95 protein-coding genes and 1 pseudogene (2 of these 96 running past the window's edge) are annotated in these 115,343 nt (G+C 72.2%); 53 read left to right on the top strand and 43 right to left on the bottom strand.

The features are described 5' to 3' along the window. The 6 genes from clpX to ABD331_RS10240 form a co-directional block, all read right to left on the bottom strand. Positions 1-197, bottom strand: the 5' portion of a protein-coding gene (clpX, locus tag ABD331_RS10265; RefSeq protein ID WP_344472997.1) for an ATP-dependent Clp protease ATP-binding subunit ClpX. The gene continues 1,093 nt to the left of window position 1, outside the view; only the first 197 of its 1,290 coding nucleotides appear in the window; its start codon is at positions 195-197; its stop codon lies beyond the left edge, outside the window. An 87-nt stretch (positions 198-284) separates the two neighbouring features. Beyond that, complete coding sequence (locus tag ABD331_RS10260; RefSeq protein WP_344472995.1) at positions 285-1,445, bottom strand: ROK family transcriptional regulator; 1,161 nt, start codon at positions 1,443-1,445, stop codon at positions 285-287. Positions 1,446-1,496: 51 nt separating this feature from the next. Continuing rightward, positions 1,497-2,993 carry a glycoside hydrolase family 36 protein gene (locus ABD331_RS10255; RefSeq protein ID WP_344472994.1) on the bottom strand — a complete coding sequence of 499 codons (1,497 nt, stop codon included), beginning with the start codon at positions 2,991-2,993 and terminating at the stop codon, positions 1,497-1,499. A 30-nt stretch (positions 2,994-3,023) separates the two neighbouring features. After that, on the bottom strand, positions 3,024-4,400 hold the full coding sequence (locus ABD331_RS10250) for an ABC transporter substrate-binding protein (RefSeq protein WP_344472992.1): 1,377 nt from the start codon (positions 4,398-4,400) through the stop codon (positions 3,024-3,026). A gap of 18 nt (positions 4,401-4,418) precedes the next feature. Next, on the bottom strand, positions 4,419-5,300 hold the full coding sequence (locus tag ABD331_RS10245; protein ID WP_344472990.1) for a carbohydrate ABC transporter permease: 882 nt from the start codon (positions 5,298-5,300) through the stop codon (positions 4,419-4,421). Positions 5,301-5,313: 13 nt separating this feature from the next. Then, positions 5,314-6,258 (bottom strand): carbohydrate ABC transporter permease, encoded by a 945-nt coding sequence (locus tag ABD331_RS10240; protein ID WP_344472989.1) that lies wholly within the window; start codon positions 6,256-6,258, stop codon positions 5,314-5,316. Between the two features lie 215 nt (positions 6,259-6,473). Here ABD331_RS10240 and ABD331_RS10235 point away from each other — a divergent pair, with 215 nt between their 5' ends. The 4 genes from ABD331_RS10235 (at position 6,474) to entS (ending at position 11,645) form a co-directional block, all read left to right on the top strand. After that, complete coding sequence (locus ABD331_RS10235; protein WP_344472988.1) at positions 6,474-8,810, top strand: fibronectin type III domain-containing protein; 2,337 nt, start codon at positions 6,474-6,476, stop codon at positions 8,808-8,810. A gap of 70 nt (positions 8,811-8,880) precedes the next feature. Next, a complete protein-coding gene (locus ABD331_RS10230; protein WP_344472986.1) occupies positions 8,881-9,237 on the top strand; it encodes a hypothetical protein in 357 nt (118 codons plus the stop codon). A gap of 103 nt (positions 9,238-9,340) precedes the next feature. Next, a complete protein-coding gene (locus ABD331_RS10225; RefSeq protein WP_344472984.1) occupies positions 9,341-10,312 on the top strand; it encodes an ABC transporter substrate-binding protein in 972 nt (323 codons plus the stop codon). A 76-nt stretch (positions 10,313-10,388) separates the two neighbouring features. Next, positions 10,389-11,645, top strand: coding sequence for an enterobactin transporter EntS (gene entS, locus ABD331_RS10220; protein WP_344472982.1), 1,257 nt, complete (start codon positions 10,389-10,391; stop codon positions 11,643-11,645). A gap of 11 nt (positions 11,646-11,656) precedes the next feature. On the opposite strand, the gene ABD331_RS10215 is transcribed toward entS, so the two are convergent. Together ABD331_RS10215 and ABD331_RS10210 are read right to left on the bottom strand one after the other, a co-directional pair. Next, positions 11,657-12,484, bottom strand: a complete 828-nt coding sequence (locus ABD331_RS10215) for a serine hydrolase (protein WP_344472980.1) — start codon at positions 12,482-12,484, stop codon at positions 11,657-11,659. A gap of 121 nt (positions 12,485-12,605) precedes the next feature. Further along, positions 12,606-13,823 (bottom strand): cytochrome P450 family protein, encoded by a 1,218-nt coding sequence (locus tag ABD331_RS10210; RefSeq protein WP_344472978.1) that lies wholly within the window; start codon positions 13,821-13,823, stop codon positions 12,606-12,608. A 122-nt stretch (positions 13,824-13,945) separates the two neighbouring features. On the opposite strand from ABD331_RS10210, the gene ABD331_RS10205 reads away from it, so the two are divergent. Further along, complete coding sequence (locus ABD331_RS10205; protein WP_344472976.1) at positions 13,946-14,929, top strand: aldo/keto reductase; 984 nt, start codon at positions 13,946-13,948, stop codon at positions 14,927-14,929. Between the two features lie 114 nt (positions 14,930-15,043). Here ABD331_RS10205 and ABD331_RS10200 read toward each other — a convergent pair whose 3' ends face one another. Together ABD331_RS10200 and ABD331_RS10195 are read right to left on the bottom strand one after the other, a co-directional pair. Further along, on the bottom strand, positions 15,044-16,684 hold the full coding sequence (locus ABD331_RS10200) for a carboxyl transferase domain-containing protein (RefSeq protein WP_344472974.1): 1,641 nt from the start codon (positions 16,682-16,684) through the stop codon (positions 15,044-15,046). After that, on the bottom strand, positions 16,681-17,535 hold the full coding sequence (locus ABD331_RS10195) for a fumarylacetoacetate hydrolase family protein (protein ID WP_344472973.1): 855 nt from the start codon (positions 17,533-17,535) through the stop codon (positions 16,681-16,683). The genes ABD331_RS10200 and ABD331_RS10195 overlap by 4 nt, the downstream gene beginning before the upstream one ends. A 76-nt stretch (positions 17,536-17,611) precedes the next feature. Here ABD331_RS10195 and ABD331_RS10190 point away from each other — a divergent pair, with 76 nt between their 5' ends. Both ABD331_RS10190 and ABD331_RS10185 read left to right on the top strand, forming a co-directional pair. After that, positions 17,612-18,322 (top strand): FadR/GntR family transcriptional regulator, encoded by a 711-nt coding sequence (locus ABD331_RS10190; protein WP_344472972.1) that lies wholly within the window; start codon positions 17,612-17,614, stop codon positions 18,320-18,322. Positions 18,323-18,335: 13 nt separating this feature from the next. Beyond that, positions 18,336-19,577, top strand: a complete 1,242-nt coding sequence (locus ABD331_RS10185) for a DUF3500 domain-containing protein (protein WP_344472971.1) — start codon at positions 18,336-18,338, stop codon at positions 19,575-19,577. 19 nt (positions 19,578-19,596) lie between these two features. Here the strand turns inward: ABD331_RS10185 and ABD331_RS10180 are convergent, their stop codons facing one another. From ABD331_RS10180 to ABD331_RS10170, 3 genes are all read right to left on the bottom strand, one after another. Then, positions 19,597-20,496, bottom strand: coding sequence for a hypothetical protein (locus tag ABD331_RS10180; protein ID WP_344472969.1), 900 nt, complete (start codon positions 20,494-20,496; stop codon positions 19,597-19,599). Between the two features lie 116 nt (positions 20,497-20,612). After that, a complete protein-coding gene (locus ABD331_RS10175) occupies positions 20,613-22,043 on the bottom strand; it encodes a M81 family metallopeptidase (RefSeq protein ID WP_344472967.1) in 1,431 nt (476 codons plus the stop codon). 11 nt (positions 22,044-22,054) lie between these two features. Beyond that, positions 22,055-23,194: an ROK family transcriptional regulator gene (locus ABD331_RS10170; RefSeq protein ID WP_344472965.1), complete on the bottom strand. Its 1,140-nt coding sequence runs from the start codon at positions 23,192-23,194 to the stop codon at positions 22,055-22,057. 199 nt (positions 23,195-23,393) lie between these two features. On the opposite strand from ABD331_RS10170, the gene ABD331_RS10165 reads away from it, so the two are divergent. From ABD331_RS10165 to ABD331_RS10150, 4 genes are read left to right on the top strand one after another with little or no spacing between them, the layout of a single operon-like run. After that, positions 23,394-25,127, top strand: a complete 1,734-nt coding sequence (locus ABD331_RS10165) for a peptide ABC transporter substrate-binding protein (protein ID WP_344472964.1) — start codon at positions 23,394-23,396, stop codon at positions 25,125-25,127. Positions 25,128-25,130: 3 nt separating this feature from the next. Next, positions 25,131-26,090 (top strand): ABC transporter permease, encoded by a 960-nt coding sequence (locus ABD331_RS10160; protein ID WP_344472962.1) that lies wholly within the window; start codon positions 25,131-25,133, stop codon positions 26,088-26,090. Further along, positions 26,087-26,965 carry an ABC transporter permease gene (locus ABD331_RS10155; RefSeq protein WP_344472959.1) on the top strand — a complete coding sequence of 293 codons (879 nt, stop codon included), beginning with the start codon at positions 26,087-26,089 and terminating at the stop codon, positions 26,963-26,965. The genes ABD331_RS10160 and ABD331_RS10155 overlap by 4 nt, the downstream gene beginning before the upstream one ends. A gap of 15 nt (positions 26,966-26,980) precedes the next feature. After that, a complete protein-coding gene (locus ABD331_RS10150) occupies positions 26,981-28,981 on the top strand; it encodes an ABC transporter ATP-binding protein (protein WP_344472957.1) in 2,001 nt (666 codons plus the stop codon). Positions 28,982-29,014: 33 nt separating this feature from the next. Here ABD331_RS10150 and ABD331_RS10145 read toward each other — a convergent pair whose 3' ends face one another. Continuing rightward, positions 29,015-29,593 carry a dihydrofolate reductase family protein gene (locus tag ABD331_RS10145; protein ID WP_344472955.1) on the bottom strand — a complete coding sequence of 193 codons (579 nt, stop codon included), beginning with the start codon at positions 29,591-29,593 and terminating at the stop codon, positions 29,015-29,017. Between the two features lie 324 nt (positions 29,594-29,917). On the opposite strand from ABD331_RS10145, the gene ABD331_RS10140 reads away from it, so the two are divergent. Then, the gene (locus ABD331_RS10140; RefSeq protein ID WP_344472953.1) at positions 29,918-31,525 is read left to right on the top strand and encodes an ABC-F family ATP-binding cassette domain-containing protein; all 1,608 of its coding nucleotides are present in this window, start codon (positions 29,918-29,920) and stop codon (positions 31,523-31,525) included. Between the two features lie 44 nt (positions 31,526-31,569). Here the strand turns inward: ABD331_RS10140 and ABD331_RS10135 are convergent, their stop codons facing one another. Continuing rightward, the gene (locus tag ABD331_RS10135; protein WP_344472951.1) at positions 31,570-33,906 is read right to left on the bottom strand and encodes an ExeM/NucH family extracellular endonuclease; all 2,337 of its coding nucleotides are present in this window, start codon (positions 33,904-33,906) and stop codon (positions 31,570-31,572) included. A gap of 143 nt (positions 33,907-34,049) precedes the next feature. Beyond that, complete coding sequence (locus ABD331_RS10130; protein WP_344472949.1) at positions 34,050-35,651, bottom strand: flavin-containing monooxygenase; 1,602 nt, start codon at positions 35,649-35,651, stop codon at positions 34,050-34,052. Between the two features lie 202 nt (positions 35,652-35,853). Here ABD331_RS10130 and ABD331_RS10125 point away from each other — a divergent pair, with 202 nt between their 5' ends. From ABD331_RS10125 to ABD331_RS10100, 6 genes are read left to right on the top strand one after another with little or no spacing between them, the layout of a single operon-like run. Continuing rightward, positions 35,854-36,969: a hypothetical protein gene (locus ABD331_RS10125; protein ID WP_344472948.1), complete on the top strand. Its 1,116-nt coding sequence runs from the start codon at positions 35,854-35,856 to the stop codon at positions 36,967-36,969. Between the two features lie 28 nt (positions 36,970-36,997). Continuing rightward, positions 36,998-37,222 carry a phosphopantetheine-binding protein gene (locus ABD331_RS10120; RefSeq protein WP_344472947.1) on the top strand — a complete coding sequence of 75 codons (225 nt, stop codon included), beginning with the start codon at positions 36,998-37,000 and terminating at the stop codon, positions 37,220-37,222. A gap of 14 nt (positions 37,223-37,236) precedes the next feature. Next, entirely contained in the window at positions 37,237-38,568 is a 1,332-nt protein-coding gene (locus tag ABD331_RS10115; protein ID WP_344472945.1) for an ATP-grasp domain-containing protein, read from the top strand. Continuing rightward, positions 38,565-39,806 carry an MFS transporter gene (locus ABD331_RS10110; protein WP_344472943.1) on the top strand — a complete coding sequence of 414 codons (1,242 nt, stop codon included), beginning with the start codon at positions 38,565-38,567 and terminating at the stop codon, positions 39,804-39,806. The genes ABD331_RS10115 and ABD331_RS10110 overlap by 4 nt, the downstream gene beginning before the upstream one ends. Before the next feature lie 13 nt (positions 39,807-39,819). After that, positions 39,820-41,265 carry an AMP-binding protein gene (locus tag ABD331_RS10105; protein WP_344472941.1) on the top strand — a complete coding sequence of 482 codons (1,446 nt, stop codon included), beginning with the start codon at positions 39,820-39,822 and terminating at the stop codon, positions 41,263-41,265. Further along, positions 41,262-42,836 carry a condensation domain-containing protein gene (locus tag ABD331_RS10100; RefSeq protein ID WP_344472940.1) on the top strand — a complete coding sequence of 525 codons (1,575 nt, stop codon included), beginning with the start codon at positions 41,262-41,264 and terminating at the stop codon, positions 42,834-42,836. Before ABD331_RS10105 ends, ABD331_RS10100 begins: the two co-directional genes overlap by 4 nt. A gap of 50 nt (positions 42,837-42,886) precedes the next feature. Here ABD331_RS10100 and ABD331_RS10095 read toward each other — a convergent pair whose 3' ends face one another. Further along, positions 42,887-44,722, bottom strand: coding sequence for a hypothetical protein (locus ABD331_RS10095; RefSeq protein ID WP_344472939.1), 1,836 nt, complete (start codon positions 44,720-44,722; stop codon positions 42,887-42,889). Further along, the gene (locus ABD331_RS10090; protein WP_344472938.1) at positions 44,722-46,662 is read right to left on the bottom strand and encodes a non-ribosomal peptide synthetase; all 1,941 of its coding nucleotides are present in this window, start codon (positions 46,660-46,662) and stop codon (positions 44,722-44,724) included. Before ABD331_RS10090 ends, ABD331_RS10095 begins: the two co-directional genes overlap by 1 nt. Before the next feature lie 109 nt (positions 46,663-46,771). Between ABD331_RS10090 and ABD331_RS10085 the strand changes: the two genes are divergently transcribed. Continuing rightward, positions 46,772-48,163, top strand: a complete 1,392-nt coding sequence (locus ABD331_RS10085; protein ID WP_344472936.1) for an aldehyde dehydrogenase family protein — start codon at positions 46,772-46,774, stop codon at positions 48,161-48,163. Positions 48,164-48,245: 82 nt separating this feature from the next. Here the strand turns inward: ABD331_RS10085 and ABD331_RS10080 are convergent, their stop codons facing one another. The 5 genes from ABD331_RS10080 to ABD331_RS10060 all read right to left on the bottom strand — a co-directional run bounded on the left by ABD331_RS10080 (position 48,246) and on the right by ABD331_RS10060 (position 53,547). Continuing rightward, entirely contained in the window at positions 48,246-49,325 is a 1,080-nt protein-coding gene (locus ABD331_RS10080; protein ID WP_344472934.1) for an SIS domain-containing protein, read from the bottom strand. Next, positions 49,322-50,101, bottom strand: a complete 780-nt coding sequence (locus tag ABD331_RS10075; RefSeq protein WP_344472932.1) for a BtpA/SgcQ family protein — start codon at positions 50,099-50,101, stop codon at positions 49,322-49,324. Before ABD331_RS10075 ends, ABD331_RS10080 begins: the two co-directional genes overlap by 4 nt. A 4-nt stretch (positions 50,102-50,105) precedes the next feature. Further along, positions 50,106-51,665, bottom strand: coding sequence for a pyridoxal phosphate-dependent aminotransferase (locus tag ABD331_RS10070; RefSeq protein WP_344472930.1), 1,560 nt, complete (start codon positions 51,663-51,665; stop codon positions 50,106-50,108). Between the two features lie 23 nt (positions 51,666-51,688). After that, positions 51,689-52,501: a TauD/TfdA family dioxygenase gene (locus ABD331_RS10065; protein ID WP_344472927.1), complete on the bottom strand. Its 813-nt coding sequence runs from the start codon at positions 52,499-52,501 to the stop codon at positions 51,689-51,691. Between the two features lie 92 nt (positions 52,502-52,593). After that, positions 52,594-53,547 carry an LLM class flavin-dependent oxidoreductase gene (locus ABD331_RS10060; protein WP_344472925.1) on the bottom strand — a complete coding sequence of 318 codons (954 nt, stop codon included), beginning with the start codon at positions 53,545-53,547 and terminating at the stop codon, positions 52,594-52,596. A gap of 90 nt (positions 53,548-53,637) precedes the next feature. On the opposite strand from ABD331_RS10060, the gene ABD331_RS10055 reads away from it, so the two are divergent. The 5 genes from ABD331_RS10055 to ABD331_RS10035 are packed head-to-tail and all read left to right on the top strand — an operon-like array spanning position 53,638 to position 58,195. Further along, a complete protein-coding gene (locus tag ABD331_RS10055) occupies positions 53,638-54,633 on the top strand; it encodes an aldose epimerase family protein (protein ID WP_344472923.1) in 996 nt (331 codons plus the stop codon). A gap of 40 nt (positions 54,634-54,673) precedes the next feature. Next, entirely contained in the window at positions 54,674-55,156 is a 483-nt protein-coding gene (locus tag ABD331_RS10050; RefSeq protein WP_344472922.1) for a cupin domain-containing protein, read from the top strand. Continuing rightward, positions 55,153-55,674 carry a hypothetical protein gene (locus ABD331_RS10045; RefSeq protein ID WP_344472920.1) on the top strand — a complete coding sequence of 174 codons (522 nt, stop codon included), beginning with the start codon at positions 55,153-55,155 and terminating at the stop codon, positions 55,672-55,674. Before ABD331_RS10050 ends, ABD331_RS10045 begins: the two co-directional genes overlap by 4 nt. 11 nt (positions 55,675-55,685) lie before the next feature. Beyond that, positions 55,686-56,891 (top strand): radical SAM protein, encoded by a 1,206-nt coding sequence (locus tag ABD331_RS10040; protein ID WP_344472918.1) that lies wholly within the window; start codon positions 55,686-55,688, stop codon positions 56,889-56,891. After that, positions 56,888-58,195 (top strand): nucleotide disphospho-sugar-binding domain-containing protein, encoded by a 1,308-nt coding sequence (locus ABD331_RS10035; RefSeq protein ID WP_344472917.1) that lies wholly within the window; start codon positions 56,888-56,890, stop codon positions 58,193-58,195. Before ABD331_RS10040 ends, ABD331_RS10035 begins: the two co-directional genes overlap by 4 nt. Here the strand turns inward: ABD331_RS10035 and ABD331_RS10030 are convergent. After that, positions 58,172-59,734, bottom strand: coding sequence for a class I adenylate-forming enzyme family protein (locus ABD331_RS10030; RefSeq protein ID WP_344473402.1), 1,563 nt, complete (start codon positions 59,732-59,734; stop codon positions 58,172-58,174). The genes ABD331_RS10035 and ABD331_RS10030 overlap by 24 nt on opposite strands. A gap of 57 nt (positions 59,735-59,791) precedes the next feature. On the opposite strand from ABD331_RS10030, the gene ABD331_RS10025 reads away from it, so the two are divergent. After that, complete coding sequence (locus ABD331_RS10025) at positions 59,792-60,031, top strand: phosphopantetheine-binding protein (RefSeq protein WP_344472915.1); 240 nt, start codon at positions 59,792-59,794, stop codon at positions 60,029-60,031. Positions 60,032-60,254: 223 nt separating this feature from the next. Next, positions 60,255-60,914: a transcriptional repressor LexA gene (gene lexA, locus ABD331_RS10020; protein WP_344472913.1), complete on the top strand. Its 660-nt coding sequence runs from the start codon at positions 60,255-60,257 to the stop codon at positions 60,912-60,914. A gap of 16 nt (positions 60,915-60,930) precedes the next feature. On the opposite strand, the gene ABD331_RS10015 is transcribed toward lexA, so the two are convergent. The 5 genes from ABD331_RS10015 to ABD331_RS09995 all read right to left on the bottom strand — a co-directional run bounded on the left by ABD331_RS10015 (position 60,931) and on the right by ABD331_RS09995 (position 68,517). Beyond that, positions 60,931-62,769 carry a DUF2264 domain-containing protein gene (locus ABD331_RS10015; protein WP_344472911.1) on the bottom strand — a complete coding sequence of 613 codons (1,839 nt, stop codon included), beginning with the start codon at positions 62,767-62,769 and terminating at the stop codon, positions 60,931-60,933. A gap of 2 nt (positions 62,770-62,771) precedes the next feature. Continuing rightward, positions 62,772-65,078, bottom strand: coding sequence for a polysaccharide lyase 8 family protein (locus ABD331_RS10010; RefSeq protein WP_344472908.1), 2,307 nt, complete (start codon positions 65,076-65,078; stop codon positions 62,772-62,774). Continuing rightward, entirely contained in the window at positions 65,075-66,349 is a 1,275-nt protein-coding gene (locus ABD331_RS10005) for a M60 family metallopeptidase (protein ID WP_344472907.1), read from the bottom strand. Before ABD331_RS10005 ends, ABD331_RS10010 begins: the two co-directional genes overlap by 4 nt. Positions 66,350-66,461: 112 nt before the next feature. Further along, a complete protein-coding gene (locus ABD331_RS10000) occupies positions 66,462-67,517 on the bottom strand; it encodes a LacI family DNA-binding transcriptional regulator (protein WP_344472905.1) in 1,056 nt (351 codons plus the stop codon). 25 nt (positions 67,518-67,542) lie between these two features. Further along, positions 67,543-68,517 carry a hydroxyacid dehydrogenase gene (locus ABD331_RS09995; RefSeq protein ID WP_344472904.1) on the bottom strand — a complete coding sequence of 325 codons (975 nt, stop codon included), beginning with the start codon at positions 68,515-68,517 and terminating at the stop codon, positions 67,543-67,545. Positions 68,518-68,732: 215 nt separating this feature from the next. Between ABD331_RS09995 and ABD331_RS09990 the strand changes: the two genes are divergently transcribed. From ABD331_RS09990 to ABD331_RS09965, 6 genes are read left to right on the top strand one after another with little or no spacing between them, the layout of a single operon-like run. Next, positions 68,733-69,713 (top strand): ABC transporter permease, encoded by a 981-nt coding sequence (locus ABD331_RS09990; RefSeq protein ID WP_344472902.1) that lies wholly within the window; start codon positions 68,733-68,735, stop codon positions 69,711-69,713. Next, positions 69,700-70,599 (top strand): carbohydrate ABC transporter permease, encoded by a 900-nt coding sequence (locus ABD331_RS09985; protein ID WP_344472900.1) that lies wholly within the window; start codon positions 69,700-69,702, stop codon positions 70,597-70,599. The genes ABD331_RS09990 and ABD331_RS09985 overlap by 14 nt, the downstream gene beginning before the upstream one ends. Positions 70,600-70,627: 28 nt before the next feature. Next, positions 70,628-72,283: an extracellular solute-binding protein gene (locus ABD331_RS09980; protein WP_344472897.1), complete on the top strand. Its 1,656-nt coding sequence runs from the start codon at positions 70,628-70,630 to the stop codon at positions 72,281-72,283. A 3-nt stretch (positions 72,284-72,286) separates the two neighbouring features. After that, positions 72,287-73,663 (top strand): M1 family metallopeptidase, encoded by a 1,377-nt coding sequence (locus ABD331_RS09975; RefSeq protein ID WP_344472896.1) that lies wholly within the window; start codon positions 72,287-72,289, stop codon positions 73,661-73,663. Further along, complete coding sequence (locus ABD331_RS09970; protein WP_344472894.1) at positions 73,660-75,930, top strand: right-handed parallel beta-helix repeat-containing protein; 2,271 nt, start codon at positions 73,660-73,662, stop codon at positions 75,928-75,930. The genes ABD331_RS09975 and ABD331_RS09970 overlap by 4 nt, the downstream gene beginning before the upstream one ends. Continuing rightward, entirely contained in the window at positions 75,927-77,138 is a 1,212-nt protein-coding gene (locus ABD331_RS09965; protein ID WP_344472892.1) for an alpha-L-fucosidase, read from the top strand. Before ABD331_RS09970 ends, ABD331_RS09965 begins: the two co-directional genes overlap by 4 nt. Positions 77,139-77,148: 10 nt before the next feature. Here the strand turns inward: ABD331_RS09965 and ABD331_RS09960 are convergent, their stop codons facing one another. Beyond that, positions 77,149-77,892 (bottom strand): hypothetical protein, encoded by a 744-nt coding sequence (locus ABD331_RS09960; RefSeq protein WP_344472890.1) that lies wholly within the window; start codon positions 77,890-77,892, stop codon positions 77,149-77,151. A gap of 318 nt (positions 77,893-78,210) precedes the next feature. Here ABD331_RS09960 and ABD331_RS09955 point away from each other — a divergent pair, with 318 nt between their 5' ends. Both ABD331_RS09955 and ABD331_RS09950 read left to right on the top strand, forming a co-directional pair. Then, entirely contained in the window at positions 78,211-78,387 is a 177-nt protein-coding gene (locus tag ABD331_RS09955) for a hypothetical protein (protein WP_344472889.1), read from the top strand. Positions 78,388-78,572: 185 nt separating this feature from the next. Next, positions 78,573-81,416, top strand: a complete 2,844-nt coding sequence (locus ABD331_RS09950) for an AfsR/SARP family transcriptional regulator (protein WP_344472888.1) — start codon at positions 78,573-78,575, stop codon at positions 81,414-81,416. Positions 81,417-81,670: 254 nt separating this feature from the next. On the opposite strand, the gene ABD331_RS09945 is transcribed toward ABD331_RS09950, so the two are convergent. Next, the gene (locus ABD331_RS09945; RefSeq protein ID WP_344472887.1) at positions 81,671-82,576 is read right to left on the bottom strand and encodes a hypothetical protein; all 906 of its coding nucleotides are present in this window, start codon (positions 82,574-82,576) and stop codon (positions 81,671-81,673) included. 234 nt (positions 82,577-82,810) lie between these two features. On the opposite strand from ABD331_RS09945, the gene ABD331_RS09940 reads away from it, so the two are divergent. The 3 genes from ABD331_RS09940 (at position 82,811) to ABD331_RS09930 (ending at position 88,857) form a co-directional block, all read left to right on the top strand. Beyond that, complete coding sequence (locus tag ABD331_RS09940) at positions 82,811-86,113, top strand: glycosyl hydrolase family 95 catalytic domain-containing protein (RefSeq protein ID WP_344472886.1); 3,303 nt, start codon at positions 82,811-82,813, stop codon at positions 86,111-86,113. A gap of 170 nt (positions 86,114-86,283) precedes the next feature. Beyond that, positions 86,284-86,916, top strand: coding sequence for an acyl-homoserine-lactone synthase (locus tag ABD331_RS09935; RefSeq protein ID WP_344472885.1), 633 nt, complete (start codon positions 86,284-86,286; stop codon positions 86,914-86,916). A 147-nt stretch (positions 86,917-87,063) separates the two neighbouring features. Beyond that, a complete protein-coding gene (locus ABD331_RS09930) occupies positions 87,064-88,857 on the top strand; it encodes an ABC transporter ATP-binding protein (RefSeq protein ID WP_344472883.1) in 1,794 nt (597 codons plus the stop codon). 20 nt (positions 88,858-88,877) lie between these two features. On the opposite strand, the gene ABD331_RS09925 is transcribed toward ABD331_RS09930, so the two are convergent. Further along, the gene (locus ABD331_RS09925) at positions 88,878-89,300 is read right to left on the bottom strand and encodes a hypothetical protein (RefSeq protein ID WP_344472881.1); all 423 of its coding nucleotides are present in this window, start codon (positions 89,298-89,300) and stop codon (positions 88,878-88,880) included. Between the two features lie 171 nt (positions 89,301-89,471). Here ABD331_RS09925 and sigJ point away from each other — a divergent pair, with 171 nt between their 5' ends. Continuing rightward, on the top strand, positions 89,472-90,365 hold the full coding sequence (gene sigJ, locus ABD331_RS09920) for an RNA polymerase sigma factor SigJ (protein WP_344472879.1): 894 nt from the start codon (positions 89,472-89,474) through the stop codon (positions 90,363-90,365). A 39-nt stretch (positions 90,366-90,404) separates the two neighbouring features. On the opposite strand, the gene ABD331_RS09915 is transcribed toward sigJ, so the two are convergent. Then, positions 90,405-91,676, bottom strand: coding sequence for a pectate lyase (locus tag ABD331_RS09915; protein ID WP_344472877.1), 1,272 nt, complete (start codon positions 91,674-91,676; stop codon positions 90,405-90,407). Between the two features lie 257 nt (positions 91,677-91,933). Between ABD331_RS09915 and ABD331_RS09910 the strand changes: the two genes are divergently transcribed. The 9 genes from ABD331_RS09910 to ABD331_RS09870 all read left to right on the top strand — a co-directional run bounded on the left by ABD331_RS09910 (position 91,934) and on the right by ABD331_RS09870 (position 103,019). Next, on the top strand, positions 91,934-92,710 hold the full coding sequence (locus ABD331_RS09910; RefSeq protein ID WP_344472875.1) for a type III secretion system chaperone family protein: 777 nt from the start codon (positions 91,934-91,936) through the stop codon (positions 92,708-92,710). A 242-nt stretch (positions 92,711-92,952) separates the two neighbouring features. Continuing rightward, positions 92,953-93,294 carry a histone-like nucleoid-structuring protein Lsr2 gene (locus ABD331_RS09905; RefSeq protein WP_344472873.1) on the top strand — a complete coding sequence of 114 codons (342 nt, stop codon included), beginning with the start codon at positions 92,953-92,955 and terminating at the stop codon, positions 93,292-93,294. A gap of 114 nt (positions 93,295-93,408) precedes the next feature. Further along, a complete protein-coding gene (locus ABD331_RS09900; protein ID WP_344472871.1) occupies positions 93,409-94,629 on the top strand; it encodes a cytochrome P450 in 1,221 nt (406 codons plus the stop codon). A 102-nt stretch (positions 94,630-94,731) separates the two neighbouring features. Continuing rightward, positions 94,732-98,385, top strand: a complete 3,654-nt coding sequence (locus tag ABD331_RS09895; protein WP_344473401.1) for a nitrate reductase subunit alpha — start codon at positions 94,732-94,734, stop codon at positions 98,383-98,385. Beyond that, on the top strand, positions 98,385-99,938 hold the full coding sequence (gene narH / locus ABD331_RS09890) for a nitrate reductase subunit beta (RefSeq protein WP_344472869.1): 1,554 nt from the start codon (positions 98,385-98,387) through the stop codon (positions 99,936-99,938). Before ABD331_RS09895 ends, narH begins: the two co-directional genes overlap by 1 nt. Before the next feature lie 34 nt (positions 99,939-99,972). Next, positions 99,973-100,707 carry a nitrate reductase molybdenum cofactor assembly chaperone gene (gene narJ, locus ABD331_RS09885; protein WP_344472867.1) on the top strand — a complete coding sequence of 245 codons (735 nt, stop codon included), beginning with the start codon at positions 99,973-99,975 and terminating at the stop codon, positions 100,705-100,707. Next, complete coding sequence (gene narI / locus ABD331_RS09880; protein WP_344472865.1) at positions 100,704-101,396, top strand: respiratory nitrate reductase subunit gamma; 693 nt, start codon at positions 100,704-100,706, stop codon at positions 101,394-101,396. Before narJ ends, narI begins: the two co-directional genes overlap by 4 nt. 58 nt (positions 101,397-101,454) lie before the next feature. Next, a complete protein-coding gene (locus ABD331_RS09875; protein WP_344472863.1) occupies positions 101,455-101,808 on the top strand; it encodes a hypothetical protein in 354 nt (117 codons plus the stop codon). After that, positions 101,805-103,019 (top strand): MFS transporter, encoded by a 1,215-nt coding sequence (locus ABD331_RS09870; protein ID WP_344472861.1) that lies wholly within the window; start codon positions 101,805-101,807, stop codon positions 103,017-103,019. The genes ABD331_RS09875 and ABD331_RS09870 overlap by 4 nt, the downstream gene beginning before the upstream one ends. A 99-nt stretch (positions 103,020-103,118) precedes the next feature. On the opposite strand, the gene ABD331_RS09865 is transcribed toward ABD331_RS09870, so the two are convergent. From ABD331_RS09865 to ABD331_RS09850, 4 genes are all read right to left on the bottom strand, one after another. Next, complete coding sequence (locus ABD331_RS09865) at positions 103,119-104,678, bottom strand: nitronate monooxygenase (protein ID WP_344472858.1); 1,560 nt, start codon at positions 104,676-104,678, stop codon at positions 103,119-103,121. Next, a complete protein-coding gene (locus tag ABD331_RS09860; protein WP_344472856.1) occupies positions 104,671-105,591 on the bottom strand; it encodes a nitroreductase family protein in 921 nt (306 codons plus the stop codon). Before ABD331_RS09860 ends, ABD331_RS09865 begins: the two co-directional genes overlap by 8 nt. Before the next feature lie 123 nt (positions 105,592-105,714). Further along, positions 105,715-106,257 (bottom strand): hypothetical protein, encoded by a 543-nt coding sequence (locus ABD331_RS09855; protein ID WP_344472854.1) that lies wholly within the window; start codon positions 106,255-106,257, stop codon positions 105,715-105,717. A gap of 51 nt (positions 106,258-106,308) precedes the next feature. Further along, entirely contained in the window at positions 106,309-106,434 is a 126-nt protein-coding gene (locus ABD331_RS09850; protein WP_344472852.1) for a hypothetical protein, read from the bottom strand. A 136-nt stretch (positions 106,435-106,570) separates the two neighbouring features. Between ABD331_RS09850 and ABD331_RS09845 the strand changes: the two genes are divergently transcribed. The 3 genes and pseudogenes from ABD331_RS09845 to ABD331_RS09835 all read left to right on the top strand — a co-directional run bounded on the left by ABD331_RS09845 (position 106,571) and on the right by ABD331_RS09835 (position 108,207). Beyond that, positions 106,571-106,918 (top strand): DoxX family protein, encoded by a 348-nt coding sequence (locus ABD331_RS09845; protein ID WP_344472850.1) that lies wholly within the window; start codon positions 106,571-106,573, stop codon positions 106,916-106,918. 94 nt (positions 106,919-107,012) lie between these two features. After that, positions 107,013-107,450 (top strand): hypothetical protein, encoded by a 438-nt coding sequence (locus tag ABD331_RS09840; RefSeq protein ID WP_344472847.1) that lies wholly within the window; start codon positions 107,013-107,015, stop codon positions 107,448-107,450. A gap of 99 nt (positions 107,451-107,549) precedes the next feature. Then, a pseudogene (locus ABD331_RS09835) lies at positions 107,550-108,207 on the top strand (low temperature requirement protein A). 30 nt (positions 108,208-108,237) lie between these two features. On the opposite strand, the gene ABD331_RS09830 reads toward ABD331_RS09835, so the two are convergent. Both ABD331_RS09830 and ABD331_RS09825 read right to left on the bottom strand, forming a co-directional pair. Continuing rightward, positions 108,238-108,897: a cyclase family protein gene (locus ABD331_RS09830; RefSeq protein ID WP_344472845.1), complete on the bottom strand. Its 660-nt coding sequence runs from the start codon at positions 108,895-108,897 to the stop codon at positions 108,238-108,240. Between the two features lie 30 nt (positions 108,898-108,927). Further along, positions 108,928-109,671: an SDR family oxidoreductase gene (locus ABD331_RS09825; protein WP_344472843.1), complete on the bottom strand. Its 744-nt coding sequence runs from the start codon at positions 109,669-109,671 to the stop codon at positions 108,928-108,930. Positions 109,672-109,754: 83 nt separating this feature from the next. On the opposite strand from ABD331_RS09825, the gene ABD331_RS09820 reads away from it, so the two are divergent. Continuing rightward, on the top strand, positions 109,755-110,228 hold the full coding sequence (locus ABD331_RS09820; protein WP_344472841.1) for an RrF2 family transcriptional regulator: 474 nt from the start codon (positions 109,755-109,757) through the stop codon (positions 110,226-110,228). Between the two features lie 47 nt (positions 110,229-110,275). Here ABD331_RS09820 and ABD331_RS09815 read toward each other — a convergent pair whose 3' ends face one another. From ABD331_RS09815 to ABD331_RS09805, 3 genes are all read right to left on the bottom strand, one after another. Further along, positions 110,276-110,470 (bottom strand): ferredoxin, encoded by a 195-nt coding sequence (locus ABD331_RS09815; protein WP_344472839.1) that lies wholly within the window; start codon positions 110,468-110,470, stop codon positions 110,276-110,278. A 28-nt stretch (positions 110,471-110,498) separates the two neighbouring features. Then, positions 110,499-111,710, bottom strand: a complete 1,212-nt coding sequence (locus ABD331_RS09810; RefSeq protein WP_344472836.1) for a cytochrome P450 — start codon at positions 111,708-111,710, stop codon at positions 110,499-110,501. 108 nt (positions 111,711-111,818) lie between these two features. Then, on the bottom strand, positions 111,819-112,997 hold the full coding sequence (locus ABD331_RS09805) for an NAD(P)/FAD-dependent oxidoreductase (protein WP_344472834.1): 1,179 nt from the start codon (positions 112,995-112,997) through the stop codon (positions 111,819-111,821). Between the two features lie 136 nt (positions 112,998-113,133). Between ABD331_RS09805 and ABD331_RS09800 the strand changes: the two genes are divergently transcribed. Both ABD331_RS09800 and ABD331_RS09795 read left to right on the top strand, forming a co-directional pair. Continuing rightward, positions 113,134-113,769 (top strand): TetR/AcrR family transcriptional regulator, encoded by a 636-nt coding sequence (locus ABD331_RS09800; protein ID WP_344472832.1) that lies wholly within the window; start codon positions 113,134-113,136, stop codon positions 113,767-113,769. A gap of 101 nt (positions 113,770-113,870) precedes the next feature. Then, the gene (locus ABD331_RS09795) at positions 113,871-115,217 is read left to right on the top strand and encodes an alpha/beta hydrolase domain-containing protein (protein ID WP_344472830.1); all 1,347 of its coding nucleotides are present in this window, start codon (positions 113,871-113,873) and stop codon (positions 115,215-115,217) included. A 9-nt stretch (positions 115,218-115,226) separates the two neighbouring features. Here the strand turns inward: ABD331_RS09795 and ABD331_RS09790 are convergent, their stop codons facing one another. Beyond that, positions 115,227-115,343: the 3' portion of an SDR family NAD(P)-dependent oxidoreductase gene (locus ABD331_RS09790; protein WP_344472828.1), read on the bottom strand. 618 nt of this gene lie beyond the right edge of the window; the window shows 117 of its 735 coding nt (coding positions 619-735); its start codon lies beyond the right edge, outside the window; the stop codon is at positions 115,227-115,229.

Here is a 115,343-nt window from a genome sequence, read left to right as displayed (position 1 = left end):
TCGCGCGGCTTGGGCAGGTCGTGGCGCCTGACCTCGGTGGTCTCCGCCGCCTCCGCGTCGATGATCTCGTTGCAGATCTCGATGCACTCCTGGCAGATGTACACGCCGGGGCCGGCGATGAGCCGCTTGACCTGCCGCTGGCTCTTTCCGCAGAACGAGCACCCGAGCTGGTCCGCGCGATCACCGAGGCGTGCCATTCGCAGTCGCTCCAGAGGGGGCAGGAGTGATGTTTCCAGGCTGTTTCTGTTCAAATCGTACACGCCTGGCCCTGGGGCTCCAGGGGTTCAGGCGCGCGGCGCCACCGGCGCGGGCAGACCCGTCTCGAACAGGCGCGCGTCCACCTCGTCGATCGCCAGCCGCAGCGCGCCCAGCGCGACGCTCTCGGCCCCCAGCGTGGAGGCCCTGATCTCGGGAACGCGCAGGCAGGTGCGCCCCAGCTCGCGGGCGAGCTGGTCGAGCATGAGGTCGGCGGAGCGGGAGAAGCCGCCGCCGAGCACGACCACCTGCGGGTCGAGGGCGAGCACCAGGGCGGCGGTGCCCACCGCGAGGTCGCGGGTGAAGCGGCGCACGGCCGTCCTGGCCGTCTTGTCGCCGGAGCGGGCCGCGTTGAACACCCAGGCGGCCGCGTCGTCGGTGTCGATGCCCGGCGGGGCGCAGCTCTGCAGGTGGGAGGGCGCGGTCAGCCAGCGGACGGCGGGCAGCGCGCCGATCTCGCCCGCCGCGCCGCCGTAGCCGCGCCGCAGCGTGCCGTCGATGATCAGGCCGGCGCCGATGCGCATGCCCGCCAGCAGATAGACGATGTCGTCGGCGTCGCGGGCCACCCCCTGCCACCGCTCGGCGAGCGCGGCCAGCTTGCAGTCGTTCTCCACCTGGACGGGGCAGGAGAAGCGGGTCGCCAGGTGCTCGGCCAGGCTCACGCTGGCCCAGCCGGGCAGCGGGGTGAACAGGGCGGTGCGGCCGCTGGCGTCGACCGGCCCCGTCACCCCGACGCTGATCGCCCAGACGTCGCCGGGGCTCAGGCCGGCCGCCGCCATGCACTCGTCCACCGCCGCGTCCACGACGGCCAGCCGCGCCGCCGGGTCGGCGCCGGGATCGACCGGCAGCCTGCTGGTCGCGGCGACCGTGCCGTCGAGGTCGGCGAGCATCGCCAGCACCTTGTGGGCGCCGACGTCCACGCCGACCACGTGGCCGGTGCCGGCGTTGAACCGGTAGCGGCGGGCGGGGCGCCCGACGATGCTGCTGCCGTCGGGCTCCACCACGGTGAGCCAGCCGTCGGCGACCAGGCCCTGCACGATGACGTCCGTCCCCGGCCGGGACAGCCCGGTGCGGGTGGCCAGCTCCGTGACGGTGGACGGCGGGTTGCCCCGCAGCGCCCTGACGATGCTGAGCGCGTTGAGCTCCCGCATCCTGTTGACGTCCGTCCCGGTCGTGACCTGCTCGGTCACCGTGGCACCCCCTGAATAACGATGCGCTCTTGACAAAAGAGTAGTGCGACCTCAGGAGATCGGATACCACTGCCCGTCAGGCGCGACGGCCGGGCCGAAGTCCACCTCCCGGCCGTCGATGGCGAACACGTACCGGCCCTTGCGCACCACGGCGGGCCTGGCCGACAGGTACGCCGTCAGGTCCGCCAGCTCCTCCGGCCGCAGCCACCCGGGCGGGTCGGACACGGCGCGGAAGCCGCACACCACGGCCAGGTCCCGCAGCCAGTCGAGCTGCTGGTCGCTGAGCAGGTTGAGGCGGCTGCGGAAGTACACGACGTCCGGGTCCACCTCGGCCAGCGGCGCGTGCCAGAGCCGGTGCAGCGTGTTGACCACGGCGTTGCGCGCCATCGCGTCGGACGGGTCGTCGCTGGCGTAGTTCTGCCACATCGGCGCCACGTCGGGGCCGCTGCGCAGCCCGTCGAGCAGGCCCAGCGAGGGCAGCAGGATCGCGCCGCTGCCCAGCAGGTACACGTCCTCGCCCGCCGTCCGCCTGATCAGTTGAAGCGCCTCGCGGTAGGCCTGCTCGCGGCCGAGGCCGCCCTGCCGCACGCCGGGCGCGGCGCCCGCGTTGATGAAGTCGAGCTTCAGGTAGCGGAAGCCCCACTCGTGCACGACCCGGCGGATGAGCCGCTCCACGTGGCCGAGCGCCTCCGGCTTGGACAGGTCCAGCGCCCAGTAGCCGGTGCCCCAGTTGTGCCCCGCGATCACGGGTTCGCCGTGCTCGTCGCGCAGCAGCAGCTCCGGGTGCTCGCGGGCGGTGCGCGAGCCCGGCAGCACGATGAACGGGGCCAGCCACAGCCCCGGCGTCAGCCCCGCGCCGGCGATCCGGTCGGCCAGCGCGCGCATCCCGGACGGGAACTTGGCGTTCGGCTCCCAGTCGCCGACCATCTCCTCCCAGCCGTCGTCCACCTGCAGCACGTCGAAGGGCAGCCCGTTCAGCGCGTCGATGTCCTTGGCCAGGCCCGGCTCGGTGATGCCCTCGTAGTAGGCGTACCAGCTGCACCAGACGTTGCCCGCGCGCCGCGCGCCGGCGCCCAGGCGGTCGGCCAGCGCGCGGGTGTAGGCGCCGAAGACCTCCTCCTCTTCGCCGTAGGCGAGGAACCAGGGCGCCCCGTCGTCCTCGTACCAGCCGGCGAGCGTGTCGCGGTCGGCCGTCAGCCGGGGGGTGCCGATGCCGAGCGCGCCGAGCAGCAGGACCCGCCCGTCGTCGCCCTGCAGCGCGGCGACCGCCGAGGAGTGGTGGCGGGCCGGATCGTCCCAGACGGGGTCGTCCGCGGTGGTGCGGCGCCGCGGGTCGGCGATGCGCAGCGGCGGCTCGGACAGCCGCCGCCACCCGCACGGGCTCCACGAGTTCTGCCCGTGCCGGTAGAACAGCGCGTCACCGAGGCCGTGCAGCACCGCCACGCGGCCCGGCGGCAGGACGATCCCGCCCTCGATCTGCTGGAGTGGCTCGGAGCCGGTCGGCTCAAGGGCTACGGTACGGCCTGCCAGCTCGACGAGCAGCGGCATGATGCTCCTTTTCTCTGTGGGGTGGGTCGATCAGGTGAACAGCGCGTTGACCTGGTCGTTGGCCTTCTGCAGCCCCTCGGCGGTGCCGATCTGGCCGAGGATGATCGACTGGATGGCGTCCTGCACGATCGTGTTGATCTCGTTGCCGTGGTCGGTGATGGGCAGCAGGAACGTGCCGCCCTGGGTCTTCGTCGGGTCGAGGTACGCCTGCACGTCACGCCCCTTGGCCTCGTGCGCCGCCGCGGCCTTCTCACTGGCCGTCTTGATCGCGGGGAAGACGACGGCGTTGTCGCCGACGACGTTCTGGCAGTCGGCGGAGCCGAGGTACTTCACCCACTTCCACGCTTCTTCCTGGTGCTCCGTGCCCGCGAAGATGGCGTCGGAGAGGCCGTTGATGGCGGTCTTGCGGGTGCCGGACGGGCCGAGGGGCATCGCGGCGAACGCGAACTTCTGCTCGGCGTCGGGGCCGAGGAAGGTGCTGATCGTCCACGAGCCGGCGAAGGACATCGCGCCCTTGCCCGCGTTCAGCACCGCGTCCCTGCCCAGCGTGGACTGCTTGTCGAACTGAGGCGCGTAGCCCTTGTCCATGAGCTGCTTGTACCAGTCGATGACCTGGGCGAGCTTGGGGTCGTCGTACTTGTACCGGGTGCCCCACGGGTTCTTGTCCAGGTAGGTCCAGCCGTTGGCCACGGCCAGGTCGCCCCAGCCGTTCTGGCCCTGGGCGCCGTCGGCCCACTCGGGCAGGAAGCCGTACACCTTGACCTTGGACTTGTCGAAGGCCGGGTCGAGGCCGTTGTGCCCGTTCTCGTCCACCGTGAGCTTGGCGATGACCTGCTGGAGCGTGCCGCCGTCGGCGGGGTTCCAGGTGAGGTCGGCCATCTCCTCGGGCTTGACCTTCTGCTCCTGCAGCATCGTGGTGTTGTAGACGAGCGCGACGGTGTCCCAGTCCTTGGGCAGGCCGTACCGCTTGCCGTCCTTGACCCACAGGTCGGCCAGGCCGTCCTGGTACTGCGTGAGGTCCACCTTGTCGCGGGTCACGAACGGCTGGATGTCCATGATCTGGCCGCTGCTGACGAACTGCGGGTAGTAGGAGCCGTGGTCGGTCCACACGTCGGGGGCCTGGCCGGCGGCGAGCTGGGTGGTGAGGTTCTGCCAGTACTGCGCCCACGCCGTCTGCGTGATCTTGACGCTGATGTTCGGGTTGGCCTTCTGGAAGGCGTCGGCGCAGGCCTGGTACGCCGGGAGCTGCTTGTCGTCCCAGAGCCAGTAGTCGATGGTGACCTTGCCGCCCGCCGCGTCGCCCTGTGACTCGCCGCCGCCGGAGCCGCCGCCGGAGCCGCAGGCGGCGAGCGTGCCGGCCAGAGCCAGCGACAGCAGCGCCATACCTGCCCGCTTGGTGGTGTTCATGATGCCTCTTTCAGGGGGTTATTTGATTCCGGAGAAGTTGAGTGACTGGACCAGCCGCCTGCCGAGGAAGATCAGCAGGACCAGGACGGGGAGCACCGAGAGGGTGGAGCCGGCCATGAGCCCGGTCCAGTCGGGGCGGGTGTTGGGCGACTGCTGGAGGAAGACGCCGAGTGCCACGGTGAGCAGGCGCGTCTCCTCCTCGCGCCCGACCAGCAGCGGCCACAGGTAGTCCTTCCAGGCCCACACCGTGGTGGTGAGCCCGATGGTGATCAGCGGGCCCCGGCTCATCGGCAGCACGATGCGCCAGAACACGCCCCACGCGCCGTTGCCGTCCAGCCGGGCCGCCTCCTCCACGTCCCGGGGGATGGACAGGAAGAACTGCCGGAGGAAGAAGACCGCGAACGGGGTCATCAGGATCGACGGGGCCACCATCCCGGCGAAGGTGTTGACCCAGTCGAGGTTCTTGATCAGCACGAAGTTGGGCAGCAGCGTGAAGATCGGCGGCACCATCAGCGCGGCGATCATGATGCCGAAGACCAGCTCGCGGCCGGGGAAGCGGAGCCGGGCGAACGCGTAGCCGGCCATCGCGCAGAAGAACGTCTGCAGGACCGCGATCAGGCCGCTGTAGACGATCGAGTTGAGCAGGTAGCGGGCGAAGTCGATCTGCGCGCCTGAGCCGCCCGCCGCCCGCGCCTCCTCCTGGCTGGTGAGCCCGAGGATGCGCTGGAAGTTCACCAGGGTCGGGTTGCTCGGGAACAGGGCGCCGCTGTCGGCGTAGAGGTCGGCGGCCGGGGTGAGGGCCGTGCGGACCATCCAGTAGAAGGGGAAGATCGTGAGCACGAGTGCCACGACCAGGACGGCCCAGGCCGGTATCCGCCCGAGAGTGGAGATGCGCCGCATCGTGTTGCCCTCCTCAGGCCAGGTCCGAGCGGGACGCCCGCAGCAGCCGTAGCTGCACGAACGTGAGCACGCCGAGGATGAGCGCGAGCAGCAGCGCCGCGGCCGAGGCGTAACCCATGTGGAAGTACTGGAAGGCCTGCTGGTAGATGAAGTAGTAGATGACCCTGATCGCGCTGCTCGCGCCCGCGCCGCCCGCGGCCACGGCGACGGTGTCGAAGATCTGGAACGATCCGATCAGCGAGACGACCAGCACCAGGGCCAGGACGGGCCGCAGCATCGGCAGGGTGACCGAGCGGAACATGCGCAGCTCGCCCGCGCCGTCGAGGGCGGCGCTCTCGTACAGGTGCGTGGGGATCTGCAGCATGCCGGCGTAGAGCAGGAGCGCGGTGTAGCCGGTGTAGGCCCAGGTGTTGACCAGGCCGATGGTCGGGATGGCCCAGTCGGGGGAGATGAAGAAGCCGACCGTGCCCAGGCCGAGCGCCTTCAGCAGGTGGTTGACGAAGCCGAGGTCGGCGTCGAGCAGCCAGATCCACAGCAGGGCGACGGTGACGTTCGGCACCAGCCACGGCAGCAGCAGCATCGCGCGCAGCGCCATCGACCGGGTGAGGCGGTGCATGAGCGCGGCGAGCAGCAGCCCGAGCAGTAGCTGCGAGCCGATGTTGATCACGACGTAGTAGACGGTGATCCCGAGCGAGCGCCAGAACTGCGGGTCGCGCACGAGCTGGGCGTAGTTCTCCCCGCCGACGAAGGCGGGGTCGTTGAGCAGGTTGTAGTCGGTCAGCGAGTACCAGATGCCGCGCACCGTCGGATAGCCGTAGAAGATCACGAAGCCGGCGATGGCGGGGATCAGGAAGAGCCAGGCCGCCCGGCGATCGTCACGCGGCCGTGGCCGTCTTCGCCGGGAGGCGCCGGGTTGGTTCGGCGGCTCGGCGACCTGCGACCGTTCCTCGGTCCGCATCGTTCTCATCATCGTCCTCGGCGCTTGGTGAAATTGCCCTCTTGCCACGGGGTGACTCCCGAATAATGATGTGAGGCATCGTAAGTTTGTCAACAGCTCCTCATAACTGGATGAGCGTCCCGCACCCGCTCCGAGCCCTTCCTTCGCACGTCAACCCCCATGTGGCGGGCCGTTGCAGCTCGTCCGCAGCCACGTATCCCGGAGGTTTCTCACCCATGCCAGCCCCTGTACGGCCGTCACACCGGCTTCGCCAGGTCGTCTTAGCGGCCGTGGCCGCCGTCGCGGTCGCCCTGCTCCCGGCCGCCCAGGCCTTGGCGCTCGCGCCGGTCCCCGGCGGGGTCCCGCCCCGCCCGCAGGCCCCCGCGTCGCCCGACCCGTCGCTCCAGGCGCACCCGCTGACGGCGGCGCCCGCCCCGCTGGACAACCCGCTCAAGGGCTTCGCCCGCTTCTACTGGCCGGGCGGCGACCAGAACACCGGCTACCCGCACTCCCTCACCTGGAGCTACTTCGGCCTGTCCGAGGTGATGACCGACCCGGCCGACTGCTCGAAGATCAACTGGTCGGTGCTCGACAGCGCGCTGAACGAGATCGCCTCGTACGGCAACCAGGCCGCCGTGCGGTTCTACCTCGAGTACCCGGACGGCAGCGGCAGCCACCCCGCCAACGCCATCCCGCGCTGCTTCGACGGGCACGTCACCTACCGGACCAACACCCGGTGGGGCACCACCAGCCCCGACTACGACAGCCCGTACCTGCTCGACGCGCTGAGCGGCTTCATCGCCGCCTTCGGCGCCCGCTACGACGGCGACCCCCGCATCGGCTTCATCCACCTGGGCCTGATCGGGCTCTGGGGCGAGTGGCACACCTGGCCGTACGACACCGACACCAGCGGCGACAGCTACCCCAACTACATGCCGACCGACGCGCACGCCGCGCAGCTCCTCCAGGCCTACGACGCCGCCTTCGACCGGACCAAGCTGGAGGCGCGCTACCCCGACTCGGCGGCGGGCGCGGCGACCGGCCTGGACATCGGCTACCACGACGACTCCTTCTGCTTCCGCGAAGGCTCGCCGCTGGCCGGCGTCACGCTGCCGCAGTCGCTCGGCGGCGCGAACTACTCCCAGCTCCAGCGGGCGCTCGCCGTGGGCGCGGAGAACAAGTGGATCACCGCGTCGATGGGCGGCGAGGTCAGGCCCGAGATCCAGTCGTCGGCGTTCGCGTCCTGGCCCGGCGGCTCCGGCCAGGTCGACAACATGAAGGCGTGCATCGAGCTGGAGCACACCACCTGGAAGATCAACGAGCAGAGCCAGAACTACGCGGCAGGCGACCCCAACGTGGCCGCCGCCGTCCGGCTCATGGGCTACGACCTCACCGTCGACAACGCCTACTACCAGAACACCGCGAGCGGCGCCACGAACGTCGGCGTGCGGATCAGCAACAACGGCGTCGCCCCGTTCTACTACCCGTGGACGCTCACCCTCGGGCTGCGGAACGGCTCGGGAACCGTGGTCAAGACCTTCGACACCCCCTGGGACCTGCGCACGGTCATGCCGCTCAAGATCCGCGCGTTCCCCGACTGGGGCGTCGGCGCCGATCCCGCCTACCGTGACTTCGGCTACCCGCAGTACTTCCAGACCGGCGTGAACCTCAGCGGCGTGCCCAGCGGCGGCTACCAGTGGGTGCTGCGGGTGAAGAACCCGCTGGAGAGCGTCTCCGCGAACGCCAAGAAGCTCCGCTTCGCCAACGCCACCCAGGGCGCCGACGGCTGGCTCGCCCTCGGCTCTGTCACCGTCGGCTCCGGCGGCGGCACCGACACCACCGCGCCGTCCACGCCCACCGGGCTGACCTCGCCGTCGCGCACCTCCGGCTCGGTCTCCCTGTCCTGGACGGCCGCCACCGACAACGTCGGCGTAACCGGCTACCGCGTCTACCGGGGCTCCACGGAGGTGGGCACCTCCGCGACGACGTCCTTCACCGACACCGGGCTGACCGCCGCGACCGCCTACACCTACACCGTGCGGGCCTACGACGCCGCGGGCAACACCTCCGCCGCCTCCTCACCCGTCACCGTCACCACCCTCCCGGCGTCGTCCACCGGGCTGGTCCTCGACGACTTCGACGGCAATCCGGCCTACCCGTCGGCGGCGACCAACGACCTGGGCAAGTGGACCGGCGGCAACTGTTTCCTCAACGGCGGCGGCTCTGGCGTCGTGTCCGGCGGGGCGCTCGCCCTGCGCTACGACAACTGCGGCTGGTTCGGCAGTGACGTCAACACGAGCCTGACCGCGTACACGCACCTCGTGATCCGGATCAAGGGCGCGGCCGGAGGCGAGCAGAGCCACTTCCACCTCGCGCTCGGCGGCGTGACCAGGACCCTGAACGGCTACACGCTCGACGGCGGCGGCCACCCGGCCGTCACCACCGCCTACCAGGACATCAGGATCCCGATGGCGGCCAACGGCATCAACCGCACGTCACCCGGGCAGCTCGCGATGGGCTTCTGGTACGGCGGCAACAGCACCGTCACCATCGACTCGATCTCGTTCCAGTGACCCGCGGGGGGCCGGGGACGCCCGGCCCCCTGGTTGCTCGAACCCCCATACCCCCCTTGAATGGGGACTTATGTTCCTCCGCAGGCCCAAGCCCTCCAACCGGCGCCCCACCGAACTGCTGATCGGGATCGGGTTCTTCGTGACGGTCGCCGCGTGCGCGATCACCGCCCTGGTGGTGCCCGACACCCAGGTCGAGACGCGGTTCGCCGTGATGGGGCTGGCCGCGTGCCTGTACGCCGCGGTCGCGGCCGACCTGTGGGCCGCCGCCGCGACGGGCCTGCTGGCCTGGACGCTGGCCACCGGCTTCCTCATCCATCCGCCGGGCGAATTGGTCTTCACCGGTGTCTCCGACGCGATCCGCCTTATGGCGATCATCGGCATCTCGCTGGCGGGCGGCCTCTACGGCGTCTACCGCCGCCAGACGTGACATTCGCCGAGTGAAGACGGATTGAAACAGCCTCCCCGTACCCTGACAGGCAGAGTCAAGATCCTGCGCAACCGTCAGCACAGTCTGGGGAAAGGCAGTGGCGATGCGACTGACCGGGATCGTTGCCGTGGGCATGGCAGTGGCGCTGGCGATCAGCGCGTGCGGGGACGGGCAGGGGCCGGAGGGCGCACCCTCCGGCGGCGGGCTGGAGAAGACCCAGCTCCTGATCGGCGTGGTGCCGGTCGCGTCCTCGGCCTCGCTGTTCATCGCCGAGAAACGCGGCTTCTTCAAGCAGGAGGGCCTGACCGTCAAGACCGAGATCATCCAGGCGCCGACCGCGGTCATGCCGAAGATCATCAACGGCAGCATGGACGCGTTCCTGACGAGTTACGTCTCGCTCATGACGATCAACGACTCGGGCGCGGCCAAGCTCAAGCTGTTCCAGCACACCATGGGCGGCCTCCCCGGCTTCTGCGCGGTGGTCGTGGCCAAGGGCTCGCCGATCAGGACGGTGGCCGATCTCAAGGGCAGGACCATCGCGGTCAACGTGCTCAAGACGCTCGGCCACACCGTGGTCAACGCGCACCTGCAGCAGGCCGGGCTGAAGCCGGACGACGTCAAGTTCGTCGCCGTGCCGTTCGCCGACCAGCTCGGCGCGCTGGCCTCGGGGAAGGTGGACGCGGCCTGGCTGGCGGAGCCGTTCCTGAGCGCGGCCAGGAAGGACGGCGCGGTGCAGATCGTCGACACCATCGGCGGGCCCACGGAGGGGGTGCCGATCGACGGGTGGGGCGTGACCGAGCAGTGGCTGGCCAAGTACCCGAAGACGGCCGCCGCCCTGCACCGGGCGCTGGCCAAGGGGCAGCAGGTCGCGGGCGCCGATCGGCAGGCGATCGACGAGGTGGTGCCGACGTACACGCAGATCTCCGCGGACGTGGCGGCGGCCATGCGGCTCGGCGAGTTCACCATGGAGGCCGACAGGGCGGGCGTGCAGAAGCTCGCCGATCTCATGCACGGCTTCGGGTTCCTGAAGGCCAGGCCGGACGTGGCGCGGATCTTCGTGCCGGCGGCCGGGTGACCAGGGCGGATTGCGACTCTCGTTCGCCAGTAACTAAGGTGAGCCTAACTTGATCATATAGCAGAAAAGATCGCCCATGCGCTTCGCCCTGGACGTCGCCCCCCTCCGCAACCAGGCCTTCCGGCGGATCTTCGTCGCACGCACCGTGGCGATCTTCGGCATCGGCTTCGTCATGGTCGCCGTGCCGCTGCAGGTCTTCTCGCTGACGGGCTCCACGGTCGCCGTGGCGCTCGTCAGCACCGTGGTCGGTGCCGCCGCGCTCGGCGGCACCCTGCTGGGCGGGATGCTCGCCGACCGCGGCGACCGCAGGAAGCTCATCCTCGGCGCCCGCGCCACCGCCGCCGTCGCGTTCGCGGTGCTCGCCGGGAACGCGCTGCTCCCCGAGCCGCAGCTCTGGCTGATCTACCTGTGCGGGGTCGCCGAAGGCGTCGCCAACGGCGTGTCCGGATCCGCGCTGATGGCCGCCACGCCCAGCATCGTGCCGCGCGACAAGCTCGCCGCCTCCGGCGCGCTGATGGCCGTCATGTCGGACCTCGGCTCGGTCGCCGCGCCCGCCCTCGGCGGGCTGCTCGTCTCCGCCACCGGCTTCTGGGGCAACTACGCGCTGTGCGCCCTCGCCGGCACCCTCACCGTCACCCTCCTCGGCCGGCTCCCGCCGCTGCCGCCGCCGCAGACCGCCGCCAAGGAGTCCCTGCCGCAGGCGGTGCGCGCCGTCGCCGGGTACGTGCGCCGCGACCGCGTCGTCGGCCCCACCCTGCTCGCCGGGCTCGCCGCGGGGCTGCTGTCAGGCTGGAACGTGCTGCTGCCCGCCTTCGGCCAGGAGGTGCTCGGCGTGCGGCCCGACGCCCTCGGCCTGCTGTACGCCGCCCCCGCCGCCGGCGCCCTGCTGGGCTCGCTGACCAGCGGCTGGACGGGCACCGCCGATCGGCTCGGCGCCCTGTGCACGGGGGCCTTGGCGGTGTCGGGCGCCGGGCTCGTCGTCGTCGGCGTCACCGGGCACCTCGCCGTGGCCGTCGCCGGGCTCGTGTGCTTCGGGGCCGGACGGGTGGTGGGCGACGTCATGCGGTACACGATCGTGCAGGAGTACACGCCCGACCAGTACCGCGGGCGGCTCGCCGGGCTGTGGAGCGCCCAGATCAGCGTCGCGGTGTCCCTGGGCGCCGTGGCGGCGGGCGGGTTGTCCGCGCTCGTGCCGGCCGGCGTCGTGTTCCCCGTCTACGGCGCTCTCGGGGTGGCGGGCGCGCTGCTCCTGGCGCTCCTGCTGCCCACGTTGCGGCGACTGCGGCGCTCTGCCCGGCCGGCTGACGTCGGCGCCGAGCCGGGCGTCGCCTGAGCCCAGGGACGTCACCGCCGGGCCAGGGCGTCGGTGACGAGCCTGCTCACCCTGCCGACCGCCGTCACACCCTCGCCCATCGAGCCGTGCCGGTCCGAGACGACCGCGATCAGGAACGTGTGCCCCCGGTCCCGTACCCGCCCGATGCTGTTGACCGTCCACCGCCCGCCATGCCGCGGACGCGGCAGCCAGCCGTTCTTGAGCGCGACGCTCCCGCGCCCGGCCGCGCTCACACCCCACGCCTGCTCCGGCGCCACCCCGCCCATCAACCCCAGCACGTACCGCCGGTTCTTCGCCGACAGCGGGCTCCGGGGAGAGGTGAGCGCAGTCAGCAGCCGGACCTGGTCGGCGGCGCTGGTCGTGGTCGAACCCCACGCCCCACCCGGGTCGGGCCTCGTCTCACGCAGCCCGAAACGCCTGTTCGCGGCGGCCAGCCCCGGCGCGCCGCCGATCGCGACCCACAGCGCCGAGGCGGCGGCGTTGTCGCTGACCTTGATGGCGCGCGCGGCGGCCCGCCGCTCACCGGCGGTCAGGCCGCGCCGCCGGCTCTGGGCCTTGAGCAGCAGCGCCATCACGATGTCCACCTTGACGATGCTGGCGGTGGCCGTCCTGAGGCCACGGTTGTAGGAGTAGGACCGGCCCGTGGTCAGATCCTTCACCGACATCGCGACCTCGCCGGGGACGGTGCCGAGGTAGCGGTCGATCGTCCTGGTCAGCGGCTTCTTGAACGACGCCGCCACAGGAAGCGCTTGGATCGTTCCAGGCTCGATCACCCCATGTCCCGCTCCGGTGATCGCCAGCGTCAGGGCGAGCAGGCCCGTACTGCCCCCGATGTTCATCTATCCGCCCCCGGTCGGTGGGTCCCGGCCACCCCGCGCACCGGGACCACCACCTCATATGTGTTCGGCCGCAGCCGTTTGTCCTACTTCGTCGCAGACCGGCGTCCGGATGATTCGGGGCTCAAGCGGTCGCGGCGGTGAACCGCACGGGCAGGGCGACGGGGCCGCGGGTGATGCCGGCGGGCAGCCAGCGCACCTGCGCCGACGGGTCGGCCCAGGCCAGGCCGGGCAGTCGGGACAGCAGGACGCGCAGCCCTACCGCCGCCTCGATGCGGGCCAGCGGCGCGCCCAGGCAGTAGTGGACGCCGTGTCCGAAGGCCAGGTGCCGGGGTTCGGCGCGGGTCACGTCGAGGCGGGCGGACTCGTCCGGGGGCAGGGTGTCGCGCCCGGCCGAGGTGAGGGCGACGGCGACCGCCTGCCCGGCCCTGATGCGCTGCCCGCCGAGCGTGAGGTCCTCGGTGGCGAAGCGGGCGGGCGTGGTCTCGACGGGGGCGTCGTAGCGCAGGAACTCCTCCACCGCCGCCGGGATGAGGCCCGGCCGCGCCATGAGCCGCGCGGCCTGCTCCGGGTGGTCGAGGAGCGCGGCCAGGGCGTTGCCGAGGAGGTTCACGGTGGTCTCGTGGCCCGCGACGACCAGCAGGACGGCGGTGCCGAGCAGCTCGGTGTCGGACAGGCGGCCGTGGTCGTCGTCGTGCACGCGGATGAGCTGGGAGAGCAGGTCGCCGGTGGGGGTGTGGCGCTTGTCGTCGAGCAGGCCGCGCAGGTAGGAGTTGAGCGACAGCAGGGCGGCGCGCTGCTCCGCCGAGGGGTTGCTCATGCCCTCGCGGGTCCAGCGCCGCAGGTCGGCGCGGCGCTCCTCCGGGACGCCGAGCAGCTCGCAGATCACCGCCATGGGCAGCGGCCTGGTGAAGGCGGCCACCAGGTCGGCCTGGCCGGCGGGGGCTACGGCGTCCAGGAGAGTGTGGGAGAGCCGCTCGATGCGCGGGGCCAGCCGTTCGGCGGCGCCCGCGGTGAACGCCTTGGCCACCAGGCGGCGCAACCGGGTGTGCTCAGGAGGGTCGGCGGTCAGCATGTTGCCGCCGAAGCCGGAGCCCGCGAGCATGATGTGCTGCCCGGCCGCGCGCAGCCGCTCAGCGAACGGCTCGGGGTCCTTGCTCAGCTTCGGGTGGGCCAGCGCCTCCCGCCCCAGCTCGTACTCGACGACCAGCCAGACGGCGGAACCGTCGGCGGAGCGCACGCGGTGGATCGGGCCCCGCGCGCGCAGCTCGGCGTAGCGGGCGTGGGCATGGGCCTTGAAGTCGGGGGTCCCGACGAGGATGGTGTCATCGCGGGTGGTCATGATTCGCATGCTCCGCCGATGACCATCCCCGCGCCAGTGCGCACACTGTTCGCCTTGACCTGGACCCCACTCCAGGTGGCAGCGTCGTCCCCGGGACATCACGCGGCACGAGGGAGTTGAACATGATCGTCCGGGAGCTGGGGCGCAGCGGCATCCAGGTGAGCGCCGTCGGGTTCGGCGCGTGGGCCATCGGAGGGCCGTTCGTCTCAGGCGGCAAGCCCGCCGGGTGGGGAGAGGTGGACGACGACGAGTCCGTGGCGGCGGTGCACCGCGCGCTCGACCTCGGCGTCACCTTCTTCGACACGGCCGACGTCTACGGCGCGGGCCACAGCGAGCGGGTGCTCAGGCGGGCGCTGGCCGGGCGGCGGGACGACGTGGTCATCGCCACCAAGTTCGGCAACGTCTTCGACCCCGCGACCCGCACCGTCACCGGCCGCGACATCTCGCCCGGCTACATCCGGCAGGCCTGCGCGGCCTCCCTGGAACGGCTGGGCACCGACCGCATCGACCTCTACCAGCTGCACATCGGCGACGCGCCACTGGAGCAGGTGGACGACCTGATCGCCACCCTGGAGGCGCTCGTCGACGACGGGCTGATCCGCGCGTACGGGTGGAGCACCGACGACCCCGAGCGGGCGGCGGCCTTCGCCAAGGGGCCGCACTGCGCGGCCGTCCAGCACGAGCTGAGCGTCCTGCGGGACGCCCCGGCGATGCTCGCCGTCTGTGACACGCACGAGCTGGCGTCCGTGAACCGGGGGCCGCTGGCCATGGGGTTGCTGTCCGGCAAGTACGGGCCCTCGTCCAAGCTGCCGGACGACGACGTCCGGGGGGACTCGCCCGCGTGGATGACGCTGTTCCGGGACGGGCGGCCCGCGCCGGAGTTCCTCGCCATGATGGAGGCGATCCGCGACGTCCTGACCTCCGGCGGGCGGACTCTCGCGCAAGGGGCGCTGGGGTGGTTGCTGGGGCGGAGCGAGCGGACCGTGCCGATTCCGGGGATCAGGACGGTGGCGCAGGCCGAGGAGAACGCGGGCGCGCTCGGGCACGGGCCGTTGAGCGCGGCGGAGCTGGCGCAGATCGGCGAGCTGCTCCATCGTCCGGCCTGATCCATCGTCCGGTCTGATCCATCGTCCGGTCTGATCCATCGTCCGGCCTGATCCATCGTCCGGCCTGAACCGCCGCCCCGCCTCACCGCCCCAGCGGTGGGCGGCGCTCCGGCTCTAACGCTGGGCGGTGATTTGGCGGACGCATTCGTCGGCGATGCGGCGGGCGAACCCGGCCGGGTCCTCGTGCGCAGGGACGTGCTCCGGCACGACGGCGTGCACGATGCCCTCGGCGAGCAGGTCCACGGCGCGCACCCGCTGCCGCCTGGCCACCGACGGCGCCTGCTCGGGGCCGCCGTGCAGGATCGCGCTCGCCCCCTCCGGCGGCAGCGGCGACAGCCACGCGTTGCCCGCCGCAATCACCCGGCGGGACGGCAGCAGCGCCAGCGCGCCTCCGCCGGTGCCCTCGCCCAGCAGCACCGAGACGGTGGGGACGGTCAGCTCCACCATCTCGGCCAGGCAGCGGGCGATCTCGCCGGCCAGTGCGCCCTCCTCGGCCGCCGCCGACAGGTCCGCCCCCGGGGTGTCGATGACGCACACCAGCGGCAGGCGCAGCTCCTGGGCGATGCGCATGCCGCGCCGGGCGCCCCGCAGGGCGGCGGGGCCGAGGGGGCGGTGCTGGGACTGGGTGCGGCGGTCCTGGCCGACGAGGACGCACGGGGTGCCGGAGAACGAGGTGAGCGCCAGCAGGAGCGCGTCGTCGGTCTCGCCGAGCTGGGTGCCGTGCAGCGGCAGGACGTCGTCGGCGGCGTGCCGCAGCAGCTCACGAACGCCGGGCCGGTCGGGACGGCGGGTGAGGCTGATCGACGCCCACGCGTCACCTCCACCGGGAGAGGGCCGTGCGTCGCCCGCGCCGGTTGACGGCCATGCGTCGCCCCCACCGGGAGAGGGCCGTGCGTCGCCCGCGCCGGGAGAGGGCCGTGCGTCGCCCGCGCCGGTTGACGGCCGTGCGTCGCCCGCGCCGGTTGACGGCCATGCGTCGCCCGTGCCGGAAGACGGCCATGCGCCGGGTGCGGATGGCCGGGGATCGTGCACGGCGGCCGGTGAGGCCGGGCGGGGGACTGGAGGTGGCGCGGGCGGGCGGGGCGTGCCGGAGAGGAGGGCCAGGGCACGCGCCGCGACGCCGGCCAGCTTCTCCGTAGGGACGACCGCGTCCAGAATGCCCTTGTCCACCAGGTTCTCCGCCACCTGCACCCCTTCAGGAAACGGCTCGCCACGCAACGTCCGGTACACGACCGGCCCGAGAAACCCGATCAGCGCCCCAGGCTCGGCGACGGCGACGTGCCCCAGCGACCCCCAAGAGGCGAACACCCCGCCGGTCGTAGGATGACGCAGGTAGACGAGGTAGGGCAGCCCAGAGGCCTTGTGCGCCACGACGGCCCGGCTGATCTCGACCATCCGGACGAACGCCGGCGTGCCCTCCTGCATGCGGGTGCCGCCCGAGGCGGGCGCGGCGATCAGCGGCAGCCGTTCGCGGGTGGCGCGGCGGACGGCGGCGACGATGCGTTCGGCCGTGGCCACGCCGATGGACCCGCCGAGGAAGCCGAACTCGCTGACGACGAGCGCCGCCGCGTGCCCGCGGATCGACGCCCGTCCGGTGAGCACGGCCTCGTCGGTGCCGGCCTTCTCCTGCGCCCGCCGCAGCACGGCGAGGTAGCCGGGGTCGTACCCGCCGCGGTCGATGGGCTCGTCCCAGGAGCGGAAGCTGCCGGGATCGACCGTGGCCTCGATCAGGGCGCGGGCGGCCGGGCGGGTCATGCGCCTGGCAGCCGGGCGTCGTTGCCGACGATCGGGTTGCGCAGCGTGCCGAGGCGGTCGATCTCGACCTCGACGACGTCGCCGGGCTGCAGCAGCCACGGGGGCGTGCGGGCGTAGCCGACGCCGGCGGGCGTGCCGGTGGCGAGCAGGTCGCCGGGGCGCACGGTGAACGTGCGCGAGATGAGCGAGAGGGTGTCGCCGACGGTGTAGACCATCTCGTCGGTGCTGCCGTCCTGCACGACCTCGCCGTTGACCCGGGTGCGCACCCGCAGGCCGTCGCGCAGGTCGCCGACCTCGGCGGCGGGCACCATGGGGCCGAGCGGGCCGGAGTGGTCGCCGTTCTTGCCGAGGATCCACTGGCTGGTGAGCTTCTGCGCCCTGCGCGAGGTGATGTCGTTGAAGGCCGAGTAGCCGACGACGGCGTCCAGCGCCTGCTCGGGGCCGGCGTCGGCGAGGGGCGCGCCGACGTACGCGACGACCTCGCCCTCCCAGTCGAGGCCGTCCTCACCGGACGGGACCGGCACCGGCGCGCCGCCGACCGTGAGTGACTGTGTCCAGCGGGCGAACAGCGTCGGGTACGGCGGCAGGTCCTTGCCGGCGAAGGAGCCTTCGGCGGCGTGCTTGAGGTAGTTCAGCCCGATGCAGATGACCCGCGCGCCGGGCAGCACGGGCGGGACGAAGGTGACCGCCGTGGCCGCGACGGTCTCGCCGGCGGGCTCCCGCGACAGGCGGCCCCGCGCGTCGGCCCAGAAGTCCTCCAGCGGGGCGAGCACCGCGACCTCGGTGCCGTCCGGTGACAGGGACGCCACCTCGACCGGGCCGCCGTTGCGGCGGATCCCCACGATCCTCATCGGTCATCTCTCCTTGCGGCGGGCGAAGGGTGCGAACCCTTCTAAAGGTTCGAAGGTTTGTGCTTAGATAAGGACTATGCCGCAGAGTTCCTCATCCGGACAAGCCCTGACCGGCTTGGGGCAGGGCGCGCGTACCCGTGCCGAGCAGCTCGCCGCCCTGCTCGACGACCGGATCCGCACGCGCGGGCTGGCCCCTGGCGAGCCGGTCGGCACGCTGGAGTCGCTGCGCGCGGAGACCGGCCTGGCGTACGCGACGGTCAGCGAGGCCGTCCGGCTGCTGCGCGACAGGGGCGTGCTGGAGATCCGCCCGGGGCGCGGCGGCGGGCTGTTCGTCGCCGAGCGCGGGCCGGTGGTGCGGCTGCGGCACACGCTGCTGAGCGTCGAGGAGGAGCCGGGCACGGTCGCCGACGCCATCGAGCTGCGCGACCACCTGGAGGAGCTGATCGACGTCGGCGCCGCCCGCCACCGCACCGACGAGGACGTCGCCGACCTGCGCGCCCTGCTGGCGCAGCTCCGCGCAGCCCCCGACTGGGACGCCTTCATGCGCGCCAACTGGGCGCTGCACGAGCGGATCGCCGGGATCAGCCCCAACGCGATGGCGCGGGCCGTCTACACCGGCACCCTGGGCCACCTGGGCGCCGCGTCCTCCCGCCTCGACGACGACCCGGCCGCCGCCGACTACCGTGTCGGGCGCTACCAGGTCCACGCCGACCTGGTGGCGGCGATCGCCGCGGGAGACGAGACCGCGGTCCGCGCCGCCGTCGCCCGGCACAACACCACCACGTAAGAAGGGGCCCCGCATGCCCGGTGAGTACCGCCAGTACCTGTTCCCGCACGATCACCCGAGGCTGGCCGAGGTGCGGGGGCTCGACCCGTACGCCTACCGCGAGTTCGCCAGGAAGCCCGGCACGTTCACCGGCGGCCTGGTCGAGGGCTGGACGCCGCTCTACGGGAACGACTTCCACGGCGTCACCGAGGACGGCGTCCTGCGCGCGGGCCTCCACCCGCTCAAGCCCGCGGAGCCGGGGGAGGAGGCGCCGGTCGAGGCGATGGTGACCGCCGCGAACGACCTGCTCTCCGCCCTGGACGACGAGGGGCGCGAGCGGATCGCGTTCGCCGTGGACGCCGTCGAGTGGCAGACCTGGGCCAACCCGGAGTTCATGCAGTTCGACACCGGCCTGCGGCTGGACCTGCAGCCGCAGGCCGTCCGCGAGCGGGCGCTGGCCCTGGTGCGGGCCTCGCTCTCACCCGAGGGCTACCGGCTGGCGCACGCCATGATGCTGGTCAACGGCTTCCTCGGCGAGGTCGTCGGCCTGGAGACCATCCTCAACGAGTTCAGCTACAACCTCGCACTCTACGGCGCCCCCGACCCGCAGGCCCCGTGGGGCTGGCAGCTCTACGGCCACCACTGCGCGCTCAACTGCCTGGTCGTCGAGGGCCGCATGGTGCTGTCGCCGGTGTTCCTCGGCGCCGAGCCCGACGAGATCGACGCCGGCCCGCACGCGGGCCTGCGCGACCTGTTCGCCGACCGGGTGCGGCTCGGGCTGCGGCTGATGGGCGCGCTGACGCGGGAGCAGCGCAGCCAGGCCGTCCTGTACGAGCGGATGGTCGATCCCGCGATGCCGGAGGGCCGCGTCCACCCCGGCGACGAACGGCACCTGGCGGGGGCGTTCCAGGACAACCGCGTCATCCCGTTCGAGGGGGTGCGTCTCGCTGACGCGCCCGCCGAGGCGCGCGAGCACGCCCTGGCGATCGCCGAGTGCTACGTCCGGCTGCTGCCGGAGGGGCCGCGCGCCGCCCGCCTGCGGGAGATCGCCGAGCACCTGGACGACACCTGGTTCTGCTGGATCGGCGGCCACCGGCCGGGCGACGTCTTCTACTACCGGCTGCAGTCGCCGGTGCTCATCGCCGAGCTGGACCACCACTGCGGGGTGTTCCTCGACTACGACACGCCCAAGCCGTTCCACGTCCACACCGTGCTGCGCACCCCGCACGGCAACGACTACGGCCGCGCCTGGGTCCGTCAGTGGCAGGCCCGGTGACCGGCACTACATCGCGAGCTCAATGACGAGCCCGGCGCAGCCGTACGGCCAGGAGGATCAGGACGATGGGAAGCAGCACGTACAGCACCCATCCCGTTGTGACGGGGTTGGTCACCTCGTCCGAGGACTGCGCGCAGCCGAGCACGGGCAGCCAGCTCACCATCAGGTCACCGGCCACCAGCGGCACCACCGTCAGCCAGCCCGCGACCCGGGCCGTCGGCCGGTGACCGGTGCCCGCCAGCAGCGCCCACAAGGCGAAGCCCACGGCGACCACGATCGGCGGCGGGAGGAGGGACAGGACGGCCGTCGCGAACATGACCTCCCCCGAGTTGCCGAAGCAGGCGCCGTCGTAGAACGACATCCCTATCTCGCTCGGCCCATCGGCCAGGATCGCCACCAGCATCGCGTACGGAATGCTGACCAGCACCAGGGCCGCGCTCCACATGGCCAGCGGCCACCGCCAGCGCAGCGGCAGGAGCGCACGCGCCTGGTGGTGGAGCAGCCGGTGGAGCGCCAGCAGCAGCCCCGCGCAGGCCAGGCAGGCGAGTGCGAGCAGCAGCAGGAAGTCGCCGCTCCAGAGAAGGAAGTTCAGCGCTCCCTCTGAGACCAGGGCGTCCACGCCGGACGGTCCGCTGATCGCGTACGCGACCGCCATGGCGTCCTGCCATTCCTCCTCGCTGGGCGCGCCGAGCCCGGTGAGCGGTGGCGTGGCGGCGGCCACGGCGAGCAGGGCCAGCAGCGCGGCGCCGAGCCGGGGCGCCCACCGCCTGTGCCGCAGCACCACGACGGGCACGACCAGGAGCGCGGTGACGGCCACGCAGGTGGCCACGTTCGCGGCTCCGGGCAGGACTGCGGCGGGGACGAGCGGCACCAGGAGTGCCAGGGCGGATAAGCCGGGTAAGGCGATTTTGGATGACACGAGCGACGGGCCTATCGCCCCTGCGGCGACGGTGTCAAGCGATCACCGATGCCTTCGGCTCCTGCCGCGACGGTGGCAAGCGATCACCAACGACTCCAGCTCCCGCCGCGACGGTGTCAGAAGTTCAACGCGGCGTCCCGGTCCAGCGGGAAGATCGGCCGCCGCAGGTTCCGGTAGGGCAGCCGGTGCAGGTCCTGGTCCACGCCTCCGGGCGTGAGCGCCAGCATCCAGTCGGCCGCCGCCTCGAACAGCTCCGGCTCCAGGTACCCGATCTTGACGGTGACCACGTCCACCCCGGCGACGTCCACCCCTAGCCGCCGGTACGACTCCAGCAGCCGGTACTGCATGCGGCGCGAGGTCAGGAAGACGCTCAGCCCGCCGACGCGCACGCTGACCACCCGCCCGCCGTCGGGGTCGTCGGCGACGGCCTCCAGCGTGCCCTCCAGCAGCAGCGGCCCCGGCGGCCGGGTGTCGAGGCGCCCGCCGGCGCGGACGCTGACGGGCGAGCCGACCGGCAGGTGGGCGACCTGCGCCACCGCCTCGGGGTCGAAGAGGGAGGCGAAGACGGCGCGGGCGGAGCCGTCGCGGATCTCGGGCCTGGCCAGCATCCGCTCCAGCGCGTACGTGACGTCGTCGGCGCCGCCCGCGCCCGGGTTGTCGCCGGAGTCGCTGATGAAGTACGGCCGGGCGGAGCCCTCCTTGAGCGCGGCGTCCAGGCACTCGTCCATGGAGCCGGTGGGAGCGACGAAGGCGAAGTCGTCGCGCGCGTCCCAGAACGCCTGCCCCAGCTCGCGGGCGGCCTGCTCGGTGGCGGCGGCGTCGGTGCCGGTGGCCACGACGGCGCCGGTGCAGCGCGGCTCGTCGGCCCAGGCGAAGCCGATCCAGACGGCCGCGTCGATCACGCCGGGCCTGGCCTCGATGTCCGGGATGCGGGCGTACAGGCCGCGGGCGGGCTCGACGCGGGTGCTGGTCATCTCGCCGGGCAGCAGGATGGGCACGTGGACCAGCGCCTTGTGCGGGCGGCCGCCGCCGCGCAGCGCCTCGACGAGGTTGCGGGCGGCGCGCTCGCGGGTCTCCCAGACGTCCACGTGCGGCGCGGTGCGGTAGCAGGTCAGCAGGTCGCAGCCGGCGAACAGGGTGGGGGAGACGTTGCCGTGCAGGTCCATGGCCGCCGATACGAGCGGCTCCGGGCCGATGACGGAGCGGATCGCGGTGATCAGGTCGCCCTCGGCGTCCTGGCGGCCGACGACGCTCATCGCGCCGTGGATGTCGAGCAGCACCCCGTCGAACGCGCCGGCGGACAGGCCCTGGACGATCTCGGCCCGCCAGGCGTCGTACGCGGCGGGCTCCACCGCGCCGCCGGGCAGGGCGCGGGCGTGCACGACGGGCACCCATTCCACGTCGGCCGCCCACGGGTCGCCGAGCCAGTCGTACCTGTCGAGCAGGGCCTGGCCGCGGGTGACGGTGAAGTCGCCGGCGCCGCTGAGGTGCGGCGAGAAGGTGCTGGACTCGATGTGGACGCCACAGATGGCGATGCGCAAGGACACGGTGCGGCTTTCTACGCGGAATGGATGTCGGCGGTCTCGCGGAGGAGGTGCCCCAGCCCGATGAGGGCCGCGTCGGGGCCGGCGATGCTCGCCTCGATGGACAGCGTCTGGGTCAGGGGCGGCAGGCAGCGCTCGTAGAGCATGCCTTTGACGGCCGCCACGTAGACGTCCAGGCTCGACAGCGCGCCGCCGATGACGACGCTGTCGGGGTTGAGGAAGTTGACCAGGCCCGACAGGGCGACGCCGAGGTGGCGGCCGGCCTGGCGGACGAGGGTGACCACGGCGGGGTCGGCGTTGACGGTGGCGGCGATGACGTCGCGGAGGCTGTTCACGGGCAGGCCGCGGCCGGCCAGCTCGCGGGCGAGCGCGGCGCCGCTGGCGACGGTCTCCAGGCAGCCGCGGCTGCCGCAGGTGCAGTCGCGCTCGCCGCTGTCGGCGACCCGCACGTGGGTGACGTCGCCGCTCAGCCCGCGTCCGCCCCGGTAGATCTGGGCGCCGCTGACGAGGCAGCCGCCGATGCCGCTGCCGGCCTTGACGTAGATCATGTCGCCGGCCTCGCGGCGGGTGACGTGCTCGCCGATCGCGGCGGCCTTGGCGTCGTTGTCGACGACGGCGCTCACCTGGAAGCGGTCGCGCAGGTCGCGCTGGACGTCGTAGCCGCTCCAGCCGGGCATGCGGGCGGGGCCGACGAGCCGTCCGTGCGGGAAGTCCACGGGGCCGGGCAGCGCCATGCCGACGGCCAGCAGGCGGCGGCCGGGCGCGTGGGCGGTCCTGATGCCGTCGAAGGCCTCGGCGACCCGGTCGAAGATCGCCTTGGGGCCTGCTCCTATGTCGACGGCGAACTCCTCGGCCGCCTGGAGGGCGCCGGTGGGCGAGCAGAGGCCGACGCGGGCGTGGCGGGCGCCCAGCTCGGCGACCGTGAACACGCCGCCGTCCTCGCGCAGCCGCAGGATCCTGGGCCGGCGCCCGCCGGTGGAGGCGCCCACGCCCTCCTCCAGGATCGTGCCCTCCTCCAGGAGGCGGCGCACCACGCTGGAGACCGTGGACGGAGCCACCTCCATGATCTCCACCAGATCCGCGCGGGAGGCGGCCTTGCCGCTGGCCAGCAGGCTCAACGCCTGCTCGCGCAGATTGGCGGGCGGCTCCGACATGCCTCTCCTCCCCTTGATGGAACACCCATCATCGGGCACGAGAACGATCACCCGATAGATGCTTCGCCGCGGACTCTATCCCGAAATAAGTGTCCCGAACAAAGATGATTTTTCGCATTGACTTAGAACTTGTACCTCTATACATTCTCCCGATTGAAGGGCCCCTGGAGGGCACGCGCACGTTCCGACGAGGAGAAACATGGGGACGAGAACCCGCATCCTGAGCGGCGTGGTGGCCATCGGGCTCGGTCTGACCGCCTGCAGCGCGGGCGCCGGCGGCGGCGGTACGCAGCAGGGCGGCGGCGCGCAGGGCAAGGACACCGTGACCGTGGCCCTGCGCACGCCGAACTGGATCCTGCCGATCTCGGCCCCCGGCTTCACCCAGGGCGAGAACGACATCTTCTCCACCGCCCTGTACCGCAAGCTGTACAGCTACCAGCTCGACGGCTCCAGCACCGACAACGTCAACCCGCAGCGGTCGCTGGCCGAGCCGCCCGTCGTCAGCGACGAGGGTAAGACGCTGACCATCACGCTCAAGGACAACACCTGGTCCGACGGCAAGCCGATCACCACCAAGGACGTGCAGTTCTGGTGGGACCTGGTCACCGCCAACAAGGACAAGTGGGCCTCCTACAAGCCCGGCGGCTTCCCCGACAACGTCGAGTCCTTCAAGGTCAAGGACGACAAGACCTTCTCGCTGACCACCACGAAGGCGTACAACGCCGCCTGGTTCGTCGGCAACCAGCTCAACCGCATCGTGCCGCTGCCCCAGCACGCCTGGGACAAGGGCGACGCGAAGAAGACCTTCGAGGAGCTGACCGCCGCCTCCAAGGACCCCAAGTCGTACGCGACCAACCCGCTGTGGAAGACCACCAGCGGCCCGTGGAAGCTGCAGAGCTACGTGCCCAGCGGCGAGGTGGTCCTGGCCAAGCAGGAGGCCTACTCCGGCCCCGACAAGCCGAAGCTGAACAAGATCGTGCTGCGCCCGTTCACCGGCGACGACGCCGAGTTCAACGTGCTGCGCGCCGGCCAGATCGACTACGGCTACATCCCGCCGGCCAACCTGTCGCAGAAGGCCTACCTGGAGTCGAAGAGCTACAAGGTCGCCCCCTGGTACGGGTGGTCGATCACCTACCTCCAGCTCAACTACAACAACCCCAAGTCGGGGGTGCTGTTCAAGCAGCCGTACCTGCGCCAGGCGCTGCAGATGCTCATCGACCAGCCCACGATCAGCAAGGTGATCTGGTCGGACATGGCCGCCCCCACCTGCGGCCCGGTCCCCGCCAAGCAGGGCTCGCCCGCCGGCCAGGGCTGCGCCTACCCGTTCGACCCGGCCAAGGCCCAGCAACTGCTGCAGAGCCACGGCTGGAAGGTGACCCCCGACGGGCAGACCACCTGCGCCGACCCCGCCCTGTGCGGCGAGGGCATCGCCAAGGACACCCCGCTCAGCTTCACCGTCACCAGCCAGTCGGGCTTCGCCGCGACCACCAAGATGTTCGCCGAGATCAAGTCGACGATGGCCAAGGTCGGCGTGCAGCTCACCATCAAGGAGGTGCCCGACTCCGTCGCGGTCACCCCGGCCTGCAAGCCCGAGGAGTCCAAGTGCGACTGGGACATGTCGTTCTTCGGCTCGCAGGGCAGCTGGTACTACCCGGCCTTCGCCTCCGGTGAGCGCCTGTTCCAGACCGACGCCCCCGTCAACCTCGGCAGCTACAGCAACCCCGAGGCCGACGAGCTGATCGAGAAGGCGCAGTTCTCCGCCGACGCCGGCGCCCTCCAGGAGTACAACGACTTCCTGGCCAAGGACCTGCCGGTGCTGTGGATGCCGAACCCCGTCTACCAGATCTCGGCGTACAAGTCGGGCCTCCAGGGCGTCGAGCCGCAGGACCCGATGAACCTGATGTACTTCCAAGACTGGTCCTGGAAGAGCTGACCGTTGGCCCGCTACCTCCTCACGCGCCTGGGCCAGGCCCTGGTCATCGTGATCCTGGTGACGCTGATCACGTTCGTGATCCTGCACCTGCTGCCCGGCGGTGCGGCGCGGGCCATCCTGGGCAAGGAGGCGACCGTCCAGCAGATCGCCGCCTTCAACCACGAGATGGGGTACGACCGGCCGCTGTGGGAGCAGTACGCGCTCTACCTGCGGCGGCTGGTCCAGGGCGACCTGGGCTACTCCTTCCAGCTCAACCAGTCGGTGACCGAGGCCATCTGGCAGCGGCTGCCCAAGACCATGCTGCTGTCGCTGGCCTCGACGTTCCTGGCGGTCGTGGTGGCCGTCCCGCTGGGCGTGGTGCAGGCGGTGCGGCGCAACCGCTGGCCCGACTACACCATCAACGGGCTGGCGCTGCTGGCGTACGCCACGCCCATCTTCTTCATGGGTCTCATGATGATCATTCTGTTCTCCCAGGTGTGGCCGGTTATGCCGCCTGAAGCCCCGCAGGGCTTCACCATGGCGGAGGTGCTGGCCGACCCGGCGGGGCTGGTGCTGCCGACGCTCACGCTGACGATCCTCACCGTCGCGGTCTACTCCCGGTACGTGCGCTCGTCCATGGTCGACAACCTGAACGAGAACTACGTCCGCACGGCACGCAGCAAGGGCCTGTCGGAGGGCCGGGTGATCGTCGGGCACACGCTGCGCAACGGCCTGTTCCCCGTCATCACCCTGCTCGGCATGTACCTGCCCGCGCTGTTCAGCGGCGCCCTCGTGGTCGAGCGGCTGTTCAACTACCCGGGGATGGGGCTGCTGTTCTGGCAGGCGGCGCTCAAGCGGGACTACCCGATCCTGCTCGGGGTCACGCTGCTGATCTCGGTGGCCACGGTGCTCGGCGCGCTGGTCGCCGACGTGCTCTACGCCGCGGTCGATCCGCGCGTACGACTCAAGGCAGGCCGGTCATGACCGCTCCGCAGGAAGAGGCGCCCGTCCGCGGGATGTGGCGGCAGGGGCTCGAGGTCTTCGTCGAGAACCGGCTGGCGCTGGTCGGCGTGGCCCTGTTCGTGCTGCTCGCCGCGTTCTCCTTCCTCGGGCCGCTGTTCTACCAGACCGACCAGGTGCACACCGACCTGACCAAGGTCTTCCTGACGCCCGGTACGGACGGCCACCCGCTCGGCACCGACGGCGTCGGCTACGACCAGCTCGGGCGGCTCATGCTGGGCGGTCAGACGTCCATCATCGTCGGCCTGGCCGCCGGCCTGCTGGCCACTGTCGTGGGCACCGTCTGGGGCGCCGTCGCCGGGTTCGCCGGAAGCTGGGTGGACGCGGTCATGATGCGCGTCGTGGACGCCATGATGTCGATCCCGGCGCTGTTCCTGTTCATGCTGATGGCCTCGATCGTGACGCCCACGGTGCCGATGCTCATCCTCATCATCGGCGCCTTCGCCTGGCTCGGCCCCGCCCGGCTGGTGCGCGGCGAGGCGCTGTCGCTGCGCACCCGCGAGTACGTCATGGCGATGCGCGGCATGGGCGGCACCGGCGGGCGCGCCGTGCGCAGGCACATCATCCCGAACGCCATCGGCACCGTGATCGTCAACGCCACCTTCCAGGTGGCCGACGCGATCCTCTACGTGGCCTACCTGTCGTTCCTCGGCCTGGGCGTGCCGCCGCCCGCGGCGAACTGGGGCGGGATGCTGTCCGACGGCCTGTCGGACACCTTCAGCGGCCACTGGTGGCTGCTCTACCCGCCGGGCATCGCCATCATCCTCATCGTCCTCGCCTTCAACTTCATCGGCGACGGGCTGAGGGACGTCTTCGAGGTCCGCCTCCGGCGGCGCTAGCAGGAGGTTTCGTACATGGAGGTTCCCGGCGAGCCGCTGCTGCGGCTGCGCGGCCTCAGCACCGACATCGCGCTGCGGCGCGGCACCGTGCACGCGCTCGACCAGGTCGATCTGGAGGTCAGGCAGGGCGAGACGCTCGGCATCGTGGGCGAGTCGGGCAGCGGCAAGACCATGACCGTGCTGTCGATCATGGGGCTGCTGCCCCCGGGCGGCAGCGTCGTCGGCGGGGAGATCCTCTTCGACGGCCGCGACCTGCGCACCATGCGGGCGCCCGAGCTGCGCCGGGTGCGCGGCGTCGAGATGGGCATGGTCTTCCAGGACCCGCTCACCTCGCTCAACCCCACCATGCGCATCGGCGCCCAGGTCGCCGAGCCGCTGCGGGTGCACCAGGGCGTCGGCAAGGCCGAGGCGCGCGAGCGGGCCGTGGAGATCCTGCGCCGGGTCGGCATGCCCCGCCCCGACAAGATCGTCGACGACTACCCGCACCAGCTCTCGGGCGGCATGCGCCAGCGCGTCGTCATCGCCATGGCGCTCATCCGCTCCCCGCGCCTGCTCATCGCCGACGAGCCCACCACGGCGCTGGACGTCACCACCCAGCGCCAGATCCTCGAACTCATCGACGACCTGCGCGAGGAGTTCAAGATGGCGGTCATCCTGGTCACCCACGACCTCGGGGTGATCGCCGGCCGCGCCGACAGGGTCGCCGTCATGTACGCGGGCCGCGTGGCGGAGACCGCCACCACCACCGAGCTGTTCCGCGCGCCGCGCCACCGCTACACCGAGGCGCTCATGCGCGCCCTGCCGGAATCCGCCGCCGAGGGACGTCTCTACAGCATCCCCGGCCTGCCGCCCGACCTGTCACGGCCGCTGACCGGCTGCCGCTTCGCGCCCCGCTGCCGCTTCGCCACCGACGAGTGCCGCACCACCGACGTGCCGCTCACCGGGGACGGGCACGCGTTCGCCTGCCTGCACCCCGTCACCGAGCCCATCACGATCGCGGCCTCGGCCGGCCAGGCCAGAGCCGCCGCCGCGCCCGCCGAGCCGATCCTGAGCGTGCGGGACCTGGTCAAGGAGTACGACGCGGGCGGCGCGGGCCTGCGCAAGGGCGCCGGGCGCGTCAGCGCCGTCGCCGGGGTGTCCTTCGAGGTCAAGCCGGGTGAGACGCTCGGCATCGTGGGCGAGTCCGGCTGCGGCAAGTCCACCGTCGGCCGCCTCGTCGCCGGGCTGGAAACTCCCACGGGCGGCCGCATCGTCGTGGACGGCACCGACATCGCCGGCCTGGACCGGCGCGAACGCCACCGCATGCACCGCAAGGTGCAGCTCATGTTCCAGGACAGCTACGCGGCCATGAACCCGCGCATGCGCGTCGACTCCATCCTCACAGAGCCGCTGGAGATCCAGCAGGTCGGCGACGCCGCCGCGCGCCGCGCCCGGGTCAGCGAGCTGCTCGACCAGGTCGGCCTGCCGAGGCGGGCGCTGGAGCGCTACCCGCACGAGTTTTCCGGCGGGCAGCTCCAGCGCATCGGGCTGGCCAGGTCGCTGGCGCTGCGGCCCCGGCTGATCGTGGCCGACGAGCCGGTCAGCGCCCTGGACGTGTCGGTGCAGGCGCAGGTGCTCAACCTGATGCGCGACCTCCAGGGCGAGCTGGGCCTGTCGTACGTGTTCATCAGCCACGACCTGTCCGTGGTCGACTACATGGCCGACCGCATCGGCGTGATGTACCTGGGCAAGCTGGTGGAGGTCGGGCCCGCCCACCAGGTGGTGCGGGCGCCGCGCCACCCGTACACGCAGGCGCTGCTGGACGCCGTGCCGTCGCCCGACCCCGGCCACACGCCCAGCCCTGACACCACCATCCAGGGCGAGCTGCCCAGCGCGCTCAACCCGCCGACCGGCTGCCGCTTCCGCACCCGCTGCCCGCTGGCGCAGGACGTCTGCGCCACCGAGCCGGTGCTGGAGGGCGGCGGGCACCAGGTCGCCTGCCACTTCCCGCTGCGCGAGGAGACACAGGCGACCTGACCGCGGGGGCGGGCGCGCCTCACCGGCGGCAGGCTAGCGGCGCACGCGGTAGAGCAGGTGCAGGACGCGGTCGCCCTGGACCACCACGTGCGGGTCGTCGAGCAGGTGCTGGGCGGAGACCGAGCCGAAGTACCGCTTGCCCGACCCGAGGACCACGGGCACGACGTCCATCGCCACCTCGTCCACCAGCCCGAGGGCGAGGGCCTGCCCGCCGGCCTCGCCCGCCGCGACGGCGACGTTGCGCTCGCCCGCCAGCTCCCGGGCCAGCGCGACCGCCCGGGCCACGTCGTCCACGAAGTGGTACGACGCCTCGGGGTGCCACCCTTCGGGCTTGGGCCGGTGGGAGACCACGACCACGTGCTCACCCGTCGGCGGCCTCCCCTCCCAGCCGTTGGTCATGTCGAACAGGTGCCGCCCGATCACCATCGACCCGATGGCGGCCCAGATCGGCTTGACGTAGTCGGCCGAGGTCCTGGAGACCTTGATCCCCGAGCCTTCCACCAGCTCGACGTCGCCGTTGGCGTACCAGTCGAACAGCGGCCCGATCCCGTCGTGCTCGTCGGCGATGAAGCCGTCCACCGACACGACGTTGTGCATCACCACAGTGCCCATCACATCTCCCGTGTGTTCTCGAAGCTCTCATCAACGCGTCGAACGCGCCACGCCGGAATCGACAACCTCCGCGCCGCGTCGGGCCCGTTCGTGCGTCAGGAGGGCTGACGGGCGTGAGGTGCTACAGTGGAAAGTGCTCAATCGTGACCATAAGGAGAGCAGACGTGGCAGGTGACGACGACATCTCCGGGTGATACCGGAGGTTGACCCGGCCCCGGCCGGCGCGTGCGACGCGTCGCCGGTGTGGCCCATCTCGTCGATCCCTTGTTCCCTTGCCGGGCTCCCTTCAGCGTGCCCGGGTCACCTTCTCCGAGGTCTTCTCCGATGTCCGACGCATTCGTCATCTGTTCCGGGCTGTCCTTCTCCTGGCCCGACGACACTCCTGTCTTCACCGACCTGTCCTTCAGCGTGGGCGGCGGCCGTACCGGCCTGGTCGCGCCGAACGGGGCGGGCAAGAGCACGCTGCTCAAGCTCATCGCCGGCGAGCTGCGGCCGTCGAGCGGCGACATCTCCGTCAAGGGGGTGCTCGGCTACCTGCCGCAGAGCCTGCCGCTCACCGGCGACCTCACCGTGGCCGAGGTGCTCGGCATCGCCCCGGTGATCGCCGCGCTGGACGCCATCGAGTCCGGCGACGCCGCGGAGGAGCACTTCACCACGATCGGCAACGACTGGGACATCGAGGAGCGCACCCGCGCCCAGCTCGACCGGCTCGGCCTCGACGGGCTCGCCTTCGACCGGAGGCTGGAGACGCTGAGCGGCGGCCAGGTCGTCTCGCTCGGCCTGGCCGCGCAGCTCCTCAAGCGGCCCGACGTGCTGGTGCTCGACGAGCCGACCAACAACCTCGACCTGGCGGCCCGCCACCGCCTGCACGACCTGCTCGGCGACTGGAACGGCTGCCTGCTCGTGGTCAGCCACGACCGCGCCCTGCTCGACCGCATGGACCGGATCGCGGAGCTGGAACGGGGCGAGCTGCGTTTCTACGGTGGCGGCTTCACCGCGTACGAGGAGGCCGTCCGTACCGAGCAGGAGGCGGCGGAGCGGACCGTGCGCAGCGCCGAGCAGGAGCTCAAGCGGGAGAAGCGGGAGATGCAGCAGGCCCGCGAGCGGGCCGAGCGCCGCGCGGGCAACGCCGCCCGCAACCTCAAGAACGCCGGCCTGCCGCGCATCTTCGCCGGCAACATGAAGCGGGGCGCGCAGGAGTCGGCCGGCCGGGCGGGCCAGATGCACGCCTCCCGCGTCAGCGACGCCAAGGCCAGGCTGGACGAGGCGGGGCGGGCGCTGCGCGACGACCAGCGCATCGCGCTGGAGCTGCCGGGCACGAACGTGCCCGCCGGGCGCACCGTCTTCCAGGGCGAGCACCTGCAGGCGCGCGGCCTGTTCGCCGGGCAGGGCCTCGACCTGACCGTGCGCGGCCCCGAGCGCATCGCGCTGACCGGCGCGAACGGCGCGGGAAAGTCCACGCTGCTGCGCATGATCAGCGGCGACCTGACGCCGGACGGCGGCACCACGCGCAGGGCCGACGGCCGGGTGGCCTACCTGTCGCAGCGGCTCGACCTGCTCGACCTCGACCGCACCGTGGCGGAGAACCTCGCCGCCGCGGCCCCCGCCATGCCCGCGGCGGACCGGATGAACCTGCTGGCCCGCTTCCTGTTCCGGGGCCAGCGGGCGCACCTGCCGGTGGGCGTGCTGTCCGGCGGCGAGCGGCTGCGCGCCACCCTGGCCTGCGTCTTGTGCGCCGAGCCCGCGCCGCAGCTCCTGCTGCTCGACGAGCCGACCAACAACCTCGACCTGGTCAGCGTGGGGCAGCTGGAGAGCGCGCTCGCGGCGTACGAGGGGGCGTTCATCGTGGTCAGCCACGACGAGCGGTTCCTCGCCGAGATCGGGATCGAGCGTTGGCTGGAGCTGTCGGACGGCCGCCTGCTGGAATCCTGAAAAAAATCCGGCCGCGGCTCAGCCGCGGCCGGATCATGGTGTTCTCAGAGGCGCAGACCCACCAGCAGCGGGTCGTGGTCGGAGGAGCGGAACGCGTCGGGCGCGTACAGGTAGGGCGGGTTGAACTCGGTGTTGTAGTCCATGAACCGGCCCTCGTCGGCGTTGACGTGCCAGATCGTGGCGCCGGTCACCAGCTTGCGTGCGCCCTTGTCGGCCAGCACGTGGTCCAGCTCGCCCGACAGGCCGTCGAAGACGTAGCTGTAACGCTCGTCCTCGTCCACGTACTTCTTGCTCAGGCTGGTCAGCCCGCCGGCCTCGAAGGCGTCGATCGGGTCCTCCTCGCCGTAGGCGTTGATGTCGCCGAGGACGAGCGCGTTCTTCAGCTTCAGCTCGTCGATCAGCGACAGCACGGCCTGCGCCTGCTTGACGCGCTTGGCGTTGTAGCAGCTCTGCCCGTCGCCCTGGTCGGCGTCCGCGCCGGTGGCCGGGCCGTCCACGTCGGTGCAGCCCTTGGACTTGAAGTGGTTGACCAGCACCGTGAACGTCCTGCCGTGCCCCTTGGCCCCCGCGAACGTCTGCACCAGCGGCGGCCGGTTGAAGATCGGGTCGGTGGAGGAGCGCGCCGGGCCGACCGGGGTGACCTTGGCCGGCTGGTAGATCAGCGCGGTCTGGATCAGGTCGGTTCCCGGGTTCGGGTGCGTGATCGCCTGGTACGTGCCCGCGCCCGCCTTCGCGTTCAGCGCGTCCACCAGGGCGTTGAGCGCCACGTCGGAGTTGCGCTCGACCTCCATCAGCCCGGCCACGGCCGGGTCGAGCGTGGTGATGTTGGCCACCAGCTTGGCGAGCTGCCTGTCCCGCTCCCCGGCGTCGGTGGCGCCGCGTGAGCCCAGCGTGGTGAACCAGTTGAGCGTGTTGAGGCTGGCCACCCTGACGTCGCCGCCGACCCGCTCGGGGCGGGCGGGGCGCGGGTTCTTCGCGCGGAAGACCACGGGCTCGGTCGGCTGGACGCGGTAGACGTCGAAGCCGTAGGTGAGGACGCCCGTCAGGTCGCGCACCTCGTCACCGACGCGGACGGTGTTCGAGCCCTGGGTGTGGTACGGCAGCGTGGGCGGGTTCTGCGCGTTGGAGCCGTCGTCGAGCAGGACCCTGCGCCGTGCGTCCCTGTCGGTGTCCACGCCGTCGCGGTCGGTCGGCTGGAAGAGCCGCTCGTCCTCGGCCAGCAGCAGCTCGCCGTACCGGGCCAGGTTGTAGGTCTCGGAGATCGCGAGGTCGTCGTCGAAGGTGACGAGCATGTTCTCGTACCGTTCGAAGGTCTGGCCCTTCCTGAGCGGCAGGTCGATCTCGCTGCGCCGGACGGTGCCGGTGCCGCAGACGTTCACGGCGGTGGCGGGGGAGATCTCGGTCAGGCCGTTGTACTCGATCGCCTTGCCGGAGACGAGCACCCGGTCGCCGGTCTTGACCGGCGAGGAGGAGAACACGAACAGGCCCTCGGAGGTCGCCGGGTCGGCGTCCGGCAGGGCGGCCTGGAGGTAGAAGCCGCCGAGGCCGCCTGAGCCCTGGAACGAGCCGGTCACCACGCCCTCGACGCGGACGTTCTGCCCGGCCAACGGGCTGGCGTCGCCGTTGCCCTGCACCTGGGGGATCTGGTGCGTGGCCGGGGTGTCGCAGCTCTCCGTGGGAGTGGGGGTCGGCGTCGGCGTGGGGGTCGGCTCGCCGTCGCCGCAGGGGGCCGCGGCCGTGGCGCTGTTGCGCGGCGCGGGGGCGGCGGTCTCGAAGTCGGCGCCGTTGTCGTCGCTGTCGGCGCAGCCGCCGCTCTTGCGGAACCCGCCGGTGGCGTTGGTGAGGGCGGGGGCGGCGGTGCCCTCGAAGAAGTTCGCGGCGCCGTACCCGACGAGGTCGGCGAGCTGCGCGAGCTGGGCCTCCGTGCAGGCGGTGGAGGAGCCGTTGCAGGCCAGGCCCTCCGTCGAGCGCACCAGCGCCACCTTGCCCGCCGTGCCGCTCATGTTGATCGAGCCGGTGCCGTCGGGCTGGGGCAGCGCGCCGCTGGGCGTGCTGCCTGCGGCGAGCTGGAGGAGGTGGTACTGGCCAGGCGCCAGGGTGCCGGACAGGTCGGCCTTGTTCGAGGCGAAGCTCCCGGTGCCGCTCGCGCTGGTGTACTGCACGGACCAGCCGTCCAGTGACACGGGCGCGGTGCTGCGGTTGAACAGCTCGACGTAGTCGTTGGAGAAGGGGGCGCCGGTGTTGCCGCCTCCGCCGTAGACCTGGCTGATGACCACGGTGCCTGGTGCCGCGGCGGCCACGGAGGGTGAGGACAGGGCGGCGATCGAACCGGCGAGGCCGGCCACGACGAGGATCGCCGGGACCCGGGACTTAACACGCATGCCGGGGAGCGTAAACCGACAAACGACGAAAATCCTGTATTGGGTGTGGACGTGTCATGAAATCTTGAACATTGACACTTCGTGTCCATTTGGAGCCCTGGATGTGTCGGCTTCGGACGATGCCAAGCCGACACTCCTGAGGGTCAGCGCGACATCACGAACCCCTCGTACCCCTTGGCCGCGATCTCGTCGCAGGCAGCCCGGTAGGTTCCGACGCCTCCGGCGTACGGCATGAACACCCGCGGCTTGCCCGGGATGTTCGCACCCAGGTACCAGGAGTTCGCCCGCGGGAAGAGCGTCGCCGCCGCGATCTCGCCGACGTGCCGCATCCACGCGTCCTCGGCGTCCGCGTCCGCCTCGATCACGGTCGCGCCCGACTCCGCCAGGTGCCGCAGGCAGTCGGCGATCCAGTCCACGTGCTGCTCGATGGAGACGAACATGTTGCTGAGCACCGACGGGCTGCCCGGCCCGGTGATCGTGAACAGGTTGGGGAACCCCGCGGTCATCAGCCCCAGGTACGTGCGCGGCCCGGCCGCCCACTTCTCCCGCAGCGCCGCACCGCCCGCCCCCGTCACGTCGATGGCCAGCAGCGCGCCGGTCAGCGCGTCGTAGCCGGTCGCGTAGACGATGACGTCCACCTCGTACGTCGCCTCCGCGGTGCGCGGCCCCGCCGCCGTGATCTCCTCGATCGGCGTCCTGCGCACGTCCACCAGCCGCACGTTCGGCCGGTTGAACGTGGCGTAGTAGTCGGTGTCGAAGCACGGCCGCTTGGTGCCGATCGGATGGTCGCGGGGCGACAGCAGCTCGGCCACCCGCGGGTCCTCCACGGTCTGCCGGATCTTCTCCCGGACGAACTCCGCCACCAGCTCGTTCGCCCGCGGGTCCACCGCCGTGTCGGCGAACGCGCCGAGGAAGCCCGGCCCGCCGTGGGCCCACCGCGCCTCCAGCTCCTCACGCAGCTCCTGCTCCGACGCCTCCAGCGCCGAGCCCGTGTTGAACGACGCCGCGATGCCGAACAGCGAGTCGCGCATCCTGCGGCGGATGTCGGCGTAGTTGTCCTTCACCCAGCGGGCGTACTCCGGTTGCAGCGGGCGGTTCCAGGCCGGGATCGTGTAGTTGGGAGTGCGCTGGAAGACCGTCACCTCGGCCGCCAGCTCCGCCAGGACCGGGATGACCTGGATGCCGGACGAGCCGGTGCCGATCACCGCGACCCGCTTGCCCGCCAGCTCCACCTCCTCGTGCGGCCAGCGCCCCGTGTGGTAGCTCTCGCCGCGGAAGGACTCGGCGCCGGGGAAGCCGGGAATCCGGGCGTCAGACAGGCAGCCCACCGCCGTGATGACGAAACGGGCCGTCACCCGGTCGCCCCTATCGGTCTCCACCCGCCAGCGCGCGGCGGCCTCGTCGTAGGCGGCCCGGGTGACCCGCGTCCGGAACCTCATGTCGCGGCGCAGATCGAAACGGTCGGCGACGTGCTCGGCGTAACGCAGGATCTCCGGCTGGGACGGGTAGCGCTCGGTCCAGTCCCAGTCCCGCTGCAGCTCCTCGGAGAAGGAGTAGCAGTACTCGACGCTCTCCACGTCGCAGCGAGCCCCCGGATACCTGTTCCAGTACCAGGTGCCGCCGACGCCGCCACCGGCCTCGTAGAGCCGGGCGGTCAGGCCGAGGCCGCGCAGCCGGTGCAGCATGTACATGCCGGAGAACCCGGCGCCGATCACCACCGCGTCGAAGGACGTGGCTTCGGTCATGGCGATCACCCCTTGTCGGCTCGGTCGGTGACCGTAACCCTGACATGGGCGTGACCGGCGGCCAAGATCTCGCCACAGGATTGGCACTCGGGGGCTGCTGAGCAATGACCGCACGATATGAGTCGTTCCGGGCGCGGGCGGTGGTTTAGGTTCCCCGAGTGGCGAGGTTTTCCGTGGGACGGCGGGGGCCAGGTGGCGGCGGATGACGAAACTATCGGTGCACGAGGCGCTTGCCGTCACGACCGAGCTGATCGGGGTCGATGATCTGCCCGCCGGGCTGTCCGGCCGGGAGTGGCACGCGGCCTCCGTGAGCCTGATGCCCGGCAGGGCCGGTCGCCACTACCTCTCCGCCTCCTGGGAGACGTCGGTCGTGCTGGCCCTCGGGGAGGGCGGCGTCGTCCTGGGGCTGCTGCCCGTGCAGCGGGTCAAGAGCCGGGCCGTGCCGAGTGCCGTGTTCGACCCCGCCGTGCTGGCGCCGCGGCTGTTCGGCGAGGTCGGGGACGCGCGGGCGTACCTCTTCGTCGGAGGCTGCGCCGACCTGGTGGCGGGGGCCGTGACCAGCGCCGATCTCACGGCGGGGCAGGCGGAGGAGGTGCGGCGGGCGCTCGTGGCGCGGGCGCGGGCCGAGGCGGAGCACCGCGGCCTGGTCGCGGCGGCCGTCTACGTGCGCGACGACGAACTCGCCGCCTTCACCCCGGACGGCGAGCCTGCCGCCTTCGTCCCGGACGGCGAACTCGCGGCCTTCCCGCCGGACGGCGACGACCTGCGGCGGGAGCGGATCGGACAGCTCTCCACGCTCGCCGTCCCGCCCGGCGAAGAACGGTTCCTCGCGGCGCTCACCGCCAGTCAGCGCAGGACCGTACTCAAGGACCGCCGGGCGGCGGCCGAGGCCGGGCTGCGCTGCGCCGTCATCCCGGCAGGGGACGCGGTCGCCCCCGGCGCGGGCCTGGTCGCGGCGGTCAAGCGCAGGCACGGCCTCGAGGAACACCCGCGCCTGCTCAGGACGCGCCTCGCCCAATGGGCGGCCGAACCGGTGGGCGAGCGGATCGCCTTCGCGGTGCACGCCGCCGCCACGCCCGGCTGCCTGGCCGTCACGTTCGGCTGCGCGATCGGCGGGCGGCTGGAGATCTACGAGACCGGCGTCGCCGACGACACCCCGCACCGGCACGAGGCGTACGTGGAGAGCCTGATCCACGCCCCGATCCGGTACGCCCTCGACCGCCGCCTCACCGGCATCGACCTCGGCATCGACGCCGAGACGCCCAAGACGCGCAGGGGCGCCACGCTCTCCCCCGTCTGGGCCGTGAGACTCACCTGACCGCTACGTGACTGGAGGATGCGCGGACATGGCTGACGACGTGGTTCTGGCCGAATGGTGCGATGTGCTCGACGTGGACGCGCCCTCGGTGGACGACGACTTCTTCGAGCTGGGCGGCAACTCCCTGCTCGCGGTCACCCTCATCGAGCGCATCGAGTCGCGCCTGGGCGTCGAGGTGCCGCTTGAGCAGTTCTTCGTGGACGGCAGGCTGGGCACGCTGCTCGACAGCGCCCGCTCGGCCGGCGTCCGCTAGCGGGGCGGGCCGGCATGCCCGAACCCATCGTGCCCAGGCTGGGCGTCTGCCACCGCCCGGACGGCGCCGCCAACCTCCGCGAGGTCTACGTCGCCTCCCAGGGCGTGTGCGAGGTGGTGATGCTGGTCAGGGCGGCGGTCGCGGCGGCTCATCCGGACGTGATGCGGGTGGCGGAGCGGTTCTTCGAGTGCCACCTGTTGCCCGAGCGGGGGTACGGGGAGCTGGTCGCCTCGCTCGGGCTGCGCGGGGTGACCACGTTCCACGACGACGAGCTGGAGCTGGCCGACGAGCTGCACGCGGCGGTCACCGCGCCTGCGTCCGCTGCCGTGTCCCCTGCCGTGTCCTCTGCTGTGCCTTCTGTCGTGTCCGATGCGTGGGACAAGCTCGTGCAGCGGCGGCTGCTCAAGGAGCACGGCCTGACCCAGGTGGAGGCCGTGCCGGTCGAGGGGCCGGAGGACCTGGTGGCAGGGTTCGCCGCGCTCGGCCGTCCCTGCGTGCTCAAGCCCAGGCGGGCGGCCGGCGGCCAGGGCGTCGCGTTCCTCGACGACGAGCGGGACGTGCGGCGGCAGCTCGGCCTGCGTCACGGCTGGGCGGGGCTGATGCTGGAGACGCGGATCGATCCGGCGCCGCATCCCACGGGCCCGGGCTGGCTGGGCAGCCTCGTCTCGGTCGAGACCCTCTCGACGCGTGACGGGCGGGTGCACCTTGGCGTGCTCGACAAGCTGCCCGTCGCGGTGACCAGGGGCGCGGGGGCCGCGGGCGCCGACGCCGTGAACGTCCAGGGCGACATCCTCCCGTCCTGCCTGCCCGAGGAGCAGTGCCGCGCGGCCGAGGAGTACACCGGGCGGGTGCTCGGCGCGCTCGGCGTGCGGTCCCGGCTGACGCACACGGAGCTGCTGCTCACGGCGGCCGGGTTCGAGCTGCTGGAGGTGAACGGGCGGCTGGCCGGGCACACGGCGCGGCTGTTCCGCCTGCTCGACGGGCCCGACCTGGTCGCCATGGCGCTGCGGGTGGCGGCCGGTGAGGTGCCGGAGCCGGGCTCGGCCGCGTTGCGCGGCGCGGCGGCCGGCGTGTTCCCCACGTTCGCCGACAGGGCGGGGCCGGTCCGCACCTCGCTGCGCCGCCGTGAGCTGCGCGGGCTGCCCGGTGTGTGCGCGGTGGACGAGCTGGCCGAGGACGGCACGCCCAAGTCGGCCACGCAGTTCCGGATGGCCAACGTGACGCTGCGCGCCGGCGACCGGCCCGCGCTCGACGCCGCCGTGGCAGGCCTGCTGCGGGTGCTCGAACAGGAAATGGGGGCGGAGATGGGTGCGGGATTGGGGGCGGAGATGGGGGCGGAGCGGTGACGCGGTGGAAGGAGTCGCTGGCGCCGTTGCGGCACCGGGCGTTCAGGTACCAGTTCGCGGGCTTCTCGGTGTCCGTCACCGGCAACATGCTCAGCCTGGTCGCGCTCACGGTGGGGCTGCTGCAGGTCACCGGCTCGGGCGCGGCGGCCGGCATCGCGCTCGGCGCGAGCACGATCCCGCTGGTCGTGTTCCTGCTGATCGGCGGCGTCTGGGCGGACCGGCTGCCCCGCCACCTGATGATGGCCGGCATGGACCTGGTCCGCGGCCTGGTGCAGCTCGGCCTCGGCGCGATGATCCTGTCCGGCGAGATCGACCTGGCGCTGCTGATCGGCCTCCAGGTGCTGTTCGGCACCGCGCAGGCCTTCCACCTGCCGGCCGCCGGCGGGCTGACCGCGTTCACCGTCCCCAAGGAGGACCTGCAGCGCGCCAACGCGCTGATGTCGATCACCAGGAGCCTGTCCGGCATCGCGGGGCCGCTGATCGCCGGAGCGCTGGCGGCCACCATCGGCGCGGGCTGGGCGCTGCTCCTGGACGGCGGCACCTTCCTGCTCAGCGCCTACCTCGCCTCCCGGATCAGGGTCCCGGCGGCCCCGCCGCGCGCGGGCGGCGGCCTGCTCAAGGAGCTGTCCGACGGCTTCCGGCTGGTCACCCGCACGCCGTGGATCTGGACCAGCGTCACCTGCTTCGCCTGCACGCACGTGGCCATCGCCGTGTTCCTGGTCACCGGGCCGGTGCTGGCCTTGCAGGAGCAGGGCGGCGCGTTCGGCTGGGCGCTGGTCGTCGCGGCGCTCGGCGTCGGCGACGTGCTCGGCGACCTCGTGCTGCTCGGCGGCTACCAGCCCAGCCGCCCCCTGCTGGTCGCCAGGCTGGCCGAGCTGCTGCTCGTCCCCGCGCTGCTCCTGATCGCGCTCGGCGTGCCCGCCCCCGTACAGGCCGTGGCGATCGCGCTGGCGGGGGCCGGGATGACGGCCGCCGACTCGATCTGGATCACCACCATGCAGCAGCACGTGCCACCGGACGCGCTGTCGAAGGTCTCGTCCTACGACTGGCTCAGCTCGCAGGCGCTGCGCCCGGTCGGGTACGCGCTGGGCGCCGTGGCCGCCGCCGACGGCGGCAGCGCGGCGGTCGTGCTGGCCGTGATGGCCGTCGTGGTCGCCCTGCCGCGGCTGGTCAGCCTCGCCTATCCGAGCGTACGCGAGCTGCGCGCCCCGCAACCCGAGCCGGCCCCGGCGAACTGATCGGAGCAGGACCATGCATGACATCGTCGCCCAGATCGGGGAAACCGCCGGGCGCTGCCGCTCCCTGACCGCGATCAGCCTCCCAGACAGGGACCTCACCTACGGCGAGCTGTGGGACCTGTCCGCCGTGGTCAGCGGCCACGTGGCGCCCCTGCTCAAGGGCACCCGCAGGGTCGCGCTACGCGGCGACAGGTCCGTACTCACCTACGCCGCCTACCTCGGCGTGCTGCGGGCGGGCGGCGCGGTGCTGCCCCTGAGCCCGCGCTGGCCGGACGCCCGGATCCGCGACGTGGTGCGCGCCGCCCAACCCGACGTGGTGCTGCTCGACGGACCGCCCGTGGACCTGGGAGCGCCCGTCCTGACGATCCCCACGGAGGGTACCCGGACCCCCGCCCCCAGCCCCCGCCTGGACGATGACGCCTACGTCATCTACACCTCAGGCTCCACGGGCACCCCCAAGGGCGTGCCGATCACGCACCGGGCGCTCGCGCACTACCTCGGCCACGTCTGCCCCCTGTACGAGCTGGGGCCAGGGGACCGCGTCGCCCAGGCGGCCGAGCTGACGTTCGACGCGTCCGTGTTCGAGCTCCTCGCGACCTGGGCCACCGGGGCGACGCTCGTCGTGGCCGGGCAGCGCACCTGGCTGAGCCCCGTACGGTTCCTGCGCGAGCAGCGCATCTCCCACCTCGACACCGTGCCGTCCATCATCACCCTGGCGCGGCGCACCCGTACCCTCACCGACGGCTGCCTGCCCGACCTGCGGTGGAGCATGTTCAGCGGCGAGCAGCTCAGCTACGCCGCCGCGACCGCCTGGCGGCGCGCGGTCGGCACGAACGTCATCGAGAACAACTACGGGCCCACCGAGCTGGCCGGCGTGTGCGCGAACCACCGGCTGCCCGCCGATCCGGCCGACTGGATCCCCACCAGCAACGGCACGGTGCCCATCGGCCGGGTCTACCCGCATCTCGACTCGCTGGTGCTCGACACCGGCGAGCTGTGCGTACGCGGCGGGCAGCGCTTCTCGGGGTACGTCGATCCGGCGGACAACGCCGGGCGGTTCCTGCGGGGCGACGGGCGGCCCTGCGAGCAGGTGGATCTTCCGGAGGCCGCCGACTGGTATCGCACGGGGGATCGGGTGCGGTGGGAGGGCGGCGAGCTGGTCCACCTGGGGCGGGTGGATCGGCAGGTCAAGTTGCGCGGGTACCGGGTGGAACCGGACGAGGTGGAGGCGGCGGCGCGGGCTCATGACGGGGTGAAGGAGGTGGCCGTGGTCGTGGTGGACGCGCAGCTCGTCGCCGTGTACGTGGGGGAGGAGGTCGGGTCTGCCGAGCTGAGGAGGCATGTGGGGGCCAGGGTGCCCGACTACATGGTGCCGGTCGCGTGGCGGCGGGTGGACGCGCTGCCGCTGACCGCCAACGGCAAGCTCGACCGGGCGAGGCTGGCCGAGGAGGCACGGTGACGGCGGGACGGGATGTGGCCGGGCCGAGTGTGGCCGGGCTGAGTGCGGCGGGGCTGAGTGCGGCCGGGCTGAGTGAGGCGGGGTGGGGTGCGGCGGGATCGGCTTTGGAGCCCGCGGCGCTGGTGGCGGAGCTGGGTGAGCTGGCCGGTCGGTGGCGGCTCGGGGCCGGTGGGCTGGACCTCGCGAGGCTGACACCGGAGCAGGCGTTGCGGCTGGCCATGCGGCTGTCGGTTCGGCTGGGCACCGACGTGCGCGTGCCCGACGTCCTCCGCGGCGGCTCCCTGCCCGAGCTGGTGGAACGGGCCGCTTCCTGGATCCCGGGCGGGAGCGCGGGGGTGCCCGTCCCCCTGTCCCACGGCCAGCAGCGCTTCCTCCTCGACGAGACGCTCGCCCCCGGCCAGGACGACAACCACGTCATCCTCGCGTACCGGCTGTCGGGCCCCCTCGACCCCGAAGCCCTGACCATCGCTTACGGCGATGTGGTGGAACGGCACCCGATCCTGCGCACCATCCACTACTGGGACGACGAAGGCGCGCCACTCCAGCGCGTGCTTGCCCCGAACCGCCCGCCGTTACCGCTGACCAGCCCCCGCCCCGCCGCCGACCTCTGCGCCGACTGGTGGGACCAGCCCTTCGACCTGGAGGAACACCCCCCACTCCGGGCACGCCTCACGCAACTGAGCCCAGACTCCTGGCTGCTCTGCCTGAGCATGCACCACATCGTCTTCGACGGCCGCTCAGAGCTGATCCTCCTCGAAGACCTCGGCACCGCCTACGCCGCCCGCACCGAAGGCCGGGCCCCCGGCTGGCCGCCCGTGCCCGGTTACCACCATTACGCGCAGTGGGAGCACGACATGGTGGAGCACTGGGCGTCCCGAGACCTCCCGTTCTGGCGCGACCTGCTCGCCACGGATCCCCCACCCCTGCTCCCCACACCCCCCGACCAGGCCCCGCGCCACGAGCACGAGATCACGCTCGACCCGGGAACCGTCGGCGAGCTGTCGGCGGCGGTGCGCGCGCGAGGAGCCGTCCCGCTGGCGAGCGTCCTGTACGGGACGGCCCGCGCGCTGGGCCGCGTCTTCGGCGCCGACCGGCTGAACCTGGCCACGATCGCGTCGGGCCGCTTCGAGAGCGTGTTCAACTCGGTCATCGGCTGCTTCGTCAACCCCGTCGTGCTGCCGTTCGACTCGGTGCGGGACGGCCGTCCGGAGGACCGCGTCGAGGAGACGGCCCGCCTGACGTTGCGCGCCCTGCGCCACGCGCGCACCCCGTACGACAGGCTCGTCCGCTCCCTGCGCCCCGGAGCCGCCCGCCCACCCCTGTACGAGGTGATGGTCGCCTTGCAGGCTCCGCTGGAGGCGGGGACGTTCGGCGGCACGGGGATCGTCGTCGATCCGGTGCGGGTGCGCGCGCCCCGCGCGAGCGCGCCGCTGGTCGTGGAGGTGGAGCCGCAGCCGGACGGCGGCTGGTCGGTGGCCGCCCGGTGGCGGGAGGACGTCGTGGACGAACGGTCGGGGCGCGCGGTGGTCAGCGAGGTGGCGGACCTGCTGACCGGCCTGCGCGCCCCGTGAGCCGCCACATCGGGCGCCTGTTCTGACGGGCGACGCGCCGGTGGCGCCCGTCAGGACAGGCGCAGCATCATGGCCGAGGCGACGTAGTGCCCGTTGAGCACCGCGACGAAGACGGAGGTGTGCACGTCAGGCCTGGGACGGTACGCGACCAGATCGGTCTCCGCCGTGTACGTGACCGTCCCGTACGGCGCGACCGTGACGGGCGAGCAGGTCTCGGGCGGCAACCCGAACCGCTTGCGCAGCGCGAACGCGAACCCGATCCCCCCGCGCAACGTCTCACCACCCCCGTTGCGGATCTGCCGGGCAGGCCGGGCGACGGTGCCGCGTACGGCGTCCACGTCCACCGGCCCGTGCAGCACCACGGTGGGCTCCCCGCTCTCGCTGGTCCACCAGATGTCGCCGCACCTGCGGCACTGCAGCGTCCGCACGGTGAGCCCGTCGTGGACGACGTGCCGCAGGGTGACCAGCACGGCGGTGTCGCGCAGGCAGCTCGGGCAGGTCTCGTCGCGCTGGGCGACCTGGCGGAGGCCGTCGAGTGCGGGGCCGCCGTAGTTCCAGCCGGAGACGTAGATGGCGGCGGCCACGTCGCGGACGGTCCGCACCTGGAAGTCGGCGATCTCGTTCTCCAGCCGGGTGACCTGGCCGGCCAGGCCGGGCGCGAGCAGGTCGGCCGACAGGTCGCGCACCTGGTCGCGCAGGCCGGCGATCTCGGCGGCGTCCACGACGGGCTCCAGCCAGGGCAGCCGTTCCAGGCGCGGCAGGATGACGTTGTGGAGCTGGGACAGGCGGCGCACGACGACCTCGTCGGCGCGCGGAGCCGGCGTGCTCCTGAGGGCGGCGCGCCCGTCCGGCCACGGCACGACCAGGCCGGGGTCGCCGAGCAGGCCGAACCGGTTGAGGTAGCCGTTGATGGGGTGGACGCGCCCGGCCAGCCGCTCGACGACGCGGCCCAGCGGCAGCCCGTCGGCCAGCGCCGACTCGAACTCGGCCTGGGCGCTGCGCTGCACGATGTGCACCCCCATGGCGCCGACCACCGCCACGGCCGTCCCCTCCATGAACCCCAGGGCGAGGGCGATGTGGTTGGGGTAGATGTTGGCGCCGACGCCGATGGATCCGCAGCTGTGCGTGAAGACGACGGTGGCGTGCACGTCGGCGGCGGGCAGCCGCTGGTCCTCGGTGAGGTCGGCGCGGTGGCAGCCTTCGCCCTTCATGCAGGGCATGTGCCGGTAGTGCGGCTCGAAGGGCGGCAGCGGGCCGTCGATCGGGTCGGAGCGCCCGCAGATGATGCCGTCGGGCAGCCCCACGCAGCACTCCTTGCCGAGGCTGCGCACCACCACGACCTTGAGCCTGCGCTCGCGGACCACGTCGAGGCCGGCGAACTCGACGGTGTCGGCCGACTCCGAGTCCTCCAGCATGGGGTGGGAGGCGATGAAGACGCGGTCCTCGCCGACCGCGCCGACCGTCAGGCTCCGGTAGACCAGGCAGGCCAGGGACGGCAAGTCGCGGGCGGTCAGCACGCCGACGCTCGCGCCGGTCGCGCCCGGCCAGTCGCCGGCCGCCGTGAGGTCCTCCGCCAGGCCCACCACGGCGACCAGCTCGCCCGCGTGCCCGGCCAGCCGCTTGAGCAGGTGCTCGGGCTCGACCTGGTGGTGCTCGCGGCCGGTGGCGGCGGCCAGCATGCGTCCCGCCGCCGCCGCGTCGCCGACGGACATCACCACACCGGGCCGCTCCGCCCGTTCGATCTCGGGCAGCGCGCCCTCAGGGAACAGCGACCGGTAGCGGTCGAGCGCCCGGCAGGCCAGCAGCGGGAAGGGGCGGCCGGGCGTCCAGTCGGCGGCGGCGGTCGCGTAGCCGGCGGCGTCGCGGCACAGAACGGTGGCGTCCATCACTGGGCCTGCCTGTCGGGGAGCGCGGTGACCAGCGCGTCGAGGTTCCTGCCGGCGTCGTGGCGGCGCAGCATCGCGGCCTGTTCCGAGAGCCTGCTGTTGCGGAAGTAGTCGCGTAGCGGGGGTTGCGTGCCGAGCACTGCGCGGACTCTCGCGCGCAGCCTGCCGACCAGGACGGAGTGGCCGCCGATGACGAAGAAGTCGTCGTCGGGGCCCTTGGGGGCGATGCCCGTCAGCTCGGTCCAGACGCCCGCCAGCCAGCTCTCCAACGGCGCCACCCCATCCAGCCCAGCCCCACCGACCTGGTCCGATCCCGCCTCGCCCGCGCTGCCCAGAGCCCCTGCCCCCGCGCCCGCGCTGGTCAGGCTCGCGTGGGCGCGTCCGGCCGTACTCGCGTCGGCACCGGTCAGGCCCGCGTGGGTGCGTCCGGCCTCGGCGCGCCGCTCCTCGACGGTCGCGGACAGCGCCGCCCGGTCGAGCTTGCCGGTGGGCGTCAGCGGCAACCGATCGAGCACCGTCAGCCCGGGCACCATCCACAGCGGCAGCCGCTCAGCCAGATAAGCCCGCAGCCGCCCAGGAATGTCCCCATCACCACCCTGAGCGGGAACGACGTACGCCGCCAGCCTCCTGCCGTCCCCCTCGCCCTCGACGATGACGGCACCACCGGCCACGTCCGGATGCGCGACCACCTGCGCCTCGATCTCGCCCAGCTCGATGCGGTAGCCGCGCAGCTTCACCTGCCTGTCGATCCGCCCGGTGAACTCCAGCACCCCGCCGGCCCCGCGCCGGGCGAAGTCACCCGTCCGGTACATCAGCTCCCCAGGCACGGCCGGATCGGGCACGAAGGCGGCCTCGGTCAGCTCGGGACGGCCGAGGTAGCCCAGGGCCAGGCACGGCCCGGCCAGGCAGAGCTCGCCCGCCTCGCCGTCCGGGACGGGCCGCAGGTCCTTGTCCAGCACGTACGCCCTGACCTCCCCCAACGGCAGCCCGATGGGGATGAAGCGGGTGTCGTCGGCGACGGCGGTGACCTCGTGCCACGTCACGAACGTGGTCGTCTCCGTGGGGCCGTAGGCGTTGAGCAGGTGGCCGGGCCGCCCCACGGCGAGCACGTCGCGGGCCCTGCGCGGGTCGAGGGCCTCGCCGCCGACGACCAGCACGCGCATCGGGGCGAAGGCGGCCGGGTTCCCGGCCGCGATCTCGTGGAACACCGACGTGGCGACCAGCGCCGTGGTGATGCCGTGCCGCTTGATCGCCTCGCCGAACTCGGCGGGGTCGGTGAGCAGGTCCCTGGAGATGATCACCAGGCAGCCGCCGCTGGTGAGCGCCCCGTACACCTCGAAGGTGGTGGCGTCGAAGGCCGGGTTGTTGATCTGGGCCATGCGGTCCGACGGTGACAGGGCGGGGTCGCGCAGGCTGCGCAGGAAATGCGCGACGCCTTCGTGAGAGGCGAGGACGCCTTTCGGCGTACCGGTCGTCCCGGAGGTGTAATAAATGATGGCCACCTCGTTGGCGGGCCGGGCGGGCGGTGCTTCCGGTGGCATCGCGGCTATTTCCGCGCGGTCGGCGTCGACCAGCAGTGCGGGTGTGCCGGGGAAATGTCCGGCCAGCTCTTCGACGGTGATCACGATATCGGCCCGGCTGTCCCCGGCGATGAATTCATGGCGAGCCCTGGGCAGCGCCGGATCCATGGATACATAGGCGGCGCCGGCCTTTCCCGCGGCGAGGAACGCGGCGATCCTGTCCACGCCCTGGGGCAGGCAGACCGCGACCGTGCCGGCCGCCGGCAGGCCGCGCGCGACCAGCGCCTGGGCCAGGCGGTTCGCCTCGCGGGACAGGTCACGATAACTCAGCTCGCGACCCGCGTCCGGATGCTGAATCGCAGGAGCGCCGGGCGTCCTGGCGACCTGCTCCTCGAAAAGACTGGAAATTGTCGGGCTCATTCTCACTCCTGATGGCAGTACATATCGCGGGCGCTTGCCGCCCGGCGCGCACGCTCCGGGAGAATTTCCGCCCTCGTCGGAACGGTCGCCATTCGTTACGATCGCCGTTGTGACTGATCATCTCTTTTCCGTGGACCGGGCAGTCGATTCTTCGCCGGAACTCGTCACCGTCGCCGATCCGCGGACGGGCGCGGCGCGCGGGGCGTACCGGCCGGCGAGGGAGCGGGAGGTGGCCGAGGCGGTGTCGGCCGCGCGGGAGGCGCTGCCGCGCTGGTCGGCGCACGTGCCGGGCGAGCGGGCCCGAGCCCTGCTGCGCCTGGCGGAGGTCATCGAGGAGCGGTCCGCCGACTACGCCGCGGCCGAGCGGGCGGGCACCGGCAAGCCGGAGGCCGACGCTGTCGCGGAGGTCGCGACGAGCGCCGACGTGCTGCGCTTCTACGCCGGTGCCGCACGCGCCGACCTCGCCCCGGCGGGCGGCAGGCGGCTGCCCGGACGGGAGAGCTGGGTGCGGTGGGAGCCGCTGGGCGTCGTGGCGGCCGTGGTCCCGTGGAACTATCCGCTGCTCATGGCCATGTGGCGGCTCGCGCCCGCCCTGGCGGCGGGCAACACCGTGGTGCTCAAGCCGGCCGAGACCACGCCTGACAGCGTCCTGCTGCTGGCCGGTCACGCCGAGGAGACGCTGGGCGCCGGCATGCTGACCGTCGTGCCGGGCGACAGGGAGACCGGCAGGCTCCTGGTGCGCGCGCAGGTGGACGCGGTGGCGTTCACCGGGAGCGTGGCGGGCGGGCTCGACGTCGCCGCCGCGGCCGGGGTGCGCAGGGTGAGCCTGGAACTGGGCGGCAACTGCCCTGCGCTGGTGCTGCCTGGCGCGCCCGCGTACACGTACGCCGAGCTGGCCGCGGCCTCGACGTACAACGCGGGGCAGAGCTGCGCGGCGCCCGCCCGCGTGATCACCCTGCGCGACAACTACAAGGAGACCGTCGAGCGCCTCGCGGAGGCGATGGCGGCGCGCGCAGCCGGCGTCGGCTTCGGCCCGCTGAACAACGCCGGCCAGGCCGACCGGCACGACCGCATCCTCGCGCTGAGCGGCGCGGGCGTCGAGCACACCGGCCCCGTCACGGCCGGGCCCGGCGAGTCCGGCGGCTACTGGCGGCCCGCCCGCGTCCTGGCCGACCTCGAACCCGGCGCTCCGGCGATCGTCGAGGAGGTGTTCGCGCCCGTGCTCACCGTGCAGGCCGCCCGCGACCTGGAGGAGGCCGTGCGGCTGGCCAACGGGCTGCCCCAGGCGCTGGCGGCCAGCGTCTGGGGCGCCGAGGTGGGGCCGGTGCTCGGCCTGGCGGGCGCGTTGAACGCGGGGGAGGTGTGGGTGAACTGCCATCTGGAGCAGACCGCCGAGCTGCCGCACGGCGGGCGGGGGCAGTCCGGGCACGGCACCGACCTGAGCGTGCTGGCACTCGCCGAGTACCAGCGGCCCAAGACCGTCACCGTACGACTGGGGTAGCCGGAGGTAGGAGGTCATGTGCGGGCCTCGTCCCGCTGCGAAGGGGTAGGAGGTCATACGCGGGCCTCGTCCCGCTGGGAGGTCATGTGCGGGCCTCGTCGCGTTGGAACGGGTGTCTGCCCAGCCGTTCCGTCACCCGCGCCGCCAGGTGCACGCCGAACAGGTGGTACAGGAACGGGGACAGCTCCTCGCGCACCCGTCCCGCCACCGGGAACGTGGGGTACGCCGCCGCCTCCGCGTCGCCGTCGTCCGCCACGACGACGACGTGCCTGCCCAGCTCGCGGGCCCGCGCGGCGATCCGGCCCGCGTGCGGCCGGGAGCGGCCGGGCGGGGCGAGCACGTACACCGGCATGTCGCGCGGGTAGGCCCACCGCTCGACGTGCGCCCACTCCTCCAGGTCCTGGCCCAGGGCGAACAGCCCGGCCGACTCCACCAGCTTGGCCGCCGCGAACATGGCCGTGCCGTGACTCGGCCCGCTGCCCAGGACGACGGCGGACGCGTGCCCGGCCAGGTACGCGGCCTCCTCCCGGGCGCGTACGCCGGTGGCCCGGTGCGTCGCGGCCACCGCGTCGGCGAGCGGGCCGAACTCGGCGTGCAGCGCCTCGGCCCCGCCCAGCCGCATCGCGATCAGCGTCAGGCCCAGCAGGCTTGCCTGGTACGTCCGCACCCCCGGCGACGGCTCCAGCCCGGGCAGGTCCACCAGCAGGACCCGCTCGGCAACCTCCGTCACCGGCGAGCCGTCCGTGCCGGTCACGACCAGGGTGAGCGCACCGTCGGCGGCGGCCCGTTCGAGCGCGGTCAGCACAGCGGGCGTCCGCCCTGACGCGGTCGCCGCAACCACCAGCGTCCGCCCTCCACCGGGAGTTCGCTCCCCACCAGGCGTCTGCCCGCCGCCGGGCCAGTGCGCCCATGGTGCGTCGTAGGCCGCGAACCGGAAGGCGCCGGAAGGCCGGCACGCCACCCCACCGAGAGAGGCGAAGGCAAGCTCGGCCGCGCAAGAGGCGTGATAGGAGTCACCGTCACCCACCAGCCAGACCCGCTCGACGGCACCGACCTCCGCCGAGCCCAGCACCTCAAAGGCCCGCCGCGCGAACACACCGGCCCGCTCCCGCAGGTCGTCGGCGAGCCGCTCAGCCTGCCGGACAAGAACGTCGGGGTTCACTTGATCCCCCTGACGATCTCGACGTACTGCCGGACCAGCTCCACGTCCACGCTGCCGCCGAAGCCACCCCGCTCCAGGCAACTCCCCACGAACGCACCGTCGGCCTGAGCCAGCAGCCGGGCAGCGTTGGCGTGGTCGGTGTGCCCGGCCAGGATGATCGGCACGTCGGGCACGGCGGCGCGGACGGAGGCGATCAGCTTCGTGGTCCTGCGCTCGTCGGCGTGACCGAGCACCACCGCGTCGGCGCCCACCTTCACGGCCGCCCTGGCCACCTCGGACGTCGGCTTGTCGCCGCCGTACCAGGTGAAATGGCTGGAGTCGACGTCGGCGAGCACCCGGACGCCCCGCGCCCCGACGCGGTGCCGGTACTCGATGACGCCGATCGGGTCGGCCGTCACCAGGCCGTGCTCGGTGAGTGTCGCGCCGACCAGCGCGCCCGCCCTGATGAAGGAGGCGCCGGTGACGGTGGCGACGGCGAGCGACGCCCTGAGCGCGTTGCGCATGAGCTGGACGCCCACCTGGAAGCCGGGCCCGGCCGCCTGCACGATCGCGTTCACGACGAGGGCCATGGCGGCGGTCCTGGCCGCGTCCGACTCGTCGTCCACCCGGTAGACCCGCTCCACGGTCTGCACCAGGCAGCCGTCCGCGCCGCCGTTGAACAGGGCGCGGGCGGACTCGACGGCGGTGTCGAGGGTGCGCTGGAAGCTGCCCTCCTCGTAGTACGGGGTGCCGGGCAGCGGCTTGAGGTGCACCATGCCGATGATCAGCTTCGACATGGCGTCACCGTGGCGAGGCCAGGGTGAAGGCGGACTCCAGCCGGTCGAGCGCGGCCCGCAGGTCCTGCTCGCGGCGCGAGCTGGTGATGCGGACGACGCCGCCGGAGAAGCAGAAGGTGAGGATGCCGGGGAAGACCGACACGCCGCTGTCGCGCAGCAGGTCGCGGAAGCAGCGGTAGGAGTCGTCCCAGCCGGTGAACTCGACCATGGTGTTGATGGAGTAGCGCGGCTCCAGCACCCGGGCGGGGATCCGCGCGAGCACGCTGCTGGCCTGGCCGCGCAGTGCCGTCAGGCCCGCCTCGCGGCGCAGCCGTTCGTCCCGGTAGGAGCGGTAGGCGGCGATGAGCGGGCCGAGCCGCATGCCGTAGGCCGGCTCGAACTCGCCGACCTCGGCGGCGGTGGGCGTGACGAGGCCGGTCAGCAGCCAGCGCTCCATCCTGGCCAGCACTTCGACGATCGTGTAGAAGAACGACGGCGGGCCGCCGAACGTGGTGGAGGCGTACTCGTAGTAGTCGGCCACGAACCGCTCGTCCGCCAGCAGCCAGCCCACCTTCAGTCCCGGCGCCGACCAGGTCTTCGACAGGCTGGAGACGCGGATGACGTTCGGCGCGGCCCGGAGGGCCGAGCAGGGCCGTGCCGGGCCGAGCCATTCGTGGCACTCGTCCAGCACGATCATGGTGGACGGGGAGGCGGCCCTGATCAGCCGGGCCAGGTCGGCCTCCTCGACGGCGGCGCCGGTCGGGTTGCCCACCGTCTGCAGCAGCACCATCGGGGTGTCCGGGGTCAGCGCGTCGATGAGCGGCTGCAGCGAGGTGCGCCCGTCCAGCGAGGGCAGCGGCACCAGCCGCACCTGCGACCGGCGGGCCACGGTCTCGACGAGCGGCGGGTAGTTGGGGATGGCGCACAGCGCGGGCGAGCCGGTTGGCGGGGCGTCGTGCAGGACGAAGTCGGCCAGCGAGCTGACCGCGAAGGTGCCGCCCAGGGTGATCGCCACGTTCCCGGCGCCGTAGGCGGGGGTCTCCATGCGGGCGTTCTCGTACTCGGCGACGGCCTCGCGCACCGGGAGGCGGCCACGGGAGTCGGAGTAGCCGTACCAGTCCATGTCGAGGGCGAAGCGGACGCAGTCCTTCAGCGTCTGCGGCAGACCCCACGCCTGCTCGTCGATGGAACCGCCGGACAGGATGTGGGTGGCCTGCGGGCGCAGCTCGCCGTAGAGGTCGTCGCGGAAGTACCAGTTGAACAGCTCCTTGACGAAGCGCACCGTGGCCCGGGAGCCGAGCACGTCAGCGGGCTCGACCGTGCGCAGCACGGTGGCCGAACGCCACCGCTCGGCCTGCCCCGCGCGCAGCGCCCGCGCGCCCAGCTCGCACTCCACCCGGCCGAGCCACAGGTCGCGCAGCTCCAGCGGGTCCTCCGGGTTGCGGGCGCGGGCGTAGACGTCGAGCATCCGGTCGTCGACGGCGGGCACGAAACCGTCGGCGAAGCCGTCGCGGCCGGCGAAGGAGGCAGGCGCTCCGGGGACCGCGGGAAGGCGGGCCGGACGTACGGACTCGAATAACCGCATGGCGTGTCCTTGAGGCTCGGCGATCACATGATGCGCAGCCGCTTGAGATGGCGCGGGGCAGCGGAGGCCGCGGCCGCCGGCGGGCTCGCGGTACGCCCGTGGAAGAAGAAGGTGTTGTCGATCACGACGATCATGCCCCTGGCCCAGTGGACGCCCGTGGCGGATGTGCCGTACATGGCGGCCAGCAGGCTGAGCACGGCCCGGTTGACGTCGTCCGCGTCCTGCCCCAGATGGGTCCACTGCAGGGTCTGGGAGAGGAAGTCGCGGAAGGAGAAGACCGGCCGGCCGTCCACCGTGCGCAGGAGGTGCGGGCCTTCGGCGCTGTGGCGGTACCGGGTCACGCGCAGCGTCGCCGCCGCCTGCGGCCCGATCCTGCTCTCCACGGCGGCCATGGGCACCAGCACCGTCTGCGAGGCCGTCGGGTCGTGCCCGGGGGCGACGCACATCAGGACGATGTAGCGCGGTTGTTCGGCAGCCTTCCTGCCGCTGCTCTCCGTGTGCAGCGACAGGGAGTTCGTCGCGAAAGGCTGCAGGGACACGTCGGCGGTGGTCGCGTGCTCGCGGCGGAGGTTGAGGATGACCTCCTCCTCGACGTACGGCAGGACGGCCGGGTCCTTCTCCGGCATCGCCTCGCCGAGCAGCGCGCCGAAGGCCAGGAACCGCCGGGCGGGCAGCGGCTCGTCCAGTTGCACGACGGCGCAGCCGGTCGAGGCCAGGCATTTCAACGCGTCGCGCACCGGGCCGTCGAGAAACGCGGCGGCCGTCGCGTGGATTATCGGTGTGGCGGGCGGCGGAAGAATGCCGCCGCCGTCGAGCAGCTTTTCTCTGGAGGTCACATGCTGGTCGGTTGAATTCTCTGTGAATGCACCATGATGCATAACTCACACTCCCCGTGAACCCGAGTGCATGCTATCCGGAGCGCCAGCCCCTAACTTCTTGTGGCGTGCGCTCTCGCCCGGAGTTCTGGCACGACGCGAGTCGCGAAAAGCTCGATCGTCTGCCAGTCGAGCGGCGGGCGGCAGCCGAGCAGGAAATCCCGTACGCCCACCTCCGCATAGGCCAGCAGGTCGGTGACGCATTGTTCGGGGGTGCCGAAAGTCAGATATTCGGCGAGGTCGGGGGAGCCGGGCGGGAGCAGGGCGAGCCGCTCCGCGCGGCGCCGCCCGGCCTCCTCGGGGGTCGGCGCGAGCACCGCCCTGAACGTGATCGACTGGCGGATCTCCGCGGGCCGGCGGCCCTCCTCGGCGCAGTAGCCGGCCAGCAGGCCGACCTTGCGGCGGTAGCCGTCCAGGTCGCCGGCCAGGGTGTTCCAGACGTCGGCGTGCCTGGCCACGACGCGCAGCGTGCGCCGCTCGCCGCCGCCGCCGATCACCAGCGGCAGCCGCCGCTGCAGCGGGCGCGGGCGCAGGTAGGCGTCGGTCAGCCGGTAGTGCTCGCCGTGGAAGGTGACCCGCTCGCCGTCCCACAGCCTGCGCAGGATCCCGCAGTACTCCTCCAGCATGGTCAGGCGGGTGCCGGAGTCGGGGAAGGGCAGGCCGAACTGCTCGTAGCCGAGGTCGGGGCCGCCCGCCCCGACGCCGAACTCCAGCCGGCCCGACGAGATGTGGTCGATGGTGGCGGCTGCGGCGGCGGCCACCGCCGGGTGCCGCCAGGTGACCGCGGACACCAGCAGCGCGCAGCGCACCCTGCTCGTCCTGGCCGCGAGCGCGGCCAGCAGCGCGGGGCCGTCGAAGCAGGGGCCGTCGGGCCCGCCGAGCGGCGGCCGGTAGTGGTCGAACAGCGAAACCCAGTCGAAGCCCAGTTCCTCCGCGCGCTGCCAGAGGCCCAGACACTCCTCGAAGGTGCTGTACTGCTGGCCGGAGTGAACGCCGAATCGGAGCATGACTCCCCATTGATCTCGTTCGGGCGGGGGTGGTCCAATGTGTCACACACCAGGTCCGGCAGGCCATGACCGGAGGTCCACGTGCGAATCGTGCGCACGCCAGTCGGCAGGACGAACGGCGCGGACGTGCACGCGTACACGCTGGACGCGGGGAACGGCTTCGCCGCCACCGTGTGGACCTACGGCGCCACGCTGGTCGAGGTCCTCGTCCCGGACCGCGCGGGCCGGGTCGGCAACGTCGTGGTCCGGCTGCCCGACCTGGGCTCCTACACGGACCGCCGCCGCCCCGCCTACGTCGGCGCCACGGTCGGGCGCTACTGCCGCTGCGTCTCCGGCGGCCGGTTCACCCTCGACGGCGTCGAGCACGAGCTGGACCGCAACGAGGGCGGGCACCACTTCCACGGCGGCACGCTGGGCTTCGACGGCCACGTCTGGGAGGCCGACGCGGAGACGCGCGGCGACCGGCTCGTCCTGCGCCTGACGCTGGAGAGCCCCGACGGCGACCAGGGCTACCCCGGCGACCTCACGGCCGAGGCGCGCTACGAGCTGAGCCCCGACGGGCGGCTGGCCTTGACGTTCGGCGCGGTCACCACGGCGCCCACCATCGTCGGCTTGACCAACCACGCCTTCTGGAACCTGTCCGGCGGCTCGGAGCCGATCGACGGCCACCGGCTGGCGCTCAACTCCCGCCGCACCGTCGCCTTCGACGACGACCTCGTCCCGCTGCCCGGCCCGCCGCGCGACCTGACCGGCACCGCGCTCGACCACACCGAGCCCAGAAGCCTGGCCGGGGCCAGGCTCGACAACTTCTTCGTGCTCGACGACCCCGCCTGGGCGGCCGAGCTGTCCCACGAGGCCAGCGGCAGGACCATGTGGGTGACCACCGACCAGCCCGGCCTCGGCGTCTACTCGGCCGACCACTTCCACCGGCCCAGGGCCGGGCTCTGCCTGGAGGCGGGCGCCTGGCCCGACGCGCCCAACAGGCCCGACTTCCCCTCGGTGCGTCTCGACCCTGGGCAGCGGTACGTGCACCGCACCGTGCACGAGTTCCCCATCGCCAGAGGGCATTCAGACAGAGCACGATAGCGGTTGTCGGCGGCCGGGCGGGCCGACTAGCGTCCGGCTCATGTTACTAACGGGGAATACTCCCATCGAACTGGGAGGAAACCAGGTACGATTCGATCCCGACACGCACATTCGCAATGTCTACAACCGCCCCCAGAGCTTTCTCTACGATTCCGACGGCGTCGTACTGAAAGGAATTCGTGGCACGGCCGGCGCGGCCGAGCTGATCGAGCGGGGCGTGGAAGTCGGAGCCGATCGCATCACCATGGAAAGCGGCGCCGAATTCGAGCTGCACACGCATCCGGGCGCGCACATCCTGTACGTGCTCAGTTCACGCGGCTATATCCACGTGGACGGCGTCGACTACGAGATGGTCGCCGGTGACACGGTTTACGTGCCGGCCGACTACGCGCACGGGGTGAAGACCAACCACGCGGTACGCGAGCCGCTGGAGCTGCTCTCGTTCGGCGTGCCGCACCTGCCGATCGACTCCACGCAGCGGATGACGGTCGTGAAGCCGGCCATGGTGGCGGACCGGGCATGACCCGGCCGGGCGGCGCGGCCTGGGCGTGGGAGGACGGCCAGGACGCGGCCGAGCTGCACCGGCTCCTCGTCCTGTGCGACGCCTACCAGGCCGCGCGGTCGGGGACGGCCGCACCCGCCAGGCGGATCGAGACGACCGAGGCCCTGGTGTCGCGCGGCTCCGTGCACGTGCTCAGGCGCGACGGCAAGGCGGTCGCGTCGTTCACCCTCAGCGGGTCGCCCCCCTCGGGGCTGGACACGGCCGCCTTCCCCGCCGCCCGCGACCCCGTCTACCTGAGCAGGCTGGCGGTCCTGCCCGAGCTGCTGGCCGAAGGCTCCTTCGCGGGCGTGCGCTGCGTCAGGCAGGCGATCAGGCTGGCCACCGGCGCGGGGGCCGACGTGCTGCGCGCGGAGGCCAACCCCGACCTCGCCGACACCAGGACCATGCTGCTGGGCCTCGGCTTCGAGCAGCAGGGCCCGGTCCACGCCGATGAGCGCGGCAGGCGCTACGTCCACCTCCAGAAGTTCCTACGGCAGTGAGGAACGCTTCGATGAACACCTATGTGGCGCCGGACCTGGTGGCCGAGATCGCCGCCGGCGGCCGGCCCGTCGTGCTCTTCGGCGCGGGCGACATCGGCGTGCTCGCGCACGAGGCGCTGACCCGGCTCGGCGTGCCCGTCACCTGCTTCGCCGACGGCCGGCAGAGCAAGCAGGGGCAGACCTTGCGCGGCCTGGACATCAGGGCGCCGGAACGGCTGACCGAGCTTCCCGCCGACTCGCACATCTTCCTGTGCGGCAACTATCTGCACACCATGACCGCGCGGCTGCGCGCCATGGGGTTCACCGAGATCCACGACTGTGTCGCGCTGCTCGACGGGTTCGACTTCCGCGGCTCCGACACGGGCATGGACCTGGTGCTGATCGAACGCAAGATCGCGCTGCACAAGCAGGAGTGCCTGAAGGCCAGGCAGTCGGCCGACGACCCGCTCGTCCTGAAGTACCTCGACGTCGTGGTGACCGAGGCGTGCTCGATGAAGTGCCAGGACTGCTCCAACCTGATGCAGTACTACACCAAGCCCCGGCACAGCGACCTCGACCTCCTGGACAGCGCGGTGGACCGCATCGTCGAGGCCATCGACGGGATCTACGAGTTCCGGGTGCTGGGCGGCGAGCCGTTCGTCAACCCGCGCGTGCACCGGGTGATCAGCAAGCTGACCGGCTACGAGCAGGTGCAGAAGGTGGTGATCTACACCAACGCCACCATCGTCCCGCGCGGCGACAACCTCGACTGCCTGCGTCACGACAAGGTCGTCGTGGAGATCACCAACTACGGCGCGCACTCCAGGAAGCACGACGAGCTGGTCGCGACGCTCAAGGAGAACGGCGTCACCCACCTGTCGAAGATCCCCGTCTGGACCGACTCGGGGCGCATCAGGTTCGTCGAGCGCGGCGACGCCGAGCTGGACGATATGTTCCGCAACTGCTGCGTCAACGACGTGCTGACCCTGCTCAACGGCAAGCTCTACCGCTGCCCGTTCTCCGCCAACGGCACCAACCTGGGCGCCATCCCGGAGGACCCGGCCGACGTGGTGGACCTGACGTCCGGCAGGTCGGGGGCCGAGCTGCGGGCCGACCTCCGGCGCCTGTACGGCAGGACGACGCACCTGCGGGCGTGCGGCTACTGCAACGGCCGCGACTACCGCACGCCCAGGATCGAAGCCGCCATCCAGATCCGCAAACCGCTTCCCCTCGTATGAGCCCGCCGGCGGCGAGCGGCGTCAGGGTCGCGGTCTTCCCCATCGACGCCGTCGGTCACGTCAACCCGCTGCTGCCCATCGTGCAGGCCCTCGCCGCGCATCCGGCGGTCGCGCAGGTGCGCAGCTTCGGGGCGGGCTCGCTCGGGCGGGCCTTCACGGCGGCGGGCGCGGGCCACGTCGCCGTCGAGCCCGTGGCTTCGCCACCTCCGCCGGGGGTGTCGGAGCTGGCGTACAAGAGCTTCGTGCTGCCGCTCGCGGTCACCGAGCGGATGACGGCGCGCGTCGCGGAGTTCCGTCCAGACGTCGTGCTGTACGACGTGTTCTGCGTGCACGGGCTGGTCGCCGCGCGGGTCTTCGGCCTGCCGTCGGCGTCGCTGGTCACCTTCCCCGGGTACGGCGCGCTCGGCGAACAGTTCGTGCTCCAGCACACCGGCGACCGGCTCGCTTCGGCCAGCGCGCGCTACCGGGAGTTGTACGGCCTGGACCCGCTGGGCGAGGGGTTCCTGCCCGTGCTCTTCCCGTCGCCGGACCTGTCGATCGTGACGGCGATCGAGTCGCTGTCCAGGCAGCCCGACGCGGCGACGACGCCGAGGCTGCACGCCGCGCTGTCGCGCCACGACGGGACCTGCGCGTTCGTCGGCCCGTCGGTCGGCGAGATCAGAATCGGCTCCGGGCACTCCGGCGAGAGCTTCCCCTACGAGGTCCTGGACGCGGCGCGGCGGGCGGGCCGTTCGATCGTGCTGTTCTCCCTCGGCACCGTGCTGACCGGCTTCAGGCTCCACTCGCCGGTTGGCGGGGCGCCGAGCGGGCGCGCGTACCTGACGGCCCTGCTCCGCCACCTGGTCGGCGCGCTCGGCGACCGCGACGACGTGCTCGTCGTGGCCGCGACGGGCTCCGCGCTCGCCGCCGAGCCGGAGTGGCCGGACAACTTCGTCGTACGGCCCTTCCTCCCGCAACGCGAGATCCTGGACGGGTACGCCGACGCGTTCATCACCCACCACGGCATGAACTCCACCACCGAGAGCATCCTCGCGGGCGTCCCGATGATCTCCGTGCCCGGCGCGGGCGACCAGCTCCCGAACGCCGAGATCGCCATCGCGGGCGGGGCGGCGCTGGCGCTCTGGGACCTGCACGACGTGTACGCCACGCTGACCGCCGACCGGCTGGCCAGGGCCGTGCGGCAGGTGCTGGACGAGCCGTCGTACCGGCAGGCGTGCCTGACACTCAGGGACCGGATGACCGCGGCCGGCGGCGCGCCGCGCGCCGCCCAGCTCGTGGCGTCACTCGCGAGGAGCCGGTTGTGACGCGGCGAGCAGGCGGGCCAGCTCGGGCCGCCGGATCTTGCCCGTCGCGGTCCTGGGGATCGCGTCGAGGCGGACCACCCGGTTCGGCACCACACTCTGGGCGAAGGCGGCGAGCAGATGCGGACGCACGTTGACCGTCTCGGGCGCGTCCCCCGTGTGGACGACCGCGGCGACGATCTCCTCCCCGAGGAATCGGTGCGGGGTCGCCACGCACGCGGCGTCCCGCACGTACGGCACCGACCGCAGCACCTTCTCCATCTCCTCCAGCGACACCGACTCGCCGCCCACCTTGGCGATGTTCTTCAACCGCCCGGTGACGAAGAAGAAGGCCCGGCCCGAGTCGTCGCGCAGCTCGAAGCCGAGGTCCTGCGAGTGGAACCAGCCGCCCTCGAACGCCTCCCGCGTCGCCTCCGGGTTGCCCGCGTAGCCGTTCATGACGTTGTGGCCCCGCATGCAGATCTCGCCGACCTCGCCGGGGGCGGCCCGCCCGCCGTCCCTGGTCAGCACGGCCACCTCGTTGCCGTGCACCGCCACCCCGATCGACGGGACGTCCGCCCCGGTCACGAAGCGCGCGACGTCCTCCTCCGGCAGGCCGGGCGGCATCGTGGTGGAGAAGTTGGTGGTCTCGGTGAGCCCGTACCCCTGAAGGACGCGGGCGCCGAGCCGCTCGCGCACGGCGCGGGCGGTCGCGGTCGGCAGCGGCGCGGCGGCGGAGACGAAGTACTCGAACCCGGCGGGCAGCGAGGGGCGCCGCCACGTGGCCGTCAGCGTCTCCAGGATGCTCGGCACCACGCTGGCGATGCGCGGCCGGTACTCCTCGATGAGGCGCGGGTAGGCGAACGGGTCGAACCTGTCGGCCAGGATGACGTGCGCGCCCGCCATGAACGTGGCCATCAGCGAGAAGTGCACCCCGTTGACGTGGTGCACCGGCAGGCAGCCGAGCAGCCGGTCGCCCGCGGCCAGCCCGTGGTGGCGGCGCACCGCCTCGGCGTTGGACACCACGTTGCGATGCGACTGGGCCACCAGCTTCGAGGCAGCGGTGGAGCCCGACGTGCCGAAGTAGAACACGTCCCCGTCAGCGTTCGCCCTGGACTCCGCGAACGACCCGGCGTCGGGCAGCCCGTACGGCTCCGGAATCGGGATCGCGCCGGCGTAGGCGTCCTCGGGCACGGCGGCGGACCTCAGGACCGCCGTCACCCCGAGCGCCTCCGCCTGCTCGCGCAGCCGCGCCTCGGGATCGGCCGGGCTGAGGAACAGCACCCGATATCCCGCGCGCACCGCCGCGAAAATCGTCACCACCGAAGTCAGCTCGTTCCGCGGAATGAGACCGACCGTTTCGCGGGCGCCCAGCTCGCTTTTCAGCCAGTACGCGAGACGGCGGCTGCAGTCGTCCAGCCGCCGAAAGGAAAGCGTCATCCGCTCACCCGTCACGGCCGGTTCGCCGGTGACGTACGGGGCGTCGGGACGGGCCCGGAGATGCTCGTCGAAAAAGTCGGTGAAGCAGCCGCGCGCAGGCGGGGCGGAGGGGTAACGATGCACGTCGGCCACGGATCATCAGCCCTTGTCGGAAGTGATCGATCGACCGAGGATAACACTGTGGATGAGCTTCATGAAATAGTCACGAGTCTTATCGAGAAAACTCTGGGAATGGGCTTCGGAGAGCTCGGCCCGGACACCGAACTGAACGCCGCGGGGCTCACGTCGCTGCGCATGGTGGAATTGATGACGGAGCTGGAGGAACGCCTTTCCATCGAATTCCCGGACGAAATGATCGAGCCGGGAACGTTCCGCACCGCCCGGTCACTGACCGCCGCGCTGCGCCCCCTCGTCCCCTGACAGGGCTTCTGCCGAGGCCGGAATCCACGGTGTGCGGCATGATCACACACCCCTCGACGGGCGGTCTGCGCCTTGCACGCGCAGTTGCTCGCCGAGTGAGCAACGCCCGCCACCAGGTCGCACGCTCGCCAAGTCAGCGGCGCCCGCCGACGCACGGTAAAGGGAGATCGACGAGAGTGGCCCGTCACACCGGCGGGCCCGCGATGGCCCTAGCATTTCGCAGGTGACCAGCTACGACGATCATGACGCCTTCGAGTACGCGGACTTCTCGGCCCTGCCGCAGCGCCAGCAGCGCATCCTGGCCACGATCCGGGACTGGGTGGCGAAGTACGGCTACCCTCCGAGCACCCGCGAGCTGGGCCAAGCCGTCGGGCTGCGCTCGCCCTCGTCGGTGTCGAAGCACCTGAGGAGCCTGGAGGAGCAGGGCCTGCTGCGCCGGGGCACGACGGTGACCAGGTCGATCGACGTGCGCCCGTTCCTGCGGTCGGCGGAGCGGGAGCGGCCCGCCGACCTGGTGAGCGTGCCGGTGGTCGGCGACATCGCGGCGGGCAGCCCCATCCTGGCCGAGGAGCACCTGGACGAGGCGCTGACGCTGCCGCGCGACCTCACCGGGCGCGGCACCGTGTTCGGCCTGCGGGTCCGGGGCGACTCGATGATCGACGCCGCGATCTGCGACGGCGACATCGTGGTGGTCCGGCAGCAGCCCGAGGCGCACTCGGGTCAGATCGTCGCCGCGATGATCGACGGGGAGGCGACGGTCAAGGTGTACCGGCGGCGCGGCGGGCACGTCCACCTCGAACCCCGCAACCCCGCCTACGACGTCATCGACGGCGACGAGGCCGTGGTGCTGGGCATCGTGGTGTCAGTCCTGCGCAGCGTCTGAAGCGGGGTCTGTGTGGTCACGGGCGTGGCAGGGTGACGGAGGTGCCGCCCGGGAAGGTGACGGCGACCGCGTCGTCCGAGACCCGCACCGTGACGGCCTCGCGCAACGCGCCAGGGTGCACCTCGTCCCCGGACAACACCACCAGGGACACGTGCAGCCCGGGCGTGCCGGCGTGCAGGCAGGGGATCGCCGAGTGCGGCCCGAACGCGTTCGACTCGACCTCCCGCGCCACGCTCACCCCGTCCCACCCGTGCAGGCCGATCAGGGCGGAGGTGAGGCCGTCGGCGCGGCGGGCCAGCGCCCAGCCCTGGCCGGTGACGGTGGCGGGCGGATCGGCGTCGGCGAGGGCGTAGCCGCCTTCGCGTACCGCGCAGCCCTGCCCGTCCGTGATCTCGTGCATGCGCACCTCCCAGGGCCCGTACGCGGCGGAGGTCGTGGTGATCACGGCTCCCGTCCCGGTCTCGTACGAGGACGCGGCGGTCGCGCCGCCGCAGGACAGGGGCCGGATGGCGGTGCGGCGTGAGGGGACGCCGTCCGGTGCGAGGAGGGCGAGGTGGTTGTCGAGGGTACGCGGCCAGGCGTGCTCGGCCGCCTCCGGCCCGGTGCGGGTGGAGTAGGCGAGCTTGGCGTAGTGCGGGTCGTCGGGCGGCGCGCCGTGGTCGCTGCCGTGGTTCAGCAGCCGGACGATCCCGTCGTGACGGGTGCCGTGCAGCAGCAGCCCGGTGGCCGGGATGGCGGCGGTCACGTCGTGCTCGTCGAGGGGCAGCGGCTGCTCGCGTTCGGTCCACACGGGGTGGTCCGGCGGCAGCAGCAGCCCGAGGAAGGCTTTCGAGGCCCAGTACGGCGACGCCGGACCCGAGTAGGCCTGCGTCGAGGGCAGGAACCGCTCGTACCAGCCGAGGGAGAGCAGCCCGTCGGGGGAGGGCACGCCGCGTTCGGCGAAGTGGCGCACGACGGAGGAGGCGAGCTTGCGCGTCTGCCCGGGGCTGAGCGGGGTGGCGTCGGCGAGCGCGCCCAGCCAGACGGGCGCGACGGCGGCGAAGCGGTAGGTGAGCGAGCGGCCCTGGTGGATCGGCGCGCCGTCGGAGCCGAAGAAATGCTGATATGTCTGGAGGAACTCCCGCAGTCGCCCGGCGTAGACCCCGGCCCGCTCGGCGTCCCCCGACATGCGGGTCCACAGCACCGGGTACAGGTGCAGCGCCCAGCCGCAGTAGTAGTCGAAGTTCCTGGAGCCGCCGTCGGTGTACCAGCCGTCGCCGACGTACCAGTCCTCGATCCGCTCCAGGCCGCGGTCGATCTCCCGCTGCTCGTACGGCCCGCCGACGGACTTGAGGAACTCCTCCGTCACCGTCTGGAACAACATCCAGTTGTTGTCCCAGGTCCGCTTGCCGACGAACCCGCCCAGCCAGTCGACCACCCGCTCGCGCACGCCGTCGTCGAGCCGGTCCCACAGCCACGGCCGGGTCTCGTGCAGGCCGATCGCGATCGACGCGGCCTCCACCATCTGCTGCGAGCAGTCGGTCAGCACCGGCCAGGACTCGCCGCTCGACGGGTCGGTGCCCGCGGCGAGCCCTCTGGCGTACCGTTCGACGAGGTGCGGCATGTCCCCGCCCGCGCCCGCGATGCGGAACGCCGCGGCCAGGAACGTCCGCGCGAACCCCTCCAGACCGTCCAGCACCACCCCCGACCAGCTCGCCCGCCCCGGCAGCCGGTACTGCGCCCGCCCGGGGGAGGCGTACGGCGTGACGGACTCCAGCAGGTGGTCGGCCAGGGACTCCCAGTGGGCGCGGGTCCAGCCGGTGCGCGGGGAGAGCACCCGGTCGGACGGCGGGAGCGGAAGGTAGGGAGGGATCATGTTCAGCCTTTCCGGCCCGTGGCCAGTACGGCGGTGTGCGTGCGGCCGGCCGAGCCGGTCAGGGCCACCGTGACCTGGGGGCGGTCGCCCGTCGTCACGGAGACCGTATCGTCGGCCTCGATCAGGTGGTGCGCGGGGTGGGGGAGAGTGATCGTGGCGGTGGTGGTGGTGCGGCTCGGATCGGACACCGCGACTGTGATCCGCCCGGCCGCCCGCCGGATCAGCACCGCGCAAGGAGCCGACGCCGCAACCCCGCCTGCTTCTCCGGGCGTCCAGAAGATCGCCGCGACCAGCTCGCCGCCGCCCACCGAGCGCCCTCGTGCCCGTACGGCCTGCGCGTCGCCCGTGTTGGCGAGGATCTCGACCCCGTCGAAGCCCTCGGTCCGCTCCCGGGTGGCGAGGGGCAGCACGAGGTAGGCGTAGGCGGCGTCGGACGGATCGGGGCCGTGGTCGAACCAGAGGGTGGTGTAGTCGCGGGTCACCGGATCGGCGGTCCCCTTGGTGCTCGGCCCGTCGTTGATCTCCAGCCAGGTGCCGGTACGCCGCTCCCTGAGCGTGCGCGGCACGGACCCCGAGGGGAAGACGTACCCGGCGACGCCGTCGAGGTGGGCCCAGCCGTCGCCGACGGTCAGGGCGGCGGCGGTGGCGCGGTTCTCGACGACGGTCTCGATGGGGCGGCCGTCCGAGCTGGTGATGCCCGCGCCCAGGCAGACGACCGCGTCGTCCAGGCACACCCACGCCTTCCTGGCGGTCAGCGTGGTGCCCGGCGCCGCCAGGTCGAGCCCCGCCACGCCGTACCCGTCGGCGGCGACGCCGCCCGCCCAGGCGTTGGCCGGCCGGAACGTGCCCGTGCCGCCGGACGAGACGGCGGGGTCGCGGCGGCGGGTGTCCACGGTGGTGCCGGCCAGCCGGTGGGAGTCGACCGTCGGCCAATAGCCGTCGCTGTAGTGGCCGAGGTCGAGGTGCAGGTAGGTGGCGCCGTCGCCCTGGTACCAGGCGCGGTAGTTCTCGCCGTTGCCGCACTCGTACATCGCGATCCGCCGCGACGACAGGCTGATCGCGAACGACCAGGACGGGCGGCGGTGCACGACCCTGTCCATGGCGGCGAACACGCGGTGGCCGCGCGGGCGCGGCGCCGCAGCCACCGTGCCGTCGGACAGCAGCGCGGCGGCCCTGGCGGTGGCGGCGACGTCCGCGGCGTCGAGGAAGCGGCCCCGCCGGATCCACCCCTTGGCGAGCTGCCTGAACCGGGTGGAGTAGGGCTCGCCCGCGCCAGAGGCCAGGTGCAGGATCGCGTCCACGGCGTCGCGCCCGGCGTCGTGGTCGCGGTTGAACTGCCGGGACACGGCCCGGCCGCGCACGCTGTCCATCATCAGGCCGTCGTGGATCCACGGGGCGTAGGCGTTCTCGACCGCGTCCAGCACGACGCGTACGGCCGGATCGGTGACCTGCCACGCGCTGCCGCCGAGCAGCCCCAGGACGGTGGCGACCGACTGGAGCAGCACCACCCCGTACGACCCGGTGTAGGCGACCACGTCGTGCTGGACGAACGACCCGTCGGCGTAGAACCCGTCGCCCGAGGTGACGTGGCCGAACAGGGTGTGCCGGCCCGCGTCGCGCGTGTCGGACAGGCCGTCGCGGGCCAGCGCGAGCCTGCCGGAGTCGGCGCCGACGATGCCGCGCAGGGCCACGATGAGCGCCTTGTCGGCCCGGTTGGCGCCGGTCTCCGCGAAGTCGGTGAGGTTGGTCCTGCGGTCGGGGTTCGGGCAGAAGCGGTCCACGGCGCGGATCCAGGCCGACCGCTGCTCGGCGGTGGTCGCGTCGTACATGACGACGGCCGTGTCCATCAGGGCGCGCGGGGCGCCGATCTCCCAGTGCCACCAGTTGCCGGTCTCGCGCCTGCTCTCGTTGTAGGCGCGCTCGTGGAGGAAGTCGAGGCCGCCGAGGATGTCCTGGGCGGCGGACGCGTTCCCGTGCGTGGTGGTGCCGGGGCTGGCCCAGGCGACGGCGAGGGTGCGCAGCCGCTGGTAGCTGCCCGCGATGTCGCCTGACACGCCGGTGAGGGGCAGGTCGGGCCACAGGTGGGTGCGGCCGGCGGACAGGTTCATGGCCGTCCGGTACGCCTGCGCGGCGGCGTCCAGGCGGGACAGGGGAGCGGCGAAGACGGGGTCGGCCGGGTCGATGGGGCCGCCCGTGATCAGGGCGGCGGCCTTGGCGCGCAGCTCGGCGAAGGGGTCGGGGGCCTGAAGCGGCACGCCGAGGAGCGGCGCAGCGGCCAGGCCACCGATGAACGCCCGGCGGCTGGTCACGGCTCGACCAGGCGGGTCAGGTCCGTGCCGGGCTGCGGCAGCCCGAGCGCCGCCACCTGCGCGAGGTACTCGTCCGTGATCGGCGCGCCCCACCGCCGCCAGAAGGCGGTCAGGTCGGCGCGGGCGATCCTGGAGGTGTAGAGCGCGAGATAGCCCCAGCGCTTGGCCGACTCGGTGTAGTCGGAGGCGGGCCGCTCGGCGCGCACCAGGCGGTGCAGCCGGGGGTGGAAGTCCTCGCCGAAGGCCAGTTCGAGCTGACGGAACGGGACGAGCTTCTCGTAGGCGCCCAGCTTGAGGTAGTCGGCGGCGGGGAGCTTGGCCAGGGCGGAGGCGAACGCGCCGTTCGTGACGAGGTTGGACGGCTGGCCGAGGGTGCGCTGGGCGGCCAGGGAGTAGATGTTGACGGTGACCTCGGTGAGGTCGTTCGGCTTGTAGGCCATCTGCTGGTGCTGGTGGCCGAGCTCGTGGTAGACGCCCCAGCCCCTGGTGCGCAGGCCCTCCACGGTGATGAGGCGGTCGAGGTAGGTGCGCGGGTAGGCGGTCCAGCCGTGCGTGGCGTACGCTCCGGCGCCCGCGGGCATCCTGGGGGCCTCGACGAGGTGGAAGGGCAGCGGGGAACGTTCCGAGCGGGAGAGCCCGGAGATCGCGGCGTGCGAGGCGATGATGGTTTCGAGGAGCCGGAGCAGGGCGGCGTGGTCCTGGTCGCGCCAGGCGAGCGCGCCGTCGCGGGTGACCGTCACGATGGCGCGCCCGGACACCAGCTCGACCTGGGGCGCGCCGGTGAGCGTGTCGAGCTGCCGCTGGAAGTCGTCCGCGCCGGTCTCGCCCAGCCGGAACGTGGGGACGCGCACCCCGCCGGAGCGGAACCTGACCCTGGCGCGCTGCCCGTCACCGATGAGCGACAGGTAGACCAGGCCTCCGCCGGGGTCCGTGACGGTGTTGGGCCCGGCGGCCAGCGGGTAGGCGCGCGGGTTCTTGTACGCGACGTCGGCGTGGGTGTCGGGCGCCCCGACGTGCAGGGTGGGCAGGAGCCCGTCGGGCGCGGCCACCTCGACGGTCAGCGGGGCGCCGGCGGGCAGGTGCACGCCGGTGGGGTGGAAGTCGGTGGTCCTGAGCGCCTGCTGGAGCCGGAGGCGCTCGTCCTCCGCGCCCGGCCTGGCCCTGAGAGCGAACGTGCGGGAGACACCAGAGGCGAGGGCGGGCCTGGCGAGTAAGAGGGCCGCGCCCGCGCCGCCCGCGACAAGGAGGGATCTGCGACTGAGGGGGGTCATGGGAGGGAGTTTGTAAGCGCTTTCTACGACGGTCAAGGGCTTACCGGATCTTTCTACGGCTTTCTGTCCCGCTTCTACCGGCGGATTCGCACCGGAAGGGGGTAAGCGCTTGCTACCGCAGGGGCGCGACCGACGCCCGGACCACGATGTTCGTGCCCACCACGGCCGTCGTCTGCACGGGCGACAGGTAGTCGTTGTCCTCCGCGACGTCCAGCCCGACGCGCACCGCCTGGCGCCCCATCTCCTCCAGCGGGATGCGCACCGTGGTGAGCTGCGGCCGGAGCTCCTGCGCGATGGGCACGTCGTCGTACCCCACCACCGACATCTGCTCGGGCACGGACACCCCGGCCAGCTCCAGCGCCTGCATCGCGCCCGCCGCGACGGTGTCGTTGGCGCAGAACACGGCGGTGAAGTCGAGCGGATCGGCCAGCAGCGCCCGCATGCGGTCGTAGCCGAACCTGCGGTTGAGCTGGCCGGTGTGGATGAGGGCCTTGTCCTGGGGCAGGCCGCGGAAGCGCAGCGCGCGCCGGTGCCCGGCGAGCCGGGCGACGGTGGTCGACAGGTGCGGCGGCCCGCCCAGGAAGACGATCCGCCGGTGCCCCTGGGTGATGAGGTAGTCGGTGATGGCGAAGGCGCCGCCCTCGTTGTCGTACTCGACGGTCCTGGTCGGCACGTCCTCGCCGAGGGAGGGGCGCCCGCACAGCACGAGCGTGGAGCCGCTGGCGTGCAGCGCGCGCGCCCTGCGCGCGACCTGCGCGGCGTAGGAGCGGTCCTCGTAGGCGCCGCCGACCAGGATCACCGCGTCGGCGCGCTGCTCGTGCAGCAGGTCGATCAGCGCCAGCTCCTGCTCGTGGCTGCCGTGCGTGCAGGAGACCATGCACAGCCTGCCGTGCTTGGTGGCCTCGCGCTCGACCCCCCGGGCGATGTAGGCGTAGAAGGGGTCGATCAGGTCGCTGATGATGATGCCGACGGTCCTGTTGGTGGCTCCCGCCAGGGCTCTGGCGTGCGCGTTGGCGACGTACCCGAGGTCGGCGATGGCCTGCTCGACCCGCTCCCTGGTCGCGGCCGAGACGGGGTAGTTGCCGTTGATCACCCGGGAGACGGTGGCGCTGGAGACCCCGGCGCGCGCCGCCACATCGGCCATGGTCGCCAGGCTCTGCTCGGTCACGTCCCCTCCTTTCCGTGGCTGACGATCATGCCATCCGGTCGAGCTCGGCACGACGGATCTCGTGGAGCAGCGGCTCGCCGGCGGTGTACCGGGCGATCTCCGCGAGCGTCGACTCGGCCAGCCGCGTCAGCTCGTTGCCCTGGGCACCGGCGAGGTGCGGGGTGACGAACGCGTTGGGCAGGTCGAACAGCGGATGACCGGCCGGCAGCGGCTCCGGGTCGCTGACATCAAGTATCGCGTCCAGCCGGCCGCTGCGTACCTCCTTGACCAGTGCCTCGGTGTCGATCAGCCCGCCGCGCGCGGTGTTGACGACCACCGCGCCGTCCCTGAGCAGCGACAGCCTCCTGGCGTCCAGCATCCGGTACGTCTCGCGCGTCTCCGGCGCGTGCAGACTGACCACGTGCGACCGTTCGGCCAGCGTGTCGAGGTCCACGGCGGCGCCGCCGAGCGCGGCGATCTCCTCTGCCCCGGCGTACGGGTCGTACACCAGCACCTCGGCGTCGAGCCCGCGCAGCAGCTCCATGACCCTGCGCCCGATCCGGGACAGCCCGATCAGCCCGACCGTGATGCCCCGCGTGCCGAGCCAGGGCAGGCCGCTGAAGTCGCGCCGGTCCCCCGACTCGCGGTAGCGGTGGGCGAGGGTGAAGGCGCGCTTGGCGCCGAAGACGATGGCGGCGTAGGCGAACTCGGCGACGGGCACCGCGTTGGCGTCGGCGGCGCTGGTCACCCGCACGCCGCGGTCGAGCACCTCGGGGTCGAGGAAGGTCTTCACGGTGCCGGCGGCGTGCGCGATGAGGCGCAGGCCGGGCGCCCGGTCGAGCAGGTCGGCGCCGATCCTCGGGCAGCCCCAGCCGGTGACGAGGACCTCCGCGCCGGCCATCGCGCGCAGCGCGCCGGCCGAGCTGGTCTCGTGCAGCACCTGGTCGTGCACCTCGGCCAGGTCGGCGAGCCTGCGCAGCGTCGCGTGCCCGAACACCTCCTCTCGGACTCCTGGCGCCATCGCGAGGACGGCACGGGGTCTGAGCCGGGCTTGCGGAGGTTTCACCGGCAGCCTCTCTGATAGTAAGCGCGTTCTATGCATCGAGGTGGCACGTTAGGACTTCACCTGCGGAAAGGTCAAGCAGATAGGGGAGAAATCGGACTAATTTCCGGTGTAGGTCTTGACGAGAGCGAAAGCGCTTACTAATTTCCTCGCCAACCGGAAGGACCCAGCGCATGACCGCTACCCTCGACGCTCCCCCGACCGCGTCCGCCTCCGAGCGGCGACAGGCGCCACGCAAGCCGCCGCTGTGGCGCCGCGTCTGGCGCGACCGGGTGATGCTCCTGCTGGCGCTGCCCGGGCTGCTCTATTTCCTGGTCTTCCACTACGGGCCGCTGTTCGGCTACGTGGTCGCGTTCAAGGACTATCAGCCCTACATCGGGTTCGTGGACAGCCCCTGGGTGGGGCTGCAGAACTTCGCCAGTGTCTTCGGCGACCCGGGCGTCTGGAACGCCCTGGGCAACACGCTCAAGATCACCCTGACCCAGCTCGTGCTGTTCTTCCCCGCGCCGATCGCGCTCGCGCTGCTGCTCAACAGCGTGCTCAACGACAAGGTGCGCAGGTTCGTGCAGAGCGTGGTCTACCTCCCGCACTTCATCGGCTGGGTGATCATCGTCTCGGTGTTCCAGCAGATACTCGGCGGCGTGGGCGCGCTGCCCACGTTCCTGGAGAGCGTCGGGCTGCCGCGCTACGACATGATGACCGACCCGGATGTCTTCCCGCTGCTGGTGACGTTGCAGGTCATCTGGAAGGACGCGGGCTGGGCCACGATCATCTTCCTGGCCGCGCTGCTCTCCATCGACCAGGGCCTGTACGAGGCGGCGGCCATGGACGGGGCGGGCCGGTGGCGCCGTCTCTGGCACGTCACGCTGCCCGGCATCACGCCGATCATCATCCTGTTGCTCATCCTCAACCTCGGCAGCATCCTGTCGGTCGGCTTCGAGCAGATCCTGCTCCAGCGCGACAACGTCGGCCCCGACGCGGGGGAGGTGCTCGACACCTTCGTCTACTTCAACGGCGTCAAGGACGGCCAGTGGGGCGCAGCCGCCGCGGTCGGCCTGGTCAAGACCATCGTCGGCACCGCGCTGGTGCTCGGCGCGAACAAGGTGGCCCATCTGCTCGGCCACGAGGGGGTGTACCGCGGTGCCGACAAGTAGCCGCTCCGACCTGCGGCCCGCCTGGATGGAGCGGCCCTCGACGCCCGGCCTGATCGTCAAGGGGGTGATCCTCACCGCCGTCGTGCTGCTGGTCGCCTACCCGTTCGTCGGCGTGATCGGCACCAGCCTCTCGACGGAGAGCGACATCGCCAGGAGCGGCGGGTTCGTCCTGTTCCCCACCTCACCCAGCCTGTCGGCCTACTCGACCATCTTCAACGGCGGCACCGTCACGCGGGCGCTGCTCGTCAGCGTGCTGGTGACGGTGATCGGCACCTGCGCCAGCATGCTGGCGACGATCGGCATGGCGTACGGGCTGAGCCGCCGCGAGGTGACAGGCTCCCGCTGGATCCTCCTGGTGGCCCTGCTCACCATGCTCTTCAACCCCGGCCTGATCGCCAACTTCCTGCTGGTCAAGCAGGTCGGGCTGATCGACTCCTTCGGCGCGCTGATCCTGCCCAGCCTGGTCAGCGCGTTCAACCTGGTCGTGCTCCGCTCGTTCTTCATGGGCCTGCCGCGCGAGCTGCTGGAGAGCGCGCGCATCGACGGAGCCGGCGACTTCGGCATCCTCGTCAGGATCGTGCTGCCGCTGTCGAAGGCGGTGCTCGCGGTCATCTCGCTCTTCTACGCCGTCGGCTACTGGAACGCCTTCTTCAACGCCCTGCTCTACCTCAACGACTCGGACAAGTTCCCGCTCCCGCTCATCCTGCGCACCTTCGTCCTGCAAGGCAGGACGCTGGAGACCCTGGCCGCCGCCGAGGCGCCCGCACCGGTGCAGGCGATCCAGATGGCCGTGCTCGTGGTGGCGATCGTGCCGATCCTGCTCGTCTACCCCTTCCTCCAGCGCTACTTCACCAAGGGTGTGCTCACCGGCGCCATCAAGGGCTGAACCCCCCGACCTCCAAGGAAAGCTCCCCATGAGAGAACTCGTGTCCCGCCGCGGCTTCCTGCGCCTCGGCGCCGCCGCGGCCGCCTCCACCGTGCTGGCGGCCTGCGGCGACGGCTCGCCCGCCCCCGCCGCCAAGGCCCAGGGCCTGACGATCAAGCTGCCCACGTACACGCCGCTGACCAGCGCACTCACCCCCGACCTGCCCGGCGACGCCACCGGCGTGCCCGAGGGGTACTTCACCTACCCCAAGGAGCTGTTCAAGGCCGTGGCCAAGCCGCCCATGTCGGGCGGCAAGGTGTCGATCGCGGTGCAGACGTTCTCGCCGCCCCCGCCCGGCCGCGCGGACAACCCCGCCTGGCAGGAGGTCGAGAAGCGCCTCGGCGGCACCGCCGACATGCAGCCGGTCACCTCCGACGACTGGCCGACCAAGTTCAACACCATGGTCGCCGGCGGCACCCTGCCCGACCTGTTCACCTACGTCTCCACGCAGGGCGTCAACAACCTGCCCGCGTTCGTCGCCAGCCAGTGCACCGACCTGACGGCGCTGCTCGGCGGCGACGCGGCCAAGGAGTACCCGAACCTGGCGGCGATCCCGCAGGTGTTCTGGAAGCAGGGCATCGTCGGCGGCAAGCTCTACGGCATCCCCGTTCCCCGCAACCTGGTCGGCGGCCTCGGCTTCTACCGGGCCGACATGTTCGCCGAGGCGGGCGTCACCGACGCGGCGCAGATCACCGACCTGGACCGGCTGTTCGAGCTGCTCAAGGAGGTCACCAGGCCCAAGGACAACCAATACGGCGTGGTGACCCAGACCGGCGGCGTCTACGGGCTGTCGATCTTCGCCCAGCTCTTCGGCACGCCCAACGCCTGGCGGCTGGAGAACGGCAAGCTCGTCCACCAGATCGAGACCGAGGAGTACAGGGCCGCCGTCGAGTTCGTGCGCAAGCTGCGCGAGGCGGGCATCATCTATCCCGGCTCCGAAGGCTTCGACGGGCTCAAGCGCAAGAACGAGTTCAACGCGGGCCGCGCGGCGCTCGTCTACGACGGGCTGCCCGCCTACCTCGGCCCCACCGGCTACCTGCAGACCTCCAGGAAGATCGACCCGAAGGCCGACCCCAGGCCGATGATCCCCATCGGCCAGGCCGCCAAGGCGCACCTCAACAACATCGTCGTCTCGATCACCATGATGAGGAAGAGCGACGAGACCCGCGCCAAGGAGCTGCTGCGGGTGGCCGACTTCTTCGCCTCGCCGTTCGGCAGCGAGGAGTACACCCTGCTCAACTACGGCGTCGAGGGCACCGACCACACGCGCGACGACAAGGGCAACCCCGTGCTGACCGAGCAGGGCAGCAGGGACACCACGGTGCCGTGGAAGATGGTCGCCGCGCCCACCCAGCCGCTGTTCGACTCCTCCTCGGCGGACGCCGTGAAGACCATGCACGAGGCGATCAGCAAGATGATCGCCGTCGGCGTCGAAGATCCGACCGTGGGGTCGTACTCGCCGGCCAACGAGAACAGCTACGAGTCGCTCTACACCATGCGCACCGACCGCGTGACCTCCATCGTGGCGGGCCGCGCCCCCGTCAGGGACCTCGACCAGCTCGTCAAGGACTGGCGGGCCAAGGGCGGCGACAAGGCGCGCGCCGAGTTCGAGCAGGCACTCGCCCAGTCGCCGAAGGTGGGCTGACCGTTGCGCAGTAAGCTCGCCGCCCTGGCCGCCGCCGCGCTGCTCAGCACGGCCGCCGCCGCCCCCGCTGAGCCCGCGCCCGGCGCCCCCGGCTTGGGCGACCCGCTGTTCCCGACCCTCGGCAACGGCGGTTACGACGTCCGCCACTACGACGTCTCCTTCGACTTCACCCCGGTCACCTACGACTTCTCCGGCACGGTCGCGTTCACCGCGAAGGCCACCCAGGCGCTGTCGTCCTTCAACCTGGACACCGACGGGCACGTCATCGAGTCGGTCACCGTCAACGGCGAGCCCGCCGCCTGGTCGCTGTCCCCCGGCCAGAGCGGGCAGGAGCTGACCGTCACCCCGGCCGCGCCGCTGCGCGAGCACGTGCCGTTCGAGGCGGAGGTGCGCTTCCACGGCAACGGCAAGGCGCCGCGCGCCGGCCTGACCGGCTGGCGCTTCGGCCCCGACGGCGGTTTCGCCGCCGCCGCGCAGTCCAGCCGCGCCGACACGTTCTTCCCCGTCAACGACCACCCCTCCGACAAGGCCACCTGGACCTTCCGCGTCACCGCGCCGGAGGGGTACGTCGCCACCGCCAACGGCGAACTGGCGAGCAGGCGGGGGAACGTGTGGCGGTTCGAGGAGCGCGAGCCGATGGCGTCGGAGCTGATCGGCCTGGCCGTGGTGAAGGGCGCCTACCTCTACGGCGAGGGCCCGCACGGCCTGCCGTTACGTCACGTCGTCCCGCAGGGCCAGGAGGAGCGCTACGGCCCGATCGCCGCCGAGACCGGCGCGCAGATCGCCTGGGCGGAGGCGAGGTTCGGCCGCTTCCCGTTCTCCACCTACGGCATCCACATCTACCCCGGATACAGTGACGCGCTGGAGAACCAGACGCTGTCGCTGTTCGGCACCGGCTGGTTCAACGGGGCCACCTACTCCAACACGATGGTGCACGAGCTGGTCCACCAGTGGTTCGGCGACTCCGTCACGCCCGCCACCTGGCAGGACGCCTGGCTGAACGAGGGACCGGCCGTCTACTACGCCGCCCTGTGGGCCGAGGAGCACGGCGGCCAGCCGATGCTGGAGCGGATGCGCACCGTGTACGGCAAGCTCGACGCGGTCCGCGCCAAGGACGGCCCGCCCGGCAAGCCCAAGGCGCTGGGCGGCTACAACATCTACGACGGCGGCGCCCTCGTCCTGTACGCGCTGCGCACCGAGGTCGGCGACGCCGCCTTCGACCGGATCATGCGCAGGTGGGTGCAGCGGCACAAGGACGGCAACGCCTCCACCGAGGACTTCATCGCCCACGCCGCCGCCACCACGCACCGGCCCGACCTGGACCCCTTCCTCCGCGCCTGGCTCTACGGCGCCCAGAACCCGCCGCTGGAGGGCATGTGAACAGCGCGATCGCCTTGGTCCTGCTGCTGTCCATGACCCCGGCGGCGGCACCAGGACCCAAGGTCTACTACGCCGCTCCCGACGGCCGCTCCGCCGCCTGCAGCCGCCCGAACCCGTGCTCGCTGGAGGCCGCCAGGGACAAGATCCGCCAGGCCGTCGCCGATGGGATGGACCGCGACGTCGAGGTCCGGCTCGCCGGCGGCCGATACGCGCTGACGGAACCGCTGGTCCTTGACGAGCGGGACTCCGGGCCCGGAAGCACGGACGGCCCGGACGGCCCGGACGGCGAGGACGGCGCGGGCGGCGCGGGCGGCGCGGGCAGCCACACGGTGACCTGGGCCGCCGCGCCCGGGGCCAGGCCGGTCCTGACCGGCGGCGTGCCCATCACCGGCTGGCAGCGCCAGGGCCGCTTCCAGGTGGCTCCCGTGCCCGAGGGCGTGGAACCGCGCCAGCTCTTCATCGGCGGCACCCGGGCCACCCGCGCCCGCGGCGCCTCCTGCCCGGCCTCCGTCTGCGACGCGACCACGACAGGGATGACCGGCGCGATCGCGAGCGGCGTGGCGGGCTGGCAGGACGCGCCGGAGGCCGAGGCGGTCATCAAGGTCAGGTGGCGCAACTACCGCTGCCGGATCGACCACGTGGACGGGGACACGATCACCTTCGTGCAGCCGTGCTGGACGAACTCCGCGAGCGGCACCGGCCGCACCGGCCCCGCCTGGGACACCACGACCGTGGACTCCTCCCGCTACGCGGGCGTCGCCTTCTTCGAGAACGCCCGCGAGCTGCTCGACGAGCCGGGCGAGTTCGTCTACGACCGTACGGACCGGACCATCACGTACCTGCCCAGACCGGGAGAGAACCTCGCCGAGGCCGTCGTCCCCTCGACGGAGACGCTGCTGCGGATCGACGGCGCGAGCCGCGTCAGGATCGCGGGCCTGGGCTTCGAGCACGCCGCCTACCACCAGCCCGGCACCGATGAAGGCTACGCGGGCACCCAGGCGGGGCTCACGCTGACCGGCGCGACCGGCCCCGAGGACCACGCGGGCCGCTACTACACCAAGCCCGCCGCGGCCGTCGTCGTGAACGGCGGCAGGGACGTGACGATCACCGGCGCCGCCTTCGCGCACCTCGGCGGCGCGGGCGTGATCCTGCAAGCGGGCACCAAGGACTCGGCGGTCACCGGCTCGACGTTCACCGACCTGTCGTCCGGCGCGGTCTACGTCGGCGACACCGAGCCCAACCCGCCGGCCGAGCTGCGCGGCGAGCGCAACACCGTGGCCCGCAACACGATCTCCCTGGCCGGCGGGGAGTTCACCGACGCGGTCGGGATCTGGGCCGGTTACGAGACGGGCCTGCGCGTGGACCACAACACGCTGGAGCGGCTGCCGTACTCGGGCATCTCCGTCGGCTGGGGCTGGAACCAGCCCGTCGCGCAGACCCCGGACATGCGCGACAACCAGGTGACGAACAACCGGATCGTGGACGCCATGCTGGTCGCCGACCAGCAGCACGACGGCGGCTCCATCTACACGCAGGGCCCGCAGCCCGGCACGGTGATCTCCGGCAACTACGTCAACCGGTCCGCGTACGGCAACACCGAGCGCGACGGCAACGGCGTCTACCTGGACGAGCAGAGCTCCCACATCAGGGTCGAGGGCAACGTGATCACCCGGGTCGGCTACAAGTGGATCTCCAACTGGGCCGGCTACGGCATCGAGAACCTCGCCACGGGCAACTGGACCGACACCACCGCGCCCGCGCTGTCGGGCCGCGGCTCCCAGCAGGTGGACAACTTCACGGCGCTGGAGTCGCTGCCCGAGGCCGCGCTGCGGGTCGCCGCCGCGGCGGGCGCCCGGCCGGGTCCGGTGGAGCAGCTCGCACCCGACCTGGCCAGAGCGGGCACCGCCACCCAGTCCGCCACCGAGGGAACGGGCGTCGCAAGCCTCGCCATCGACGGCTCCACCGTCACCGACACCAGGACCACCTCGGCGGCGGGCTCATGGTGGCAGGTGGACCTCGGCGAGGTACGCGCGATCGGCACGGTCGAGCTGTGGAACGACGCGAGCATGACCACGGCCGACGTCCAGGTGCTGGTCTCGCGCACGCCGGACTTCGCCGGCGCGACCGTGGTGCCGCTGGCGGGCAAGGTGCTGCGCCCGTCACTGGTTCCGGTGGACGCAGCGGGCCGGTACGTACGGATACAGCGCACCGGAACGGGACGGATCGGGCTCGCCGGAGTCGCGGTCCATGAGAGGGACAGGACATGAGCTGGTTCACCGAGGCCCGGTTCGGGCTGTTCATCCACTGGGGGATCTACGCCGCCGCCGCGCGGCACGAGTGGGTGCGCTCGTACGAGCGGCTCACCGAGGAGCAGTACCGCCGCTACTTCGAGCACTTCGACCCCGACCTCTACGACCCCCGGGTCTGGGCGGAGGAGGCCGTTAACGCGGGCATGAAGTACGCCGTGGTGACCAGCAAGCACCACGACGGGTTCTGCCTGTGGGACTCGGACCTGACCGACTACAAGGCGCGGCGCGACCTGCTCGCCCCGATGCTCGACGCGTTCAGGGAGCGGGGCCTGCGCACCGGCCTGTACTACTCGCTGCTCGACTGGCACCACCCGGACTTCCCCAACGACCTCTACCACCCGCAGCGGGACGAGGACCTGGGCGAGCGCGACATGACGAAATATGCGGACTACCTGCACGGCCAGGTCCGCGAGCTGCTCACCCGCTACGGCGACATCGACACGATGTGGTTCGACTTCTCCTACGAGGGCCGCGGCTTCGGCGCCAAGGGCCCGCGCGAATGGCGCTCGGAGAAGCTGGAGCGGATGGTCCGCGAGCTGCGTCCCGGCATCCTCGTCAACAACCGGCTGGGCCTCGGCACCGGCGACTTCACCACCCCGGAGCAGGTCATGCCGCCCGGCGGGGTGCCCGGCCACACCGCGTGGGAGTCCTGCCAGACGCTCAACGGAAGCTGGGGCTACCACCGCGACAACCAGGACTGGAAGCCGGTGGACCTGCTGGTCAAGATGCTCGTCGACACCGTCTCCAAGGGCGGCAACATGCTGCTCAACGTGGGCCCGAACGCGCGCGGCGAGTTCGAGCCGCGGGCCGTCGAGCGGCTGCGCGGCATCGGGCGGTGGATGCGCCTGCACTCCCGCTCGATCCACGGCGCGGGCGCCTCGGCGTACGAGCCGCCGCAGGACTGCCGCTACACGCAGCGCGGCGACCGCCTCTACCTGCACCTGCTGTCGTGGCCGATGAAGTACGTGCACCTCGCCGGGCTCGGCGGCAGGGTGAAGTACGCCCAGTTCCTGCACGACGCCTCCGAGGTGCCCATGATCACGATCGATCCCGAGGAGCCGTTCCACCACTACCTGCGCGGCCTGCCGGAGGACACGCTGACCCTGCAGCTCCCCATCACCCGCCCGGACGTCACCGTCCCGGTGGTGGAGCTGTTCCTGGCCTGAGCGGCGCCTCTCAGACGACGGGGGCGGGCAGCAGCTTGCCGAACGGGACGGCGCGCAGCGCCCGCAGGCGCTCGACGGCCTGCGGGTGCCCGTGGTCGGCGGCGAGTTTGTAGTAGAACCTGGCGATGTCCTGCTTGGCCTGGCCGCGCTGCTCGTAGTCCTGCCCGTAGCCGAAGCACCGGCGGGCCGCGAACTCCACCGGCCGGGCGGCGGCCGCGAACGCTTCCGCGTCCGGGTGCCGCTCTCGCCGCGCGGTGTGCAGCCAGTAGCCGGCCTCCGCGTTCTCCCCGGTCAGCGTCTTGATGACGGCCAGGCGGAAGGCGGACTCCACGTCGCCGTCGCCCGCCAGCCGGACCAGGCGTGCGACGGTCCTGGTGGTACGCCGCTCGGCCTCGTCGGCGGGCGTCCCGTAGAGGTCGTAGGAGCCGATGGCGTGGGCGCGTTCGTTCCTGGCGGCGAGCCAGCGGGCCTGCCACTGGGCGACGCTGCCGAGCGCGTCCGTGGGCAGGCCGGTCAGCTCGGCGTGGCGGCGGCAGACCATCACGAAGGAGGCGACGAGCTGCCAGTCGGGCAGGCGTTCGCGCTTGCCGTTGAGTATGTCGTTGAGCGTGCTCTCCGGCAGCTCCTTGGGGACGTCGCCGGCGCGTGACAACCGCTTCATCTGGGAGTAGGGCGGCTGGCCTGCCGCTTCCCGCAGCTCCTTGAGCGCGGCGATGAATTCTGAACGGGCTCCTGCCCTATGAGTGTCAGCCATCATCCTTGATGATCGATTCTGAGAATTTGGTCTGGTGCCGCCATGCTTCCAGAAGAGATTTCACGATAGACGCCACTTCGCAGATCCCATCTCATCCGGTATCGCAGGTCACATCAGCTGATCGTCTGCCCATCCGACCCAAGAGCGGCACCGCACCGAGATTTCCGGATTAATCCGGACGAGTCCGGACGGGATCGGAGGGCCGCCGGATTGTTTCGGCCTTGTTCGGCCCCGTCCGAGCATGTTTGGAGCGCTGGCAGGAGGCGTTCACCAGACCGCAAGGTGGCCGCATCCAACACCTCCGAGGGGACAACCACCTTGTTCACCACGCGCCAGCTCCTCACGCTCACCCTGTCGATCATGATCGCCGCGATCACCTGCGCCCTCGTCCTGGCCTCCGGCGCCCACTGGCCGGGCGCCCTGCTCAGCGGCGGCGGCGCGGGCGGCGCGACGCTCGCCGCCCTGCCCAGGCTGCTGAGCAGGCGCGACTCATAGCCGTAACAAACGGGCCGAAAAGCCGCCGATCCCGAGGGGCGGAACGGGCCACGCCGCCCCGCGGGCGTCCCCTATGATGCTTGCCCTGATCAGCTGATGCCTGCGCGAGCGGGATTCGCGTTCTCGCCGTTTCCCGCGAGGCGCCGGTCCCGGCAGAGGAGACGAGCGCGTCGCCGTGGTACCCCATGAATGATCCTGAGCTGCGGTTCTCGGTGCTCGGCCCCGTCCGGGCGTGGCGGGACGACGCCGAGGTGGACGTCGGCTCGCCGCAGCAGCGGCTGGTCCTGGCGGTGCTGCTGGTGGCCGGCGGCAGGGTGGTCGCCCAGGACCAGTTGCTCGACGCCATCTGGGGCGAGGCGCGCCCGCGCAGCGCCGTCGGCACCCTGCGCACCTACGTCTCCCGGCTGCGCTCCGCACTCGGCCCGGACGCGATCTCCTCCGTCGGCAGCGGCTACGCGCTCACCGCCGGCGTCTGCGACCTCGCCGTCCTGGACGAGCTGGCGCGCGAGGGACGGCACGGCGAGGCGCTGGCGCTGTGGCAGGGCGAGCCGCTGACCGGCCTGGACGGCGGATACGCGCACGCCCAGCGGGCGCGGCTGGCGGAGCGGCGGCTCACGCTGCTGGAACGCAGGCTCGGCGAGGACGTCGAGCAGGGCAGGCACGCGGAGGTCGTCGCCGAGCTCACCTCGCTCTGCGCGGAGCACCCGGTCAGAGAACGGATGGCCGGCCTGCTGATGCTGGCGCTGTACCGCTCAGGCAGGCAGGCCGAGGCGATCGGCGTGTTCACCGACCTCAGGAAGCTGCTGGCCGAGGAGCTGGGCGTCGACCCGTCGCCGGAGCTGGCGGAGCTGTACCGGCGGATCATCTCCGCCGACCCCGCGCTCGGCGCCGAACCGGAGGGGACGGGCAAGGCCGCGACGCCGGTGCCGCGTCAGCTTCCCGCCGACATGACGGACTTCACCGGCCGGGAGCCGGACGTCGAGCAGGTGAAACGGGCCCTCCAGGAGGGCAACGGCTCGGCGCTGGTCATCTCGGCCGTGGCCGGCGCCGGCGGCATGGGCAAGACCACGCTGGCCGTGCACGTCGCGCACCGGCTGGCCGCCGCCTACCCCGACGGCCAGCTCTTCGTGGACCTCCAGGGCGCGGGCCCCCGCCCGCTGGCGCCGGAGGCCGTGCTCGGCGGGTTCCTGCGCGCGCTCGGCGCCGACATGGCCGCGCTGCCCGAGGAGCTGGACGAGCGGGCCGCGCTCTACCGCTCGCTGCTGGCCGAGCGGCGGGTGCTCGTCCTGCTCGACAACGCGGCGAGCGCGGGACAGGTGCGCCCGCTGCTGCCGGGCACCGCCGGATGCGCGGTGCTGGTGACCAGCCGGGCCAGGCTGTCGGCGCTCTCCGGCGCGCGCCACCTCGGCCTGGAGGCGATGCGCCCGGAGGAGGCGCTGGAACTGCTGGCCAAAGTGGTGGGGCAGGAACGGGTGGCCGCCGAGCGGGAGGCGGCGCACGAGCTGATGCGGGCCTGCGGATACCTGCCGCTCGCGATCAGGATCGTGGCCTCGCGGCTGGCGGCGCGCCCCGGCTGGAGCCTGGCCAGGATGCTCGACCGGATGGCCGACGAGCGGCGCCGCCTCGCCGAGTTACGCGTGGACGACCTGGCCGTGGAGGCCACGTTCGCCCTCGGCTACGACCAGCTCGACGAGGCGCACGCGGCGGCGTTCCGGCTGCTGGCGGTGCCCAACGCGGCCGACCTGCCCGCACCCGCCGCGGCGGCCGTGCTGGACGTCACGGAGGCCGAGGCGGAGGAGCTCTGCGAGGCGCTGGTGAACGTGCACCTGATGGAGTCGCCCGCGCCCGGCCGCTACCGCCACCACGACCTGCTCAAGCTCTACGCCCGCTCCCGCCTGGACGGCGAGGAGCCCAGACGCCAGGCCCTCGACCGGCTGCTCGGCCACTACCTGGCGGCCATGGCCTGGCTCGTGGACGTGATGTACCCCGGCGACCCGGTGCTCGACTACGTCAAGACGACCGCGCCCCGCCCGTCGTTCGCCGACCTCGACGCCGCCATCGAGTGGGGGCAGGCCGAGGAGGAAGGCATGCTCGGCTGCCTCCACCAGATCGCCGACACCCCGGGCACCGCGCTGCACGACGCCGTGTCGCTGCTCGACATGATGACCCTCGTCTTCGACTTCGAGTCCAGCCCCAGCGGCTACGAGCGGGTCGTCGAGCGGCTCGCCGCCGCCGCCGCGGAACGCGGCGAATGGACCGCCGAGGCGCACGCCCGCCGCAAGCGCGGCGAGATCCTCTACGCCCGCCGGGACACCGAGGCGGCCGAGGCCGAGGCCAGAGCCGTGCGCGACCGCGCCGACGCCCGCCCGGCGGACCACGCCTGCGCGGTCAACGTCCTGGCCATGCTCGCCCACGACAGGCGCGCCTACGACGAGGCGATCGCCATGTACAACGAGACCCTCGCCACCTGGCGCACCCTCGGCCACCGCTCCGAGGAGGCCATCCTCATGGGCAACCTGGCGCTCGTACTCGCCGAGGCCGGGCGGGGCGAGGAAGGGGTGGAGGTCGGGGAGCGGGCCGTCGCCATCACCCGCGAGCTGGGCGGCGGCCGGCCCAACCCGCAGATCCTCTACCAGCTCGCCGTCGCACTCGGCTCCGCCGGCCGCCACCAGGAGGCCCTCACCCGCTTCGGCGAGGGCCGCGCCGAGTTCCAGCGGCTCAGGCAGCACGCCTGGGAGGGGCTGACCCTGCGCAGGATGGCCGAGACCTACCTCCTCATGGGGCGTCCCGACCGGGCCGTGGATCATGCCGAGGAGTCGCTGGCCATGCTGCACGAGGCCGACCAGGGGTGGATGCGCGGCAAGGCACTCGCCGTACTCGGCCGGGCCCTCCACGGCCTCGGCCGCCGCAGCCGGGCCACGGCCTGCTTGACGGGCGCGCTCGCGATCATGGAGCGGCAGGGCTCGCCCGACGCCGCCGACGTCCGCACCCTCCTGACCACCCTCAACCCCCCGACCGACCCACCCTGACCCGCCCACCACACGCCTCGACCGCCCCTCCGGCCGCACACCCTGCCGGACCTCCCGCCGCACGCCCCGCCACGCCTGTGTTCGGAGCTGCCGCCCGCCTTGGCCCGCGCCCCCGGGCGGCGGGTCGTGCACCCAGCCGCGCGCCGTGCCGCGTCGCCCCGTGCGCCGGGTGCCGTGCGCCGGGTGCCGGGTGCCGGGCGTCGCTTGGCGTGCTGCCCCCTCCGGCCGCACGCCGCGTCCCTCCGTGCGTGGTGCTACTGCTGCTCGGCGAGCGACCCGCAGGTGTAGCCCTGCTCGCGCTCGGGGTCGAGCTGGATCGAGCCCAGGTTGGTCGTCTCCATGGGACGCCGGAAGGTCTCGTACTTGTCGCAGTCGTAGAAGATGTACGTCCCGTCACTCTCCCCGAGCAACATCATCCACCGCCCGTCGTACAGCGGCTTGTCGTCCTCGGCGTTCTTGATGATCGTCCACTGGTCCTGGAAGCCGACGTACCCCAGCAGATCGTTGGCCTGCCCGGTCTCCTGCACCTCCAGCGCCCCCTGCACCATGGCCAGGATCAGCAGGAAGCCCAGCCCCACCCCGGTGAGGGCGCCGAGCAGGACCTTGGTGGCGGCGCGTCCGACCGGCTTGCGGCGCAGCAGCCGGAACGGCACGAGGAAGGTCAGCACGCCGAGCCCCACGGCCACGACCACCATGACGGCCAGGTCGAGGTCGCCGAAGAGGGTGAACAGCCCCCAGTACGTGGCGCCGCACCACAGCGCGGCGATCAGGGCGGCGATCCACGGCCGCCGCCGGATGCCCTCGATGAGCCGGCCGAACGCGCCCCGGGTCAGCTTGTCGAGGATCCAGAACAGGCCGACGACCAGCCCGAGGGTGGGGATGAGGATCAGCAGCATCAGGATGAGCGTGCCCATCAACCGGCCCAGCAGGACGGACTGGTCGATGCCCGCCTGCTGGGGGCTGATGCCGAAGACCTGGTACATCGCTTCTACGCCGAGGTAGAGCACCGCGTAGAGCGTCACGCCGATCGGGACGATGACGGAGCCGATGCGTTCGAGCAGGTAGAGGACCCCGCCGTTGGCTTCTTCGCCGGGCGGGGTGTCGCTCTCGGGGAGCGTTTGGGGAGCGGTGCGTTCTGCCGCGACCTGGTCAGTGGACATGGCGTACGAAGATAGGGCATACGTGTCGACGGATCGTTGACGGATGCTCGACGCCCTCGATGATCGGACGGATACGTCCGTGCCGCATGGTTGCTGTACCACCCAGCGTTCCCCACGAAACATCGGATGAGAAGACTTGTTACATCCGGATTTCGGTGCTATCTCCTTGGATCAAGGCTCCTGTGATCGGAGGATTCCGTGCCGCACCCCCCGCGACGACGCTTCAGCAGCGCCTTGATCGTCGTCTTCACTCTCGCCGCGGGCCTGTCCGCCCCGCTCGGCGCGAACGCCGCCACGGCCGAGACACCCGATGACTTATCCCTCTGGTACGACAAGCCCGCCGCCGACTGGGAGACCCAGGCCCTGCCCATCGGCAACGGCCCGCTGGGCGCGATGGTCTTCGGCGGCGTCGCGTCCGAGCAGCTCCAGTTCAACGAGAAGACGTTGTGGACGGGCGGCCCCGGCGTCTCCGGCTACGACTTCGGCAACTGGAAGACGCCCCGCCCGGGGGCGATCGACGAGGTCCAGGCGCAGATCGACCGCGACGGCAGGATGACGCCGGACGCCGTGGCCGCCAAGCTGGGCCAGCCCAAGACGGGCTTCGGCGCGTACCAGACGTTCGGCGACCTGTTCCTCGACTTCGGCCCTGAGGCCTCTGCCGCCCCCACCGGCTACCGGCGCGAGCTGAGCCTGCGCGAGGCCGTCGCCCGCGTCGGCTACACCGCCGACGGGGTGCGTTACTCGCGCGAGTACTTCGCCAGCAACCCCGGCAACGTGATCGTCGGCAGGATCTCCGCCGACCAGGGCGGCAAGGTGTCGTTCACGCTGCGGCACACCTCGCCGCGCGACGACAAGACCGTCACCGCCGCGAACGGCCGGCTCACGATCCGCGGGCAGCTCCGCGACAACAAGATGAACTTCGAGGCCCAGGTGCAGGTGATCACCGAGGGCGGCACCCGTACCGACGCAGGAGACAAGATCACCGTCACCGGCGCGGACAGCGCCGTGTTCGTGCTGTCGGCCGGCACCGACTACGCCGACGCCTACCCCGCCTACCGGGGCGAGGACCCGCACGCCAAGGTCACCGCCGCCGTGGACACCGCCGCCGCCCAGGGCTACGACCAGCTCAGGCGCGCGCACGTGGCCGACTACCGCGAGCTGTTCGACCGGGTGAGGCTGGACCTCGGCGGCTCGCCGCCGCAGATCCCCACCGACCAGCTCCGCAGGAGCTACACCGGCGGCGACTCCGCCGCCGACCGGGCGCTGGAGTCGCTGTTCTTCGCCTACGGCCGCTACCTGCTCATCGCCTCCTCCCGCGAGAACGACCTGCTCCCGGCCAACCTGCAAGGCGTGTGGAACAACGTCACCAACCCGCCCTGGTCGGCCGACTACCACGTCAACATCAACCTGCAGATGAACTACTGGCTCGCCGAGCAGACCAACCTGCACGAGACCACCACGCCCTACGACCGCTACATCACCTCGCTGGTCGCGCCCGGCCGCAAGACCGCGCAGGAGATGTACGGGGCGCGCGGCTGGGTGGTCAACAACGAGACCAACCCGTTCGGCTTCACCGGCGTGCACAACTACGCCAGCTCCTTCTGGTTCCCCGAGGCCGCCGCCTGGACCACCCAGCACCTGTACGACACCTACCGCTTCACGGGCGACCTCGGCTATCTGCGCGAGACCGCGTACCCGGTGATCAAGGGCGCGGCCGAGTTCTGGCTGGACTTCCTGCACACCGACCCGCGCGACGGCAAGCTCGTCGTCTCGCCCAGCTACTCGCCCGAGCACGGTGACTTCTCGGCGGGCGCGTCCATGTCGCAGCAGATCGTCCGCGAGGTGTTCACCCACGCCCTGGCCGCGGCGAAGAAGCTGAACACCGATGAGAGCTTCCAGGACGAGCTGAGCGCGGCCCTGGCCAAACTCGACCCGGGCCTGCGCGTCGGCTCCTGGGGCCAGCTCCAGGAGTGGAAGAGCGACTGGGACGCAAAGACCGACACCCACCGGCACGTCTCCCACCTGTACGCCCTGCACCCCGGCAACCAGATCACGCCCGGCACCCCCGAGGCCGAGGCGGCGAAGGTGTCGCTGACCGCGCGCGGCGACGGCGGCACCGGCTGGTCCAAGGCCTGGAAGATCAACTTCTGGGCGCGGCTGCTGGACGGCGACCACGCCCACAAGATGCTCGCCGAGCAGCTCAAGGCCTCCACGCTGGACAACCTGTGGGACACCCACCCGCCGTTCCAGATCGACGGCAACTTCGGCGCCACCTCCGGCATCGCCGAGATGCTGCTGCAGAGCCAGCACGACGTGGTGCACGTGCTGCCCGCGCTGCCGTCCGCGTGGAAGGACGGCTCGGTGCGCGGCCTGCGCGCCCGCGGCGACGTCACCGTGGACGCCGCCTGGAAGGACGGCGCCCCCGACACGATCACCGTCCGGCCCGGCCGCACCGGGCCGATCAAGGTCAGGTCGTCGTTCATCGCCGGCCGCTACCGCGTCCACGACGAGCAGGGGCACGAGGTCGGCCCGCGCCGCGACGGCGACACGCTGAGCTGGAACGCCCGCGCGGGCAAGACGTACACCATCCAGAACGAGGCCGCCGTCGCCCTGCGGACGCCCGGCACCGCCACGCCGGGCACGCCGTTCGAGGCGAGGCTCACCGTCACCGCCACCCGCCGCAGGCCGGTGCCCGCCTCCGACGTGACGCTCACCGCACCGGACGGCTGGAGCGTCGAACCGGCCACCCGGCACCTGGCGGGCGTGGCGCCCGGCCGGACGCGCACCGCCACCTTCACCGTCACGCCGGGGCCCGCCGACGGGACGCGGCGGGCGGTGCTGTCCGCCTCGGTCACCGGCGACTCGTGGAAGGGCGCGGCCACCGCCGTGCTCGCCCTGGAGCCGTGCGCGCCCGCGCCGTCCGGCTCCGTCCTGGTCGCCTGGGACCCCAAGGAGGGCGGCACGGTCGCCGACAGCTCGGGCAACGGCCGTCACGCCACCGTCGCGGGAGGCCCCGCCGCCTACGACGACACCGCCCCGACGGGCAGCGGGCTGACGCTCGACGGCAACACGTACCTGACCACCGCGAACACCGCGCTCGGCGTGGTGCGGGAGGCCACGTTCGCCGCCGAGGTCAAGATCGTGGGCAGCGGGTACCGGCGGCTGTTCGACTCCCAGCCGTCCGGCGACCCCGGCACCGACGGCGTGCTCATCGACGTCACCCCGGCCGGCAAGGTGCGCTTCATCGGCGCGGGCGCGAACGTCACCCTGGACGCCACCCTGCCCGCCGGCCGCTGGATCGACCTCGTGGTCACCCTCGACCGCACCGGCGGGCTGGCCCTCTACGTGGACGGCGCGCGCCTGGCGACCGGGCAGGTCACCGCCGACGGCATCACCGGCTGCACCGCCCGGCCGCTGCGCTTCGGCGCCGACCAGGGCGGCGGCCAGCGGCTGACCGGCGGCGTGGACCGCGCCGCCGTCCTGGCCAGGACGCTGACCGCCGAAGAGGTGAAGACCTGGAAGGAGCTGGCCTTCTGACCCCGTGAACCCGCCGGGCGGAGCACCCCCTCCGCCCGGCACGCCGGTCGCGCGCACGACGGTCACGCCGGTCGTCGCGATCAACCGCCCCGGCCGTAGTCCAGGGGCGTTCGTCGCGCGAACAAGAGCTGATCGGCCAGGGGGCCGGCAGGGGTTTCGCGGGGGTGCGCTTGAACGAGGCGACGGGGAAGAAGTGCACGCGGGCGGTCGCGGTCGGCCGCGCGGCCGAGCTGCCGGAATGGCTGCTCGACGGCATGTTCCGGCTCCGCCACGAGGTGTTCTACGAGCGCCTGCGCTGGGACGTGGCCAGCCTGCACGGGAGGGAACGCGACTTCTACGACGACTGCCAGCCGGTCTACGTGATCGCCTACGAGGACGGCTGCCGGCAGGTGACGGGGTGCTGCCGGCTGCTGCCGACCCACGGCCCGTACATGCTGCGCGACGTCTTCTCCGCGGCGTTGCGCGGCGGCCAGGCCCCGCGCGACCCGGCCGTCTGGGAGCTCAGCCGGCTGGCCACCCGCCCAGGCCGGTCCCGCGCGCTGGCGGCCGGGTTCGGGTCGCTGGCCAGGGCGCTGCTCTGGGAGGCGTTCCGCTGGGTGGACCGGCACGGCGACACGATCGTCGCGGTGTCGAGCGTGGCGGTGGAGCGCAGCGTGCACGCCATGGGCGTGCCCACCACCCGGCTGGGCGACGGCCGGGCGACGCGGGTCGGCAAGGTGCTGTGCTCCGCCTACACCACCACGACCAGGGACTTCCTGGAGAACGCGCCCCCTCCGGCCGAGGAGGATGACCGCTGTCCCTGACCGGGCGGGAAAAAATCAGTCGCTCCTCGCGTACGGACTGCGGCAGCATGACGACGGCGGGTGTCTGGCGTTCGGGGAGGGCGGATGACTGTGCTCGGAACACGACAAGGCTCCGGAGACACTCCGTCCCCGCGCAAAGCCGCGATCATGCTGGTCCTGCGCCACTACTCCGGCGAGCTGAAGCGCCAGTGGCGGGTCGCCGCGCCCGCGCTGACGCTGCCGGCGCTGGGCAACGTCTGCCTGTTCTACCTGGCGCCGCTCGCGGTGGCCGGGCTCGTCGGGCACCTGGCGGGCGGCGGTGACGGCGAGGTCGGCGTGCTGCTGCCGTACGTGCTCGCCTTCGGCGGCCTGCTGCTGGCGGGCGAGGTGTTCTGGCGGGTGGGGCTGCACTTCCTCAACCGCACGGACGCGCGCGGCATCGAGCGGCTCGGCGTGGTCGGCATGGACGAGCTGCTCGTCAAGGACGCCGCGTTCTTCCACGACAACTTCGCCGGGTCGCTGACCAAGCGGGTGCTGGGCTTCTCCAGCAGGTTCGAGGACTTCGTCGACACGATGACGTTCTCCATCATGGCGAAGCTGGTGCCGCTCACGTTCGCCTCAGTGGTGCTGTGGCGCTACGACCCGCTGCTGGTCATCGTGCTGCTGGGGCTGATCGTGGTCACCGGCTTCCTGGTCGCGCCGCTCATCCGCCGCCGCCAGGCGCTGGTGGACGAGCGGGAGGCGGCCAAGGTGCTGGTGTCGGGCCACGTGGCGGACGTGCTGTCGAACATGGACACGGTACGCGCGTTCGCCGCCGAGGACCGGGAGGCGACCGAGCACCGCGCCAGGATCGCCGAGCAGGCGAGGCTGTCGCTGCGCTCGTGGGACTACGGCAACCTGCGCGTCGACACCGTCGTCGCGCCGATGTCGGTCCTGACCAGCGCCGTCGGCCTGCTCCTGGCCGTGGCGCTGCGCGGCGGGCTGGGCGTGGAGGCCATCGTGGTGACCTTCACCTACTACACGAACACGATCAGCATCATGTTCGAGTTCAACCAGATCTACCGGCGGCTGGAGAGCGTGCTCACGGAGGCCGCGCAGTTCACCGAGCTGCTGCTCGACCCGCCGACCGTGGTGGACCCGCCCGACCCGCTGCCGCTGCGGCCCGCCGACGCGAGCGTGCGCTTCGACCGGGTGCGGTTCGCCTACGGCGACGGCCCGCCCCTGTTCGACCGGCTCGACCTCGACATCCGCAGCGGCACCAGGATCGGGCTGGTCGGCCAGTCGGGCGGCGGCAAGAGCACGCTCACCCGGCTGCTGCTGCGGCTCATGGACATCGACGGCGGCCGCATCCTCATCGGCGGCCAGGACATCGCCCGCCTGCGCCAGGCCGACCTGCGCAGTCTCATCGCGTACGTGCCGCAGGAGCCGGCGATGTTCCACCGGTCGATCCGCGACAACATCGCCTTCGCCCGGCCGGGCGCCACCGACGCCGAGATCCTCCAGGCGGCGCGGGCGGCGCACGTCACGGAGTTCGCCGAGTCGCTGCCGAACGGCTTCGGCACGCTGGTGGGGGAGCGCGGCGTCAAGCTGTCCGGCGGGCAGCGGCAGCGCATCGCGCTGGCCCGCGCCATCCTGCGCGACGCCCCGATCCTGCTGCTGGACGAGGCCACCAGCGCCCTCGACTCCGAGAGCGAGATCCTCGTCCAGGAGGCGTTGTGGCGGCTGATGCAGGGGCGCACCGCGCTGGTGGTGGCCCACCGGCTGAGCACGGTCGTCCGGATGGACCGGCTGATCGTGCTCAACAAGGGGCGCGTCGTCGAGCAGGGCACCCACAGCGAGCTGCTCCAGGCGCAGGGCCCGTACGCCCGGCTCTGGCGGCACCAGTCGGGCGGGTTCCTGATCGACGACGACGATGACGCGTCGGAGGACGGGCAGGAGCTGGCGGGCGCTCGCGACCGCTGAGCAGGGGGCAAACGGAGGTCTCAGTGGGGCACCACCGTCCGCAGCTCGCTGAACAGCCGCAACGTCACCCGGCGCGGGCGCAGCAGCGGGACGCCCGGCAGGCGCAGCCCCCAGGAGGAGAACGCCGTCTCCAGGACGATCTTCTCGTAGGGCCGCTCGCCCGGGATCTCCCGGCACAGCACGGACACGGCCCTGCACACCTCCTGCTGCCCGTACCGCAGCCAGGCCCGGCCCTCGCGATCCAGGTCGGCGGCCTCCCACCACAGGTCGCGCGGCTCGCCCCGGCCGGAGCGCAGCGGCAGCCGCAGCGCGAAGCCCGCCAGCTCGCCGCCGGGGCGAAGGTAGAAGGCGCCGTCGAGTTCGGGAAACGTGTAAAGGGGCTCGTCGGACGCGCCCGCCGAGAGCGTCGCCTCGGTGGCGTCCATGGCGATCCGCCAGGCCATGATTCACCTCGCTGTCACTCAGGTACCTCTAAGACGTCCTGGCGGTCGCGTTTGTGACACTTGCAGGGGGTTCCTATGATGCGGATCACATCTTCGTCGTCCGCGTCACAGTCGGCGACCCCGGAGCCCTCTTAATCGCGAGACCGACAGGACCGGCACCGGGGAGCGGGGATGGAACGGACGCAAGAGCGGGAGAGCAGGGCCTCCGAGGTGTTCGCCGGCCATCGGGAGCTGCTGTTCTCCATCGTCTACAACATGATCGGCACGGTCGGCGACACCGAGGACGTGCTCCAGGAGACCTGGCTGGCCTGGTCGGCCAAGGACCTGGACGAGATCGAGCACCACCGCGCCTACCTGGTGCGCATCGCGGTCAACCAGGCGCTCGCCCACCAGAGCGCGCTGCGCAGGCGCAAGGAGACCTACCTGGGCCCGTGGCTGCCCGAGCCGCTGGCCACCGACGCGGCCGAGCCGTCCGTGCGGGCGGAGTCGGTGTCGATCGCGATGCTGGTGGTGCTGGAGACGCTCACCCCGCTGGAGCGGGCGGTGTTCGTGCTGCACGAGGTGTTCGCCTACCGGCACACCGAGATCGCCACGATGCTCGACCGCAGCCCGGCCGCCGTCCGGCAGATCGCGCACCGGGCCCGCGAGCACGTGCAGGCGCGGCGGCCGAGGGCGCGCATCGACCGGCGCACGCACCAGGCGGTCACCGAGCGGTTCGTCGAGGCCGCGTTCGGCGGCGACCTGGGCGCGCTGATGGAGATGCTCGCGCCCGACGTCACGCTCTGGCCCGACGGCGGCGGCAAGTCGCCGGTGGGCGGGCCGCGCCCGATCCGCGGCCGGGACAAGGTGGCCAGGACGATCGTCGCGGGCACCCGCCACAACGAGGACGTGGAGCTGCGCTACCGGCAGGTCAACGGCGAGCCGTCCGTCGTGCTGTTCGCCGAGGACGGGCCGCTCGCCGTGATGGTGCTGGACCTGGCGGCCGACGGGGAGCACGTGCGCGACGTCTACGTCGTCAGCAACCCCGACAAGCTCGCCACCATCCCGGACGACCGCTCGGAGTGAGAAGGGAGCCCCCGGTGGCAGGCCGGGGGCTCCAGGGTTCTATCGCCAGGTGATGTCGGAGGAGGAGTAGAGGCAGTTCACCCCGTCGGCGCCCTCACCGATCTTGGTGGGCTCGCTGCCCTTCGGCACGCCCTTGTACTTCTCGCAGATCACCGCGCTGCCGTACACCGTGATCCGGCTGAAGCGCGCGGTGTCGCCCCAGTTGGTGTTGATGCCGGCCAGCACCTTGGTGGAGCGGGCGGTCACGCCGTCCATCACCACGTTGCGCTTGTAGGAGGAGGAGCAGTTGCCGCAGGCCCGGTAGAGCTTGCCGGAGCTGTGCACCTGGAAGTTCTTGATGGTCACCGTGCCCGCGCCGTTGTGCTGGAAGACCTTGTCGGAGCCGGACTTGGCGCCGCCGCCGTCCACCAGGTAGGTCGCGGAGGAGCTGGAGCTGAGGAACGTGGCCGCGTCCTCGCCGACGTCGTTCCACCACACGTTGCGGATGGTGCACGAGCCGAGGCAGTGGATGCCGTCGCCGGCCGGGGCGTCGATGATGACGTTCTGGATCGTGCCGCCGTTGGCGACCTCGAACATCGGGTCCTGGCTCTCGCTCTGGCCGCCGTCGCCGATGCCGTAGTAGCTCTTCATGCCACCGTCGAAGTTGGTGACCTGCTGGGTGTCGGCGAGCTTGACGCTGCCGGTGGCGCTCGGCCAGGCGCCGCTGCCGTCCCCGCCGCCGCTGGTCGGGGTGACGGTCGGCGTCGGCGTCGGCGTGGTGGTCGGGTCGGGGCCGGAGCCGCCGGCGGGCTGCAGCGTCCACTGCTTGGTGGCGACCGAGTCGCAGGAGTTCTGCTGCAGGACGGCGCCCGCCGTCGTTGAGTTGTCCTTGACGTTGAGGCACTTGCCGCCGTTGCCGTTGACCACCCGGTAGGCCGACCCGGACGCGGTGAGCTGCCAGGTCTGCGAGCTGCCCCCGGTGCAGCCCTCCTGCTGGACGGCCTTGCCCGCGCTCGTGGAGGCGTCGCGCACGCCGGCGCACTTGCCGCTGTGCTGCGCCTTGATCGTGTAGTTGCTTCCCGAGGCGGTGAGCGTGAAGACCTGCCCCGCGCCGCCCGAGCAGGCGCTCTGCACGAGCTGCACGCCGTCGCCTGTGCTCTGGTTCGGTACGGCGGCGCACAGTCCGCTGCCCGCGTTGACGAGCGTGTAGTTGCCGTTGGACGGGGCGGCCGAGGCGGGGCTGTTGAGCGCGACCACCAGTCCTCCGGTCGCGAGGAGGCCGGTGGCCAGCACAACCGCCAGCCTTCTGCCGATACGTTCGTTTTCGCGCACGCCGAACTCCGTTTCGAGACAAGGAATGGGTAAGCGCTTTCCCGAAGTGAGGGCGAGTCAACCACAGCCGGATCGCGATCGTGAAGCGCTTCCTGCAACCGGTTGCACATCTGGCCTGCACCGCTGCGGCACTCCACGACTCCGCCCAGGTCGGTGGCCGGAAGGCCGGTGGCCGCGGGGATGAAAGTTTCATGGGCGGGCCCGGCGGCGGCGCACCAGAATGGAGTCAGGACCGGGGCCGACGTGAGGCGGTGGCGATGAGGTTGCTGCGGCGGATCAAGACCGACGTGCGGGCGCGCCAGAACATCGAGACCTACACGATGGCCTTCATCCTGCTCCTCTTCGCCGTCGTCTCGGTGATCAGCGACGTCGTGTCCGAGGAGGTCAAGTGGGCGGCCGTGCTGGCCGGCATCGGCGTGCTGCTCTACCGCGCCACCCTGCCCGAGCAGCCGCGCGGCGGCAGGGACGTGCTCGGCGACCGCGCCGACTTCGACGAGACCCCCGTGCCCAGGCTCTTCGACGGGGTCCGCGACGTGCGCATCTTCGCGCCCTCCGCCGCCAACCTGCTCTCCCCGTACGTGTGCGAGACCCTGCGCACCAGCGTGCTGCAGCACCAGGACGCCCGGGTGCGCGTCGTGGTGCTCGACCCCGACCGGCAGGACGCCGTCGGGATCGCCCGCAGGCAGCTCGACGAGTCGGACGACCACCAGATCCAGAGCCTGCCCGTCGCGCTCGGCGCGGTCCTGGAACGGCTCGGCCGAATGGCCGGCTGGAAGACGCCGGGAAAGGTGGAGTACCGGCTGTTCCCCTACAACCCCGGTTTCAGCCTCGTCCTCACCGATCCCGAGGCCTGGCAGGGCCGCGCCATCGTCGAATTGCACGGGGCGGGCCGGTCGACTTTCGCGCGTATGCACGTCGACCTCACCCGCGAGCGCCACGAGCGCTGGTACGCCTATTGGGTCGAGCAGTTCGACTATCTCTGGGAAACGGCGCGGCAGGTAGAGCCCACGGCGCGCGTCCCGGAAGACTCCTGACGCGGGCCGGGCCCTTGCCGGAAAGCCCTATGCAGCAAGGGAATCTTTGAATTCGACTTCAATGCGGGGCCGCGGATGGTCTCGGACGAGCATCTGTCTCCTTCCATCATGCGCAAGTCACGTCCAGGTGCGGGGCGGGTTCGCTAAAGTCGTTTGCGCAGGTATCAGCCCCCTCGGTGATGCACGATGTGCTGAAGCGGGCTACAGTACCTGCAGCCCGTGACGTTAATTGGAGCACCCTTATGGCGAAGCGTATTGTTGAGTCCTTTATCGATGACATCGACGGCAGTGAGGCCGAGGGCACGACAAGGTTCGCGCTCGACGGAGTGACCTACGAGATCGATCTGTCGGGCACGAACAGGGAGAAGCTGGAGAAGGCTCTGGCGCCCTATATCACCAAGGCCCGCGCTGTCCGCGCCGACCGCGTGCTGCGCGGCCGTCGCCCCGGCGCGCTGTCCTCGCGCGCCGTCAGCCGTGAGAAGGCCACCGAGATCAGGCGCTGGGCCAAGGCTCAGGGCCTGCCGGTAAGCGAGCGGGGCCGTATCGCCTCCACCGTCGTGGAGCAGTACGAAGCCGCTCACTAGAGGTTCCGGGTGGTGGGCGGCGAATCCGTTCTCATCGAGTCAGGACGATTGTCAGCAATTGATGATCTTTCTATATTCGAAGAGGCCGGACTCCCCAGTCGGAGGACAATGGTGATGGCTGACGCGATCCCCGATTTCCCGTTCGACCGCCCCACCGCTCTGGAACCGCCGCCGCAGCTCGCCGAGCTGCGCGAGAGCTGCCCGGTGGCGCACGTACGGCTGCCGAGCGGCGACGTGGCCGCCATGGTGACGAGGTACGACGACGCCCGTGCCGTCATGGCCGACCCGCGCTTCAGCCGCGACCTGGCCAGACAGGGCGCCGCCAGGCTGGCCACCACCGAGGACGGCGGGCTCTTCAACCGCCGCAGGGCCAGCGCCACCGAGATCCGCGAGGGCCGGGGGCACCTGCGCTGGCGGCGGCTGCTCAGCGGCTGGTTCACGCTGCGCAGGATGGACCTGTGGCGGCCCAGGGTCCAGGCGATGACCGACGACCTGCTCGACGCCATGCTCGCCAAAGGCTCCCCGGGGAACCTGTCGGCCGGCCTGGCGCTGCCGCTGCCCGTACGCGTCATCTGCGCGCTGGTCGGCGCGCCGGCCGAGGACCAGGACAGGCTCGCGCACTGGTCGCGCGTCATGCTGACGCTGACCCGCTACACCCAGGCCGAGGTCGACCAGGCCTACCGCGAGTTCAACGGCTACGTCTCCGACCTGATCGACCGCAACCGCGCCGACCCGGGCGACGACCTGCTCAGCGAGCTGACCCAGATCACCGACGCCGAGGACGGCCGGCTCAGCCGCCAGGAACTCATCGCCACCGTGCGGGCGCTGCTGCTGGCGGGGCACGAGACGACGTCCAACATGATCGCCATCATGGCGGCCATGCTGCTGGCCGACAGGAGCCGCTACGAGGACGTCGTGGACGACCCCGACCTGGTCCCCGGCACCGTCGAGGAGGTGCTGCGCCTGGACAGCACGCTGTCGGTGCTCGGCGGGGTGCCCAGGTTCGCCACCGAGGACGTCGAGCTGAGCGAGTCCATGGTGCCGGCGGGCAGCACGGTGATCCCGCACATCCCGGCGGCCAACCGCGACAGGGCCAAGTTCGCCGACCCCGACAGGTTCGACCCGCGCCGCGAGAACAGCGCGCAGCACCTGACGTTCGGCGCGGGCCCGCACTACTGCCTCGGGCAGCCGCTGGCCCGGCTGGAGCTGCAGGTGGTGCTCGGCACGCTGACCAGCCGCCTGCCCGGCCTAAGGCTTCGCGACCATCCCGACGACCTGCGCCTGCGCACCGGCATGATCTCGGGCGGCCTCCAGGACCTCTGGGTCACCTGGTAGCCCATGGTCCATCGGACCTCTCACTAGGGACTTTGGTCCCTGCCCCGGGCCGGGGATCGGTCTCAGACTGACGTCGTGAGTGATATCGACGCGATCCCCGGCATGGGGCCGTTGCTTGCTGCCAGGAAGTTCTTCACCAAGGCGGAGGTGTCCGCCGACGGCCGTACCCTGCACCAGATCGACCCGGGCGCGTGGGACCGGTTCTACCGTGACCGGTGGGCGCACGACAAGGTGGTGCGCTCGACCCACGGGGTGAACTGCACGGGCTCGTGCTCGTGGCAGGTCTTCGTCAAGGACGGCCTGATCACCTGGGAGCACCAGGCGACCGACTACCCGTCGGTGGGCCCGGGATCGCCCGAGTACGAGCCGCGCGGCTGCCCCCGTGGCGCGTCGTTCTCCTGGTACACCTACTCGCCGTCCCGCGTGCGTTACCCGTACGTGCGCGGGGTGCTGCTGGAGATGTGGCGGGAGGCCCGCGAGCGGCTGGGCGACCCCGTGCTGGCGTGGGCGGAGCTGACCGGCGACCCGGAGCGGGCGCGGGCCTACAAGCGGGCGCGCGGCAAGGGCGGGTTCGTGCGGTCGAGCTGGGACGAGGTCCAGGAGCTGATGGCCGCCGCGCACGTGCACACGATCAAGCGGTACGGGCCCGACCGGGTCGTGGGGTTCTCGCCGATCCCCGCCATGTCGATGGCCTCGTTCGCGGCCGGCACCCGGTTCCTGTCGATGATCGGCGGCACGCTGCTGTCCTTCTACGACTGGTACGCCGACCTGCCGATCGCTTCGCCGCAGGTGTGGGGCGACCAGACGGACGTGCCGGAGGCCGCCGACTGGTGGAACTCCCGCTACCTGATCATGTGGGGCTCCAACATCCCTGTCACCAGGACGCCGGACGCGCACTTCATGACCGAGGCCCGCTACCAGGGCACCAAGGTGGTCGCGGTCAGCCCCGACTACGCCGACAACGTCAAGTTCGCCGACGACTGGCTGTCGCCGCATCCGGGCACCGACGGCGCGCTGGCCATGGCGATGGGACACGTGGTGCTCTCGGAGTTCTTCCGCGACCGCCAGGTCCCCTACTTCACCGACTACGTCCGGAAATATACGGACCTGCCATTCCTGGTCACGCTGGAGCCGCGCGGCGACGCGTACGTGCCGCGCCGCTTCCTGACCGCCGCCGACCTCGGCTCGCAGAGCGAGAACGCGCAGTTCAAGACCGTCTTCCTGGACCAGCGCAGCGGCGTGCCCGTGGTGCCGAACGGCTCGCTCGGCTTCCGCTGGGGCCAGCAGGGCGAGGGCCGCTGGAACCTCGACCTGGACGGCGCCGAACCCACGCTGACGCTGCTCGGCCTGGACGGTGCGACGCCCGCTCACTCGACGCTCGGCGGGCGCGCGGTCGAGGTGGACCTGCCGCGCTTCGACGAGGGGGAGACCGAGGGCGGCTCAGTGATGCGGCGCGGCGTGCCCGTCACCGAGGTGGGCGGCAGGCTCGTCACCACCGTGTTCGACCTGCTCCTTGCGCAGTACGGGGTGGCGCGCGACGGCCTGCCGGGGGAATGGCCGACGGGGTACGACGACGCGGCGCAGCCGTACACGCCGGCCTGGGCCGAGGAGATCACCTCGGTCCCGGCCGCCACGACCGCCAGGATCGCCCGCGAGTTCGCCCGCAACGCCGAGGTCACCCAGGGCCGCTCGATGATCGCGATGGGCGCCGGCACGAACCACTGGTTCCACTCCGACCAGGTCTACCGCGCGTTCCTGACCCTGACCACGCTGACCGGCTGCCAGGGCGTCAACGGCGGCGGCTGGGCGCACTACGTCGGCCAGGAGAAGGTCCGCCCGATCACCGGCTTCCAGCACCTGGCCTTCGCCTTCGACTGGCAGCGGCCGACCCGGCACATGGCCGGCACCGCGTTCTGGTACCTGGCCACCGACCAGTGGCGCTACGAGAAGATCGGGGCGGACGAGCTGGCCAGCCCGCTGGGCGAGGGCCTGTTCGAGGGGCGGTCGTTCGCCGACTGCAACGCGCAGGCCGCCCGGCTGGGCTGGCTGCCGTCGCACCCGACGTTCGACCGCAACCCGCTCGTGCTCGCCGACGAGGCCGAGGCCAAGGGCGTCCCGGTCGCCGAGCACGTGGTGGACGAGCTGACCGCGGGCCGCCTGCGCTTCGCCGCCGAGGACCCGGGCGACCCGGCCAACTTCCCGCGCGTGCTCACCGTCTGGCGGGCCAACCTGCTCGGCTCGTCCGGCAAGGGCAACGAGTACTTCCTGCGCCACCTGCTCGGCACCGACGCCGAGACCCGCAACGAGGAAGGCGCCCGCCCGGCCGAGGTGACCTGGCGCGAAGAGCCCGCCGAGGGCAAGCTCGACCTGCTCACCACGATCGACTTCCGGATGACCTCGACGGCGCTGTTCGCCGACGTCGTGCTGCCCGCCGCCACCTGGTACGAGAAGCACGACCTGTCCAGCACCGACATGCACCCGTTCGTGCACGCCTTCAACCCGGCCATCGCCCCGCCCTGGCAGACCCGCGCCGACTACGACGTCTTCCTCGGCCTCGCCGACGCCTTCTCCGCGCTGGCGGCCGAGCACCTCGGCAGGCGCACGGACGTGCTGGCCGTGCCGCTCACCCACGACACCCCCGACGAGCTGGCCCAGCCCGGCGGGCGGGTGCTCGACTGGCGGCGCGGCGAGTGCGAGCCGATCCCCGGCAGGACGATGCCGAAGATCGTCACCATCGAGCGCGACTACGCGGCCGTCGCCGAGCGCATGCGCGGCATCGGGCCGCTGTTCGGCAAGCTCGGGCTGACCACCAAGGGCATCACCTACCAGGTCGGGCCCGAGCTGGTGCGCCTGCGCGACAAGAACGGCGTCACTCCCGAGGGCCGCGTCTCGCTGGAGAGCGCCGACCGCATGTGCGAGGCCATCCTGGCGCTGTCCGGCACCACCAACGGCCGCCTGTCCACGCAAGGGTTCGAGACGCTGGAACGGCGCACCGGCACCCGGCTGGCCGACCTGGCCGCCGAGCACGAGGGCAAGCGCATCACGTTCGCCGACACGCAGTCGAGGCCGCAGCCGGTGATCACCTCGCCCGAGTGGTCGGGCTCGGAGACCGGCGGGCGCCGCTACTCCGCGTTCGTGATCAACGTCGAACGCGACAAGCCGTGGCACACGCTCACCGGCCGGCAGCACTTCTTCCTCGACCACGACTGGATCATCGAGCTGGGGGAGCAGCTCCCCGCCTACCGGCCGCCGCTCAACCTGCCGCGCCACTACGGCGAGCAGGGCGACGGGGACGCCGCCGAGGTGACCGTCCGCTACCTGACCCCGCACTCCAAGTGGTCCATCCACTCCGAGTACCAGGACAACGCGTACATGCTGGCGCTGTCGCGCGGCGGGCCCACCATCTGGATGAGCGTCGAGGACGCCACCCGGATCGGGGTGGCCGACAACGACTGGATCGAGGCGTACAACCGCAACGGCGTGGTCGTCGCCAGAGCCGTCGTCTCCCACCGCATGCCGGCCGGGACCGTGTACATGTACCACGCCAAGGACCGCAACGTGAACGTGCCGCTCACCGAGCGGTCGGGCAGGCGCGGCGGCGTGCACAACTCCCTCACCCGCCTGATGCTCAAACCCAGCCACCTCATCGGCGGGTACGCGCAGTTCACCTACGCCTTCAACTACTACGGGCCGACCGGCAACCAGCGCGACGAGATCACCGTGATCCGCCGCCGCGCCCAGGAGGTGACCTACTGATGAGGGTCATGGCACAGGTGGCCATGGTGATGAACCTGGACAAGTGCATCGGCTGCCACACCTGCTCCGTCACCTGCAAGCAGACCTGGACCAACCGGGACGGCGTCGAGTACGTCTGGTTCAACAACGTCGAGACCAAGCCGGGCGTCGGCTACCCCAAGCGCTACGAGGACCAGGAACGCTGGCGCGGCGGCTGGCAGCTCGACCGGCGCGGCCGGCTCAAGCTCCGCTCGGGCGGCCGGATCAAGCGGCTGCTCAACCTGTTCTCCAACCCCGACCTGCCCGACCTGGACGACTACTACGAGCCCGTCACCTACGACTACGACACCCTGCTCAACGCCCCCGCCGGCCCGCACACCCCGGTGATCCGCCCCAAGTCGGCCATCACCGGCGAGGACACGTCCATCACCTGGGGCTCGAACTGGGAGGACGACCTGGGCGGCGCGCCCGAGCACGCCCCCGCCGACCCCAACCTGGCCGCCATGGCGGAGAAGGTGAAGCTGGAGTTCGACAAGACGTTCATGTTCCACCTGCCGCGCATCTGCGAGCACTGCCTCAACCCCGCCTGCGTGGCCGCCTGCCCGTCGGGCGCGATGTACAAGCGGGAGGAGGACGGCATCGTCCTCGTGGACCAGGACCGGTGCCGGGGCTGGCGCATGTGCGTGTCGGCGTGCCCGTACAAGAAGGTGTACGTCAACCACAACACCGGCAAGGCCGAGAAGTGCACCTTCTGCTTCCCGCGCATCGAGGCCGGGCAGCCCACCGTGTGCGCCGAGACCTGCGTCGGCCGGCTGCGCTACATCGGGCTCGTCCTGTACGACGCCGACGCCGTCCTCGGCGCCGCCCGCGTCGAGGATCCGCGCGACCTGCTGGAGGCCCAGCGCCGGGTCTTCCTCGACCCCGACGACCCGGCCGTCATGGAGGCCGCCCGCGCCGCCGGCATCAGCGAGGACTGGATCGTCGCCGCCCGCCGCTCGCCCGTCTACCGGCTGGCCATGCGTTACCGGGTGGCGCTGCCGCTGCATCCCGAGTACCGGACGCTGCCCATGGTCTGGTACATCCCGCCGCTGTCGCCCGTGCTCGACGCCGTCACCGGCGTGGGCGCGGACGCCGACGACCCCGACAACGTCTTCCACGCCATCACCGACCTGCGCATCCCGCTCGACTACCTGGCGAGCCTCTTCGCGGCCGGGGACACCGAGGTGGTGGCCGGGGTGCTGATGAAGCTGTCGGCCATGCGCGCGTACATGCGGGCCAGGACCATCGACGGCAGCCGGCCCACCGAGCTGCTGGAGCCGGTCGGCATGACGGCGACCGACATGGAGGAGATGTACCGGTTGCTGGCCATCGCCAAGTACGAGGAGCGCTACATCGTGCCCGCCGCCCACCGCGAGGACGCCGCCGCCCTCGCCGGGCTGCCGGACGGGTGCAGCCTCGACGGTGACGGCGGGCCCGGCATGGGCGGCGTCCCGCCGACCGGGCTGACCCTGAGACGCTCGGACGGGCGTACCGCGCTGAAGCTCTTCACCGGTGGCACGGGAGGTGCGGCGTGAAAGCACTCACCAGGCCCGCAACGGGAGGTGCGGCGTGAGAGCACTCACCAGGCCCGCACGCGCCGGACGGCGCGCCAGGCCCCCGCAGGACCGGGCCGCGTTCATGCGGCTGGTGTCGCTGCTCCTGCAGTACCCCGACGCCGGCCTGCTCGCCGCCCGCGACGCACTGTGCCGCGCCGCCGCCGCGCTGCCCGCCTCGCCGGGACGCGACCCCCTGATCGCCTTCACCGAGTGGTATCGGGAGTGCGAGGCCATGCCGCTGGCCCGGTCCTACGTCGAGACCTTCGACCTGCGCCGCAAGTCCAGCCTCTACCTCACCTACTACCTGCACGGGGACACCCGGCGGCGCGGGATGGCGCTGCTCACGCTCAAGCAGCGCTACCGGGTGGCCGGGCTCGTGCCGCCCGAGGGGGAGCTGCCCGACTTCCTGCCGGTGGTCTGCGAGTTCGCCGCGCTGGCCGGGGCCGTCACCGGTGAGGCGCCGTTGCGGCAGCACCGGCAGGGGCTGGAGCTGATCCGGTCGGCGCTGCGCTCGGGCGGGTCGGCGTACGCGCTGGTGCTGGACGCGCTCTGCGCCGAACTGCCTGAGCTGTCCGCGGCCGACCGCGCCGCCGTCGCCGACCTCGCTCTGGCGGGGCCGCCCGCCGAGGAGGTCGGCCTCGCCCCGTACGGCCCGCCCCTCTCCCCGTACGGCCCGCCCCTCGATCCGTACGGCCCGCCCCTCGACTCGTACGATCCGCCGCTGGACGGAAGGGAGGTACGGCCGTGAGCGTCGCGCTCTGGGTCGTGATCCCGTACATCGCCCTGACGATCTTCGTCGTGGGCCACGTCTGGCGCTGGCGGGTCGACCAGTTCGGCTGGACCACCCGGACCACCCAGCTGCTGGAGAGCCGCCTGCTGAGGCTCGGCTCGCCGCTGTTCCACCTCGGCGCGTTCGCCGCCATCGCCGGACACGCCCTCGGCCTCCTCGTACCGAAGACCTGGACCGCCGCGATCGGCGTCGACGAGCACCTCTACCACCTCGTGTCGGTGAGCGCAGGCACCGTGGCCGGGCTGATGGTCGTCGCCGGGCTCGGCCTGCTGCTGGCCCGCCGCCTCACCAGCCCCCGTGTCCGGCGCACCACCACGACCGCCGACAAGGTGCTGTTCGCCGTCCTGGGCGTGACTGTGCTGCTCGGCGTGAGCGCGACCATCGGCGAGAACCTGCTCGGCGGCGGCTACGACTACCGAGCCACCATCGCCGGCTGGTTCCGCGGCGTGCTCACCTTCCGCCCCGATCCCGCGCTGATGGCGGACGTGCCACTGGTCTTCCAGCTCCACGCCCTGTCGGCCTGGCTGCTGGCCGCCATCTGGCCGTTCACCCGGCTCGTGCACGTGTGGTCGGCGCCCATCGCCTACCTGTGGCGGCCGTACATCGTCTACCGGCGGCGGGCCGTGCCGACGGGGGCCGGGAAATGAGCGCGGCTCGCAACCTCGGCGCGGCGCTGCTCGCCACCACCGGGTGAGGGCCGCCGGGATGCTGCCCGCCCCGTACGAAGCGCTGTTACGCGCCTACACCGCCGCCCTGGCCCGCTCCCACCTCGCCCCCTCCAGCAGGGCCGTCTACCTGCGCCGGGCCCGCGCCTACCTGGCCTGGATCGCGGCAGCCGTGACGGACGGCCGCCTGCCGGGGGAGCCGCTGGCCGACATGACGGCGGCCGTCCACACCGCCACCGCCTACCACCAGTCGCTGACCGGCCGCCGCCCCACCACCACCACGGCTGTGCTCGCCGCCGTGGAGGACTTCCACACCCGGCTCAGGCTGGGCGGCACCGGCATCCCCCGTGAGCCGGCGCCGCGACTCCACGCAACACCTGTGAGGAAGACATGAAGAACACCTCGCCCACCGGCCACCGCCCGGTGCTGATGCTCGCCCTCGCCACGCTGGGCTTCGCGGTGAACTTCTGGGCCTGGGCGCTGCTCAGCCCGCTCGGCCCCCGCTTGAAGGAGCTGCTCGGCCTGTCGGCCGCGCAGCAGGCGCTGCTGGTGGCCGTGCCGGTGATCGTCGGCTCGATCGGCCGCATCCCCGTGGGCGCGCTCACCGACCGGTTCGGCGGGCGCGTGATGTTCCCCCTGATCTCCGCCGCGACCATCGTGCCCGTGTTGTTCATCGGAGTGGCGGGGCAGACGTCGTTCGCCGCGCTGCTGGCGGGCGGCTTCTTCCTGGGCATCGCCGGTACGGTCTTCGCCGTCGGCGTGCCGTTCGTGAACGCCTGGTTCCCGCCGCGGCGGCGCGGCTTCGCGGTCGGCGTCTTCGGCGCCGGCATGGGCGGCACCGCCATCAGCGCGCTGACCACCGTGAGCCTGGTCAAGGCGGGCGGGGCGGCCACCCCGTTCCTGATCACCGCCGTCGTCCTGGCCTGCTACGCCGCCGTCGCCTGGCTCGTCCTGCGGGACGCGCCCGGCCGCACGGTGGCGACCGAGCCGCTCACCGCGCGCATGTCCGCCGCGCTGCGGCTGCCGATCACCTGGCAGGCCTGCGTGTTGTACGCGGTGGCGTTCGGCGGGTACGTCGCCTTCTCCGTCTACCTGCCCGCCTACCTGCAGACCGGCTACGGCCTCGAACAGGGCGACGCCGCCAACCGGATGGCCGGGTTCGTGGTGTTGGCGGTGCTGCTGCGGCCCATCGGCGGCTGGCTGTCGGACCGCGTCGGCCCGGTGCCCGTGCTGGCGGGGGCGTACGCGACGATCGCTGTGATGGCGGGGGTGCAGGCGCTCACGCCGGGGCTGATGCCGCTCGGCACGATCGCGTTCCTCACCATGGCCGCCGCGCTCGGCGCGGGCAGCGGCGCCACGTTCGCGCTGGTCGCCCAGGTCGCGCCGGGTGACAAGGTGGGGTCCGTCACCGGGTTGGTGGGGGCCGCGGGCGGGCTCGGAGGGTTCGTGCCGCCGCTGCTCATGGGGTTCGTCTATGGGGAGCTGGGGTCGTACGGGCTGGGGCTGGCGCTGCTGTCGGTCACGGCCGTGATCACCCTGGTTCTGACGATGACCGTGATCCGGGCGTCGGTCACCCGCCGCGCCGCCGAGGTCCCCGCCGCCTGACCGGACGTTTTATTGGCCGCCTGACCTGCCGCCTGCCGCTGGTCGTCGGCAACGCGTGATCCCGGTCTGCCCTTTTTTGCGCAGACCGGGATCAGCCGTTCACACGTGGGCGCCCAGCAGGATACGCGCCACCACGTCGGCGGCAGAGTAGTCGTCGGGCAGGCCGTCGAGGAAGCCCAGGTCCTGGCCCAGCGTCAGCAGCGGCGGCTCGGCGTACCCGCCGGGGCGCCGCTGGCCGAGCCCGATCGCCGCCAGCAGGCCGTTGCACAGGCAGCGCCGCCCGTCCGTCTCCTCCGCAGGGCGGCCCTTGCGCACGTACACGTCCACCGGTTCCGCGGCGCAGCGGTAGCCGACCGAGCCGTCGGCCTTCTCGTACGGGGTGCGCAGGTAACCCAGGTCGCACAGGCGGGGCCTGGCCTCGTACACGTCCTGCTCCGACAGCGTCCCCGGCACGGCGGCGACCTTGAAGGGGAAGCCGGTGGGCGAGGCCCGCGGGTCGTTGCGGACGAGGTCGGCCCGCCTGCGCAGCCGGCGGCGCAGCGCGGGGTCGAGCCCCGACTCGCGGCACAGCGCGAACGCCGACCCCACCTGGATGCCGTCAGCGCCCGCCGCCAGCGCCCGTTCCAGCCCCGCGGGCGTGCCGTAGCCGCCGGCCAGCCAGAACGGCAGCCCGAGCGCGGCCATCATGGCGAGATCGGCCTCGTCGCGCGGCCCGTACACCGGCTCGCCCGCCGCGTCCACGACCAGGCGGCCACGCGGGGGCGCGCTGTGGCCGCCCGCCACCGGGGTCTCGATCACGAACCCGTCGGGGCGGGTCAGCGGCTTGCGGGCCAGGTACGCGGCCAGCACGTGCGACGACACGATCGCCAGGAAGCGGGGGCGGGGCAGCGGCGGGAGCCGCCGGCCGAGCAGCGCCACCGGGTCGATCCCAATCATGCGCCCCTCACCACCCGTCGTGCCGCTCGTCGTGCCGCTCGTCGTGCCGCTCGTCGTGCCGCTCGCCGTGCCGCTCGCCGTGCCGCTCGCCGTGCCGCCCGTCGTGCCGCCCGTCGTACCGACGGATGGGCCGCCGGATGGGCCGCTGGATGGGCCGCCCGCTCCTTCGTCCGCCACCGTGACCGAGATGTGCCCCGGACGGTGTTCGGCCAGGGCGTCGAGCAGGCGCGGGATCTCCACCGGAATCCCCGCCCCCATCAGCACGTAATCCACCCCCGCCAGCATCGCCCCGTAGACGGCGGCGGGCGTGGCAAGCTGGATCTTCTCCAGGTAGTTGACCCCGACCGGCCCGGAATGCCCCTCCTTGGCCAGGAACACCTCGGCGAAGTTGGCCACCACGGTCAGCTCGTCCAGATCCCGGCCACCCCGCAGCCCCAGCCGCGGCACCGGCCGATACGGCTTCCCCTCCCTGATCCCGCCGGGCACGAAGTAGCGGCCGAGCACCCGTTCGGCGATCTCAGGCACGGGGAAACCGGCCAGCGCCCGGCGCAGGTGCCCGCCGGGGTCACCGCGTTGCAGCCGCCTGGCCAGGGTGACGTCCAGCGCCGTCCCGGACACGACGCCGAGCTGCCCGGTCGTGGCGACGGCGCGTGCCAGCCGCCACCCCGACACGCCGACCCCCATGCCGCCCTGGATCAGCACAGGGCGGGCGGGCTCAGTCACGACGGCCCTCCGTGACCTCGTTCACGGGCCGCCGCGGCACCTGCCCGTCCGGCGGCCCGTAGCCGAACCTGGCCAGGATCTGCACGTACCCGAACGGCCCTGCCCGGTCGCCGCGGTGCTGCGGGTCGAGCGGCTGGCTGAACAAGGAGGCCGCGACGCCGTGCGCGGACGCGGTGAGCAGCACGCGTTGCAGCGCCTGCCCCGCGCGCAGCCAGTCGCGCGGCCCGTCCTCGCGGGTGAACAGGGCAGCCAGCCGTGGTTCCGCCTCGAAGGTGGCGTCCGGCCGCGGCTCTGTCTCGAAGGCGGCGTCGGGCCGCGCAGTGCCGGGGGCGAAGTCCTGCATGGGCGGCTCACCGCGTACGGGAACGGCCGTGCCCACCAGTTCGAGCACCCGCCGCGCGACCCGGCCCGTCACCGGCACGAGCGTGGCGTGCTCCGCGTGGGCGGCGTGCACCAGCTCGACGAAGACCTCCCTCGGCGGCGGCTCCCCGTCGAACGGGAACCGGTTGGTACGCCGCCGCGGGATCATCTCGAACAGCAGGCGCTCGCCGGGCCGGGGCGGCTCGCCGGGCAGGGCCCGCACGGTGGCCAGCAGGCCGGGGCGTTCGGCCGGGTCGGGCAGGGCCGTAACGCGGGCGTAGTGGCCGGTCATCCGGAGCGCCAGCCTGAGGTTGTACAGCGCGGCCCCGCAACTGATGCCGAGCCCGCGCCCCATCGGGTCCGTGACGATCAGCAACCGGTCGAGGCCCGCGTACAGCTCCATGGTCGCGTCGTCGACGCGGCGCAACCGCCACGGCTGGGTGTGGTGCACGGACGGCGCGGCCACGGCGGCGCTGACCGCCCTGCGCACCCCGGCGCGCGTCGCGAACGGCGGCGGCGCGCCGGGCTCGGTCACGGGGACATCAGCAGACATGCACCCCAGAGTCTCGTGGTCCGCCACGGCTGAGGCAGGGACCAAAGTCCCTCAGAGCAGGTCCGATGGACCCGTGCGCCGGCTGGCTACTGTGATCTGGCGACGAGCCGGTCATCGTCCTGGTCAGCGGGAGGCGGTGGGGAGGCCGGCCTGGTCCGGCACGACCTTGGGCAGCGCGCGCAGCCAGGCCTCCAGGTCGGCGGGCCACCAGCGGCCCGCCGCCAGCCGCCCCAGCTCCTGCGCGACCGCCCCCGACGACGCGCTCACCGGCACCACCCGGACGGGCGCCGCCCCCGCCAGCACCCCCAGCCACCAGTGCCGCCACGTCTGGGTCAGCTCGTCGGGCTCCAGCACCAGGTAGTAGTCGGGCAGCACCAGCCGCCCGGCGCGCAGCTCGCCCAGCGCCGCCTCGATGGCCACTTCCAGGGCGCCGGCCACGCCGGTGCCGTCGAAGTAGGCGGCCCACGCCGCGGCCACGTCGGCCAGGGGGTCGGCGTCGTGCACGACGTACGTGGCCGCCGACCGCCCGGCGATCTCCATCACCTCGGCGGCGCCGCGCTCGCCCCGGGTGATCGCCCGGACGTTGTGCAGCCTGTCCAGCCCCGCGACCACCCCGGCGGCGCCGTCCCCCGCCACCACGACCACCGTACTGCTCAAACGCCGCATATCGGGCAGTCTACTGGCGGGCTTCGATCAGGACTTCGATCCAGCGTTCGATCAGGGGATGAGCGCGGCGATCAGCCCGTACTCGATGGCGGTGGCGGCGGAGGCCGCCGCCTGCACGGCGATCACGGCGAGCAGAGCGACGGCGAGCATGACGATGACCTTGATGGCGTTACGCATGGGACGTCCCTTCGATCGGCCGGTTCCACAGTCTCTTCGAACGACGTACAAAATTGGATGAGTCAGGCGGTCACACTTTCCCGGCGCCCGGGGTCAACGCGACGAAGGCAACGAACCCGCACCAAGGGAGCATCCGATGAGCACCGCCCACACCATCGTCACCGTCCTCGCCGCCCTCTGGGTGGGCTTCTCGGCCCTGTCGGTCTTCATCCGCGCCAAGTGGGTCGTCGAGCCGCTGGCCGAGTACGGCGTCGGCGCCCGCTGGTGGCCCTGGCTCGGCACCGCCAAGGCCGCGGGAGCCCTCGGCCTCCTCGTGGGGCTGTTCGTGCCGCTGATCGGCGTCCTGGCCACCATCGGCCTGGCCGTCTACTTCACCGGCGCCGTCGTCACCGTCGCCAGGGCCCGCTCGTACGGCCACCTCCCGTTCCCCCTCCTGTACCTGGCGCCGGTGATCGGCGCGTTCGTGCTCGGCCTGGCGGCCTGAACGTCCAGGCCGGGCCGCCCGGCGTGGCGTCACCCGGAGCGGCAGCACCGGCGGTGACAATGGGAAAAGCCTGGTCACGGCGCGGGGAGGGCGGATGCGGGCCATCATCGGCATGGCGGCGGCAGCCGCCCTCACCATCGTGACGGCGACACAGGCCCACGCCGGGACACCGCCGTGGCGCAAGCTCACGTCCTTCTTCGTGATGCCGCACGCCCCCCACCAGAACGACTTCGTCCGGGTGCTCCTGCACTGCCCCGACGACTCGAACCACGCGATCGTCGGCTCCACCGCGTTCATGCTGAAGGGCTCCTGGCGCACCTACCGCGAGGTGGGGATCGGCCTGTCGGGGCGGGGTCTCGGGAGGGACGGCGTCGGCATCTCCCGGTACGCGCCCCCCGGCCACCACGAGGTGCACCTGAAGTGCGTCAAGGTGACGATCGACAAGGCCACCCACCTCAGGAAGGTCAAGGTGCTCGGCCGCGCCTCGGCCTCGCTCTTCGTCCGGGAATTCCGCGTCAAGCAGTACTTCTAGACGCGGCCGGAGACCACCGCTCCTCGTCTTCGCGGCCACCCGCGTCACCGCTTTCATGGCGCACGAGCACAGCGCCACGGCCTGCTGCAAGGCCTGTTATTGCTGGCCCTGCTGTGGTGGACGTGGGAGGCGTACACCTGGCTGGGCAACCAGGCGCGGGCGGACGAGGGCGCGCTGCGCGGCGGGACCGCGGCGGCGACGGCGGCGGTGTTCGTGGTGGCGCTGGCCATCGGGCGGCGACGCTCAGTTGCGCCGCCAGATCCTGTTGTCCTGGGCGTCGCTGCTGGCCGGGGCGCCGTTCCTGGTGGTGGGGGCGTTGCTGGGCGGGTGGGCGCAGACGGCGTTGTTCGCCGGGGCGCTGCTGGTTGACTGGATCGGCACCTACGTGACCTCCCGTCAGGGCAACTGGCGGGTGTACAGCGCGGCGCACTGGAGCGGCCTGTTCGTCCTGCTGGCGATCGGCGAGTCGGTGGCGGCGATCGGGGTGGGCGCGGGCGCGCACGGCGGGTTCTACGCACCGGCGCTCTTCGGCGGGGCCGCGCTCTACCTGGGCGGGCACGTGCTGTTCGGCAACCGGTTGCACGCCACCGTGAAGGTGCCCAGGCTCGTCACGGTGGCGGTGCTGCTGGTGGCGCTGCCGGGCGCGATCGCCGTGCCGCCGCTGGTCGCGCTCGGCGCGCTGGTGCTGGTCCTGGCCGGGCTGATCGCCTTCGAGACCAGACAGTACGCCGAGCAGCGCCGCGAACTACGCCAATAGGCCCGCTCCACGCGCCAGCCGCTCCACGGCTCAGTCTCGGAGCACCGCGTACGCCCGTACGGTGAAGGTGCCCATGCCCTTGACGGCGGGCGGCGCGGCGTGGAACTCGAACGACCGCCCCGACAGCCGCTCCAGCCCGGTCAGGTGCTCCACCACCGGAATGCCGGCGGCGAGCAGCTTCGTGTGCGCCGGGCGGGCGGGGTCGCCGACGTCGTCGACGTTCACCGAGTCGATGCCTACGAGGGCGGCCCCCTGCTCGGCCAGCCATTCGACGGCGTCCGAGGTGAGGAACGGGTGCGAGGCGTGCCCGTACCGCTCGGTGCGCCAGTGCCGGTCCCAGCCGGTGTGCACCAGCACGGCCTTGCCGCGCACCTCGTGCTTGTCGAACGCCTCCCGCCCGATCGCCCTCGGCTCCCCTGCGGACACGAGCACCCCGTCGAGGGCCGCCAGCCTCGACAGGGGCAGCTCGCTCAGGTCGATGCCGTCGGGGTAGCGGTGGAACGGCGCGTCGAGGTAGGTGCCGGTGTTCGCGACCATGCTGATGCGGCCGATCTGGAACTCCGTGCCGGGGGCGTACACGCCGCGCGACGCCTCCCTGGAGAGGTGGTCGGAGATCTCGGGGCCGGGCAGCCCGGGGTAGGTGACCATGCCGTGCTCGACGACATGCGACAGATCCACCAATTCGCTCATCTCAGCCCTCCGCGCTCGAAAGCACCCAGATTAGCGCTGCCCGTCCAGCCACTCCTCGAAGGTGGTCGGTGCGAGGCGGGCGCCCTCGCCGGGCAGCAGCACGTCGCCGGCCATCTCCGGGCCGAACAGCCCCGACCACGACGGCACCAGCTTCACCTCGCGCCCGCGCGCCTGGTTGGTGCGCCGGGCCATGTCCACCAGGTCCTGCGGGTCGGGCCCCGCGACGTCGGCGTAGCGGCCCTTCGGCTCACCGGCGGCGATCTCGGCCAGCACGTCCGCCACGTCGGCGGGCGCGATCGGCTGCACGAGCAGCGGCGCGACGGTGGCCACGCCGTCGCGCTCGGTCCAGCTCGCCACCATCGCGGCGAAGTCGTGGAACTGGGTGGCCGGCACGATCGTCCACGGCACCGGGCCCGCCTCCACCAGGCGCTCCTGCTCGCGCTTGGCCGCGTAGTGGGCGTTGCCCTGGATCCGGTGCACGCCCGCGATCGACAGCAGCACGTGGTGCCGCACGCCGGCCCGTTCCCCGGCGGCGAGCAGGTTGCGCGTGGTGGCGGCGAAGTAGGCCACCGTCTCCTCCAGGGAGCCTTCGGGGCCGTTGACCGTGTCCACCACCGCGTCCACGCCGGTGAGGGCGGCGTCGAGGCCCTCGCCTGTCACGAGGTCCACGCCGAGTGAGCGGCTGATGCGCACCACGTCGTGGCCGTCCCGCTCCAGGGCGGCGGTGGTGAGGGCTCCGATGTTCCCGGTCGCGCCGGCGACGGCGATCCGCATGACGTTCTCCTTCTCGATCTCCTGTCGCCCCGACCGTATCTCGGACTAAACAGATCCGCAATGTCCGCGATATGATGTCGATCGTGAAGCTGCCTGTGAGCACCGAGTGGTTGTTGCACTGCGCGACGTCGCTGGCCCAGCTCGAACCCGGGGTCACCGCGTCCGCGGCGCAGCTCGCCGACTACTACGACCTGCCCGCTCCCTACCTGGCCAAGCAGCTTCAGGCGCTGGTCAGGGCCGGGGTGCTGGCGGCGACGACGGGGCCGAGGGGCGGGTTCCGGCTCGCGCGGGCGGCGGCCGACATCACGATGTTGCAGATCGTCGAGGCGGTGGACGGCGCGGCGATGCCGTACGAGTGCCGTGAGATCCGGGCGCAGGGGCGGGGCGCGCTGCCGCCGGAGGAGTGCCGTCGGGCTTGCGTCCTGGCGGAGAAGATGGCCGACGCGCATCGCGCGTGGCGGGCCAGCCTCGCCGGGGTCACGCTCGCCGACATCCTGGCCGAGCTGCCCGCGCACGCGCCCCAGCGCACCAGGTCCATCCTCACGGGCAGGACATGAGAAGGGCGCCCGTGCGATCACGCACGGGCGCCCTCGGTCTTTCAGGGTTACTCGCTCACCTCGATGGCGGCGCCGGGGCACACCACGGCGGCCTCGCGGACCGCCGCGTGCTGGCCCTCGCCCGGCTCGGCGTTCAGCAGGACCACGATGCCGTCCTCGTCACGCTGGTCGAACACCTCGGGCGCGACCAGCACGCACGAGCCTGCGCCGCAGCACTTGTCCTCGTCGACGGTGACTCTCATATCAGCGTTCCCTCCTCGTGAATCGATGTCACCAGCGGACCGGCACCGTACGCAGGCCGCCGACCGCCAGCCCCTCCACCCGCTCCAGCTCCGCCACCGGCACGGCCAGCTCCAGCCCAGGCAGCTTGCGCAGCAGCACCTCCAGCACGACCTGCAGCTCCGTGCGGGCCAGCGACTGCCCCAGGCAGGAGTGGGCGCCGGAGCCGAAGGCCAGGTGCGCGTTCGGGCTGCGGGTCAGGTCCATCTCGGCCGCGTCCTCGAAGGCGCTCTCGTCGCGGTTGGCCGCGGCCATGCTGCAGATCACCGTGGTGCCCTTGGGCAGCGTCTCGCCGCCGATCTCCGCCTCCACGGGCAGGTAGCGGGGCAGGCCGAAGCCCGAGTTGGCGTCGAGGCGCAGCGTCTCCTCGACGGCGGTGCGGATCAGTGACGGGTCGGCCTTCAGCGCCTCCCAGCGGGCGCGGTCGGCCAGGAGCATGGAGACCATCTTGCCGATCATGTTCGCGGTGGTCTCGTGGCCCGCGACCAGCAGCGCCATGCCGGTGACGATGATCTGCAGGTCGGCCAGCCCGCCGTCGTCGGGGCCGCCGGCCGCGAGCAGCTCGCTGAGCAGGTCGTCGCCCGGCTCGGCGCGCTTGGCCGTGATGAGGTCCGACATGTACTGGAAGAACTCGGCCTGCGCGGCCTCGATCTCTTCCTTGCCGTACCTGGTCAGGTTGAGCAGCGTGTCCGACCAGTACGAGAACCTGTCCCGGTCCTCGGCCGGCACGCCGAGCATGTCGCAGATCACGTACACCGGCAGCGGGAAGCCCAGCGCGGCCCGCAGGTCGCCGGGAGCGCCGCGCTTGACCAGGTCGTCGATGAGGTCCTCGGCGATCTGCGCCATCCGCGGCCGCATGGCGGCCATCCGCTTGGCCGTGAACCACTTGCCGACCAGGCGCCGCCAGTGCAGGTGCCCGTCGCCGCTGTCAGGGATGATCTGGGCCACGTCGCTGTTGAACACCCCGCCGCCGTCCGCCGACAGCCGGGCCGCGTCGGGCGCGGTGAGCTGGCGGGTGAAACGGGGGTCGGCCAGCACCTGCTTGACGTCCTCGTAGCGGGTGATCAGCTTGGCGGCGTCGCCGCTGGGCAGCTTCACGTGCGCCACCGGGCACCCGCTGCGCAGCTCGGCCCACTCGGCGGGCGGGTCCAGCGCCGCGTCGTTGGGGATCGGGTAGCTCAGGACCTGCTCGTTCACACTCATTCGGCATTCTCCTCGTGCGCGGATCGGACGACCGCCACCGGGCGGCCGGTGTTCATGCCTGGATTTCTGCCGTCACGCTGTGACGGGACGTGCGGTGAGGTGCTGTTGTCACGCTGTGACGGGACGTGCGGTGAGGTGCTGCTGCCTCAGCACGCGGGCCTGCTTGGCCATGTTCCAGCCGAGCACGCCGGTGACCTGGCCGTTCTCGTGGTAGAGCGCGGCGAAGCGGCCCTGCTCGGGGTCGCCTTCGGCGATGCTCACCTCGGCCGCCGCCGACAGCAGGCCGTGGGCCTGGATCTTGATGTCGTACTGGTCGGTCCAGAAGTACGGGATCGGCTCGTACGGGCGATCGGCCCCGAGCACGTTGGCCGCCACGATCTGGGCCTGCTCGGTGGCGTTGGTGCGGTTCTCCAGGCGCAGCCGCCTGCCGAGCCCCTCGTGCAACCAGGACGCCACGTCGCCGACGGCGTACACGCCTTCGGCGGCGCGGCAGCGCGAGTCGCACTCCACGCCGTCGCCCAGCGTGAGCCCGCTGCCCTCCAGCCAGCCGGTCGCGGGCCGGCAGCCGATCGCCACCACGACCGCGTCGGCGGGCAGCAGCTCGCCGGTGGCCAGCCGTACGCCGGTGACCCGGCCCTCGGCGGACGTCAGCTCCCGCACCGCGACGCCGAGCCGCAGCGCGACCCCGCGTTCGGCGTGCGTGCGGGTGAGCAGCTCGGAGGCGGGACCGCCGAGCTGGTCGGCGAGGATCGCCGGGCCGAGGCCGACGAGCGTGACGTCGAGGCCCATCTTGCGGGCCGTCGCGGCCACCTCGCCGCCCAGCACGCCCTCGCCCACGACCACCAGCCGCCTGGCGGCGGTCAGGTGGGCGCGCAGGGTGAGCGCGTCGTCGAGGCCGCGCAGCTCGTGCACCCCCGCCAGTTCCCGCTGCCCGGGCAGCCGGCACGGCGTCAGGCCCGTCGCGATGACGACGGCGTCGGCGCTCAGCACCCGGCCGGTGGCCGTGCGCACCTCGCGGGCGGCGGCGTCGAGGAAGACGGCGGGCTCCCCGCGGACGAACTCCGCGTCCAGCGCGTCGAGCTGCGCCTGCGTGCGGAGCTGGGCGCGGGACGGCTCCCAGTCGCCGGCCAGGACCTGCTTCGACAGCGGCGGCCGGTCGTAGGGGAGGTGCGGCTCGGCGTCGAGCAGCGTGAGCCGCCCCTGGTGGCCCTGGCGCCGCAGCGCCTCGGCCGTGCTCAGGCCGGCGGCCGAGGCGCCGACGATCAGGACGCTGCCGGGCGTGGTCACGCCGCTCCGCTCCGGTGGGAGGCCGTCCTACCTGCAGAAACCCGCATAGGTCGTAGTCCTTTCCCTCGTGTCGCCCACAGATTACCCTACATCTGTAGGAAAACCTGCACATGTAGTGAGACGGTAGGGTGAAGTCGTGGCCACGAGCAGAGGAAGCACCACCCCGACGGGCGACCGGCGCGTGCGCCGCTCCCAGGCGGCCCTGGCGCGGGCCCTGCTCCGGCTCGTCGAGGAACAGGACCTGTCCCGCATCACCGTCGCCGACGTGGCCGAGCTCGCCGGCGTGAGCCGCTCCACGTTCTACGACCACTACCGCGACGTGCACGAACTCGCCGAGGCCGCCTGCACCGCGATGATCGACGGCCTCATCGAGTCACTGCCGGGAGACTTCAACACCGCCGACCCAGGGCGGGAGGCCACCGCGTCGCTGGAGGCGTTCTTCGGCAGCCTCGCCGAGCACGCCGGGCTGTATCGGGCGTTGCTCGGGCCGCAGGGGAGTGCGCGGGTGGCCGACCACATCCGGCACCGCAGCACCGTGGCCATACAGGAGCGGCTGCGGGAGGCCGTGGAGAGTTCCGAGGTGCCCGAGATGGCGCGGCCATTGCTGGAGCTGCCGCTCGACGTGCCCGCCGCGTTCACGGCGGGGGCGCTGATCGGGGTGGCCGCGGAGTGGTTGCAGGGCGGGTGTACGCGGTCGCCGGGGGAGATGGCGGCCCTGACGTGGCCGTTGTTCCACTCGCTCTTCCGCATCGAGACCCGGCCGTCCCGCTGAGACGCGCTTGATCGCTGGTGATTGTGCCGATGCGCGTGACCGGCGGACGGGGGAGCATCGGGCGTGGCCGTCTTCCTGGGCCCCGGAAGGAGATCAGCGCGATGGCGGCATTCCCCAGAGCGGCACGGATCGCGGCCGCGGCACTGCTCACCACGACCCTGCTCCCCGCAACGGCCTCGGCGGCCACCCCGGTGGACGTCCCCAGGGTCGAGGGCCCGCTGCCGGGCGCCCCGCCGGGCGACCCCGCCTCACCCGAGATAGCTGAGACCTACCCCTGGCTGGCCACCGACGCCGACCTGCGCGCGCTCGGCTACGTCGAGCAGGAGTTCCACCTGTCGGGCGACGCCGACGCCTACAGCGCCACGGGCGAACTGCTCGCCTCGGACGTCCCGTACAGGACCAGAGTGATCGTCCGCCGCCCGGCGAGCCAGGCCGCCTTCAACGGCACCGTGCTGATGGAGTGGCAGAACGTCACCGCCGGATACGACCTGGACGCCCTCTGGAGCGCCGAGCAGCTCACCCGCGCCGGGTACGCGTGGGTCGGCGTCTCGGCCCAGCGCGTGGGCGTGAACCAGCTCCGCCAGTGGAGCCTCGCCCGCTACGGCACCCTCGACGTCACCGGCGGCGGCCGGTTCACGACCGACCAGCTCTCCTACGACGTGTTCTCCCAGGCGGCCCAGGCCATCAGGGCGTCGGCCCGCCCCGCACTGCTGGGCCGCCTGCGCGCGGACACCGTGCTGGCCGTCGGCGCCTCACAGTCGGCCGGACGGCTGACCGTCTACTACGACTCCGTCCTGCCGCACCTCGAGAGCGTCTTCGACGGGTACGGCCAGATCGTCGGCCCCGCCCCCACCCGGGCAGGCGCGGAGCCGGTGTTCCAGGTGTTGTCGGAGACCGACGTGCGCTCGCCCGCGCGTCCCCCGGACACCGAGCGGTTCCGCCGCTGGGAGGTGGCCGGCAGCGCGCACTCCGGGTGGCACGGTTACAGTGCCCGCGCCCCGCTGCTGGCCCGCGATCTGGGGAGCGCGCCGGCGTACACGTGCGACAGGCCGCCCTTCAGCCGCGTCCCGCTGCACCACGTGCTGGCCGCCGCCTACGATCATCTGACCCGCTGGGCCCGGCGGGGCGTCGCGCCGCCCGTGGCGCCGCCGCTGGAGTTCGGCCCGGACGGCGCCAAGGCCCGCGACGAGCTGGGGCTGGCGCTCGGCGGCATCCGGTTGTCGCAGGTGGCGGCGCCCACGGCGCTGAACACGGGCGACAACTCCGGTGAGACGTTCTGCGTGCTGTTCGGGACGCACGTCCCGTTCGGGCAGGAGCAGCTCGACGAGCTGTACCCGACGCACGGTCATTACGTGGCGGCGGTCGTCCGCGCGGACGCCCACAACCTGAAGGCCGGTTACCTGCTGCCCGGCGACGCCCGCCAGAACCTCGCAGGCACCCGGCCATGACCGCCGGTGTCACCAGGGCATGGGAGTCCCGTCCCAGGAGAAGAAGCCGCCGGTGGGGCCGTCGTCCGGCAGCAGAGCCAGCCTGACGGCCCCCGCCGCGGCCTCGGCGGGATCGCCGTCACTCCC

This window comes from Nonomuraea monospora (assembly GCF_039531895.1).
GTDB lineage: Bacteria > Actinomycetota > Actinomycetes > Streptosporangiales > Streptosporangiaceae > Nonomuraea > Nonomuraea monospora.
Note: the sequence above shows the minus strand (reverse complement) of the source record. Positions and strands in the feature narration are given on the sequence as shown.

Coding starts and splice junctions, on each gene's coding strand:
- ABD331_RS10255 (WP_344472994.1), bottom strand. CDS start 2,993: ATGCCGCTGCTCGTCGAGCTGGCAGGCCGTACCGTAGCCCTTGAGCCG.
- ABD331_RS10250 (WP_344472992.1), bottom strand. CDS start 4,400: ATGAACACCACCAAGCGGGCAGGTATGGCGCTGCTGTCGCTGGCTCTG.
- ABD331_RS10245 (WP_344472990.1), bottom strand. CDS start 5,300: ATGCGGCGCATCTCCACTCTCGGGCGGATACCGGCCTGGGCCGTCCTG.
- ABD331_RS10240 (WP_344472989.1), bottom strand. CDS start 6,258: ATGCGGACCGAGGAACGGTCGCAGGTCGCCGAGCCGCCGAACCAACCC.
- ABD331_RS10235 (WP_344472988.1), top strand. CDS start 6,474: ATGCCAGCCCCTGTACGGCCGTCACACCGGCTTCGCCAGGTCGTCTTA.
- ABD331_RS10230 (WP_344472986.1), top strand. CDS start 8,881: ATGTTCCTCCGCAGGCCCAAGCCCTCCAACCGGCGCCCCACCGAACTG.
- ABD331_RS10225 (WP_344472984.1), top strand. CDS start 9,341: ATGCGACTGACCGGGATCGTTGCCGTGGGCATGGCAGTGGCGCTGGCG.
- entS (WP_344472982.1), top strand. CDS start 10,389: ATGCGCTTCGCCCTGGACGTCGCCCCCCTCCGCAACCAGGCCTTCCGG.
- ABD331_RS10215 (WP_344472980.1), bottom strand. CDS start 12,484: ATGAACATCGGGGGCAGTACGGGCCTGCTCGCCCTGACGCTGGCGATC.
- ABD331_RS10210 (WP_344472978.1), bottom strand. CDS start 13,823: ATGACCACCCGCGATGACACCATCCTCGTCGGGACCCCCGACTTCAAG.
- ABD331_RS10205 (WP_344472976.1), top strand. CDS start 13,946: ATGATCGTCCGGGAGCTGGGGCGCAGCGGCATCCAGGTGAGCGCCGTC.
- ABD331_RS10200 (WP_344472974.1), bottom strand. CDS start 16,684: ATGACCCGCCCGGCCGCCCGCGCCCTGATCGAGGCCACGGTCGATCCC.
- ABD331_RS10195 (WP_344472973.1), bottom strand. CDS start 17,535: ATGAGGATCGTGGGGATCCGCCGCAACGGCGGCCCGGTCGAGGTGGCG.
- ABD331_RS10190 (WP_344472972.1), top strand. CDS start 17,612: ATGCCGCAGAGTTCCTCATCCGGACAAGCCCTGACCGGCTTGGGGCAG.
- ABD331_RS10185 (WP_344472971.1), top strand. CDS start 18,336: ATGCCCGGTGAGTACCGCCAGTACCTGTTCCCGCACGATCACCCGAGG.
- ABD331_RS10170 (WP_344472965.1), bottom strand. CDS start 23,194: ATGTCGGAGCCGCCCGCCAATCTGCGCGAGCAGGCGTTGAGCCTGCTG.
- ABD331_RS10165 (WP_344472964.1), top strand. CDS start 23,394: ATGGGGACGAGAACCCGCATCCTGAGCGGCGTGGTGGCCATCGGGCTC.
- ABD331_RS10155 (WP_344472959.1), top strand. CDS start 26,087: ATGACCGCTCCGCAGGAAGAGGCGCCCGTCCGCGGGATGTGGCGGCAG.
- ABD331_RS10150 (WP_344472957.1), top strand. CDS start 26,981: ATGGAGGTTCCCGGCGAGCCGCTGCTGCGGCTGCGCGGCCTCAGCACC.
- ABD331_RS10145 (WP_344472955.1), bottom strand. CDS start 29,593: ATGGGCACTGTGGTGATGCACAACGTCGTGTCGGTGGACGGCTTCATC.
- ABD331_RS10140 (WP_344472953.1), top strand. CDS start 29,918: ATGTCCGACGCATTCGTCATCTGTTCCGGGCTGTCCTTCTCCTGGCCC.
- ABD331_RS10135 (WP_344472951.1), bottom strand. CDS start 33,906: ATGCGTGTTAAGTCCCGGGTCCCGGCGATCCTCGTCGTGGCCGGCCTC.
- ABD331_RS10130 (WP_344472949.1), bottom strand. CDS start 35,651: ATGACCGAAGCCACGTCCTTCGACGCGGTGGTGATCGGCGCCGGGTTC.
- ABD331_RS10125 (WP_344472948.1), top strand. CDS start 35,854: ATGACGAAACTATCGGTGCACGAGGCGCTTGCCGTCACGACCGAGCTG.
- ABD331_RS10120 (WP_344472947.1), top strand. CDS start 36,998: ATGGCTGACGACGTGGTTCTGGCCGAATGGTGCGATGTGCTCGACGTG.
- ABD331_RS10115 (WP_344472945.1), top strand. CDS start 37,237: ATGCCCGAACCCATCGTGCCCAGGCTGGGCGTCTGCCACCGCCCGGAC.
- ABD331_RS10105 (WP_344472941.1), top strand. CDS start 39,820: ATGCATGACATCGTCGCCCAGATCGGGGAAACCGCCGGGCGCTGCCGC.
- ABD331_RS10095 (WP_344472939.1), bottom strand. CDS start 44,722: ATGGACGCCACCGTTCTGTGCCGCGACGCCGCCGGCTACGCGACCGCC.
- ABD331_RS10090 (WP_344472938.1), bottom strand. CDS start 46,662: ATGAGCCCGACAATTTCCAGTCTTTTCGAGGAGCAGGTCGCCAGGACG.
- ABD331_RS10075 (WP_344472932.1), bottom strand. CDS start 50,101: ATGTCGAAGCTGATCATCGGCATGGTGCACCTCAAGCCGCTGCCCGGC.
- ABD331_RS10070 (WP_344472930.1), bottom strand. CDS start 51,665: ATGCGGTTATTCGAGTCCGTACGTCCGGCCCGCCTTCCCGCGGTCCCC.
- ABD331_RS10060 (WP_344472925.1), bottom strand. CDS start 53,547: ATGCTCCGATTCGGCGTTCACTCCGGCCAGCAGTACAGCACCTTCGAG.
- ABD331_RS10050 (WP_344472922.1), top strand. CDS start 54,674: ATGTTACTAACGGGGAATACTCCCATCGAACTGGGAGGAAACCAGGTA.
- ABD331_RS10045 (WP_344472920.1), top strand. CDS start 55,153: ATGACCCGGCCGGGCGGCGCGGCCTGGGCGTGGGAGGACGGCCAGGAC.
- ABD331_RS10040 (WP_344472918.1), top strand. CDS start 55,686: ATGAACACCTATGTGGCGCCGGACCTGGTGGCCGAGATCGCCGCCGGC.
- ABD331_RS10035 (WP_344472917.1), top strand. CDS start 56,888: ATGAGCCCGCCGGCGGCGAGCGGCGTCAGGGTCGCGGTCTTCCCCATC.
- ABD331_RS10015 (WP_344472911.1), bottom strand. CDS start 62,769: ATGATCCCTCCCTACCTTCCGCTCCCGCCGTCCGACCGGGTGCTCTCC.
- ABD331_RS10005 (WP_344472907.1), bottom strand. CDS start 66,349: ATGACCCCCCTCAGTCGCAGATCCCTCCTTGTCGCGGGCGGCGCGGGC.
- ABD331_RS09995 (WP_344472904.1), bottom strand. CDS start 68,517: ATGGCGCCAGGAGTCCGAGAGGAGGTGTTCGGGCACGCGACGCTGCGC.
- ABD331_RS09990 (WP_344472902.1), top strand. CDS start 68,733: ATGACCGCTACCCTCGACGCTCCCCCGACCGCGTCCGCCTCCGAGCGG.
- ABD331_RS09980 (WP_344472897.1), top strand. CDS start 70,628: ATGAGAGAACTCGTGTCCCGCCGCGGCTTCCTGCGCCTCGGCGCCGCC.
- ABD331_RS09965 (WP_344472892.1), top strand. CDS start 75,927: ATGAGCTGGTTCACCGAGGCCCGGTTCGGGCTGTTCATCCACTGGGGG.
- ABD331_RS09960 (WP_344472890.1), bottom strand. CDS start 77,892: ATGGCTGACACTCATAGGGCAGGAGCCCGTTCAGAATTCATCGCCGCG.
- ABD331_RS09950 (WP_344472888.1), top strand. CDS start 78,573: ATGAATGATCCTGAGCTGCGGTTCTCGGTGCTCGGCCCCGTCCGGGCG.
- ABD331_RS09945 (WP_344472887.1), bottom strand. CDS start 82,576: ATGTCCACTGACCAGGTCGCGGCAGAACGCACCGCTCCCCAAACGCTC.
- ABD331_RS09930 (WP_344472883.1), top strand. CDS start 87,064: ATGCTGGTCCTGCGCCACTACTCCGGCGAGCTGAAGCGCCAGTGGCGG.
- ABD331_RS09925 (WP_344472881.1), bottom strand. CDS start 89,300: ATGGCCTGGCGGATCGCCATGGACGCCACCGAGGCGACGCTCTCGGCG.
- sigJ (WP_344472879.1), top strand. CDS start 89,472: ATGGAACGGACGCAAGAGCGGGAGAGCAGGGCCTCCGAGGTGTTCGCC.
- ABD331_RS09910 (WP_344472875.1), top strand. CDS start 91,934: ATGAGGTTGCTGCGGCGGATCAAGACCGACGTGCGGGCGCGCCAGAAC.
- ABD331_RS09905 (WP_344472873.1), top strand. CDS start 92,953: ATGGCGAAGCGTATTGTTGAGTCCTTTATCGATGACATCGACGGCAGT.
- ABD331_RS09900 (WP_344472871.1), top strand. CDS start 93,409: ATGGCTGACGCGATCCCCGATTTCCCGTTCGACCGCCCCACCGCTCTG.
- ABD331_RS09895 (WP_344473401.1), top strand. CDS start 94,732: ATGGGGCCGTTGCTTGCTGCCAGGAAGTTCTTCACCAAGGCGGAGGTG.
- narH (WP_344472869.1), top strand. CDS start 98,385: ATGAGGGTCATGGCACAGGTGGCCATGGTGATGAACCTGGACAAGTGC.
- ABD331_RS09875 (WP_344472863.1), top strand. CDS start 101,455: ATGCTGCCCGCCCCGTACGAAGCGCTGTTACGCGCCTACACCGCCGCC.
- ABD331_RS09870 (WP_344472861.1), top strand. CDS start 101,805: ATGAAGAACACCTCGCCCACCGGCCACCGCCCGGTGCTGATGCTCGCC.
- ABD331_RS09860 (WP_344472856.1), bottom strand. CDS start 105,591: ATGTCTGCTGATGTCCCCGTGACCGAGCCCGGCGCGCCGCCGCCGTTC.
- ABD331_RS09855 (WP_344472854.1), bottom strand. CDS start 106,257: ATGCGGCGTTTGAGCAGTACGGTGGTCGTGGTGGCGGGGGACGGCGCC.
- ABD331_RS09850 (WP_344472852.1), bottom strand. CDS start 106,434: ATGCGTAACGCCATCAAGGTCATCGTCATGCTCGCCGTCGCTCTGCTC.
- ABD331_RS09845 (WP_344472850.1), top strand. CDS start 106,571: ATGAGCACCGCCCACACCATCGTCACCGTCCTCGCCGCCCTCTGGGTG.
- ABD331_RS09840 (WP_344472847.1), top strand. CDS start 107,013: ATGCGGGCCATCATCGGCATGGCGGCGGCAGCCGCCCTCACCATCGTG.
- ABD331_RS09830 (WP_344472845.1), bottom strand. CDS start 108,897: ATGAGCGAATTGGTGGATCTGTCGCATGTCGTCGAGCACGGCATGGTC.
- ABD331_RS09825 (WP_344472843.1), bottom strand. CDS start 109,671: ATGCGGATCGCCGTCGCCGGCGCGACCGGGAACATCGGAGCCCTCACC.
- ABD331_RS09815 (WP_344472839.1), bottom strand. CDS start 110,470: ATGAGAGTCACCGTCGACGAGGACAAGTGCTGCGGCGCAGGCTCGTGC.
- ABD331_RS09810 (WP_344472836.1), bottom strand. CDS start 111,710: ATGAGTGTGAACGAGCAGGTCCTGAGCTACCCGATCCCCAACGACGCG.
- ABD331_RS09795 (WP_344472830.1), top strand. CDS start 113,871: ATGGCGGCATTCCCCAGAGCGGCACGGATCGCGGCCGCGGCACTGCTC.